General features: G+C 72.9%; 106 protein-coding genes and 2 riboswitches (1 of these 108 only partly in view). Of the genes, 54 read left to right on the plus strand and 52 right to left on the minus strand.

The window, feature by feature from the left end:
- The 3 genes in view from FH608_RS14800 to def are tightly spaced (at most 7 nt apart) and all read right to left on the minus strand, a layout consistent with a single transcriptional unit that may run on beyond the window.
- Window positions 1–111, minus strand: partial view of a pyridoxal phosphate-dependent decarboxylase family protein gene (locus FH608_RS14800; RefSeq protein WP_139631078.1) — the beginning only. Its footprint begins 1,335 nt before the window's first position; only the first 111 of its 1,446 coding nucleotides appear in the window; its start codon is at window positions 109–111; the stop codon falls past the left edge of the window.
- Window positions 104–724, minus strand: a complete 621-nt coding sequence (locus FH608_RS14805) for a helix-turn-helix domain-containing protein (protein ID WP_226899543.1) — start codon at window positions 722–724, stop codon at window positions 104–106. Before FH608_RS14805 ends, FH608_RS14800 begins: the two co-directional genes overlap by 8 nt.
- A gap of 7 nt (window positions 725–731) precedes the next feature.
- Window positions 732–1,262, minus strand: coding sequence for a peptide deformylase (gene def, locus FH608_RS14810; protein WP_193318425.1), 531 nt, complete (start codon window positions 1,260–1,262; stop codon window positions 732–734).
- A 145-nt stretch (window positions 1,263–1,407) separates the two neighbouring features.
- On the opposite strand from def, the gene FH608_RS14815 reads away from it, so the two are divergent.
- On the plus strand, window positions 1,408–2,202 hold the full coding sequence (locus tag FH608_RS14815; protein ID WP_139631080.1) for a class I SAM-dependent methyltransferase: 795 nt from the start codon (window positions 1,408–1,410) through the stop codon (window positions 2,200–2,202).
- A 21-nt stretch (window positions 2,203–2,223) separates the two neighbouring features.
- Here FH608_RS14815 and FH608_RS14820 read toward each other — a convergent pair whose 3' ends face one another.
- On the minus strand, window positions 2,224–2,739 hold the full coding sequence (locus FH608_RS14820) for a hypothetical protein (RefSeq protein WP_139631081.1): 516 nt from the start codon (window positions 2,737–2,739) through the stop codon (window positions 2,224–2,226).
- A 46-nt stretch (window positions 2,740–2,785) separates the two neighbouring features.
- Window positions 2,786–3,715, minus strand: coding sequence for a hypothetical protein (locus FH608_RS14825; RefSeq protein ID WP_139631082.1), 930 nt, complete (start codon window positions 3,713–3,715; stop codon window positions 2,786–2,788).
- Window positions 3,716–3,845: 130 nt separating this feature from the next.
- Between FH608_RS14825 and FH608_RS14830 the strand changes: the two genes are divergently transcribed.
- Entirely contained in the window at window positions 3,846–4,793 is a 948-nt protein-coding gene (locus tag FH608_RS14830; RefSeq protein ID WP_139631083.1) for a GNAT family N-acetyltransferase, read from the plus strand.
- 28 nt (window positions 4,794–4,821) lie between these two features.
- Window positions 4,822–5,322 (plus strand): arylamine N-acetyltransferase, encoded by a 501-nt coding sequence (locus FH608_RS14835; protein WP_455430069.1) that lies wholly within the window; start codon window positions 4,822–4,824, stop codon window positions 5,320–5,322.
- Here the strand turns inward: FH608_RS14835 and FH608_RS14840 are convergent.
- Genes FH608_RS14840 through FH608_RS14850 form a run of 3 tightly spaced genes read right to left on the minus strand, consistent with a single transcriptional unit; the run spans window position 5,213 to window position 8,696 of the window.
- A complete protein-coding gene (locus FH608_RS14840) occupies window positions 5,213–5,920 on the minus strand; it encodes an ATP-binding cassette domain-containing protein (protein ID WP_139631084.1) in 708 nt (235 codons plus the stop codon). The two genes, FH608_RS14835 and FH608_RS14840, sit on opposite strands and share 110 nt — an antisense overlap.
- Window positions 5,917–7,656 carry a dipeptide/oligopeptide/nickel ABC transporter permease/ATP-binding protein gene (locus FH608_RS14845; RefSeq protein ID WP_139631085.1) on the minus strand — a complete coding sequence of 580 codons (1,740 nt, stop codon included), beginning with the start codon at window positions 7,654–7,656 and terminating at the stop codon, window positions 5,917–5,919. The genes FH608_RS14840 and FH608_RS14845 overlap by 4 nt, the downstream gene beginning before the upstream one ends.
- Entirely contained in the window at window positions 7,656–8,696 is a 1,041-nt protein-coding gene (locus tag FH608_RS14850; RefSeq protein WP_139631086.1) for an ABC transporter permease, read from the minus strand. The genes FH608_RS14845 and FH608_RS14850 overlap by 1 nt, the downstream gene beginning before the upstream one ends.
- A gap of 195 nt (window positions 8,697–8,891) precedes the next feature.
- Here FH608_RS14850 and FH608_RS14855 point away from each other — a divergent pair, with 195 nt between their 5' ends.
- Window positions 8,892–10,493, plus strand: coding sequence for an ABC transporter substrate-binding protein (locus tag FH608_RS14855; RefSeq protein WP_139631087.1), 1,602 nt, complete (start codon window positions 8,892–8,894; stop codon window positions 10,491–10,493).
- A gap of 9 nt (window positions 10,494–10,502) precedes the next feature.
- Here the strand turns inward: FH608_RS14855 and FH608_RS53815 are convergent, their stop codons facing one another.
- The 3 genes from FH608_RS53815 to FH608_RS14870 are packed head-to-tail and all read right to left on the minus strand — an operon-like array spanning window position 10,503 to window position 14,228.
- Window positions 10,503–12,167 (minus strand): PucR family transcriptional regulator, encoded by a 1,665-nt coding sequence (locus tag FH608_RS53815; RefSeq protein ID WP_139631088.1) that lies wholly within the window; start codon window positions 12,165–12,167, stop codon window positions 10,503–10,505.
- Window positions 12,157–12,909 (minus strand): GNAT family N-acetyltransferase, encoded by a 753-nt coding sequence (locus FH608_RS14865; protein ID WP_139631089.1) that lies wholly within the window; start codon window positions 12,907–12,909, stop codon window positions 12,157–12,159. The genes FH608_RS53815 and FH608_RS14865 overlap by 11 nt, the downstream gene beginning before the upstream one ends.
- Window positions 12,906–14,228: a serine hydrolase domain-containing protein gene (locus FH608_RS14870; protein WP_139631090.1), complete on the minus strand. Its 1,323-nt coding sequence runs from the start codon at window positions 14,226–14,228 to the stop codon at window positions 12,906–12,908. The genes FH608_RS14865 and FH608_RS14870 overlap by 4 nt, the downstream gene beginning before the upstream one ends.
- 118 nt (window positions 14,229–14,346) lie before the next feature.
- On the opposite strand from FH608_RS14870, the gene FH608_RS14875 reads away from it, so the two are divergent.
- Complete coding sequence (locus FH608_RS14875; RefSeq protein ID WP_139631091.1) at window positions 14,347–15,903, plus strand: N-acyl-D-amino-acid deacylase family protein; 1,557 nt, start codon at window positions 14,347–14,349, stop codon at window positions 15,901–15,903.
- 66 nt (window positions 15,904–15,969) lie between these two features.
- Here FH608_RS14875 and FH608_RS14880 read toward each other — a convergent pair whose 3' ends face one another.
- Both FH608_RS14880 and FH608_RS14885 read right to left on the minus strand, forming a co-directional pair.
- Window positions 15,970–16,743, minus strand: a complete 774-nt coding sequence (locus FH608_RS14880; protein ID WP_139631092.1) for a nucleotidyltransferase domain-containing protein — start codon at window positions 16,741–16,743, stop codon at window positions 15,970–15,972.
- A 36-nt stretch (window positions 16,744–16,779) separates the two neighbouring features.
- Complete coding sequence (locus FH608_RS14885; protein ID WP_193318426.1) at window positions 16,780–17,418, minus strand: nucleotidyltransferase domain-containing protein; 639 nt, start codon at window positions 17,416–17,418, stop codon at window positions 16,780–16,782.
- Between the two features lie 110 nt (window positions 17,419–17,528).
- On the opposite strand from FH608_RS14885, the gene FH608_RS14890 reads away from it, so the two are divergent.
- Entirely contained in the window at window positions 17,529–20,390 is a 2,862-nt protein-coding gene (locus FH608_RS14890; protein ID WP_139631094.1) for an NACHT domain-containing protein, read from the plus strand.
- Between the two features lie 9 nt (window positions 20,391–20,399).
- Here FH608_RS14890 and FH608_RS14895 read toward each other — a convergent pair whose 3' ends face one another.
- Window positions 20,400–21,569 carry a sensor histidine kinase gene (locus FH608_RS14895; RefSeq protein ID WP_139631095.1) on the minus strand — a complete coding sequence of 390 codons (1,170 nt, stop codon included), beginning with the start codon at window positions 21,567–21,569 and terminating at the stop codon, window positions 20,400–20,402.
- A complete protein-coding gene (locus FH608_RS14900; protein WP_139631096.1) occupies window positions 21,566–22,222 on the minus strand; it encodes a response regulator transcription factor in 657 nt (218 codons plus the stop codon). Before FH608_RS14900 ends, FH608_RS14895 begins: the two co-directional genes overlap by 4 nt.
- Before the next feature lie 153 nt (window positions 22,223–22,375).
- Between FH608_RS14900 and FH608_RS14905 the strand changes: the two genes are divergently transcribed.
- The 4 genes from FH608_RS14905 to FH608_RS14920 all read left to right on the plus strand — a co-directional run bounded on the left by FH608_RS14905 (window position 22,376) and on the right by FH608_RS14920 (window position 26,765).
- Window positions 22,376–23,836 carry a phospholipid carrier-dependent glycosyltransferase gene (locus FH608_RS14905; RefSeq protein WP_139631097.1) on the plus strand — a complete coding sequence of 487 codons (1,461 nt, stop codon included), beginning with the start codon at window positions 22,376–22,378 and terminating at the stop codon, window positions 23,834–23,836.
- A 207-nt stretch (window positions 23,837–24,043) separates the two neighbouring features.
- Window positions 24,044–24,931 carry a hypothetical protein gene (locus FH608_RS14910; protein ID WP_139631098.1) on the plus strand — a complete coding sequence of 296 codons (888 nt, stop codon included), beginning with the start codon at window positions 24,044–24,046 and terminating at the stop codon, window positions 24,929–24,931.
- Window positions 24,932–24,958: 27 nt separating this feature from the next.
- Window positions 24,959–25,846 (plus strand): hypothetical protein, encoded by an 888-nt coding sequence (locus FH608_RS14915; protein WP_139631099.1) that lies wholly within the window; start codon window positions 24,959–24,961, stop codon window positions 25,844–25,846.
- Window positions 25,847–25,868: 22 nt separating this feature from the next.
- On the plus strand, window positions 25,869–26,765 hold the full coding sequence (locus tag FH608_RS14920) for a hypothetical protein (protein WP_226899545.1): 897 nt from the start codon (window positions 25,869–25,871) through the stop codon (window positions 26,763–26,765).
- An 8-nt stretch (window positions 26,766–26,773) separates the two neighbouring features.
- On the opposite strand, the gene FH608_RS14925 is transcribed toward FH608_RS14920, so the two are convergent.
- Both FH608_RS14925 and FH608_RS14930 read right to left on the minus strand, forming a co-directional pair.
- Window positions 26,774–27,904, minus strand: coding sequence for a UDP-N-acetylglucosamine--N-acetylmuramyl-(pentapeptide) pyrophosphoryl-undecaprenol N-acetylglucosamine transferase (locus FH608_RS14925; RefSeq protein WP_139631100.1), 1,131 nt, complete (start codon window positions 27,902–27,904; stop codon window positions 26,774–26,776).
- Between the two features lie 4 nt (window positions 27,905–27,908).
- On the minus strand, window positions 27,909–28,844 hold the full coding sequence (locus FH608_RS14930) for a formylglycine-generating enzyme family protein (protein ID WP_455430070.1): 936 nt from the start codon (window positions 28,842–28,844) through the stop codon (window positions 27,909–27,911).
- A 115-nt stretch (window positions 28,845–28,959) separates the two neighbouring features.
- On the opposite strand from FH608_RS14930, the gene FH608_RS14935 reads away from it, so the two are divergent.
- Window positions 28,960–29,922, plus strand: coding sequence for a Ppx/GppA phosphatase family protein (locus FH608_RS14935; protein ID WP_139631101.1), 963 nt, complete (start codon window positions 28,960–28,962; stop codon window positions 29,920–29,922).
- Between the two features lie 58 nt (window positions 29,923–29,980).
- Window positions 29,981–30,376 carry a hypothetical protein gene (locus tag FH608_RS14940; protein ID WP_139631102.1) on the plus strand — a complete coding sequence of 132 codons (396 nt, stop codon included), beginning with the start codon at window positions 29,981–29,983 and terminating at the stop codon, window positions 30,374–30,376.
- Here the strand turns inward: FH608_RS14940 and FH608_RS14945 are convergent.
- Window positions 30,363–30,806 (minus strand): ATP-binding protein, encoded by a 444-nt coding sequence (locus FH608_RS14945; protein ID WP_139631103.1) that lies wholly within the window; start codon window positions 30,804–30,806, stop codon window positions 30,363–30,365. The two genes, FH608_RS14940 and FH608_RS14945, sit on opposite strands and share 14 nt — an antisense overlap.
- Window positions 30,807–30,898: 92 nt before the next feature.
- Complete coding sequence (locus FH608_RS14950; protein ID WP_139631104.1) at window positions 30,899–31,444, minus strand: TetR/AcrR family transcriptional regulator; 546 nt, start codon at window positions 31,442–31,444, stop codon at window positions 30,899–30,901.
- 102 nt (window positions 31,445–31,546) lie between these two features.
- On the opposite strand from FH608_RS14950, the gene FH608_RS14955 reads away from it, so the two are divergent.
- Entirely contained in the window at window positions 31,547–33,118 is a 1,572-nt protein-coding gene (locus tag FH608_RS14955) for an MDR family MFS transporter (RefSeq protein ID WP_226899546.1), read from the plus strand.
- Between the two features lie 113 nt (window positions 33,119–33,231).
- On the opposite strand, the gene FH608_RS14960 is transcribed toward FH608_RS14955, so the two are convergent.
- From FH608_RS14960 to FH608_RS14980, 5 genes are all read right to left on the minus strand, one after another.
- Window positions 33,232–34,509 (minus strand): AAA family ATPase, encoded by a 1,278-nt coding sequence (locus FH608_RS14960; RefSeq protein WP_139631105.1) that lies wholly within the window; start codon window positions 34,507–34,509, stop codon window positions 33,232–33,234.
- The gene (locus tag FH608_RS14965; protein WP_139631106.1) at window positions 34,506–35,933 is read right to left on the minus strand and encodes a hypothetical protein; all 1,428 of its coding nucleotides are present in this window, start codon (window positions 35,931–35,933) and stop codon (window positions 34,506–34,508) included. Before FH608_RS14965 ends, FH608_RS14960 begins: the two co-directional genes overlap by 4 nt.
- A complete protein-coding gene (locus FH608_RS14970; RefSeq protein ID WP_226899547.1) occupies window positions 35,930–37,045 on the minus strand; it encodes a hypothetical protein in 1,116 nt (371 codons plus the stop codon). The genes FH608_RS14965 and FH608_RS14970 overlap by 4 nt, the downstream gene beginning before the upstream one ends.
- Window positions 37,042–37,842 (minus strand): hypothetical protein, encoded by an 801-nt coding sequence (locus tag FH608_RS14975; protein ID WP_139631108.1) that lies wholly within the window; start codon window positions 37,840–37,842, stop codon window positions 37,042–37,044. The genes FH608_RS14970 and FH608_RS14975 overlap by 4 nt, the downstream gene beginning before the upstream one ends.
- A 113-nt stretch (window positions 37,843–37,955) precedes the next feature.
- The gene (locus FH608_RS14980; RefSeq protein ID WP_139631109.1) at window positions 37,956–38,654 is read right to left on the minus strand and encodes a class I SAM-dependent methyltransferase; all 699 of its coding nucleotides are present in this window, start codon (window positions 38,652–38,654) and stop codon (window positions 37,956–37,958) included.
- A gap of 93 nt (window positions 38,655–38,747) precedes the next feature.
- On the opposite strand from FH608_RS14980, the gene FH608_RS14985 reads away from it, so the two are divergent.
- Window positions 38,748–39,206, plus strand: coding sequence for a hypothetical protein (locus FH608_RS14985; protein WP_139631110.1), 459 nt, complete (start codon window positions 38,748–38,750; stop codon window positions 39,204–39,206).
- Window positions 39,207–39,210: 4 nt separating this feature from the next.
- Here the strand turns inward: FH608_RS14985 and FH608_RS14990 are convergent, their stop codons facing one another.
- The 3 genes from FH608_RS14990 to FH608_RS15000 all read right to left on the minus strand — a co-directional run bounded on the left by FH608_RS14990 (window position 39,211) and on the right by FH608_RS15000 (window position 41,950).
- Entirely contained in the window at window positions 39,211–39,993 is a 783-nt protein-coding gene (locus FH608_RS14990; protein ID WP_139631111.1) for a CPBP family intramembrane glutamic endopeptidase, read from the minus strand.
- Between the two features lie 140 nt (window positions 39,994–40,133).
- Window positions 40,134–41,744, minus strand: a complete 1,611-nt coding sequence (mctP, locus tag FH608_RS14995; RefSeq protein WP_139631112.1) for a monocarboxylate uptake permease MctP — start codon at window positions 41,742–41,744, stop codon at window positions 40,134–40,136.
- A complete protein-coding gene (locus FH608_RS15000) occupies window positions 41,741–41,950 on the minus strand; it encodes a DUF3311 domain-containing protein (RefSeq protein WP_139631113.1) in 210 nt (69 codons plus the stop codon). Before FH608_RS15000 ends, mctP begins: the two co-directional genes overlap by 4 nt.
- Window positions 41,951–42,251: 301 nt before the next feature.
- On the opposite strand from FH608_RS15000, the gene FH608_RS15005 reads away from it, so the two are divergent.
- The gene (locus FH608_RS15005; RefSeq protein WP_139631114.1) at window positions 42,252–43,145 is read left to right on the plus strand and encodes an SDR family oxidoreductase; all 894 of its coding nucleotides are present in this window, start codon (window positions 42,252–42,254) and stop codon (window positions 43,143–43,145) included.
- Window positions 43,146–43,209: 64 nt separating this feature from the next.
- On the opposite strand, the gene FH608_RS15010 is transcribed toward FH608_RS15005, so the two are convergent.
- From FH608_RS15010 to FH608_RS15035, 6 genes are all read right to left on the minus strand, one after another.
- Window positions 43,210–44,151 (minus strand): helix-turn-helix transcriptional regulator, encoded by a 942-nt coding sequence (locus FH608_RS15010; protein ID WP_193318428.1) that lies wholly within the window; start codon window positions 44,149–44,151, stop codon window positions 43,210–43,212.
- Complete coding sequence (locus FH608_RS15015) at window positions 44,133–45,713, minus strand: CocE/NonD family hydrolase (RefSeq protein ID WP_193318429.1); 1,581 nt, start codon at window positions 45,711–45,713, stop codon at window positions 44,133–44,135. Before FH608_RS15015 ends, FH608_RS15010 begins: the two co-directional genes overlap by 19 nt.
- Before the next feature lie 93 nt (window positions 45,714–45,806).
- Window positions 45,807–49,301: a S8 family serine peptidase gene (locus FH608_RS15020; RefSeq protein ID WP_139631115.1), complete on the minus strand. Its 3,495-nt coding sequence runs from the start codon at window positions 49,299–49,301 to the stop codon at window positions 45,807–45,809.
- A 126-nt stretch (window positions 49,302–49,427) separates the two neighbouring features.
- On the minus strand, window positions 49,428–50,855 hold the full coding sequence (locus tag FH608_RS15025) for a glycosyltransferase family 39 protein (protein WP_139631116.1): 1,428 nt from the start codon (window positions 50,853–50,855) through the stop codon (window positions 49,428–49,430).
- 34 nt (window positions 50,856–50,889) lie between these two features.
- Entirely contained in the window at window positions 50,890–51,531 is a 642-nt protein-coding gene (locus FH608_RS53820) for a TetR/AcrR family transcriptional regulator (RefSeq protein ID WP_139631117.1), read from the minus strand.
- Complete coding sequence (locus FH608_RS15035) at window positions 51,528–52,715, minus strand: cytochrome P450 (RefSeq protein ID WP_139631118.1); 1,188 nt, start codon at window positions 52,713–52,715, stop codon at window positions 51,528–51,530. The genes FH608_RS53820 and FH608_RS15035 overlap by 4 nt, the downstream gene beginning before the upstream one ends.
- A gap of 258 nt (window positions 52,716–52,973) precedes the next feature.
- On the opposite strand from FH608_RS15035, the gene FH608_RS15040 reads away from it, so the two are divergent.
- From FH608_RS15040 to FH608_RS15060, 5 genes are all read left to right on the plus strand, one after another.
- Complete coding sequence (locus FH608_RS15040; RefSeq protein WP_139631500.1) at window positions 52,974–55,133, plus strand: anthranilate synthase component I; 2,160 nt, start codon at window positions 52,974–52,976, stop codon at window positions 55,131–55,133.
- 46 nt (window positions 55,134–55,179) lie between these two features.
- A complete protein-coding gene (locus tag FH608_RS15045; RefSeq protein ID WP_139631119.1) occupies window positions 55,180–56,358 on the plus strand; it encodes an amidohydrolase family protein in 1,179 nt (392 codons plus the stop codon).
- Between the two features lie 92 nt (window positions 56,359–56,450).
- Complete coding sequence (gene thyX, locus FH608_RS15050) at window positions 56,451–57,185, plus strand: FAD-dependent thymidylate synthase (protein WP_139631120.1); 735 nt, start codon at window positions 56,451–56,453, stop codon at window positions 57,183–57,185.
- A gap of 289 nt (window positions 57,186–57,474) precedes the next feature.
- Window positions 57,475–58,575, plus strand: coding sequence for a globin domain-containing protein (locus FH608_RS15055; protein WP_226899548.1), 1,101 nt, complete (start codon window positions 57,475–57,477; stop codon window positions 58,573–58,575).
- A gap of 79 nt (window positions 58,576–58,654) precedes the next feature.
- On the plus strand, window positions 58,655–60,106 hold the full coding sequence (locus FH608_RS15060; protein ID WP_193318431.1) for a sialidase family protein: 1,452 nt from the start codon (window positions 58,655–58,657) through the stop codon (window positions 60,104–60,106).
- Here FH608_RS15060 and FH608_RS15065 read toward each other — a convergent pair.
- The gene (locus FH608_RS15065; RefSeq protein WP_226899549.1) at window positions 60,103–60,903 is read right to left on the minus strand and encodes a helix-turn-helix domain-containing protein; all 801 of its coding nucleotides are present in this window, start codon (window positions 60,901–60,903) and stop codon (window positions 60,103–60,105) included. The genes FH608_RS15060 and FH608_RS15065 overlap by 4 nt on opposite strands.
- Window positions 60,904–61,054: 151 nt before the next feature.
- Between FH608_RS15065 and FH608_RS15070 the strand changes: the two genes are divergently transcribed.
- The 5 genes from FH608_RS15070 (at window position 61,055) to FH608_RS15090 (ending at window position 65,124) form a co-directional block, all read left to right on the plus strand.
- Window positions 61,055–62,134, plus strand: a complete 1,080-nt coding sequence (locus FH608_RS15070; protein ID WP_139631123.1) for a WD40/YVTN/BNR-like repeat-containing protein — start codon at window positions 61,055–61,057, stop codon at window positions 62,132–62,134.
- 3 nt (window positions 62,135–62,137) lie between these two features.
- On the plus strand, window positions 62,138–62,437 hold the full coding sequence (locus FH608_RS15075) for a ubiquitin family protein (RefSeq protein ID WP_139631124.1): 300 nt from the start codon (window positions 62,138–62,140) through the stop codon (window positions 62,435–62,437).
- A gap of 196 nt (window positions 62,438–62,633) precedes the next feature.
- Entirely contained in the window at window positions 62,634–63,320 is a 687-nt protein-coding gene (locus FH608_RS15080) for a gamma-glutamyl-gamma-aminobutyrate hydrolase family protein (protein WP_139631125.1), read from the plus strand.
- A gap of 9 nt (window positions 63,321–63,329) precedes the next feature.
- Window positions 63,330–64,247: an alpha/beta hydrolase gene (locus FH608_RS15085; protein ID WP_139631126.1), complete on the plus strand. Its 918-nt coding sequence runs from the start codon at window positions 63,330–63,332 to the stop codon at window positions 64,245–64,247.
- 97 nt (window positions 64,248–64,344) lie between these two features.
- Window positions 64,345–65,124 carry an enoyl-CoA hydratase/isomerase family protein gene (locus tag FH608_RS15090; protein ID WP_139631127.1) on the plus strand — a complete coding sequence of 260 codons (780 nt, stop codon included), beginning with the start codon at window positions 64,345–64,347 and terminating at the stop codon, window positions 65,122–65,124.
- A gap of 229 nt (window positions 65,125–65,353) precedes the next feature.
- On the opposite strand, the gene FH608_RS15095 is transcribed toward FH608_RS15090, so the two are convergent.
- On the minus strand, window positions 65,354–65,944 hold the full coding sequence (locus FH608_RS15095; protein ID WP_139631128.1) for a class I SAM-dependent methyltransferase: 591 nt from the start codon (window positions 65,942–65,944) through the stop codon (window positions 65,354–65,356).
- Between the two features lie 131 nt (window positions 65,945–66,075).
- On the opposite strand from FH608_RS15095, the gene FH608_RS15100 reads away from it, so the two are divergent.
- The 16 genes from FH608_RS15100 to FH608_RS15175 all read left to right on the plus strand — a co-directional run bounded on the left by FH608_RS15100 (window position 66,076) and on the right by FH608_RS15175 (window position 83,926).
- Window positions 66,076–67,668, plus strand: coding sequence for a sensor histidine kinase (locus FH608_RS15100; protein ID WP_226899550.1), 1,593 nt, complete (start codon window positions 66,076–66,078; stop codon window positions 67,666–67,668).
- A complete protein-coding gene (locus FH608_RS15105; protein ID WP_139631129.1) occupies window positions 67,665–68,339 on the plus strand; it encodes a response regulator in 675 nt (224 codons plus the stop codon). The genes FH608_RS15100 and FH608_RS15105 overlap by 4 nt, the downstream gene beginning before the upstream one ends.
- A 106-nt stretch (window positions 68,340–68,445) precedes the next feature.
- Entirely contained in the window at window positions 68,446–69,048 is a 603-nt protein-coding gene (locus FH608_RS15110; RefSeq protein WP_226899551.1) for a phosphoribosylanthranilate isomerase, read from the plus strand.
- 116 nt (window positions 69,049–69,164) lie between these two features.
- Window positions 69,165–69,971 (plus strand): GNAT family N-acetyltransferase, encoded by an 807-nt coding sequence (locus FH608_RS15115; protein WP_226899618.1) that lies wholly within the window; start codon window positions 69,165–69,167, stop codon window positions 69,969–69,971.
- Between the two features lie 66 nt (window positions 69,972–70,037).
- Window positions 70,038–70,619 (plus strand): CDP-alcohol phosphatidyltransferase family protein, encoded by a 582-nt coding sequence (locus FH608_RS15120; RefSeq protein ID WP_139631131.1) that lies wholly within the window; start codon window positions 70,038–70,040, stop codon window positions 70,617–70,619.
- A gap of 4 nt (window positions 70,620–70,623) precedes the next feature.
- Window positions 70,624–73,128, plus strand: coding sequence for a mannose-1-phosphate guanyltransferase (locus tag FH608_RS15125; protein WP_139631132.1), 2,505 nt, complete (start codon window positions 70,624–70,626; stop codon window positions 73,126–73,128).
- Window positions 73,129–73,396: 268 nt separating this feature from the next.
- Entirely contained in the window at window positions 73,397–73,909 is a 513-nt protein-coding gene (locus tag FH608_RS15130) for an FHA domain-containing protein (protein ID WP_139631133.1), read from the plus strand.
- Window positions 73,910–73,952: 43 nt separating this feature from the next.
- The gene (gene ftsR / locus FH608_RS15135) at window positions 73,953–74,606 is read left to right on the plus strand and encodes a transcriptional regulator FtsR (RefSeq protein ID WP_226899552.1); all 654 of its coding nucleotides are present in this window, start codon (window positions 73,953–73,955) and stop codon (window positions 74,604–74,606) included.
- Between the two features lie 132 nt (window positions 74,607–74,738).
- Entirely contained in the window at window positions 74,739–75,209 is a 471-nt protein-coding gene (locus FH608_RS15140) for a bifunctional nuclease family protein (RefSeq protein ID WP_082310546.1), read from the plus strand.
- A gap of 147 nt (window positions 75,210–75,356) precedes the next feature.
- On the plus strand, window positions 75,357–75,977 hold the full coding sequence (locus tag FH608_RS15145; RefSeq protein WP_139631134.1) for a MerR family transcriptional regulator: 621 nt from the start codon (window positions 75,357–75,359) through the stop codon (window positions 75,975–75,977).
- An 80-nt stretch (window positions 75,978–76,057) separates the two neighbouring features.
- Window positions 76,058–76,156: riboswitch (glycine riboswitch) on the plus strand.
- A riboswitch (glycine riboswitch) is annotated at window positions 76,157–76,269 on the plus strand. It abuts the riboswitch before it with no gap.
- Between the two features lie 56 nt (window positions 76,270–76,325).
- Window positions 76,326–79,163, plus strand: a complete 2,838-nt coding sequence (gcvP, locus tag FH608_RS15150) for an aminomethyl-transferring glycine dehydrogenase (protein WP_139631135.1) — start codon at window positions 76,326–76,328, stop codon at window positions 79,161–79,163.
- Between the two features lie 143 nt (window positions 79,164–79,306).
- Entirely contained in the window at window positions 79,307–79,744 is a 438-nt protein-coding gene (locus tag FH608_RS15155; RefSeq protein WP_139631136.1) for a Fur family transcriptional regulator, read from the plus strand.
- A 29-nt stretch (window positions 79,745–79,773) separates the two neighbouring features.
- Window positions 79,774–82,005 carry a catalase/peroxidase HPI gene (katG, locus tag FH608_RS15160; protein WP_139631137.1) on the plus strand — a complete coding sequence of 744 codons (2,232 nt, stop codon included), beginning with the start codon at window positions 79,774–79,776 and terminating at the stop codon, window positions 82,003–82,005.
- A 140-nt stretch (window positions 82,006–82,145) separates the two neighbouring features.
- The gene (locus FH608_RS15165; protein ID WP_139631138.1) at window positions 82,146–82,607 is read left to right on the plus strand and encodes a hypothetical protein; all 462 of its coding nucleotides are present in this window, start codon (window positions 82,146–82,148) and stop codon (window positions 82,605–82,607) included.
- A 49-nt stretch (window positions 82,608–82,656) separates the two neighbouring features.
- Window positions 82,657–83,448, plus strand: a complete 792-nt coding sequence (locus tag FH608_RS15170; RefSeq protein ID WP_139631139.1) for a tetratricopeptide repeat protein — start codon at window positions 82,657–82,659, stop codon at window positions 83,446–83,448.
- Window positions 83,449–83,677: 229 nt separating this feature from the next.
- Window positions 83,678–83,926: a hypothetical protein gene (locus FH608_RS15175; RefSeq protein WP_139631140.1), complete on the plus strand. Its 249-nt coding sequence runs from the start codon at window positions 83,678–83,680 to the stop codon at window positions 83,924–83,926.
- Window positions 83,927–83,973: 47 nt separating this feature from the next.
- On the opposite strand, the gene FH608_RS15180 is transcribed toward FH608_RS15175, so the two are convergent.
- Window positions 83,974–84,321 carry a hypothetical protein gene (locus FH608_RS15180; RefSeq protein WP_226899553.1) on the minus strand — a complete coding sequence of 116 codons (348 nt, stop codon included), beginning with the start codon at window positions 84,319–84,321 and terminating at the stop codon, window positions 83,974–83,976.
- 82 nt (window positions 84,322–84,403) lie between these two features.
- Between FH608_RS15180 and FH608_RS15185 the strand changes: the two genes are divergently transcribed.
- A complete protein-coding gene (locus FH608_RS15185; protein ID WP_139631142.1) occupies window positions 84,404–84,994 on the plus strand; it encodes an alpha/beta hydrolase family protein in 591 nt (196 codons plus the stop codon).
- Between the two features lies 1 nt (window position 84,995).
- Here the strand turns inward: FH608_RS15185 and FH608_RS15190 are convergent, their stop codons facing one another.
- Both FH608_RS15190 and FH608_RS15195 read right to left on the minus strand, forming a co-directional pair.
- On the minus strand, window positions 84,996–85,187 hold the full coding sequence (locus tag FH608_RS15190) for a DUF5999 family protein (RefSeq protein ID WP_139631143.1): 192 nt from the start codon (window positions 85,185–85,187) through the stop codon (window positions 84,996–84,998).
- A gap of 200 nt (window positions 85,188–85,387) precedes the next feature.
- Window positions 85,388–85,948 (minus strand): TetR/AcrR family transcriptional regulator, encoded by a 561-nt coding sequence (locus FH608_RS15195; RefSeq protein WP_193318432.1) that lies wholly within the window; start codon window positions 85,946–85,948, stop codon window positions 85,388–85,390.
- Between the two features lie 134 nt (window positions 85,949–86,082).
- Between FH608_RS15195 and FH608_RS15200 the strand changes: the two genes are divergently transcribed.
- Window positions 86,083–86,460 carry a hypothetical protein gene (locus FH608_RS15200; protein ID WP_226899554.1) on the plus strand — a complete coding sequence of 126 codons (378 nt, stop codon included), beginning with the start codon at window positions 86,083–86,085 and terminating at the stop codon, window positions 86,458–86,460.
- A gap of 219 nt (window positions 86,461–86,679) precedes the next feature.
- On the opposite strand, the gene FH608_RS15205 is transcribed toward FH608_RS15200, so the two are convergent.
- The 5 genes from FH608_RS15205 to FH608_RS15225 all read right to left on the minus strand — a co-directional run bounded on the left by FH608_RS15205 (window position 86,680) and on the right by FH608_RS15225 (window position 91,331).
- Entirely contained in the window at window positions 86,680–87,366 is a 687-nt protein-coding gene (locus FH608_RS15205) for a winged helix-turn-helix transcriptional regulator (RefSeq protein WP_139631146.1), read from the minus strand.
- Between the two features lie 9 nt (window positions 87,367–87,375).
- A complete protein-coding gene (locus FH608_RS15210; protein ID WP_139631147.1) occupies window positions 87,376–88,074 on the minus strand; it encodes an alpha/beta fold hydrolase in 699 nt (232 codons plus the stop codon).
- 197 nt (window positions 88,075–88,271) lie between these two features.
- Complete coding sequence (locus FH608_RS15215; RefSeq protein ID WP_139631148.1) at window positions 88,272–89,660, minus strand: RNA polymerase sigma factor; 1,389 nt, start codon at window positions 89,658–89,660, stop codon at window positions 88,272–88,274.
- Window positions 89,661–89,841: 181 nt separating this feature from the next.
- Window positions 89,842–90,144: a hypothetical protein gene (locus FH608_RS15220; protein WP_139631149.1), complete on the minus strand. Its 303-nt coding sequence runs from the start codon at window positions 90,142–90,144 to the stop codon at window positions 89,842–89,844.
- Window positions 90,145–90,185: 41 nt separating this feature from the next.
- The gene (locus FH608_RS15225) at window positions 90,186–91,331 is read right to left on the minus strand and encodes an AMP-binding protein (protein ID WP_139631150.1); all 1,146 of its coding nucleotides are present in this window, start codon (window positions 91,329–91,331) and stop codon (window positions 90,186–90,188) included.
- Window positions 91,332–91,413: 82 nt separating this feature from the next.
- Between FH608_RS15225 and FH608_RS15230 the strand changes: the two genes are divergently transcribed.
- The gene (locus FH608_RS15230; protein WP_394367683.1) at window positions 91,414–92,307 is read left to right on the plus strand and encodes an o-succinylbenzoate synthase; all 894 of its coding nucleotides are present in this window, start codon (window positions 91,414–91,416) and stop codon (window positions 92,305–92,307) included.
- Window positions 92,304–93,962 (plus strand): 2-succinyl-5-enolpyruvyl-6-hydroxy-3-cyclohexene-1-carboxylic-acid synthase, encoded by a 1,659-nt coding sequence (gene menD / locus FH608_RS15235; protein WP_139631151.1) that lies wholly within the window; start codon window positions 92,304–92,306, stop codon window positions 93,960–93,962. The genes FH608_RS15230 and menD overlap by 4 nt, the downstream gene beginning before the upstream one ends.
- Window positions 93,963–94,020: 58 nt before the next feature.
- Here the strand turns inward: menD and FH608_RS15240 are convergent, their stop codons facing one another.
- Both FH608_RS15240 and FH608_RS15245 read right to left on the minus strand, forming a co-directional pair.
- Window positions 94,021–94,914, minus strand: coding sequence for a 5'-3' exonuclease (locus FH608_RS15240; protein WP_139631506.1), 894 nt, complete (start codon window positions 94,912–94,914; stop codon window positions 94,021–94,023).
- Window positions 94,915–94,924: 10 nt separating this feature from the next.
- The gene (locus tag FH608_RS15245; protein WP_139631152.1) at window positions 94,925–96,184 is read right to left on the minus strand and encodes a PP2C family protein-serine/threonine phosphatase; all 1,260 of its coding nucleotides are present in this window, start codon (window positions 96,182–96,184) and stop codon (window positions 94,925–94,927) included.
- Between the two features lie 142 nt (window positions 96,185–96,326).
- Here FH608_RS15245 and FH608_RS15250 point away from each other — a divergent pair, with 142 nt between their 5' ends.
- The gene (locus tag FH608_RS15250) at window positions 96,327–97,436 is read left to right on the plus strand and encodes a M24 family metallopeptidase (RefSeq protein WP_226899555.1); all 1,110 of its coding nucleotides are present in this window, start codon (window positions 96,327–96,329) and stop codon (window positions 97,434–97,436) included.
- A gap of 155 nt (window positions 97,437–97,591) precedes the next feature.
- On the plus strand, window positions 97,592–98,398 hold the full coding sequence (locus FH608_RS15255; protein WP_226899556.1) for a protein phosphatase 2C domain-containing protein: 807 nt from the start codon (window positions 97,592–97,594) through the stop codon (window positions 98,396–98,398).
- Here the strand turns inward: FH608_RS15255 and FH608_RS15260 are convergent.
- From FH608_RS15260 to FH608_RS15270, 3 genes are all read right to left on the minus strand, one after another.
- On the minus strand, window positions 98,342–98,830 hold the full coding sequence (locus FH608_RS15260) for a hypothetical protein (RefSeq protein WP_139631154.1): 489 nt from the start codon (window positions 98,828–98,830) through the stop codon (window positions 98,342–98,344). The two genes, FH608_RS15255 and FH608_RS15260, sit on opposite strands and share 57 nt — an antisense overlap.
- A gap of 5 nt (window positions 98,831–98,835) precedes the next feature.
- Window positions 98,836–99,417 (minus strand): RNA polymerase sigma factor, encoded by a 582-nt coding sequence (locus tag FH608_RS15265; protein WP_139631155.1) that lies wholly within the window; start codon window positions 99,415–99,417, stop codon window positions 98,836–98,838.
- A gap of 73 nt (window positions 99,418–99,490) precedes the next feature.
- A complete protein-coding gene (locus tag FH608_RS15270) occupies window positions 99,491–100,831 on the minus strand; it encodes a S8 family peptidase (RefSeq protein ID WP_139631156.1) in 1,341 nt (446 codons plus the stop codon).
- A gap of 82 nt (window positions 100,832–100,913) precedes the next feature.
- On the opposite strand from FH608_RS15270, the gene FH608_RS15275 reads away from it, so the two are divergent.
- The 3 genes from FH608_RS15275 (at window position 100,914) to FH608_RS15285 (ending at window position 105,599) form a co-directional block, all read left to right on the plus strand.
- Window positions 100,914–103,754, plus strand: a complete 2,841-nt coding sequence (locus FH608_RS15275; protein WP_139631157.1) for a CHAT domain-containing protein — start codon at window positions 100,914–100,916, stop codon at window positions 103,752–103,754.
- A 127-nt stretch (window positions 103,755–103,881) separates the two neighbouring features.
- Window positions 103,882–104,748: a terpene synthase family protein gene (locus FH608_RS15280; RefSeq protein WP_139631158.1), complete on the plus strand. Its 867-nt coding sequence runs from the start codon at window positions 103,882–103,884 to the stop codon at window positions 104,746–104,748.
- Window positions 104,749–105,005: 257 nt separating this feature from the next.
- Window positions 105,006–105,599: a GTP-binding protein gene (locus FH608_RS15285; protein WP_139631159.1), complete on the plus strand. Its 594-nt coding sequence runs from the start codon at window positions 105,006–105,008 to the stop codon at window positions 105,597–105,599.
- Between the two features lie 95 nt (window positions 105,600–105,694).
- On the opposite strand, the gene FH608_RS52705 is transcribed toward FH608_RS15285, so the two are convergent.
- Together FH608_RS52705 and FH608_RS52710 are read right to left on the minus strand one after the other, a co-directional pair.
- Window positions 105,695–106,300, minus strand: a complete 606-nt coding sequence (locus tag FH608_RS52705) for an RNA-guided endonuclease InsQ/TnpB family protein (RefSeq protein WP_226899557.1) — start codon at window positions 106,298–106,300, stop codon at window positions 105,695–105,697.
- On the minus strand, window positions 106,297–106,932 hold the full coding sequence (locus FH608_RS52710; RefSeq protein WP_226899558.1) for an RNA-guided endonuclease InsQ/TnpB family protein: 636 nt from the start codon (window positions 106,930–106,932) through the stop codon (window positions 106,297–106,299). Before FH608_RS52710 ends, FH608_RS52705 begins: the two co-directional genes overlap by 4 nt.
- A 122-nt stretch (window positions 106,933–107,054) precedes the next feature.
- Between FH608_RS52710 and FH608_RS15295 the strand changes: the two genes are divergently transcribed.
- The 3 genes from FH608_RS15295 to FH608_RS15305 all read left to right on the plus strand — a co-directional run bounded on the left by FH608_RS15295 (window position 107,055) and on the right by FH608_RS15305 (window position 109,220).
- Window positions 107,055–107,306: a hypothetical protein gene (locus FH608_RS15295; RefSeq protein WP_139631160.1), complete on the plus strand. Its 252-nt coding sequence runs from the start codon at window positions 107,055–107,057 to the stop codon at window positions 107,304–107,306.
- A gap of 24 nt (window positions 107,307–107,330) precedes the next feature.
- On the plus strand, window positions 107,331–107,801 hold the full coding sequence (locus tag FH608_RS15300; RefSeq protein ID WP_139631161.1) for an Lrp/AsnC family transcriptional regulator: 471 nt from the start codon (window positions 107,331–107,333) through the stop codon (window positions 107,799–107,801).
- 93 nt (window positions 107,802–107,894) lie between these two features.
- Window positions 107,895–109,220 (plus strand): glycosyltransferase family 87 protein, encoded by a 1,326-nt coding sequence (locus tag FH608_RS15305; RefSeq protein ID WP_139631162.1) that lies wholly within the window; start codon window positions 107,895–107,897, stop codon window positions 109,218–109,220.
- A 153-nt stretch (window positions 109,221–109,373) separates the two neighbouring features.
- Here the strand turns inward: FH608_RS15305 and FH608_RS15310 are convergent, their stop codons facing one another.
- Together FH608_RS15310 and FH608_RS15315 are read right to left on the minus strand one after the other, a co-directional pair.
- Complete coding sequence (locus FH608_RS15310) at window positions 109,374–109,610, minus strand: hypothetical protein (RefSeq protein WP_139631163.1); 237 nt, start codon at window positions 109,608–109,610, stop codon at window positions 109,374–109,376.
- 212 nt (window positions 109,611–109,822) lie between these two features.
- Window positions 109,823–111,019 (minus strand): ROK family transcriptional regulator, encoded by a 1,197-nt coding sequence (locus tag FH608_RS15315; protein WP_139631164.1) that lies wholly within the window; start codon window positions 111,017–111,019, stop codon window positions 109,823–109,825.
- 281 nt (window positions 111,020–111,300) lie between these two features.
- On the opposite strand from FH608_RS15315, the gene FH608_RS15320 reads away from it, so the two are divergent.
- A complete protein-coding gene (locus FH608_RS15320; protein WP_226899559.1) occupies window positions 111,301–113,541 on the plus strand; it encodes a HelD family protein in 2,241 nt (746 codons plus the stop codon).
- The last annotated feature ends 330 nt before the right edge of the window (window positions 113,542–113,871 follow it).

A 113,871-nucleotide genomic window follows, 5' to 3' on the forward strand; every position in this document is an offset into this window, starting at 1 on the left:
CGCCAGGTGCTCGGCAACGATCGCCGCCGCCTCGGCCCCGGCCTCGCGCAGCTCGCCCCTCGCCACGTCGGCCACCCGGGTGTCGTGCGCGTGCGGGCGGTGGTCAGCCATCTGAGGATTCCTTCCAGTGCTCGTGCCGCCCGGCGGCGCCCAGCTCCATGGCCAGGTAGAAGACGCAGTCGGTGGCGCCGTCGTTGGCGAAGGCGTGGCGGCTGTCGCCCGGGTAGTAGGCCGAGTCGCCGGCCTCCAGCTCGTACGGCCTGCCGTTGATGGTCAGCCGCAGCCCGCCGCGCTCGACCGCGAGATACTCCCGCGACCCCGGCGCGTGCGGCGCGAACTCGCCCGCGTCCACGCCCGGCCCGATCGTCGTCCGCATGAACTCGAACTCCACGTCTGCCAGCACCGGCGAGAGCACCCGCCGCTCCCACCCCGACGGGTCGCGCAGCACGCGCTGCTCGCCGTGGCGCAGCACCCGCGTCGCCGCGTGCGCCGGCTCGTCGAGCAGCCGGCCGATCGACGTGCCGAGCGCCGTGGCCAGCCGGTCGAGCACCAGCACCGTCGGCGTCTTGGCGCCCCGCTCGACCTCCGAGATCATGCTGCGGCTGATGCCGCTCAGCGCGGCCAGCCGCTCGACGGTCAACCCGCGCGCCCGCCGCTCGGCGCGGATCCGCAGCCCCAGCTCGGCCATCGACAGGCCGCTCGACAGGACCCCTTCGCCATCCACATTTCCACTATAGCGGCGAATTTTCTGCCATAGCGGACTGGTAGGCGGCCAGCACCTGCTTGCGCCGCTTGGCGGGCAGCCGGTCGATGTACAGGTGACCGTCGAGGTGGTCGGTCTCGTGCTGGAGGCAGCGGGCCAGCAGCCCCGTGCCCTCGACCGTGACGGGCTCCCCGGCGGCGTCGAGCCCACGCACGGCGGCGTGGTCGGCCCGGGGGAGGGGCGCGTACTGGCCGGGTACCGACAGGCAGCCCTCGTCGCCCGGGTCGAGCCGGCGCTCGCCCACCTCCGGCAGCTCCAGCACCGGGTTGACGACGACGCCCTGGTGCTGCTGCCCGTCAGCGTCCGGGCAGTCGTAGACGAACACGCGCAGCGGCACGCCGATCTGGTTGGCGGCCAGGCCCACGCCCTCCGCCGCGTACATGCTCGCGAACATGTCGTCCACCAGCGCCCGCAGCTCCTCGTCGAACCGGGTGACCGGCTCGCACGGGTGGTGCAGCACCGGATCGCCCACGTGCACGATCGGCCGGACCTCTCCCACGACCAACGCCTCTCGTCGAATCCCGCCATGTCGCGACAAGTCTACGGGCTCTCCAGGGATGTCTTATATAGCGAGATGAAACTTCTTGAATGATGAGACCCGCGCTACTGTTGCCGGCATCGGAGCGAAACGAAGGAGTTTGGCGATGGACGCCGTCTACACGCATGGACACCACGAGTCAGTGCTGCGCTCGCACCGCTGGCGCACCGCCGAGAACTCGGCCGCGTACCTGCTGCCGCACCTCAAGCCGCACATGAAGGTGCTGGACGTGGGCAGCGGCCCCGGCACGATCACCGCCGACCTGGCGGGCCTGGTGGGGCACGTGACGGCGACGGAGGTGACCGAGGAGGCGCTCGCCCTGGCCAGGGCCGAGCTGGCCGCCAGGGAGGTGGGCAACGCCGACTTCGCCGTCGCGGACGTCCACGCGCTGGACTTCCCCGACGACACGTTCTGCGTCGTGCACGCCCACCAGGTGCTGCAGCACGTGGGCGACCCCGTGCGGGCGCTGCGGGAGATGCGCCGGGTGGCCAAGCCCACCGGGTACGTCGCGGCGCGCGACAGCGACTACTCCGCCTTCGCCTGGTATCCGCGGCTGCCGGAGCTCGACGAGTGGATGGCGCTGTACCAGACGGTGGCACGCGGGAACGGCGGCGAGCCGGACGCCGGGCGGCGGCTGCTGTCGTGGGCCAGGGCGGCGGGCTTCACCGACGTGACGGCCACCTCCTCCACCTGGTGCTTCGCCACGCCGGACGACCGCGCCTGGTGGGGCGGGATGTGGGCGGACCGGATCCTGCAGTCGTCCATGGCCCGGCAGGCGCTGGAGAGCGGCGCCGCCACGGAGGCCGATCTGCGGCGCATCTCAAAGGCGTGGCGGGCGTGGGCGGCGGCCGAGGACGGCTGGCTGTCCATCCTGCACGGCGAGATCATCTGCCGCGCGTGACCCTTCCCGGCCGCGCCGGGGTCACAGGCCGAGCGTGTGGGCGCGCTGCCACTGCGGGTCGCGGTAGAGGACCAGGTCGGTGCCGATCATCTCGTCGGGCGCCGACAGCATGGTGATCTCGCCCGCGGCCTGCAGCTCCAGCAGCAGGTCGCGGACCCGTGGCCCGACCGGCAGCCGCCCCGTCGGCAGGCCGAGCCCGGCCCGGACCGAGTCGGCGATCTCCGACAGGTGGAACGGCCCGTCGTACGCCGCCACCACGCCGCGCACCACGCTCATCGTGATGAGCTGCTCGGCCTCGGCGTACGCGAGCTGCCAGGTGATCTGCTCCTTGCGGCGCCCGGTGGCCGCGCACGCGGTGCAGCCGCGCCGCAGCCCGGGCGCCGCATCCTCCAGGGTCGAGCCGAGGCAGACCGTGCACAGCCCGTTCTCGGCGGCGTGCAGCTCGGCCGTCATCCGCCCGGCCAGCACGGCGCCGCACTCGCAGGCGAACGCGTCACCCAGGATGCCGGACTGCGGGGAGATCGCATGCGTCGTCACCGGCCCGACTCTACAGAACCCCGCGACGCACGCGTCCCCCAGACCTCTAGCCGCGCACGTCCGCGAGGCCGCGCAGCCGCCGCAGCGCCTTGCGGGCGGCGGCGGCGACCCGCTCGTCCGGGTGGTGGTCGATGAACACCCGCAGCACCTGCCCGGTCCACGGATGGTCGCCGAACGCCAGGATCGCGATCGTCCCGGCCTGCTCCTCCGCGTCCATCCCCAGGGCGATCGACTCGATCACCTCGCCCGTCTCGCCGCCGAACTCCAGCAGCGCCGCCGCCATGTCCACCAGCACCCAGGCGATCTCGTCCGGGGCGGGCTGCCGGTCCTGGCGCTCGGTCCTGGCCGCGATGACGGCGCCCAGCCGGGGCTCCTCCAGCAGCCCTGACAGCGCCGCCCGGCCGGCGTCCCCGAACTCCGACGCCAGCAGCTCCACGCCGACCGCCCGGCTCAGCGGGCTCACGGTGGCGAGCACCGAGGCGATCTCGGCGACCGCCGCGTCCGCGTCGCGGCCCTTGAGCCAGCCCGCCAGCTCCTCGCCGCGCTCGGACTCGGGGTACGAGCGCAGCCCGTGCAGCAGCGCCGCCGCGTCGGCGTCCGCCAGCGAGCCCATGACCGGGACGTCCTGCCCGGTGGTCTCCGCGATGATCAGCCGCGCCGTCCACAGGCCGAGCCAGCTCAGCGTGTACGGCTCCGCCTGCCGTACCAGCCCCAAACCGGTCAGCTCCGCGGGCGGGGCGCCGGCGAGCGGCTCGCGCGACAGGAACATCCTGACCAGCTCCAGCAGCAGCTCCTCGTCGGCGGCCAGCCGCTCGCGGCAGTGGTCCGCCCAGAAGGCGAGCACCTCCGCGTCGGTGCCGTCCGGCTTCAGCTCCGCGGCCAGGGGCGCGGCGCGCACGGCCGCCGCGAGGGTGGCCTCGTCGGGCAGCCGTACGGGGGGTTGCAGGGGCAGGGTGTCGTCGTCGTAGGACCTCACGAGCCCATCCTGTCGCGATATTTCCGTTAGAGTGCTCCTCAGCACCGAAAAGTCGGAAGAAAGGAGGCGCGGAGGTGTCCGGTATGGCGTTGGGCGCGTGTCGCGCCCGCTTCTGCTTCTCGGAGGAAGCATGCTTTTCCGTCCCGCGATCGAGGACGACCTAGACCACCTGCTCGGCTGCGTCGTCGACGAGTCGATCAGCTGGTCGCATCCCGAACGGCTGCTCTCGTACCTGGAGAGCCGCAACTACCGTTATGACCGCATCTGGCTCGCCGTCTCCGACGACGGCGAGATCCTGTCCCGCGCCGTCTGGTGGAGCTTCCCCGACGGTGACAGGCCGCTCGCGCTCGACTGCCTCTACGTCCACCCCTCGGTGGACGACCGGGTGGGCCTCGCCGCCGAGCTGCTGCGGCACGCCCACGACCGGTACGGGCGGGCGCCCGAGTACCACGTCTTCGTCCCCAGCGGCTGGCGCGAGCACGCGAAGACCGCGGCGGCCGTGGCCTGGCGGTGGGAGGCCGCCGGCCGCGCCGGGCTGACGGAGGAGCTGGAACGGCTCCGCTACGAATGGGCCGACGGGCCGGTGCCCGAGCCGTCGGAGCGGCTGGTGTTCCGCGGCGAGGACGACGACGAGGCGTTCGTGGAGGCGTTCCGCCGGGTGGCGGCCGGGACGCTCGACTTCCACACCCGCCAGGCCCTGCTCACCATGGACCCGGTGGAGCAGGCCCGCGAGGACGTGCGCGACTACGCGTCCATGCGGGGCGAGCGGTCGTGGTGGCGGCTGGCGTACACGCCCGGCGGCGACCTCGCCGGCGTCGCCCTGCCGTCGGCCAACGACGGCGGCCCCGTGGTCGGCTACCTCGGCGTCGTCCCCGAGCACCGCGGCCACGGCTACGTCGACGACCTGCTCGGCGAGATCACCCGCTTCCTCGCCGCGCGCGGCGTGAAGCGGATCAGGGCGGACACCGACACCGGCAACGTGCCGATGGCCAGGGCGTTCGAGCGGGCCGGGTACCGCAACTTCGCCGTCCGGCTGGTCCTGTCGGCCAGGCCGGCGGCGGATTCCGCGGACAGCTGATGCGCGCGGGCCGTCCCACGCGCCAAGGTTGATCTCGACGTGGTCCTCGGCCGGGGCGTCGACCTCGGCCTGGGCAGTCTGCAGGACAAGCTGGTCACGGCGGGGCGCGGCGGCTAGTGCCACGAGCAGAACCTGCCGTTCGCCGCCGCGCCCGAACGCCACGCTCACCGTGGAGGCCGACGGCCGCACGTGGCTGGCCGACGTCGGCTTCGGCGGGGACGGGCTGGTGGAGCCGATCGCGTTCGAGGACGGGGCGAGCGTGCGCTCGGGGCCGTGGGAGTGGCGGCTGGGCGGCGTCCCTGCGCGACCGCCTGGGCATCCCGGTCGGCGCGGCCGACGCCGAAGCGCTGCTGTCCAGGGTGGCAGGGGCCTGAGCTCAGGGCGGCGGCCGCGCGGGCCGGGGCGGGATCCGACGATGCTCAGCGCAGCCGGGGCACCGACTCCAGCAGGGTTCGCGTGTACGGGTCGCGCGGCGCGCTCAGCACGTCGTCCACCGGCCCCGACTCGACGATGCGGCCCCGGTTCATGACCGCCACGCGGTCGCTGACGTAGCGGACGACGGCCAGGTTGTGGGAGATGAACAGCATCGTCAGGCCCAGCTCCCGCTGCAGCTCGCGCACCAGGTTGAGCACCATGCCCTGTACCGACACGTCCAGGGCGGAGGTGATCTCGTCGGCGATCACGACGCGCGGGCGGGCCGCGAGCGCCCGCGCGATGGCGACCCGCTGCCGCTGCCCGCCGGACAGGTGGCGCGGCAGGCGGCCGGCGTGCCCGGGCTCCAGGCCGACGAGGTCGAGCAGCCGCGCCACCTCGCCCGCCCGGTCCACCCCCGCGCCTTTGGGCACGGCCTCGGCGACGGCGGAGCCGACGGTCATGCGCGGGTCCAGCGACGAGTACGGGTCCTGGAAGACGAGCTGCACCCCGCTGCCGGGCGTGATCCGGCCCGCGGCCAGCGGCACGAGCCCCACCGCCGCCCTGGCCAGCGTGGACTTGCCGCATCCCGACTCGCCGACGAGGCCCACGACGGTCCCGGCCGGCACGGTCAGGTCGACCCCTTTCACCACGTCCGCCGCGTGCCGCCGGCGGCCGAGCCGGACCCGCACGCCCTGGAACTCCAGCGCCGTCACGAAACCTCCTTGATCGGATGCCAGCACGCCACGCCGTCCTCGAACGGGGGCATGGCGGTCAGGCAGCGGTCGCCGGCGCGCGGGCAGCGCGGCGCGAACGGGCAGCCCGCGACCGGGTCGGCGGGCGAGGGCATGCGGCCGGGGATCGTGGCCAGCGGCTGCGAGCGGTCGGCGGACATGTCGGGCACCGAGGCCAGCAGCGCCCGCGTGTAGGGGTGGGCGGGGCCGGCGACGAGCCGCTCGACGGTCAGGTCCTCGACGATCACGCCGGCGTACATGACCAGGACGCGGGAGCAGAGCTGCGCCACCACCGCGAGGTCGTGCGAGATGAGCAGGATCGCGGCGCCGGTGGAGTCGCTGACCTCGCGCAGCAGGTCGAGGATCTGCTTCTGGACGGTGACGTCGAGCGCGGTGGTGGGCTCGTCGGCGATGATCAGGCGTGGGGTGCCCATCAGGCCCATCGCGATCATCGCGCGCTGCCGCATGCCGCCGGACAGCTCGTGCGGGTACTGCCGCGCGACCTTGGCCGCCGCCGCGATGTGCACGTCGGTGAGCCGGGCGACGGCCCGCCGCCCGGCGGCGCGGCGGGCCAGCCGCTCGTGCGCGGTCGCCACCTCGGCCAGCTGGGTGCCGACGCGCAGGGCGGGGTTGAGCGAGGTCATCGGGTCCTGGAAGACCATGGCGGTCTCGCCCGCCTCGATGGAGCCGGCGACCACGCCGGGCGGCTCGACCAGCCCGGAGGCGGCCAGCGCGGTCAGCGACTTGCCCGAGCCGGACTCGCCGACCAGGCCGACCCGCTCCCCGGCGCCGACCGTGAACGACACGCCCTTGACCGGTACGGCAGGGCCGTAGGAGACCCGCAGGTCCTTGACCGTGAGGGCGTCGCCGGGCACCGGGCGCGCCGACCCGCCGGCCCCGCGCGCGGCGGGGGAGCGCCCGCCGAAGACCTGCGCGGCGTACTCGCCCAGCACGTTGAACGCCAGCCCGGCCAGCACGACCGCGATGCCGGGCGCGAGCGCGGCGGCCGGGTTGACGTAGACCCGGTTCAGCCCCTCGTTGAGCAGCAGCCCCCAGTCGTAGTCGGGCGCCTGCACGCCGAGCCCCAGGAACGACAGCGCGGCGAAGGCCAGCAGCGCGCCGCCCGCGCCCAGGGTGGCCTGCACGATCAGCGGCTCGCCGATGTTGGGCAGGATGTGCCTGACGAGCATGCGCGTCCGTCCCACCCCGAGCACCCTGGCGGCGGCCACGAAGTCGCGGCCCGCGACCGAGGCGGCCAGCGTCTGGGTGAGCCGGGCGAACGCCGGCACCCCGGCCAGCCCGATCGCGAACGCCGCCGGCCGGCCGCCGCTGCCCAGCACCACCGCCAGCACCAGCGCGATCAGCAGCCCGGGGAAGGCCACGACCAGGCCGATGAAGCCGTTCAGCAGCCGGCCCGCGCGGCGCCCGAGCACCGCGGGCAGGCCGCCGAGCAGCAGCCCGCCCGCCACGGTGATCAGGGTGGCGAGCAGGGCCAGCCCCACCGACGGCCGCGCCGCCACCATGGTCCTGGCCAGCACGTCCCTGCCGAGCCCGTCGGTGCCCATGGGATGCGCGGCCGACGCCCCCTGCGCGAGCGCCATCGTGTCCACCTTGATCGCGTCGTCGCCCCACAGGATCGGGCCGAGCACGACCGCGAACAGCAGGAACGCCAGCGACAGCGCCGCCGCGGCCCCCAGCGGGGTCTTCAGCCCGCGCATCAGTCCTCCTTGATCGTCGAACGCGGATCGAGCCGGCCCAGCGCCACGTCGACGGCCAGGTTGACCAGCAGGACGGCGCCCCCGTACACGAGCACGACGCCCTGCACGACCGGGTAGTCCTTGGCCTTGATCGCCTCGACCAGCGCGCTGCCGAGTCCCGGCCAGACGAAGACGTTCTCCACCAGGACGCTGCCCGCGACCAGCCCCGAGATCAGCAGGCCGCCGATGGTCAGGGCGCCGGTGAGCAGGTTCGGCAGGGCGTGGCGCAGGTAGATCAGCCGGGCCGGCAGGCGCTTGGCGCGGGCCGTGCGCATGAAGTCCGACGACAGCACCGACAGGGCCTCGACGCGGACGATCCTGGCCAGCGCCGCGGCCGGGCCCACGGCCAGGGCCAGGGTGGGCAGCACGTAGTAGGACGGGGTCAGGGAGCCGGAGACGTTCGCGACCGGCAGCAGCTCCCACGTGACGGCGAACAGCACGATCATGGCCACCGCCAGCAGGAACTCCGGCACCACGGCCAGCAGCCCGCTCGCGCCGGTGAACAGCAGCTCGGCGGCGCGCCCCCGGCCGCCGCGCGTCCAGGCCGCCGCCGCCATCCCGGCGGGGATCGCGGTGACCATCACGACCGCGAAGGCGACCAGCGCCAGCATCACGGTGTACGGCAGGCGGTCGGCGATCGTCTGCGACACCGGCAGCCCCGAGATCATCGACGTGCCGAGGTCCCCGCTGAACAGGCCGGCCGCGTACCGGGCGTACTGCTCCCAGACGGGCAGGTCCAGGCCGAGCTCGTGGGTGCGCGCGGCGACCAGCTCGGGGGAGGCCGTGATGCCGAGCGCCGCCCTCACCGGGTCGCCCGGCACCACGTGGACCATGCCGAACGTGGCCGTGACCAGGAGGAGCAGGGAGAGCAGGAACCGCAGGAACCGGCGCGCGAGATACGCGCCGGGGCGCGCGGGCCGGGAGCTCCGCTCCTCGGGCGGGGCCTGCTCTTCGACGGGGTCGCCCGGCGGGGCCGGGTGGTGGGGCGTGGGCACAGCCATGGCGGGATCCTGCCATTTGTCGGATGGATGGGGAATCGTCCGCTTCGCCCAGTCTGGCCGCCGGATTCTGTCGAAACGCAAAGGGACTAGTCCGGATATACCGTGACAAGTCCTGTCTTCGTCGGATCGCACGATGACCGTGCGCACACCTCGTACCACGCTGGCCCGTATCGCAACACAAGGATGGGAGACGATATGCGCGCTCGCCTGCTCGGGGTGCTCAGCGCGGTGGCCCTGACGACCGCGGCGTGCGGCGGCTCCGGCGGCGCCTCGCCGCCGGCCGACGGCAGCTCAGGAGGCACGTCGGGGAAGTACGCCACCGGCGCCACGTTCACCATGGCCATTCTGGAGCCCGGCGACCTGAACCCGCTCATGACGGCCCTGTCCGACCCTCGCGGCGTCGACTTCTTCCTCTACGACACGCTGGTCTCGTACAAGGACGACGGCACCGTCCTGCCCGGCCTGGCCACCGAGTGGAAGACCACGGCGACCTCCGCCGAGTTCACCCTGGCCAAGGGCGTGACCTGCGCGGACGGCACGCCGCTGAAGGCGGAGGACGTCGCCGCGAGCGTCAACTTCATCGCCGACCCGGACAACAAGTCGCAGCTCCTCGGCCTGTACGTGCCCGCCGACCTCAAGGCGACCGCCGACGACGCGGCCGGCACGGTCACCATGAAGGTGAAGACGCCCGACTCGTTCCTGCTGCGCCGGCTGGCGTCGGTGTTCGTGGTCTGCGGCAAGGGCCTGGGCGACCCGGCGGGGCTCAAGGCCGGCCAGTACGGCACGGGCCTGTTCAAGATCACCGAATCGGTCGCCGACGACCACTACACGCTGGCCAAGCGCCCCGAGTACGCCTGGGGCCCCGGCGGGGCGTCGGGCAAGGACGCCGGCCTGCCGGACCAGGTCGTGCTCAAGGTCGTCAAGAACGAGACCACCGCGGCCAACCTGCTGCTGTCGGGCCAGCTCAACGCCGCGCAGGTGATCGGCCCCGACCGGGCCCGCGTCGAGGCGCGCAAGCTGTTCAAGAGCGAGATCCGGCTGATGTTCGGCGAGTTCACCTACAACCAGGCCAAGGGCCGGCCGACGCAGGACGAGCGGGTGCGCCAGGCCCTCACGATGGGCCTGGACCTCGCCGAGCTGCAGCGGGTGGCCACGGCCGGGACCGGCGCCACGCCCGAGGGCCTGAGCATGCAGCCCAAGGTCTGCCCCGGTGTGACGACGACCGCGCTGCCCGGCTTCGACGCCGCGGGAGCGCAGGCACTGCTGGACCAGGCGGGCTGGGTCAAGGGCCCCGACGGGATCCGCGCCAAGGACGGCGAGAAGCTGGACCTCACGTTCATCTACCTCACCGAGCACGGCGACCCGGGCAAGTCGGTGGCCGAGCTGCTGAAGCAGCGCTGGGCCGCGATCGGCGTGCAGACCACGCTCAAGCAGCTCACCTCGCCCCAGCTGGCCGGCGTGAACGACGGCTCGATGGACTGGGACGCCGGCTGGATCCAGGTCAACGTGCCGCTGCCGAGCATGATGGTGCCGTTCCTGTCGGGCGAGGGGCCGCCGAACGGCGCCAACTGGTCCTCCATCGCCAACGCCGACTACGACCGGCTGATCGGCGAGGCCGCCACGGCGACCGGCGACGAGAGCTGCGCGAAGTGGAACGCCGCCGAGGAGGCGCTGTTCAAGAAGGCGGACATCGTCCCGTTCGCCGACATCACGCAGCCGCTGTTCGGCAACGGCGCGGAGTTCGGCCGGCTGGGCGGCTCGTTCGCGCCGAGCACCATCCGCATGATCGCCAAGTAGGGGACCCGGTCACGAGTAGAGGCGCAGCTGCAGGCTGACCGCGAGCCGGGCGTCCGGATCGTCCAGATCCAGCCCCGAGATCTTGGTCAGCCTGCGCAGCCGGTAGCGGAACGTGTTCTGGTGGACCCGCACCGCCTGGGCCGCCGCGTGCACGTTGCCCAGGGCGTCCAGGTACGCCTGGAGCGTCCCCACCAGATCCGTCCCGTGCTCGGCGTCGTACGCCACCAGCTTCTCGTACGGGCCGGCCGGCGGCTGCTCCTCCGCGGTCACCAGATCGCCGAGCTGCAGCAGCAGCGACTCGAAGTACACGTCCCCGTAGGCCGCCGCCACCCCGGACACGCCCCGCGCCCGTAGGACGCGCAGGGCCCGCGCGGCGTCCGCCCGCGACCGGCCCACGTCCGCCAGCGTGCTCACCAGGCGGCCGACGCCGATCGCGGCGGGGAAGCGCCGCCCGGTCCTGGCCAGGAAGCTCTGCGCCACGCGGACCGCCCGCTGCTCGGCGTCGGGCCCGGTGCTGGACGCGGTGCTGGACCCGGTGCTGGACGCGGTGCTGGACGCGGTGCTGGACGCGGTGCTGGGCGTGCGGACGTGCATGGGCAGCACCGCGTACGCCACGCTGCCGACCAGCGCGGCGGCGGCGTGCGGGTGGATGGCTCCGACGTGCAGGGACAGCGCGTCGCAGAACCGCTGCCGGTCGCCCTCGCGCCCGGCCGCGTCCGCCATGGCCGTCTCGTCCAGCCCGGCGGCCAGCACGCACACGCGTTCGGTCGCGATGCCCAGCCGGGCGGCGGCGTCCGCGGCGTCCCGCCCGCCCTCCAGCACCGTCGACAGCAGGTCGGCGCGGAGCCGGCGCTGGGAGTCGGCGCCCGCGCGCTGCCGCAGCAGGTGCAGGGCGACGATCTTGGCGGCGTCGGCGAACGCCCGGCGCCGGTTCTCCGGCAGCGGGCCGGTCACGGTCGCCCACATCGAGCCCAGGATCTCGTCACCGGCCCGCACGGCGATCGCCGTGCGGGGCAGCATGCCGCCGCCCAGGTCGAAGTAGATCGGCTCGCGGCTCTGGTACAGCTCGCGGTAGATGCCGCGCTCCTCCTGCAGCCGCTGGTACTTGTCCGGCACCCTGCGCCCCAGCACGGTCTCCACGCGCGCCTGGTCGGCCTCGTCCTGCCTGCCGGAGAACGCCAGCACCCGCGACGACCTGTCCTCGATCGTGATCGGCGCGTCCAGCAGCTCGCACACGGCGTTGGCCAGCGTGAACAGGTCGTCCGCCGCCTCGGCCGGCTCGCCGGCGCCGCCCACGTCGCCCTCGGCGAGCAGCGCGCGCAGCAGGGCCGCCACCTGCGCCCACGACGCCGCCCTGGTCAGGCCGAGCAGCACCACGCCGGTCTTCGCCGCGGTGGCCCGCACCCGCTCGTCCACCGCGACGGGCGACTTCACGACCAGCCCCGCGGCGCCCAGCTCGCCGAGCGCCTCCAGCAGCTCGCAGATGCGCTCGCCGCCTTCCACGCCCACGCCGAGCAGGATCGTGCCGGGCGGGGTGCCGAGCTCGTCCAGCGGGTCGTAGATCTGCACCGTGGCCACGTCCACGTCCATGTCGTCAGGGGCGGCGACGATGTCGAGGAACGTGGAGCCGAGATCGTCCACAATGCGGCCGAGGGTGGTCAACCTAAGTCTCATCTCCCAGGACATACCAGCCATCGCGGGTGACGTCGACGATCGTGTGTCCCGTCTCCCCGCTCCTGATCAGCGCCTCCCGTACGGCGCGGCGCCAGCGCCCGGCCGTGGCGGGGGCGAGTTCGCGCAGCCGCTCCACGTCCGGCGGCATCGCGACCGCGAGGCGGGCGCCCGCGCGCGGCGCCGGCGACGTTCGGACCGGCTCGTCGCCGTCCCGGCCGAGCAGCACGACCGCGCCGTCCAGACCCCACTCCGGCCGCTCGCGCGCGGGCGCGCCGAGGTCCCAGACCACGTAGAGCCGGTCGGTGTCCTCGCCCGCGTTGATGGCGTCGCGCATCGTGCCGTAGAAGTCCGGCAGGTACGCGGCCGCCCTGGCGCCGAGCTTGTGGAAGTTCAGGTAGGCGTTCCTGCTGACCAGCGGGTCGAACGTCCACGACACCGCGCTCACGCCCCGTGCCAGTGCCCAGGCCCGCTGGTGCTCCTTGAGCGCCTGGCCCAGGCCGCCCCTCGCGCCGGGCAGCACGCCCGTGATGTGCGAGTGCAGGTGGCCGTCGCCGGCGAAGAAGCCGACGGAGACGCCGACCAGCTCCCCGCCCCTGCGCGCGCCCGCGACGTACCCGCCGACGTGCGCGATCGTCCGGATGAGCCCCGGTTCGAGCAGCTCCCTGTGCCAGATCTTGGTGATCAGGTCGGCGGCCTCGTGGTGCTCGTCGAGGGCGGTGAGCTCGGCGATGACCGTCGTCACGAGACCTTCGGCGTGGAGCGCACGCCGAAGTACAGGTACGGCGACCCGTCCGGCAGCGCGTAGAACGCGCCGGGCGCCCACAGCCGGTCGGCCGACCTGCGGGCCAGGAACCGGTGCTCGCCGGTGGGCGCGAGCTCGAAGCGCATCGGCGGTTCGAGGTCGGAGAAGTCGCCGGTGTTCTCGTAGACCAGCTCGCGTCCCCGTACGGTGATGCGGGCGCCGGTGCGCTCGTACACGCCCTCGTGCGCGGCCGGCACGTCGCGGGCGGGCGCGTCCGGCGGGCTCGGCGGGGCGGGCGGCGTCAGCCCGGCCAGCTCGGGGAACAGCGCGTCGGCGACGGCGTGGAAGAGGCCGTCGGTGTCGCCGCCGTTCGCCAGCGCCGCGACCACCGTGCCGCCCGACGTGCCGTCTACTCTGCCGCCTGTGCCGCCCGGCGTGTCCGTCGCGGGCAGCACCCAGAGCATCGCGGCCTGGCCGATGGTGTTGCCGCCGTGCAGCAGGACCGGCGTGCCGTCCCACGTGTCCAGGATCCAGCCGAGCCCCCAGTGGCTGCCGTATACGCGCTCCGGCAACTCGACGCGCGGCTCGGCCATCGACCGCACGCTCGCCGGCGACAGCGGGCCGCCGCCCGCCACGAAGCTCCTGCCGAAGCGCACCAGGTCGGCGGCCGTCGAGCAGATCTGGCCCGCCGGGCTGTTGGAGCGCATCATGCCCCACGTCGGCGTGGGCTCGTTCGCGGCGCCGAGATGGCCGGTCGCGGCGCGGAAGCGCAGCACGTCCTCGGGGAGCGTCCAGGTGTGGGTCAGGCCGAGCGGGGTGACGAGCTGGTCGCGCAGGGCCTGGTCCCAGACCTTGCCGGTGAGGACCTCGACGACCCGGCCGGCGACCGAGAAGCCGCCGTTGCTGTAGGAGTGGGTGGCGCCCGCCGGGTGCCCGAGCGGCCTGCGCGCGATGGCCGTGACGTACCTCTCCAGGCAGTCGTCGCCGCGTCCGGTGTCGTGGAAGAAGTCCCCGTCGAGGCCGCTGGTGTGGGTGAGCAGGTGCTCGATCGTCACGCTGGGATCGATCTCCGGCAGCACCTCCGCGACGGGCGTGCCGAGCGTGAGCCTCCCCTGCTCGATCAGGAGCATGATCTGCGCGGTCGTCCAGACCTTGGTCACCGAGCCGACCTGGAACAGCGAGTCGGGCGTGGCCTCCACGCCCGTGTCCAGGTTGAGCAGCCCGCCGGCCTCCCGGTGGATCTCACCGCCGTGCCAGTACGCGATGGAGGCCCCGGGCACGCGGAACTCCTCGATCAATTCCGCCAGGCGAATCGTCATGCTGGCACGCTAGGCGTACGGGAGCCGCCCGCTCTTCGTCGTATCGAACCAACACGGGCCCACTTGTTAGGTGGTTCAAGACAAGAATTCCCGATTTATGGGGTGTTGGGTGGGCTTCATGGTTGATCTCATCCTTCGTGGCGGGACCGTCTACGACGGCCTTGGAGCTCCTGGTTTCGTGGGCGATGTCGCCATCTCCGGCGGGCGGATCGTGGCTGTGGGCGGGGACCCCGGCGGCGCGCCGCGGGTGGTCGACGTCACGGGACTGGCCGTGGCGCCCGGCTTCGTGGACGCGCACGCGCACTCCGACCTCGTGCCGCTGATGGCCGAGCCGCAGCCGTTCAAGCTGCTCCAGGGCGTCACCACCGAGATCAACGGCAACTGCGGCTTCTCCTACGCCCCCGACGCCTCCCGCCTGGAGGAGCTGACCGGCGAGAGCGTGCCCGACTGGACCTTCGCCCAGTACCTGGAGGCCGTCGCCGCCGCCGGTCCCGCCAACCACGTGGCCACGCTCGTCGGCCACTCGACGCTGCGCGGGGCCGTCGCCGGGTTCGCCGAGACGCTCGCGGACGGCGACCTGGAGCGGATGCGCGACCTCGCGGCGCAGGCCTTCGAGGCGGGTGCGTGCGGGCTGTCCAGCGGGCTGATCTACCCGCCGGGCAGCTACGCCGGCACCGACGAGCTGGTGGCGCTCGCCGAGGTGGCGCACCGCTACGGCGTGCCGTACACGACCCACATGCGCGACGAGGGCTCCGGCCTGGCCGCCGCCCTGGACGAGGCCATCGAGATCGCGCGGCGCGCGGACGTGCGGCTGCAGGTGTCGCACTGCAAGGTCGCGGGACGGCGCAACCACGGGCAGGCCGGGATGCTGCTCGCCCGGCTGCGCGCGGCCCGCGCCGCCGGGGTGGACGTGCGCGGCGACCAGTACCCCTACCTGGCGGGCTCCACCGTGCTCGCCGCGCTGCTGCCGCCGTCGGCGCTGGCCGGCGGGCACGTACGCGACCTGCTCGCCTCCCCCGGCGAGCGGGCCCGGCTGCGCGACCGGGCCGAGGCCGGCGGGACCGGCGCGGGGCTGTGGCAGGACGCGACGCCCGACGGGGTGCTGGTCACCGGGCACGCCGAGCCGTCCTTCGCGGGCCGCTCGCTGGCCGCCATCACCGCCGACCCGTCCCTGCGCGCCCTCACAGGCGTGGCGGAGGAGGACGCCTGGGAGGTCGCGTGCGCGCTCATCGCCGCCGACCCCGCCGCCACGATGGTCATCTCCCTGATGGACGAGCGGGACATGGTCGAGATCATGGCCGACCCGCTCATCGGCGTCGGCTCCGACAACGGGTCGCCCGCCGGGCTGGAGCACCCCCGCACGTGGGGCTGCTTCCCCCGGTTCCTCGGCGCGTACGTGCGGGAGCGGCAGGTCGTCCCCTGGGAGGAGGCGGTGCGCAAGATGACCTCGGCCACGGCGGACCAGTTCCGACTGACCGGCCGCGGCCGGCTCGCGCCCGGCGCCTGGGCGGACGTGTGCGTGTTCGACCCGGACACCGTCGGCCACGCCGGCACGTACGCAGAACCCGCCGCCCGGCCCTCGGGCATCGTGCACGTGCTGCTGGACGGGCACCTGGTGGTGGAGCACGGCGAGTTCACGGGCGAGCGCAGGGGCCGCGTCCTGCGCCCGAGCTGATCACGTCCTGCGTCCGAGCCGATCACGCCGTGTGCCCGCGCTGATCACGCCCTGCATCCGAGCCGATCACGCCGTGTGCCCGCGCTGATCAGCGCCCGCCGACCGGGCGCGCAGCACCAGGTCGTGCAGCGCGTCCGCGGCGGTCGCCCGCTCGGGCAGCGACGAGGAGTCCCTGGCCAGCTCCAGCTCGGCGGTCATCCGCTCCACGTCCGCCGCCACCGCCTCCAGCGCGGCGGGCGCCGGCCCGTGCTCCGCCTCCCGCTTGGCGGCGACCAGCTCGGGCAGGTACGCGGGCCCGTAGGCGTACAGGCGCGTCAGATCGGCCTCCAGCTCACCGGTGCGCATGAGGTGCGTGCCGGTCGCCAGCACCCGGAACGTGTAGAGCAGCGGCTTGAGCTCCAGCGTCCTGGAGAACAGCCGCCACTGCGTACGGGAGAAACCCAGGTAGTGGTGGGCGTGGTGGCGCGTCAGGCAGCCGGGGGCGAGCGCGGCCAGCTCCTCGTGCACCTCGGAGGAGGCCACGACCAGCGGCGACAGCAACTGCTCCAGCACGTAGCCGTTGCGGCCGAGCAGCAACCGGCAGAACTTGGCCACGTCGTGCGTGACGAGGTCCACCTCCACGGCGTCGCGCGTCCACATCCGGTCCAGCGTCTCGGGCCCGTGCCGCAGCCCCGCCACCTCGCCGACCGGCAGCACGTGGACGCCGCGCAGGTCCACGTCCGAGTCCACCGAGGGGAAGCCGTACAGGTGCGCGCCGCTCACCGTCGCGAACGCCAGCGGGTACGGCTGCTCGCCGGCCACCTCCGCCAGCCACCCCGGAAGGCTCACGGGCTCTCTCACGGCACTCACCTGGCACCTCCGCAGTCATGGAAAGCGTCAAAGGTACTCTTTGCGCACCCCGACCAGGAAGTCCTCCACCCGCCGCCGGTCCGGCAGGTCCGGCAGCACGCCGGGGACGTCGGCCAGCTCGGCCGACAGGGTGGCCCGCCAGGCGTCCACCTCCGCCCACGGCACCTCGCCGCGCCTGATCGCCAGCAGCCGCTCCCGGTGCGGCCCCACCTGGACCAGCGGCTCCCCATGACGGACGAGCTGCAGGCCGCTCAGCAGCAGCCGCACCATGTGCATGGCCTGCTTCCAGTTGGGCGCGGCCGGGTCGAGGCGGCGCAACTGGTCGTCGGCGTACCCGGCGAACGAGCGGCGCGCCCGCGCCGACACGAAGGCGTCCCGCAGGTCGCGCAGCCGCCGTCCGGCGGGCGTGATCACCTCCACGATGGGCGACCAGAGGCACTCCAGGATCGTCGGGTTGGCGGCGAGCCCGAGGACGCAGAAGCGCTCGACCTCCCACGAGAACTGCTCGGGCAGCGGTCCGTCACGGTGCGTGGGCGGCTTGTCCAGGCGCCAGAAGGCGGCCGTCGGCGCCACGAACACCCCCCGGCGGTCGGTGTCCGAGGCCTCCGTCTCCAGCCCGTACGCCCGGGACCCCATGACCACGGAAAGGATCACGTCATCGCTCATCCCCATATCTTGCGTGATGGGGGCGGTGGCTGGTCTGATCGACAAGTGGGCGGCTATGACCCAGGTCGCACGGCGCACGTCGGACATCCCCGTCCCCCGGGAGCAGGCACATGATCGAGACCCCGAGCTACGCCGACGCCCTGAAAATCCTCGGATGCAAGGACGCCAGGCTGGTCAAGGTCGTCGGGTTCGCCGCGGCGGCGGCCCGCACCGGCTGGGCGCTGGCCGGCGCCGGGCAGCTCGCGGCCGGCCTCGCCGACATGCGCACCAGCATCGTCCTGTACGGCGAGGACGTCGCCCGGCGCATGCCCGAGCTGAAGACCGGCGTCGACCGGTTCACCCGCACCCAGCGGCTGGCCGCCGCGCACGCCGTGATCGTCGTCTCGGCCTACTTCGAGGCCCTGGGCGAGGCGAAGCTGCCGTTCACGCTCGACCGGCTCGACCGCGGCGAGCGGATCTCCCACGGCGTGCCGACGCCTGAGCGGTTCGCCAGGCTGGTGGCGAGCCTGCTGCTGGAGCGGCTGCCCACGCCCGAGCCGCACGTCCCGTACGCCGAGACCCGCCTGGCCGTGGAACGTGCCTACCAGCGCATGTCGGAGGCCCTGGCCGGCTACGTCGGCGGCATGGCCGTCTGGGACGAGCTGACGGTCGACGACCAGCTCCTGCTGCCGCGCATGCTCGCCGAGGGCCCGCCCGCGCACGCGCTGCGCATCTACGACGAGGACTACCGCTCGCTGGCGCTGGACAGCCACGAGTTCGGGGTGCGCAGCCTCGTCACGGAGCGCCCGCCGCCCGCCACGGCGCTGTCGCGGGTGGCCTGGCTGCTGGCCGAGCTGGCCCCGCCGCGCGTCGGCGACCGGCCGGTGATCCACCTGGCCAGGATGGCGGCCAGCGCCCTCGACCAGCCGCTGCTGCAGGCCGGCAAGCTGCCCGAGGACGTCTCGCTCCCGCTGCTCGGCGAGGGCTACCTCAGCCCCCGCTTCCGGGTCGCCGAGCTCACCCCCGACGCCTCGCCCGCGCAACTCGACTGGTGGGAGGACCAGCGGGCGCTGCCCGACACCGAGGCGTTCCTGGTGGGCCACCTGACCTCGCTGCGCGCCACCCGGGCGCCCCTGCTCGTGCTGGGCGAGCCCGGCTCCGGCAAGACCAAGTTCACCGAGGTGCTGGCCGCGCGGCTGGCCAGGTCGGAGTTCCTGCCGATCCGGGTCGAGCTGGGCGGCCTGGACACGCCCACGGCCACGCGGGCCGGCGTCACCGAGCAGATCGAGCAGGCGCTCGCGGCAATGCTGGGGGATCAGCGGATGGGCTACGCCGAGCTGGTGGAGGCCGCGGACGGGGCCCTGCCGGTGATCCTGCTCGACGGGATGGACGAGCTGGTCCAGGGCGGCCTCAACCGCTACGACTACCTCGAACGGGTGCGGGAGTTCCAGGCGGGCGAGGCGGAGCTGGGCCGGCCCGTCGCGGTGATCGTGACCAGCCGCACCGTGGTGGCGGACCGGATCAGGCTGCCCGAGGGCCTGCTGGGGCTGCAGCTCCAGCCGTTCGACGACGAACAGGTGCGCCAGTGGCTGGACATCTGGGACCAGGCCAACCGCGCCCTGCTCGCCCGCCGCGACCTGACGCCGCTGCCCGCCGCGTCGGCGCTGGCGCACGGCGAGATGGCCAGGCAGCCGCTGCTCCTGCTGCTGCTCGCCCTCTACGACGCGGGCGGCAACGCGCTCCAGCACGACCACGGCCCGCTCGGCAGGGCCCGCCTGTACGAGGTGCTGCTGCGCGACTTCACCGAACGCGAGACCGGCGGCGTGCGGCGCGTCGTCATCGACCAGGAGCTGGTCCTGCTCGGCACGGTGGCGCTGTCCATGCTGGCCCGCGGCCGGCCGGTCATCACCGCGGAGGCGCTCGACCGGGACCTGCCCGCCCTGTGCCGGGGCGGCGAGGACCACGCGGACGACGCAGGGCAGGAGGACGGCGGGACCGACTGGGTGCGCAAGGCCACCGAACGCTTCTTCTTCGTGCGCAAGCACGGCCCGAGAACCGGCTACGCCTTCCTGCACGCCTCGTTCGGCGAGTTCCTGGTCGCCTGGCTGGCCATGGACGCGCTGCGCGACCTCGACAGGCGCCGCCGCCTGGCGGGCGACGAGCCGCTCGCGCTGGTCCAGGCCGTGGACGACGACCTGCTGTACGCGGTGACCTCCCACTCGTGCCTGGCCGAGCGCGGGCCGACCGTCGGGTTCATCCTGGAACTGCTGGACGAGGTGCCCTCGGCCGTACGCGCCCGCTGCGTGGAGCTGCTGGCCGGGCTGCTGCGGCGCGCGCTGCACGAGCGGCGCCGCCGCCACTTCACGAGGTTCCGGCCCGTACGCCACACGCTGGCCCGCCGCCTGGCCGCCTACTCGGCGAACCTCGCGCTGCTCATCGTCTGCGCCTCCGAGGAGCCGGTCCGCGTCTCGTCGGTCCTGCCCGGCCCCGGCCACCTGGAGGAGTGGTCCTCGCTCTGCCACCTGTGGAAGGGCCAGCTCGGCCAGGAGGGCTGGTCCGGGCTGGTCACCGCCCTGGCGGCGCGGCGCGTGGTGGCGGACGGCGAGGAGGACGTGGTTCTGGGCGGCCCGGAAGGTGACGCCGGCGACGGTGGGATGGGCGACGTCGTGGTCGCGGTCGCCACCGGGCACGCGCCGGGCCACCGGCGCCTGCTCGACCAGCTGCTGCGGGCCGTGGGGGAGGGCCGCTTCCTGCCGTACCGCGAGCGCCTGGCGATCCTGGAGGAGCTGGTGCGGACCGTCGCGGTGCGCTCGCCCGCGATGCACCGGGCGCTCGGCGCGATGTGGGCGGAGGACGGCGCCGACCCCGCGGAGCTGCGGCCGCTGCTGCAGGCCATGCTCGCCGACCCGGCCGACCGGATGGGCACGTGGGAGCAGCTGGTCAGGGCGGGCATCCCGGAGACGGCGCTCTGGGAGATCCAGGGCCTCGACTGACCCGCCCCGTCAGGGCGCCGCGTCCGGATCGACGGGCAGCTCCACGGTGATCGTCAGCCCGCCCTCGTCCCTGGGCCTGGCCGTGACCGTGCCGCCGTGCGCCTCCGCGATCACCCGCACGATCGACAGCCCGAGACCGCTGCCCCGGTCGGAGCGCAGCCGGTCGCCGTGCAGCCGGCGGAACGGCTCGAAGATCGTCTCGATCTCGTACGGCGGCACCGCCAGCCCCGTGTTGGCCACGACCAGCTCGACCCGCTCGGCCCGCCGCCGCGTCGTCACCCACACCTCGCCCTTCGGGTGGTTGTGCCTGATGGCGTTCTCCACCAGGTTCTGCACCAGCCGTTCCACCAGCACGGCCTCCCCGGCGGTGGGGGCGGAGTCCAGCAGCCGGTGCATCGTCACCTCGCGCTCGGCCGCCTCGGCCGCCGCCTGGTCGAGCACGTGCTCGGCCACGTCCGTCAGGTCGAACGGCCGCCGGTCCAGCACCGCCTGCTGACCCTCGGTCAGCGCCAGCAGGCCGTCGATGAGGCGCTCGTGGCGGGCGTTGACCAGCAGCAGCGACTCGCCGAGCCGCTTGACGTCCTCGGTCGCGTCCGGCCGCCGCACGGCCACGTCCACCAGCGTCCTGTTGATGGTGAGCGGGGTGCGCAGCTCGTGCGAGGCGTTGGCGACGAACCTGCGCTGCCCGTCGAACGAGCGCGCCAGCCGGCCGAGCATGGTGTCGTAGATCCCGGTCAGCTCCTTGATCTCGTCGCGGGGGCCCTCGTAGCCGATCCGCTCGCTCAGGTCGTGGCTCTGGGCGACCCGGCGGGCGGTCTCGGTGACCTCCCTGAGCGGGCGCAGCGCCAGGCCCGCCCCCCGCCAGCCGAGCCCGAACGCCACGCCCGTGCCGCCGAGCACGATCAGCGCGCCGTACGTGCGGATGTCGCCGAGGACGGCGTCCTGGTAGGTGACGTGCGTCTTGAGCGCGAACCCCCTGGCCAGCTCGTAGCCGTCGGAGAAGCGCGGCGCGTACAGCCTGTACCCGTCCCGCTCTGAAACGATCGTGCCGGGCGTGAACACGGCGGCGCGGTACTGGAGGGTGGTGCGGACGACGAGGTAGACGGCGGTCAGCGCGAGAGCGCCGGCGACGAGGAACACGCCCGCGCAGACCAGCGCGAATCGCAGACGGGTGCTCATGGGATGCGATACCCCGATCCCGGCACGGTCTCGATGACCTGCGGCTCGCCGAGCTTCTTGCGCAGCTTCATCATCGTCGTGCGCACCGTGTTCGTGAACGGGTCGATGTGCTCGTCCCACACCTTCTCCAGCAGCGCCTCCGCCGAGACCACCGCCCCCTGGGCGCGCAGCAGCTCGGCCAGCACGCCGAACTCCTTGCGCGCCAGCGGCACGTACCGCCCGTCCCTGAACACCTGCCGGTGCGCCCAGTCCAGCCGCACCCCTGCGCGCTCCAGCATCGGCGGGTCGGCCCGACGGGCCCGCCGCGCGAGCGCGTGCACCCGGGCCACCAGCTCCTCGAACGCGAACGGCTTGGGCAGGTAGTCGTCGGCCCCCAGCGACAGCCCCGACACCCGCGAGCGCACGTCGCCCGCGGCGGTCAGCATGAGCACCCGTACCGGCCAGCCGTGCTCCACCACGGTCCTGCACACCTCGTCGCCGTGCACCAGCGGCAGATCCCGGTCGAGGATCAGCACGTCGTAGTCGTGCACGCCGAGCCGTTCGAGCGCGCCGTCGCCGTCGTAGGCCACATCGACGGCCAGCGCCTCGCCCCGCAGTCCCTCGGCGATCGAGTCGGCGAGCATGCGCTCGTCCTCAGCGACCAGAACCCGCACCGCACCCCCAAAAGGATCTTAAATGACGCCAAGTTTGCTCGCACCGACATAACGCGGGCATAACCATAATCGGTGACGTAGAGGTTATCGGCCCCTCGCTGGACTGGCGGCCCTCAGCCGGGATCCGCCCGGCTCGCTCCGGGGGAGGGGCCCATGGCGTCCGCACGCGTGGGGCCGCGTCTGCAGGCTTCCGGCATCCTGCGCGCCCACCGCCTGTTCGGGTGCGTGCTCGTGCTCGCCGCGGCGCTGCGCGCACTGGTCATGCTGGCCTACGACACGGCCCGGCTCTACTGGTACGACTCGTTCACCTACCTGGACACGGCCGTGCACATGAAACCGCCGGGCGCGTTCCATCCGGCGGGCTACTCGTGGTTGCTGTGGGCGCTGCGGCCCTTCCACAGCGTGGAGCTGATCGCGGGGCTGCAGCACGCGATGGGGCTGGGCACCGGGGTGATGATCTACCTGATGCTCCGGCGCCGGTCGTTGCCCGCCTGGGGCGCGACCCTGGCGGCGGTCCCTGTCCTGTTCGACCCGGCGTTCCTCCGCCTGGAGCACGCCGTGCTGTCGGACGAGCTGGTCATCTTCCTCGTCGTGGCCGCGCTGCTCGTTCTGCTGTGGCGGCGGGAGGTGTCCGGGCGGGCGGCCGTGTGGACCGGCGGAGCGGCCGGCGTCCTTCTCGCCCTCGCCGGGCTCACCCGCACCGCCACGGTGCCCCTCATCGCGCTGGCCGCCCTCTGCCTGCTGCTGCGGCGGGCGTCGTGGCGGCAGGCCGCCGCCCTGGCGGTCGCGGGCGCGCTGCCGCTGCTCGGCTACGCGGGGTGGTACGCCCAGCACCACGGGCGGTTCGCGCTGAGCGGCTCCGACGGCGTCGCCCTGTGGGCCCGCACCATGACCTTCGCCGACTGCTCGGTCATCGAGCCGCCGCCGGAGCAGGCCCCGCTCTGCCCGAACGGCGCCGTCCAGGACGCCGCCTCCGAGTACGTCTGGGACCCTCGGGCGTCGCTCAACCGCATGCCCGGCGACAGGTTCACGCACAACGACCTGGCCAGGGCGTTCGCGTTCAGGGCCATCGCCGCGCAACCCCTCGACTACCTGCGCGAGGTCGCCGGGGACACCTCGCTCGCCTTCACCTGGGAGCCGGTGCCCCACCCGAAGCGCATGGTCCCGTCGACCGCCTTCGCGCGCGGCGCGTGGCCGCTCCCGGCGGGACAGCCTCTCGTCGACCGGGTCCGCCGCGAGTACGACCCGGACATCAGGGGCATGCGATCGGTCGAACCGTACGCCTCGATCCTGGCCGCCTACCCGTACCCGTGGTTCCTCCACGGCACCCTCTTCGGCGTCCTGCTGCTGGTGGGCGGGGCCGGCGCGGTGCTGCGGCCCCGTCTCGTGCTGCTCCCGTGGGCGTTCGCGGTGTTCCTGCTCGTCGCCCCCGTGGCCGCGCTGGACTTCGACCACCGCTACGTGCTGCCCGCCATCCCGGTCGCCTGCGTGGCCGCGGCCCTCGCCGTGTCGGCACTGCGGCGGCCATCCTCGGGCCGATCCCCCGGGAGGAGGCCGGGCGGGGCCATTACCCCCAGGGCTACGATCATGTTGCGCCCGCGTGAGCGCGCCTGACGCGTCCGGGAGGCGCGGCGGCCCGCCGAGGTGCTGGTCGAGGCCATTGTCGCGGGCCTGACCCACGTGCCTGCCGTCATGCGCGTGTCCCCTGAGCGCACCCCCCGGTTGACCGGACTGGCCTTTTTGAGGCTGACACTTCGCCCAAATGTTACGTAATATCCGAACATCGCGAGCGTTGGGGGCGCCAGGGTGCCAGGACAAAGCGTGGGTGTCGTCGTCGATCCCGGAGTTCCGCCGGAAGTCGCAGGACTGTTACGTGCCAACGCCCCGCTGCTGTCCAGGATCAGAGCCGGATGGGTGCCGCCCGCCGACGTGACCCCGCCGCGCCGCTGGAGCCCGTCCAGCACGCTGCTCCTCGCGGCCACCCCGGCCATGGTCGCCCTCACGGCCGTGCTGCTGGTCTCGCCGTTCGCGCCGGCCGGGTTCATGGTGCTCGGCACGTACGTCTTCATCGTGCTCGTCAAGATCGCCTCCATGAACGAGGTGCCGGAGGACCACCGGCCGCATGAGCGCGGCGTGTACGAGCAGGCCCGCTGGTACGACGGCCGCTACCTGCTGCCGGAGGACTTCGACCGGGAGGCCGGGCCGGTGCTGGCGCGGGCGCAGCGGGCCATCGGCTCGGTGCTGCGCTCCCACGTCAACGCCGAGGGGCTGCTGGACGACGCCCGCAACGCGGTCATGCTGCCCGCGCAGGAGTGGGAGATCGCCCGGCTGCTCGCCAAGCTCTCGGCGCTGCGTCTGGAGCACAGGGAGCTGCTGGCCAGGGGCATCGCGCCGGAGGTGGCCTCGGTCATCGAGCCGCTGGAGCGCGCGCTGGCGAGCAGCGAGTCCGCCGTGGTCGCCCGGGTGGAGGCGCTGGAACGGTACGCCGACCACGTCGCCGACGCCGAGCGCGCCTATCACGCGCGCGGCCAGATCGAGGAGCTGCGCGCCCGGCTGCCGCGCTACGAGGAGCTGCTGGCGGAGTCGGGCGCGGACGCGATGGCCGTGACCGAGATCGAGCGGCTGGCCGAGGACGCCGACGTGCTCGAACGCACCTTACGGCGCAGCGTCCGATCGGCCCATGAGGCGTTCCGCTATCTCGAAGGCTGAACCGCCGTGCCAGGACGTCAGACCAAGGTGATAGTCGATCCGGCGGTGCCCGACGACGTCGCGGCGCTCCTTCGGGACAACCGCAAGCTCCTGATGCGCATCCGCGCGGGCTGGGTGCCCGCGCACCGCCGCCACCGCCCCGTGGCCGGCCTCGTCGCGAGGGTGACGGCCGTCGCCGCGGCGGCGGCCACCGCCGGGTACGGCCTGACGCTCTTCGTCGCCGGGCGGTACGCGGCCTACTTCGTGATCATGACCGTCGCGGCCCTGCTGGTCGTCGGCGTCCTGCTGCGGCCCCGGCCGGACGCCGAGGTGGAGCGCGCGCACGCGCTGGAGCGCGACGTCTACGACGGCGCCCGCCGCTTCGAGGGCCGCTACGTCCTGCGCGAGCAGCTCGACGAGCCCGCCCGCGCCCTCATGGCCCGCGCCCAGGCGGCGATCGACCAGGTCACGCACTCCAGCGTCAACGCCGAGGGCCTCCTGGACGGCGCCCGCAACGCGGTGATGCTGCCCGCGCAGGAGTGGGAGATCGCCCGGCTGCTGGCCAAGCTGTCGGAGCTGCGCTCCGAGCACCAGGAGGTCGTCGCGGAAGGCGTCACCCCCGAGGTGGCGGCCGTCGCCGAGCCCCTCGCCCAGGCGCTCGACGGCAGCCATCGCGCGGTGCTCGCCCGCGTCGAGGCGCTGGAACGGTACGCGGGCCACGTCGCCGAGGCCGAGCGCGCCTACCGCGCCCGGCACCAGATCGAGCGCCTCAGCGCCAAGCTGCACCGTTACGAGGAGCTCCTGGCGGAGACGGGTGCCGACACCACCGCCGTGCCCGAGCTGAGCAGGTTGTCGGACGACGCCGACCGCCTGGAGCAGGCGCTACGGGACAGCGTCAGCTCCGCGCATGAAGCGTTCCGCCACCTTTTGGGGTGACTTCCCCTTATGATCCGGATTTGTGGCGGAAGTGGTAGTAGATCCTGGGGTGCCGCCGGAAGACGCCCAGCTGCTCAGGGACGGCCGGCCGGTGCTGGCCAAGATGCGCCGGGGCTGGACGCCCAGGCCGAGACGGACCCTGTCGCCCACGCACTACCGCGCGATCGCGGTGCTGGGCTCGGTGTCGCTCTTCGGGATGCTCGCCGGCCTCGGCCTCGGCAGGCACGGGTCAGGGCTGACGTACCTGGTGCTGCTCGGCATCCCGCTGATGATCGTGCTGTTGGTCCGCAACGGCCTGCCGGAGGACGAGCGGGCCGAGCACGAGCGGCGCGTCTACGAGCAGCTGCGCTGGTACGAGGGCCGCTACGTGCTCACCGGCGACCTCGACGAGTCCTCCGCCCGCCTGCTCGCCCGCGCCCAGCGCGCCATCGCCACCGTCACCGCGTCCCGCGTCAACGCCGAGGGGCTGCTCGACGACGTGCGCAACGGGGTGATGCTGCCCGCGCAGGAGTGGGAGATCGCCCGGCTGCTGGCCAAGCTGTCCGCGCTGCGCGCCAAGCACAGGGAGACGGTCTCGCGGGGACTGACGCCCGAGGTGGAGGCCGTCGCCTCGCCGCTCGCGCGGGCGCTCGACAGCAGCGAGGAGGCCGTGCTGGGCCGCGTGGAGGCGCTGGAGCGCTACGCCGGCAACGTGGCCGACGCCGAGCGCGCGTACCTGGCCCACCACCAGATCGAGGAGCTGCGGGGGCGGCTGCACCAGTACGAGGAACTGGTGGCCGAGAGCGGGGCCGACGGGTTCGCCGTGCCGGAGCTGGCGCGGCTCGCGCAGGACGCCGACCGGCTGGAGCACGCGCTCCGGCGCAGCGTCCACGCCGCCCACGCCGCCTTCCGCCACCTCGACCCCGGCCCCGCCACCTGACCCTGCCGTCAGGCGGGGCGGGCGGTCTGCAGGAGCAGGTCGCACAGGGCGTCGGCCGCGTCCACGCGGCCCAGCTTGGCCGCCGCCTGCCCCATCATCTGCCGCAACCCCGGATCGGCGAGCAGCGGCATCAGCTCGGCCAGCAACTGCTCGGCCGACGGATGCGGCTCCAGCAGGGCGCGGGCCGCCCCGGCCGAGGCCAGGTAGGCGGCGTTCTTGCGCTGCTCGTCACCGCCGGTCGGGATCAGCGGGATCAGCACGGCGGGCTTGCCGATGGCCGTCAGCTCCGAGACGGTCCCTGCGCCGCTGCGCGCGATCACCACGTCGGCCGCGGCGAACAGGTCGGCCAGCTCCCCGCCCACGTAAGGCACCGGATGGTAGCGATCGGCCAGGTCGGGAGGGAGCTGGATGGCCCGCATGTGGTCGATCCAGGCGGGCCCGCACTGGTGCACGATCTGCGCGTGCGCCAGCAGCCGCGGCAGGACCTCCGCGATCAGGGTGTTGATCTGCTTGCTGCCCTGCGCGCCGCCCGTCACGTAGATCAGCGGCACCTCGAACGTCAGCCCGAACAGGTCGTAGGCCGCCGCCCGGTTGCCCTGCAGCAGCTCCGGCCTGATCGGGTTGCCCGTCACCACGGCCTTCGAGCGCGCCGAGGCCGGCAGGTAGTCGAGCGAGGACTCGTGCGACAACGCGATCCTGGTCGCCAGCCTGGCCAGGATCCGGTTGGCCAGCCCCACCACGGTGGTCTGCTCGTGCATCACCAGCGGCCGGCGGATCAGCTTGGCCGCCACCCCGATCGGGACCGCCACGTAGCCCCCGGTCGACAGCACCACGTCCGGCAGGTAGCGGGCCGCGTGGCCGACGGCCTGCAGCACCCCGACCGGGATGCGGAACACGTCGGCGATGTTGGTGCCCAGCTCCTTGAGGTTGGGGCGGCGCCGCAGCTTCCCCGTCGTGATCGCCTTGAACGGGATGCCGTGCTCGGCCGTGATCCGCGCCTCCAAGCCGTTGGCCGTGCCCACCCAGAGCACGTCGTGCGGCACCTGGCGTCGCTGGACGGCCGACAGGGTCGTCAGGGCCGGATAGGTGTGACCGCCGGTGCCGCCGCCGGTGATCAACAGTCGCAGGGTTCGTGACATGCGATCAGATTAGGGCCGCACAGCGGAAACCCGTGTGCCCGGTCGAGGAGTCAGGCGTGTTGGAGGTGCGGGCGGCCACGCGGTAGCGGTTGCAGTAGGAGTCGTGGCACATGTACGAGCCGCCGCGGATCACCTTCGACGTGCCCTCGGCCGGACCGGCCGGATCCTCGGCGAACGGCTCCCACTCCGTGCCCCACCAGTCGGCCGTCCACTCCCACACGTTGCCGGAGACGTTGTAGAGGCCGTACCCGTTCGGCTGGAACGACTTCACCGGCACCGTGCCCTTGCTCGGCGCGACCGGGAAGCGGCCCTGCCAGATGTTGCACCGCTGCCGCCCCTTGGGCGCCAGCTCGTCACCCCACGGATAGCGTTTGCGCTCCAGGCCGCCGCGGGCCGCCATCTCCCACTCGGCCTCCGTGGGCAGCCGCTTGCCGGCCCAGGCGGCGTACGCGGCGGCGTCGTTCCAGGACACGTGCACGACGGGGTGGTTCTGCCGGTCGCCCACCGACGACCCGGGGCCCTCCGGCGAGCGCCACGTGGCGCCCTCGACCCCCACCCACCAGGGCGCGCCCGGCACCGTGGCATCCATCACCCCGCGCGTGGCGAACTGGCGGAACACGAACGACCAGCCGATCCGCTCGGCCTCCGTGACGTAGCCGGTGTCCTTGACGAACGTGGCGAACTGCGCGTTCGTCACGCACGCCGGGTCGATCATGAACGGCGCCAGGCGCACCTCCCGCACCGGCCCCTCGCCGTCCTCCAGCCGCCCGTCCGGGTCGTCCCCGCCCATGAGGAACGTCCCGCCCGGGACGCGCACCATCCCGCGCGGCGCCGGCCGCCGCACGGCCACCTCGACCGGCTGCCGGTACGGCTCCGCGGCGACACCGCCGTCTCGGCTCGGACCACAGCAAGCGCTCACAGATCCCCCCAAACGTGTCATGCCACCAAGGAAGGGTAGTCGCTGCGGCATGGCCACGATCACACGGCCGCCCGGGACTCCCGGCGGGGCCCGGCTCCGCTTCGCCGTCGGAGCAGCGGACCGGTAGCGTTTTCCCATGCGACTCGGCGTGCTGGACATCGGCTCGAACACGGTGCATTTACTGGTGGTCGACGCCCATCGGGGCGCGCGGCCCATGCCCGCCTACTCCCACAAGGAGGCGCTGCGCCTGACCGAATACCTGGGCGAGGACAACCGCCTGGCCGGTGAGGGCATCGAGCGGCTCGGCGCCTTCGTCGAGGAGGCCGTGCACCTGGCCGAGGACAAGGGGGTGGAGGACCTGCTGGCCTTCGCCACCTCCGCCGTGCGCGAGGCGGCCAACGGCGAGGAGGTGCTGGCGCAGGTCGAGCGGCGCAGCGGCGTGCAGATCGAGGTGCTGTCCGGGCGCGACGAGGCCAGGCTGACGTTCCTGGCCGTGCGGCGCTGGTTCGGGTGGTCGTCGGGGCGGCTGCTGGCGTTCGACATAGGGGGCGGCTCGCTGGAGATCGCCGCCGGAGTGGACGAGGAGCCCGACGTGGCCGTCTCGCTGCCGCTGGGCGCCGGGCGGCTGACGCGCGACTGGTTCACCGCCGACCCGCCGTCCCCCGAGGAGGTCCGCAAGCTGCGCAAGCACGTACGCGCCGAGATCGCGCGCACGGTCGGCGGCGTCGCCAGATACGGCGAGCCCGACCGCGCGGTGGCCACGTCCAAGACGTTCAAGCAGCTCGCCAGGATCGCCGGCGCGGCGCCGTCCAGCGAGGGGCCGTACGTGTCGCGCTCGCTGTCGCGCGAGGACATGGCCGACTGGGCGGTGAAGCTGACCACCATGCGCTCGGCCGAGCGGGCCGAACTGTCCGGCGTGTCCGAGGGGCGGGCGGCGCAGCTGGCCGCCGGGGCGCTGGTCGCCGACGCGGCCATGGACCTGTTCGAGGTGGAGCGGCTGGAGGTGTGCCCGTGGGCGCTGCGCGAGGGCGTGATACTGCGCCGGCTCGACCTCCTGCCGGGCCGGCTCGACCCGCTCACCGTCGCACCTTCAGAGTAAGGCGGATATATCTTCAAGAACTGGCATAAAGGGCTGGTGGGCGGGCATCTTCCGCCGAATGGTGGAAGTCCTCGGCGCCATCGGCTCCCTGATGATCGCGGTTCTGCTCATCGTCCTGGCCGTGCTTGCCATCGCGATCGTCGCGCTGCTCGGCTTCGCGCTGCTGGCCGGCTCGATGACCGACTGGCGCGACCTCTGGCGGCGCCTGACCCGCGCACGGCGCCCGGCGGACGAACGGAGCGGCTCGGGGGACGAGCGGAGCGGCTCGGGAGGCGACCGGAGCAGCTCGGGAGGCGACCGGAGTGGCCCGGGGGACGACCGGCACAGCTCGGAGGACGTGCGGAGCGGGCGGCGGTCAGTGCCGGGCGGCGCCGGACCCGGTGAGGTCCGGCGGCCCGGCGGGGACGCGCGAGGTCCGCGGCTGCACCCGCGCCAGGGCGTCAGGTGGCCATGAGCTGCCGCCCGGCCGCCCCGGGGGCGTACCTGAGCCGCTTCTCCAGGCAGACCACCGCGCCGTTCTCGCGGTGATTGGTGAACCGGATGTCGTCGGCGAGCGCGCGCATGATCTGCAGCCCTCGCCCGTGCTCCGCCCCGGGCGCGGCGTCGGCGATGTGCTCGGGGTCCTTGCCGGGGGCGAACCCGTTGCCGTTGTCGATGACCCTGATGACGCACAGGCTGTCGTGCACGGTCGCGCTGACCGTGTAGTCGTCGCTGGGCTCGGCGTGCCTGATCACGTTGGAGCACGCCTCGGTGAGCATCAGCTCGATGTCATCGCGTACCTGAGGCTCGACCCCGAGTGACCGCAGCGTGCCGTCCAGCATCTGCCTGGTCAGCGGGACGCTCGCCGCATCCCGGGGCAACCGGAGCGCTATGGTGGCCTCCACCGCCACCTCCTCCTCCCGTCTGGATGCGTCAGCCCCTTCTGCCCCCGTTCCGCTGAGTCAATCGTCGCTTTACGTGTTCGGAGCCCGGAGGGCTAGGGCTCGAGGAGGCGCCTGGACACCTCCAGCGACGCCTTGTAGACCTCGTCGTCGGAGAGCTCGCCCTCCTTGAGCAGCCACTTGCCCGCGTGCAGCGCGAACAGCGCCATCGAGCGGCTGATGCGCTCGACGGGCGTGGCGCCGGGCTCGCTCATCTCGTTCGTGAGCTCCATCATCCGCTCGCGGATCTTGCTGAGCGTCGGATGGTCGCGCATCGCCGTCTGGTTGCGCTCCAGGAACCTCGCGACCCCGAGGTGCTTGGTGCCCCTGAGCATCGCGGCGTAGCGCTCGACCAGCTCGCGCCGCGTCTCCGGCGTCTTCGGCCGGCTCCTGAACCAGGCGAGCAGCTCCTCGATCTCGGTCAGCCGGGTGTCGACCAGGCTGGCCACGATGTCGTCCTTCGTCTTGAAGTGGTAGTACAGGGCGGCCTTCGTCACCCCCAGCTCCTCGGCGATCTCCCGCAGGGATGTCGCCTCGTAGCCCTGCTCGGTGAACAGCCTGAGCGCGACCTCCTGGATCCGGCTTCGCGTGTCTTCCCGCACTTCACACCTTTTCGACTTGACGGTCGGCAAGTAAGTATTTAGCTTATTCTAGGCTTGCCGGGCGGCAAGTAAGCAAGATCTGTAACTCATGGGGGGTGTGTGGTGACGGAGCCAGTCGGACGGCGCCGCGAGGTCATGGTCGTCCTTCCGGGACTGATGTTAGCCATGGTCCTGGCGATGCTCGACAACATGATCGTGGGTACGGCGATGCCGCGCATCGTCGGGGAGCTCGGCGGGCTGACGCATCTGTCGTGGGTCGTCACGGCGTACGTGCTGGGGACGACCGTCTCGACGCCGATCTGGGGCAAGATCGGCGACCTGTACGGGCGGAAGAACATCTTCGTCACCTCGATCGTCATCTTCATGATCGGCTCGGTGCTCTGCGGCATGGCCGGCTCCGACCTGCTCGGCGGGCCCGACGGCGGCATGGGCGAGCTGATCGCGTTCCGCGCGATCCAGGGCCTCGGCGCGGGCGGCCTGATGGTCAACGTCATGGCGATCATCGGCGACCTGGTGCCGCCCCGCGAGCGCGGGCAGTACCAGGGCATCATGGCCGGCGTCATGTCGCTGGCGATGATCGCCGGCCCGCTCGTCGGCGGCTTCATCACCGACCACCTCGACTGGCGCTGGGCCTTCTACGTGAACCTGCCGGTCGGCGCGATCGCGCTGGTCCTCATCGTGGCGCGGCTGCACCTGCCGGTGCTGCACAACAAGGTCCGCATCGACTGGGCGGGCGCGATCCTGCTGTCGGTCAGCATCACCGCGATGGTGCTCATCACGACGTGGGGCGGCAACCAGTACACGTGGGGCTCCTGGCAGATCCTCGGGCTGGCCGCGCTCGCCGTGGTCACGCTGGCCGTGTTCGTGGCGGTCGAGCGCAAGGCGCTGGAGCCGATCATGCCGCTCCAGCTCTTCCGCAACCGCAACTTCACGCTGATCTCCGCCATCGGCTTCCTGCTCGGCTTCGCGATGTTCGGCGCGATCAACTTCCTGCCGCTCTTCCAGCAGATGGTGCAGGGCGCCACGGCCACCAACTCGGGCCTGCTGCTGCTGCCGATGATGGGCGCCTCGATGGTCGTGTCGCTGTTCGTGGGCAAGGCCATCACCGCCACCGGCAAGTACAAGATCTACCCGGTGATCGGCGGCGTCGGCATGGCGGCGGGCATGTGGCTGCTGTCCACGATGGACGTCGCCACGCCCGCCTGGGAGACCGGCGTCTACATCGCGGTGCTCGGCCTCGGCATGGGCTTCCTCATGCAGACCACGATGCTCATCGCCCAGAACAGCGTCGAGCAGAAGGACCTGGGCGTCGCCAGCAGCGCCAGCACGTTCTTCCGGTCGATCGGCGGCTCGTTCGGCGTCTCGCTGTTCGGTGCGGTCTTCAACAACCACTTCCTGTCCGAGCTGACGGCCCGGTTCGGCGCGCAGGCGGCGGACCGGATGGCCAAGAGCGGCGGCCGGATGGACCCGGGGGCGGTCGCCCAGATGCCCGCCGGGATGCGGACCGGGGTGCTGGAGTCGCTGGCCACCTCGATCTCCGGCGTCTTCTGGTGGGCCATCGTGTTCGCCGTGGTGGTGCCGGTGCTGGCGGCGTTCGTCAAGGAGATCCCGCTGCGCGGCGGCGCCGCCATGGGCTCGGCCGCCGAGAAGGAGGTCTCCCCGGCGGCGGGCTGACCGGCGCGGACGCCCGAGGCGGTGGTGCGCCGGAGAGGCCGGGTGTCAGACGCGCGGTGGTGCGCCGGAGAGGCCGGATGCCGGAGGCGGTGGTGCGGCCAGGCGGCCGGGCGTCAGACGCGGTGGTGCGCCAGGTGGTCCAGGACCGCCTGGTTGGCCTCCCAGCCGTCCGGGAACTTGACCGGCACCCCCAGCTGCACCGGCTCCGCCGACGGGTGGGCGTCCAGGAGTTCGGCGATGCCCGCCCTGGCCACCACCACGCAGGCGTGCCGGTGCCGGGACGCCAGCACGCACAGCCGCCCCGACTCCAGGTGGAAGGCCGTCGCGTCACGCCGTCCGGACAGCGGGTGCAGCACGATGGTCACGTCGTACTCGCGCCCCTGCAGCCGGTTGGCCGTGTCCACGGTGATCTCGGCGGGCACCCCGGCGGCCCGGATGGCGGCGACCTGGTCGCGGTGGGCGGCGCCGACGGCGACGCGGTCGGCCGTCACGGGGCGCTCGCCCTGCTCGGAGGTGGCCACGGCGCCGCGCTGCAGCAGCCGGGACGCCAGCAGCGCCACCGCCTGCACGGCCTCCCCGTCGGTGCGGACCGTGTGCCGGTTCGGCAGTTCCAGCAGCGCCCACCCCGAACGCGCGGCCTCCTCCAGCGCCCGGTCGTGCACGGTGCCCATGCCGCCGGTCGTCAGCTCCAGCCGCCGGTCCCCGTCCCCGGTCCCCGAGCGGAACCCGGTGAACGGGTAGAACGCCCGCGACACGACGGGCGCGGCCGAGGCGGGCAGCCGCCACGACACCGGCAGCCGGTGCACCGGCAGGTCGGGGTTGTGCCGCAGCAGCACCGACACGGCGCTCTGCAGCGGGTCCCACGACAGCCCCGACCAGCGGTCACCGTCCACGATCGAGAACGGGTCGAGCTGCCCGGGATCGCCCACGAACAGCGCCCGCTCGAACAGCCCCGCGATCCGCAGCAGCTTGTCCGAGCGCATCTGGTACGCCTCGTCCACGATCGCCCACGGCCACACCCGGTCGGCGATCCACGCCCACTTGTCGGCCGTCGCGATGACGATGTCCGGATCGCCCAGATCCTGGATGCGGGTGCCGACCCGGACGCCGGGCAGCTCCAGCAGCCGCAGGGCGGGCACGTAGCCTCCGGCCGACAGCCGCCCCACGCTCAGGTGGGGGTGCTTCTCGGAGATCCGGGTCACCAGGTCGTCGACCTGCTCGTTCGTCTGGGCGACGATCATCAGCGGCTCGCCGGTCGCCGCGATGTGCGCCGCCGCCCGTACGACGAGGGTGGACTTGCCCGCCCCCGGCGGCGAGTCGACGACGACGCCGCGGTGCCGGGGCAGGTCGGCCAGGACGTTCCTGATGACCTGCTCGGGGCTGTCGGTCACGACCACTCCTCCTGCGCGTCCTCGTCGTCGGGCACGTGCTCGGGCGGCGGCCCGCCGTGCGTCCACGGTGTGGCCTCGGCCTCGGGCAGGGCGGGGGAGCCCTGGAAGTCGCCGGTCAGCGAGGTGTAGCAGACGCGCTCGCCGACCTCCGGCACGGCGCCGGGCGCCGCCGTCTTCCCGCGCCCCATGCCCTTGGTGATCTTCAGGGTGACCAGGCCCTCGCCGGCGGACACGAGCTCGGCGCCCTGGCCGCGCCGCTCCGGGGTGCCGAGGGAGGTGCCGGGCGCCAGGCGTACCGGATCGTCGGTCTTGATCACCACCAGCGGGCGGAGCTTGCGCGAGCGGCCCTCGCCCTCGGTGTTGTCAGGGACGGTCTCGATCACCTCGCCCGCGAACGCCTCCCCGGTCAGCCGGTACTCGGCCATGATCAGCGGGTCGTCGTAGGCGCGCTGCACGTCGTACGCGGCCTGCGCGCGCTCCATGCGGGCCAGCTTGGCGGCGGCGGCCACCGCGCCGTCGCGCCGGGGCTGCGGCGGCGCGCCCTCGGCGAGGTGCGCCGCCATGCCGCTGAACGAGCCGCGGTCCTGCTCCCACCGCTGGCCCGCGCCGGGCGCCTCGGGCAGCCCGGACAGCAGGTCGACGGACTGCCACATGAGCCGCCACGTCGGTTCGAGCTGGGTGCGCAGCGCCTCGGTGACGCGCTCGTCCGATCCGCTCTCGATGGCCGGCGCCAGCACCTCCGCGTCGAACCCCGGATCGGTCGCCGGCCCGGCCGGCGGCCAGACCAGCGGGTCCTCGGCGTCGTCGCTCGGCCCCGTGGTGATCCAGGCCAGCAGCGCGGCCAGGTTGGCGTCCTCCAGGGCGCTCTGCCCGCTCGCCCAGTGCCGCGCCAGCTCCTCGGTCGCGGAGATCATCAGGCAGGAGCCCGGGTACGCCGCCCGCTCCCCGAGGTAGGTCAGCCACCGGCCCAGCAGCGGCACCCCCTCCGGCACCGGGTACGGCCCGTCGGCGCGGCGGAAGCGGGTCGAGCGGCCGAGCAGCCGGGTGAAGGCCACCCCGGCCGGGTTGGGCACGATCAGCTGCGGCGCGTCCAGCGCGCGCTCGTAGGGATCGGCGTTCCTGCGCTCCACCGTCTCGGTGTCGGCGAGGAAGCCCTCGATGTACGGCAGCAGCTCCCCGGCCAGCTCGGCCGCCCACGCGAAGCGCAGGTCGCGGTTGCGCGGCTGGGTCACCACGAGCAGGCGCGGCCGGGCCCGGTCGGTGCCGAGCATGGCGGCCAGCGGGGCGGCGGCCTCGCCCGACAGCTTGAGCGGGATGAACACCATCGGCCGTTCCGACAGATGGCAGTGCCTGACGGTCGCGACGGGCTGCGCGATGCCCTGCTCCAGGGCGCGCAGCCGCGCGAGCGAGGTCAGCAGGCTCACGTGAGGCACTCCCTGCGCAGGCGTTCGGCGTTGCGGAGCAGCCGGGCGATCTCCTCCTGCCCCTCGGCGGGGTCGCGCTCGCCGTCGGCCAGCCCCAGCGCCTCCGCCACCGAGGCCACCCCGCCCAGCTCGTCGCGCACCTGCCGGCCGAGCAGGTCGGAGGAGCCCTCCTGGCGGGCCTCGTCCCGGCAGAAGAAGCACATGTCGCACGTGGACAGGCAGTCGGGCGCGTAGCGGGCGGTCGCGCCGCGCAGCGCGTCGGACAGCTCCGCCACCGGCCTGGTCGGCCGGCCGTCCTCGCCGGGCCGCAGGTCGAACGTCACGTCGTCGGGCAGACCCGCCAGCAGCCGGTCGAGGGTGGTCATCCGGGCGAGCTGGCGACGCAGCACGGCCAGCTGCCTGCGCACGTCGACCAGGCTCGCGACCGGCCGGTTGGCGAAGTTCTCGGGGCAGACCAGCACCACCTCGTGCGAGACCTTCAGCGGGTCGTGGCCCAGCTCCTCCAGCAGTGCGCGCAGCGCCAGCACGTACACCGCCGCCTGCCGCGCGGCCGCCGCCACCGCCGCGGGGTCGGCCTGCCCGTCGACCACCGCGAACGACTTGATCTCCACGATGTGGAAGCGGCCGCCCAGCTGGAACGCCACCACGTCGGGCTCCAGGTAGGCGGTGTGACCGGCGATCTCCAGGCTGAGCAGCGGGTGATCGTAGAGGGTGCCCGCGTCCTGGCCCTCGCGCGCCGCGCGGTCGATGAGCGCGCGGGTGTGGGTGTGGCGCAGGTGGGCGCCCACGTTCTCGACGTCGTGGTAGGCGACCTCGGCCACCGGCAGGCCCAGCAGCTCGCGCAGCATCCGCAGCAGCTCCGCGCAGCCGTCGGCCTTGACCAGCGACTCGAACAGGTTGCCGCGCGTGATCGCGAACGGCGACTGCCCGAACGGCGCGGGGAAGCCCAGGTGCCGGGCCACGGCGTCCTTGTCGATGCCGGCGCCGTCGAGCAGCGCCCGCCGCGCGCAGCCGGGGTTGGCGGCCAGGGCCGCGATGGCGCGGGCGTCGTGCGGCCGCGGCGGCGTCGTGCCGCGCAGCGCGTCGAGCGTGTTCATGGCCAAGCCGCTCACTCCGCCTTCACCCCGTTGATCGTGCCCTTCATGGTCGTTTCCTTCGCGATCGTGCTCAGCGTAGCGGCGCCGAACAGGCGGGCCACGTCACCGAGCTGCGCGGCGGCGCGTCGCGCCAGCTCGGCGCGGTCCCGCGTGTCGCGCTCGCGGTGCACGCGCAGCTCCGCGCGGGCCGCCTCGATCACCCTGCCGGGGTCGGGCGGGCCCAGCGCGCCGCCGGTGGCGCCGGGGATGTTCCTGGCCATCCGGATCAGTAAGCGGTCCGCCCGCCCGTCGGCCCCCTCCTGCGAGGCCACCGCGATGGCGCAGGTCAGGAAGTCGACGCGAGGGCTGAGCGGCCCCACCACCCGCCGCTCCAGCGGCCAGGTGCTGAGCGTGAGCAGGCCGCGGGCGGGGGAGAGGCGGTCGGTCAGGGCGGCGGACAGATAGTACGGCCGCCCGTGCGGCGCCGACCTGAACGAGCGCTCCTCGTCCCTGCGCAGGCTGGTGAGCTGGGCGCTGCGGATCGTGCCGCCGAAGAACGCGTCGCTGACCGCCACGATGAGGCGCGGCTGGGCGGCGGCGCCGAGCAGGCGCAGCCCCTGGTGCACCTGCTCGCGCACGGTGACCAGGCGCGGCGGCTCCAGCGCGGGCGGCGGCTGCTCGCCGCTGACGAGCGCGTCCCAGGAGCGCTCGGCGGTGCGCAGCTCGGCGCGGAGCTCGCGGGCGCGGGCGCCGTCCCTGGCCCGCATCGCCCTGCGCACGCCGGCCCGCAGCTCGTCGATGCGCCGCTCCAGCTCGTCCAGCCGGTCACTCATGGCCCGAGCGTAGCAACAGTCCCAGCATTTTCCAGTATTTCGCGAAATAGAGGGCCATCCGTGATCTACGGCGTAAAGGCGGCCGGCTCGCGGGAGCCCACCGGCGGTCTCCGTCAGCGTGCCGCGGGGACCGCGACGACCCACCTGCGGTCCTCGGTCAGGAAGCGCTCCAGCCGCAGCCCCTCGGCCGCCAGGGCCGCCGCGAGCTCGTCGTCGGTGAGCCGCCGCGAGGTGAACGACTGCGTCCACACCCTCTCGCCCTCCTCGCCGTCGCCGGCGTGCGTGTAGCGCATGGTCGCGCGGAACAGGCCGGGGGAGACCTCCTCGACGGCCGCCATCGTGACCGTGAGGTCGCCCTCGTCCCTGCCCATGCCCGCGTGCCAGCCGTCGTGCGCCTCGGGAGGCGTCCACTCGATCAGCACCGCGCCCCCGGGTTCGACGTGCCGCGCGCACGTCGCGATCAGCTCGCGCCGCCCCGGATCGCCCGCCGTGTGGATGAGGTGGGAGGCCAGCATCACCGTGTCGAACCGGCGGCCGAGTCGCAGCCCCTGCACCCGCGCGAGCACCGTGGCGGCGCCGCGCACGTGGGCCAGCATCTCGGCGGACTCGTCCACGGCCACCACGTCGAAGCCGCGCTCGACGAGCGGATGCGTCACGCGGCCGACGCCCGCGCCCAGCTCCAGCACGGAACCGCCGGGCGGGGTCACCTGGGCGACGATCTCGGGCTCGCCGCCGGGCTCGAGCAGCGTGTAGAACGCGACGGGAGATCCGTCGGGGGTGATGGGGCCGGGGCCGGTGCCGCTGTTGTCCATGATCCGACGGTATCTCCCCCGCGGATCCCGTACCGCGCGTCATGGGCGTGTGACCAGGGCGTAATCCGGCCGTGAGGCGGGGACGAAGGCGGTGTGACTCGTGAGACTCGCCTTGTCGTGGGAGCCGCCGCCGGAGTGGCCGCTCTCGTGCCCGTCTACTACCTGACCGAGGCCGCCGCCAGGGCCCTGCGGACGGGCAACGCCACGTTCGGGCCCTCCCCGGCGGCGCTCGCCTACCTGACGGCGGTGGCGGTCATCGTCACCCTGCTGACCGCCTGGCCGGCCGCGGCGCTCGGCTGCGGCATCCCGCTGGCCGCCGCGGGCGGCGTGTTCGCGCTCGACCTGCCGGCCGCGCTCGGTGTGGCCGGGAGCCTGCCCTGGGCGGGCGACGGGGGCCTGCCGTGGTCGCGGCCGGACGGCGCCCCCTGGGCCGAGCTGGCCGAGCCGCCCGGCACCATGGCGGGCATGACCGGCCTCTACACGCTCATCGGCGCCCTGCTGGTGCTGTCGGCCCTGCTGCCGAGCCGGGTGCGCTCGGCCCTGAGAGACTGACCCGTCACGGCAGCCAGCTCACGTGGCCGTGCAGCAGGGCGTACCCGACGAAGGCGACGGCGTCGATCAGCGTGTGCGCCACGATCAGCGGCATGGCCCGCCCCCACCGCTGGTAGAGCCGCCCGAACACCAGCCCCATCACCACGTTCCCGACGAACCCGCCGAACCCCTGATAGAGGTGGTACGACCCGCGCAGCAGCGACGAGACCGCGAGCGCCTTCCACGGCCCCCACCCGGCCTGCCCCAGGCGGTGCAGCAGGTATCCGGCGACCAGGACCTCCTCCAGCACGCCGTTCTGCGCGGCCGCCAGCAGCAGCACCGGCACCTGCCACCACACCTGCGGCAGCTGCCCGGGGACGACGGTGAGGTTCACGCCCACGGCCCACACGGCGAGGTAGAAGGCCAGCCCCGTGCCGCCGATCGCGGCCGCCAGCAGCGCCCCGCGCACCGTGTCGCGGCCCTTGGCGCCGAAGTCCACGCCGATCGTGCGCAGCGACTCGCCCGAGCGCACCAGCAGGTACGCCACCAGCGCCACCGGCGCCACGCTGATCGCGATGTCGACCAGTTGCAGCGTCAGGTCCAGCCACGGCCGCCCGGGCGCCATCGACCCGACGAGCACCGCCCGCTGGCCCTTCAGCTCCTTCGGCGCCGTGAGCGCCCCGATCAGCCGGACCAGCGCCACGAGCCCGCTGGCGCCGAGCGAGACCGAGAAGACGACGAGCACCTCGGCCCGGATGAGCCGGGGGGTGAGCACCTGGAGCGGCGCGGCGGGAGACTCAGTGCGCATGGCCGCAGATTAACGCCTACGCGATCGGACCTGGATAAAGCGCTCACGCGCCGGGGGCTCCGAACGGCGTCCGGGAACGAACCGGCGGCCCGCCCCCGGGGGTGGGGCGGGCCGCCGGAGGACAGGGCCTGAAGGCGGGTTCAGTGGGAGCCGGTCAGGTCGAGGTCCTTGACCTTGGGGTCGCCCTCGTCGGCGAAGTAGTCGTCGCGGGCCGTGGCGTCCTCGCCGTCGGCCACCTTGGCCGCCCGGAAGATCAGCGTGCCGAGCACCGCCACCACCACGTTCACGATCAGCGCCAGGAAACCGGCGTAGATCGTCATCTTGGTGTCGAAGCCCAGGTTCGACAGCGCGAACGCCGAGCCGCCGAAGTGGGCCTTGCCGCTGGCCGGGTTCGGGATGAGGTACAGCATCCACAGGCCGGCCGCCAGGCCGAGCGCCCAGCCCGCGATGAGGCCGCCCTTGTGGAACCAGCGCGTGTAGAGGCCCAGGGCCACCGACGGCAGCGTCTGCAGGATGATCACGCCGCCGATGAGCTGCAGGTCGATCGAGAACTGCGGGTCGAGCACCAGGATGCACAGCACCGCGCCCACCTTGACGACCAGCGAGGTCAGCTTGGAGACGTTGGCCTCCTGGGCGTCGGTGGCGTTCTTGTTGATGTACTCGCGGTAGACGTTGCGGGTGAACAGGTTCGCCGCCGCGATCGACATGATCGCCGCAGGGACGAGCGCGCCGATGCCCACGGCCGCGTACGCGACGCCCGCGAACCAGCCGGGGAACATCTGGTCGAACAGCAGCGGCACGATCGTGTTGGAGTCGGGCCTGCCGTTCGCGCCCACGATCGGCTTGATGCCGGCCGTGATGGCCATGAAGCCGAGCAGCGCGATCAGGCCGAGCACGAAGCTGTAGGCGGGCAGCGCCGACATGTTCCGCTTGATGACGTTGCGGTTCTTGGAGGCGAGCACGCCGGTGAGGCTGTGCGGGTAGAGGAACAGCGCCAGCGCCGAGCCGAACGCCAGCGTCACGTACTGGAGCTGGTTGGCGGCGTTGAGGGTCAGGCCGTCGCCGGGGTTGGGGCTGGCGTCGAACTTGGCCTTGGCCGCGTCGAAGATCGAGTCCCAGCCGCCCAGCTTGGCCGGGATGTAGATCACGGCCGCGAGGATCACGATGTAGATCAGCGCGTCCTTCACGAACGCGATCAGCGCGGGCGCGCGCAGGCCGGACTGGTAGGTGTACGCGGCCAGGATCGCGAACGCGATGATGATCGGCAGGTGCCCGGAGATGCCCATCGCCTTGAGGACGGCCTCGATGCCGACGAGCTGGAGCGCGATGTACGGCATCGTCGCCACCAGGCCGGTGATCGCGATGGCCAGCGCCAGGGTCGGGGAGCCGAAGCGGGCCCGGACGAAGTCGGCGGGGGTGACGAAGCCGTGCACGTGCGACACCGACCACATCCGGGCCAGCACCAGGAACACCATCGGGTAGATGACGACGGTGTACGGCAGGGCGTAGAACCCGAGCGCGCCGGCGCTGAACACCAGCGCGGGAACCGCCACGAACGTGTAGGCGGTGTAGAGGTCGCCGCCCACCAGGAACCAGGTGACCCATGACCCGAAGCTGCGCCCGCCGAGCCCCCATTCGTTGAGGCTCGCGAGGTCGCTGGGCCGCCGCCACCGCGAGGCCACGAACCCCAGGACGGTGACCACCAGGAACAGCAGGACGAAGACGACCAGTTCGGTCGTGTGGCCGCTCATTTGGTCATCCTGTAGACGATGGTCGTGCAGGCGACGCCCACGATGATGAAGGCCAGTTGCAGCCAGTAGAAGAGCGGGAAGCCCAGCAGGCGGGGCTCGTCGGCGTTGAACAGGAACGTCAGCAGCGGCAGCACGATGGGCACGACGAGCAGCCAGTTCCAGGGGCTGCGGTCGGTGCGTGGCTGCCCGGGTTCCCCGGTAGTCATCGACCCTCCGATGAGTGGATCAGGAGCCGTGTGGTGACCGGTTCCTGACAGGTAGTCATTGGTGGGAGATTAGCTTTGCGGGGGTATTCAACCCAATGTCGTTAATATTACGGTTTGGCCTATTTACTGAGGCCGCGCTGGTGAACGCCATGCCCTACGTCGCGAAAGACTAAACACATGGCACAGTCCCGCCCTTCTTCCGATCGCCGAGTGGTCGATTCCTCGCGCCGAACGGTCCTCGCGTGGCGGCCGCGCTAAAACATGACAAGAGGTGTCGGGTTTTCGGCCGACGATCGCTCTCATGATTGCTGTGGTGGCGGGAGCGACCCGCGGAACGGGACGAGGCATAGCGGTGGCGCTGGGCGCGGCCGGCGCGACGGTGTACTGCACCGGCAGGAGCACCAGGGACGGGCGCTCCGAGATGAACCGCCCGGAGACGATAGAGGAGACGGCCGAACTGGTGACCGCTGCGGGCGGGACCGGCATCGCCGTCAGGACCGACCACCTGGACCCGGCACAGGTCGAGGCCCTGGCCGAGCGGGTGGACCGCGAGCAGGGCAGGCTGGACGTGCTGGTCAACGACGTGTGGGGCGGCGACCCGCTCTGGGAGTGGGAGACCCCGGTCTGGAAGCACGACATGGACAAGGGGTTCCGGCTGCTCAGGCTCGCGGTCGACACCCACATCATCACCAGCCGCCACCTGCTCTCCCTGATGATCAGGAACGAGGGCGGGCTGGTCGTGGAGGTCACCGACGGCACCTGGTCCTTCCACCAGTCCCGCTACCGGGACAACGTCTACTTCGACCTGGCCAAGGTGTCGGTGAACCGCCTGGCGTTCGCCTGGTCGCACGAGCTGCGCCCGTACGGCGGCACCGCGATGGCGGTCACGCCGGGCTTCCTGCGGTCGGAGGCCATGCTGGACGGGTTCGGCGTCACCGAGGACAACTGGCGGGAGGCGAAGGTGGACCCCGCCTGGCTGGTCTCCGAGACGCCCGCGTACGTCGGGCGGGGCGTGGCCGCCGTCGCCGCCGACCCCGACCGGCAGCGGCGCTGGTCGGGCAGGTCGGTCTCCAGCGAGGAACTGGCGGAGGCGTATGGGCTGACCGACGTGGACGGCAGCCGGCCGCGCGTGTGGAGCTTCATCGAGGAGGCACGCGAGCCGGGCAAGGACCTCGACCCGGCCGACTACCGGTGACCGCCGGAAGCGGCCACCGGCGGGGGAGAGCGAGCGGCCACCGGGAGGTGAGCGCCGCGAGCGGCTAGCGGTAGAGGGCGGACATGCGGGCGGCGGCCTCGGCGGTCATCGCCCGCAGCTCCGGCGGCGCCAGCACCTCCGCCTCCGCCCCGAACCGCAGCACCTGCGAGAACGCCACCTCCACCGACTCCACCGCCAGCCGCACCGTCCCGTCCGGCCGGAGCGAGGCGAGCGCGTCGTCGAGCGCGGCCGGGTCGGCGATGTGGCGCAGCATCCGCACCCCGCGCTCGCTGAGCCGGAGCGTGATCACCTCCCGCAGCAGCGACCGGGTGAACTCGGCCGCCTGCGCCGTCCAGAAGGCCGCGAGGTCGAAGGCGGGGTCGCGGTCGAACGGCTCGTCCAGCACGGACACGGCGTCGAAGCGCGGCACCCGGAAGATCAGGAACCGGGTGCCGAGCCTGGCCGCCAGGTACCAGACGCCCGCCTTGAGCACCAGCCCGTACGGCTCCAGCGTCCGCGCCCGCCCCTTGTAGCGGGCCGAGACCCGCCGGTCGTTCCACACGGCCCTGGCCAGCGGGGCCAGGACGGCCGGCGGCGGCTCGTCGCCGGCCCACCAGCCGGGCGCGTCGAGGTGGAAGCGCTGCGCCGCGACGGCCGGCGCGTCCCGCAGCGCGGGGGAGAGCGCGGCGGCGGCCTTGAGCCGGGCCGTGGCCGCCACCCCCTCCAGCCCCATCTCCCGCAGCGCCGCCGGCACCTCGGACAGGAACAGCGCCTCGGCCTCGGCCCGGTCGAGCCCGGTCAGCCGCGTGCGGTATCCCTCCAGCAGTCGGTAGCCGCCGCCCCGCCCGCGGTCGGCGTACACGGGCACGCCCGCCTCCGACAGCGCCAGCACGTCGCGGTGGACCGTGCGCTCGGAGACCTCCAGCTCCTCGGCCAGCTCGGCCGCCGTCATCCCGCCCCGGCCCTGCAGCAGCAGGACCAGCGACATCAGCCGCGCGGCGCGCACAGCGGCAGCACCACGGCGGAGGGGTGCTCGGGGGAGTGGAACACCTCGACGTCCGCGGGCACCATCGTGCCGTTCCCGCTGCCGAGGGGATCGCCGGTGCCGGGGTTGCGGGCGATCGTCGGGTACGCTCCCGCCGCCACGTGCACCCTGATCCGGTGGTCGCGCCCGAACCGGTGCGCGATCGGCCACAGGTCCACCGAGACCCGCCGCACGCCGGGGCCGCCGTCCACGAGGCGGCGCACGCCCTCGCAGATGTTGAGCGAGCGGCCGTCCGGCTGCACGTCGCACACGCGTACCACGACGTCCACGTACGGCGTGCTCGACCGCACGAACACCTCGGCCCGCACCGGCCCGATCGCCTCCACGTCGGACTCCAGCGCGGGGGAGCTGTAGACGAGCACGTCGCGCCGCTGCTCCAGCCGGCGCTGGTCGCGCGGCCTGGAGTCGCCGAGCAGCACGGGCCCGCCGATCACCGGCGTCGGATGGGACGGGTGGTAGCGGAACCGGTCGGGCGGCGAGTCCAGCGGGCCCTCGGGCCCCAGCCCAAACCCGTGCTGCAGGTGCCAGCGCCGCTCCCGCATCCCGGGCACAGGCCAGTCGGGGTAGTCGCGCCACTGCCGGGCCCCCGTCACGTAGAGCCGCACGGGCTGGGCCCGCAGCAGGGAGCGGTCGCCCAGCAGGTGCGCGCGGAACCAGGCCGTCGCCTCGGCCATGGCGGGCCGCCCGTGGTGGGCGTCGACGTGGTACCACGGCCCGATCGTCAGGTACGGCCGCCGCCCCGCCGCCCGCAGTGCCGCGTAGTCCTTCAGCTGCCACGGCAGGAAGACGTCGTACCAGCCGCCCAGCATGCTGACCGCGGCCTCCACCTCGCCCACCTTGGGGGAGAAGTCACGCTTGTCCCAGTAGGGGACGGCCGGGTCGGCGTGGTGGGCGAGCAGGTCCTGGAAGAAGCGGAGCTCCCGCCCGGCCGAGGCCACGTCCAGCTCGGCCACGGGACGCCCGGACAGGACCGCCCGGCGGGCCATCCTGGGCGCGGTGAAGGCGGCGGCGCCGCCGAAGCGGCGCGACATGCCGTCGGTGAGCGTGGTCCAGCTCAGCGCCGACTCCAGCGCGAACGCGCCGCCCACGTAGGCGGCGTCCCTGAACTGGGAGGCCGTGACCTGCGTGGCCATGGCCTTCAGCTCGGGCCCCGCGTAGGGGGCGATGGCCCACTGCGTGTAGCCGAGGTAGGAGGGGCCGAACATGGCGAACGAACCGCCGTACCAGGGCTGCTCGCGCAGCCAGACGACGGTGGCCAGCCCGTCGTCGTGCTCGTCGCCGAGCGGGTCGAGCAGGCCGCCGGAGCCGAAGCCGCCGCGGCAGCTCTGGATCACGACGTGGAAGCCCTGCCGGGCGAATCCCCGGCCGTAGAACCAGCCGAACAGGCCGCGACGGCCGTACGGGGAGCGCATCAGGACGACGGGGGCCCGCCCGACGTCCGCCGGGGCGTAGTGGTCGGCCAGCAGCGTCACGCCGTCGGGCATCGGCACGGGAAGGTCCCGGTGAAGCCGCACGCGTCTCATGTAGTTAGCAGTAACAGATGCCGCCCGGCCCGTGGTAGCCAGGGGGTGGTGGACGGGTGGGAGCACCCGGAGGTGTCCCCACCCGTCAGCACGCTACTGGGCCGCCCGGTCCGGGCGCTCCGAGATGCGGATGGCGTTCACGATCGTCGAGCCCTCCCGGGTGGCGAAGCGGACGTTGAGCTGCCCGTCGGTGACCTTCACCGTGTACTGCCTGCTCACCGCCGTGTACGTGCCCGCCTCCAGGGCCAGGTCGAGCGCCGGGATCGCCAGCTGCCCCTCGACCAGCACGTCGAAGACGCGGTCGCCCATGCGCGTGTTGCGCAGGTCGGCGAAGTCCAGCTCGACGGTGTACGTGCCGGCGGGCACGTCGTCGAAGCGGTACTCCAGCATCTTCTCCCTGGCGGTCCTGAACAGCGACTGGTCGTCGGTGCCGTGGACGGTCCTGCGCGTGTCGACCGTCTTGTTCGAGTTGGCCACGTAGCCGTAGCCGCCCGGCGCGTACTTCTTGTCGGCCGACCAGGTGTCACCGGCCTCGTCGGTCACGCTCCTGCGGCCGCCCGCGTCGATGGCCACCTGCAGCTTGGGCACCACGACCGTCACCTTGATCTCGATGGTCGGGTGCCGGCCGCTGGCCGACTCGACGAGCAGCGTGCCGGTGCGGACCGTGCCGGGAGCGACGCCGTCGCTGGAGACCGTCGCCGTCAGCGTCGCCTTCTCCCCCTTGGCCAGCTCGCCCGAGGCCGGGGTGGTGGCGAACCAGGGCTCGGAGGTTACCGTGTACGGCGTGGGCGAGCCCAGGTTGGTCAGCTCCAGCGTCCGGGTGCGGGTGGAGTCGGCCGGCATCACCACGGTCAGCTCCGCGGCCGACGCGCTCACCTGCCCGGTGACCAGCGCCGTGTCGATGCGCGTCACCGCTGTGGGCGCGATCGTCACCGCCTGGGTGAAGGTGCCGTAGTGCTCCTTGGAGACCACCACGTCGTAGTCGCCGGCCAGCACCTGCCCGTAGAACGTGCCGTCCTCGCCGGTCGTGAACGTGGCCACGTCGCCCACCTTCACGCTCGCCCCGGCCAGCGGCTGCCCGTCGTTGGCGTCGGTGACCACGCCGGCGACCAGGCCGTGCCGGCTCGCGGTGAACATCAGGCCCTGCCCGGTGGACAGCACCGGCTCCTCGTAGGAGTACAGCAGGGCGTCGTCGCCCGCCGCGTTCTCGATGCCGACGGTCGCGCTGGAGCCCTGGTCGCGCTCGCTGTCGACGTCCTTGTAGCGGAAGCCGATCGAGCCGTCCTCACCCAGCAGCGCCGCGAACGACAGCCGCTGCTCCGAGTCGTTGTAGTAGTTGACGTCGCGCCACTCCACGACGTACGTCCGGTGCGGCGCGGTGCCCGTCACCGCCGTGTAGACGCCGGCCTGGTCGTCCACCGTGAGGTCGTCCCAGTACGGGTAGACCGCGTTGTTCGGGGTGCCCGTGGTGGGCAGCCGGCCGTTGCTGCCGGTGGTGACCCGGTCGGTGGCGAACGTGACGTACCCGTTCGTGCCGATCCACGCCTTGGCGTACCCCTTGCCGTAGAAGGGGATCTGGAACGGCAGCGTCACCTGCTGGGCCTCGTCGTCGCCGGTCAGCGCCAGCTTCTCGGTGCCCCCCACGTATGCCTGGGAGCCGCTCGCGCAGGTGTAGCCGAAGTTGTCGCCGCGCAGCGGCAGCTCGATGTCCTTGGTCACGTCGCCGGAGACCGAGACGGACGCCGTCGTGCCGCTGGAGCAGCGGGAGACCGGCGTGACCGTGAGCTCGTAGTCGCCGTGCGGCAGCGTCAGGCTGTAGTGGCCCGCCGCGTCGGTCACGGCGCTGATCGGCGTGCCCCCGGCCGCCACCGTGGCGCCCGCCTCGGGCGTGCCGGCCGTGCTGACCGTGCCGGACACCACGCCCGACTCCTTCTCGGTCATGGTCACGTCCGCGGTGGTGGACTGGTCCGCGGTGATCGTGGCGGTCGCGCCGCCCTTGTCGTAGCCGAACTTCTCGGCGCTGATCTCGTACTCGCCGGGCAGCAGGCGCGGGACGGCGTACGTGCCGTCCTCGCCGGTCGTCACGGTGCGGCTCAGCGGACCCGAGACGGTGACCGTGGCGCCCGCCACGGGCTCGCCGCCCGCGGTGACGGTGCCGGCCAGGTCGCCGACCCCTTCGTGCGGCGCGGCCTGCACGGCGGCGTACGCGTCGAGCCGGCCCTCGCCCCAGATGTTGTTGTCTGCCGCGGTGCCGCCGCAGGCGGTGTCGTCGACGTCGATCGCGCTGCCGTCGAGCAGCGGCCGGGTGGCCGCCACGTTCCCCTGCAGGCCCGGCGCGGCCGACCAGATCAGCGCGACCGTGGCCGCCACGTGCGGCGAGGCCATCGACGTGCCGGTGTAGCTGTCGTAGGAGTCGCCGGGCACCGAGGAGCGCACGTTGACGCCCGGGGCCGCGATGTTCGGCTTGATCTCGCCGTTCTCGCCCTCGCCCTTGCTGGAGCGGGCGTACAGGGCGTTGTTGATGTCGAAGCCGCCCGCGCTGTAGCTGATCTCGTAGTCGCCGGGCGAGCCGCTGGTGCGGCAGGCGGGACCCTCGTTGCCGTTGGAGAACGCCGGGAAGATCCCGGCCGCGACCCACGCCTCGACCGTCGGCTTGTACCAGAAGTCCAGCCCGGGGCCGCCCCAGGAGTTGTTGACGATGTCGGGCGCCAGGTCAGGGCGCGGGTTCTCGCCGTTCAGGTCGGTCGGCGCCAGGATCCACTGGCCGGCCGCGAGCAGGGAGGCGTCGGTGCAGGTGTTGAGCTCGCACCCCTTCGCGGCGATCCACTTGGCGCCGGGCGCGACGCCGATGCCGTTCGCGCCGACCATCGTGCCCATGGTGTGCGTGCCGTGGCCGTTGTTGTCGCACGGCTCGGCCGACGGGCAGATGCCCGCGGGGTCGAACCAGTTGTAGTCGTGCGTGAAGGTGCCGTCCGGGTTCCTGCCCCGGTAGCTCCCCACCAGCTCGGGGTGGTCGAACTGGGCGCCGGTGTCGATGTGGGCGACGACGATGCCCTCGCCGCGGTCGCCCAGCTCGTCCCAGACGCGCGGCGCGTTGATCCGGTCGATGTTCCACTCGACCGCGTCGACCTTGTTCTCTGCCTTGCCGGGAACCGGCTCGGGCAGCGAGACCGTGTGAACCGGCTCGATGCTCTCGACCTCGGGCAGCTTGGCGATCTCGCCCGTCAGCTTCTCGTCGGCGGTCACCCGTACCGCGTTGACGATCCAGTACGGCGTGTAGTCGGCATGGCGGGAGTCGAGCAGCTTGCGCAGGCCCGCCTGGGAGGTCTTGGCCTGCTCGGTCTTCGCCTCGAAGACCTGCTCGGCCTTCTCGTCCTTGGTGACGGCCCGGCGGGCGCCGCTCAGGTCGGCGTCCCCCTTCATCCGGACCCAGAAGGTGGCCTTGTCGTCCTGCGACAGCCGCGCCTGGACACTCGCGTCGATCTTGGTGGGGTCGGGCGCCGCGTGGGCCGCGGCCTGCGGGACGGATAAGCCTGCGACGACGACGATCCCGGTGAGGACCGCCCGCCAGCGGAGGGTGTTGCGCACGCGCCTCTCCTTCGAGACTCGAACATGAGGTGATCTTTACGCCTCTGTCGAGAAGGGTGGAGAGATCTTGTCGAGAATGCAAGACTTGACGCGAAATGAAATCTTACTGCCAGAAATGTAATCTGGTCAGCTGAAATGTCGCCACATGGGCCAAATAGTGGACCATGGGCGTTCAAGTCCCTGACAGAGATAGACCGGCATGCCCTGTTCCTCGTTGTCGAGATCCACGCCGTTGTCGACCATGGCCTTGCGCTCGCACGAGGCGAACAGCGCCCGGCCGCCGGGGCCGATGTTCACCAGGACCGCCGTGGTGCCGCTCTCGGGCGGAGGGCCGTACTCCCAGAGCTGGTTGTGCCCCGAGTAGACGCGCGGCACCCCCGCCTGGGCCAGCGCGCCGTACTCGCCGTAGTTGCCGGTCATGACCACCGCCCGCGCCCGCTCATCGGGCGGGAGCGTCCGGAGGACGCCGTCGACCGCCGCGACGAACTCGGGCCAGCCGACCGACTCGCCCGACACCTCGTTGATCGCCGGCACCGGGGTCGCGCCCAGCACGGACGCGGGGATGAGGGGTAACGCGATCAGCGCCGAGCCCAGCCCGTTGAGCACCAGCGCGGTCCGCCACGAGCGCCCGGCCGCCTCCACGCTCACGCAGCCCGCGGCGAACAGCATGAGGATCAGCCCGCCCGTGTAGTCGAAACGCCCGCCGCTGATCAGCGTCAGCGCCGCCGCGACCGGGTAGGCGATGGCCAGCGCCCGCACCCGCCGGTCCCGCCACATCCGCACGAACCCGAACGCCGCCATGATCGACACCACCGGCCCGAACAGGACCAGCTGCATCGGCACGAACAGCACCCGCATCTCGGCGCCCTTGTCCTCGCTGAGCGCCGCCGCCATCGTCAGCTGCGGCCAGCCGTTGGTGATCTGGTACAGCAGGTTCGGCAACGCGATCACCACCGCTACCAGCGCGCCCGCCCACAGCCACGGGCTCGCCAGCAGCCGCCGCGGGCCCGCGGCCAGCAGCCCCACCGCGAGGCCGATCACCAGCATCGCGATGAGGTGCTTGTTGTAGGTGGCCAGCCCGATCATCGCGCCGGCCGCCAGCCACCAGCGCGGCTGCTCGCGCAGCAGCGCCTTCAGCATGAGCAGGATGGTCGCCGCCCACAGCGGCAGGTCGAAGCTGAGCGTCAGCATGGAGTGGCCGGCCATCAGCGCGTACGCGCCCGTCGCCGTGCCCAGAGCGACCATGAACTGCGCCGCCGGGCCGCCGTCCAGCTCCCGCGCGACCAGCGCCATGAGCACGACCAGGATCGCGATGCTCAGGGCGGGGAACACCCTGATCCCGGTGAGCGTGTCGCCGAACAGCGCGATGCCGGCCCTGGCCAGCATCGGCGTCAGTGGCGGCTGGTCGACGTACCCCCAGGCGGGGTGCTCGGACAGCACGCGGAAGTACAGCTCGTCACGGTGATAGCCGTAGCCGGGGCTCAGCGCCAGCAGCACCCCGAACAACAGGACCGCGATGGACGTGACGGACCGCCACGCCAGGGGCCGTTCCATGGGCACCAAAGCTAGATCACTTTACGCGGACTTGTCACGACCGATGACCCAGCTGTTTCATGATCGCAAAGAGGTACGCCTTGATCTGCCCGGCGTCCTCGTCGTCGGGATGGCCGCCGAGGTGGCCGAGCACCGCGGCCGCCAGCAGCTCCTGCACCACGTCGAGGTCGGTGTCCGGCGGGAGGCCGCCCTCGTCACGCGTGCGGGCCAGGATCTCGCGCACGAACCCCGCCCGGCGCCCGCCGTTGACCTGCCGGTAGGTCGCGACCAGCTCGGGGTAGTCGTCGACGCTGCCGTAGAGGCGGCGCAGCAGGACGCGGTTGCGCGGCTCCGACAGGTGCTCGGCCCACTCGCCGAGCATGTGGTCGAGGTCGCGCCAGCCGGTGAAGCCCGGGTCGTGGTCGTGGTTGGCCCACTCCAGGGCCTGGACCAGCAGCTCGGTCTTGCCGGCGTAGCGGCGGTAGACCGTCGCCCGCGTCACCCCGGCGCGCCGGGCGACCTGCTCGATGCTGGTCTGGGCGGCGCCGTGCTCGATGAGCAGGTCGAGCGCGGCGGCCAGGATCGCGGTGTCGGCCTCCCGGCTGCGCGGCCGGCCCGCCGGCCGCGCGGGGCGGCCGGCGGCGCCCCGGCCGGTGCGCGGGCCGGTGGTCGTGTCGTTCGTCGCCTCGCCGGTCACGTGGTGTCCCAGGTGACCGGGAGGCTGTGCACGCCGTAGATGAGCATGTCGGTGCGGAGCGGCACCTCGTCAGGCGCGGCCGCCAGGCGCAGCGACGGGAAGCGCCGGAACAGCGCCGGGAAGCCGGCCCGCATCTCCACCCTGGCCAGCTGCTGGCCGAGGCACTGGTGCACGCCGTGCCCGAAGCCCACGTGCCCGGCGGTGTCGCGCAGCACGTCGAGCGTGTCGGGGTCGGGGAAGCGGCTCGGGTCGCGGTTGGCGGCCTGGAGGGAGACGGTGACCGTCTCGCCCTTGGCGACCAGTTCGCCGCCCAGCTCGACGTCCTCCAGCGCCGTACGGACCAGGAAGGGGATGACGCCGAGGTAGCGCATCAGCTCCTCCACCACCTGGTCCACCCGCCCGGGATCGTCGCGCAGCAGGGCGAGCTGGCCGGGGTGGCGCAGCAGCGCGAACGTGCCCAGGGCCAGCATGTTGGCCGTCGTGTCGAGCCCGGCCCCCAGCAGCATGAAGCCGATGTTGGCCAGCTCCTCGTCGGTCAGGTCGCTCTGGGCCAGGCCGCTCAGCATGTCGTCGGCCGGCCGGGCCCGCTTGGCCACGATCAGCTCGCGCATGTGCGCCTGCAGCGCCAGGAACGTGGAGATCTTCTCCTCCTGTGACAGGTCCTGGCGCGTGAGCCGGGTGCCCTGGGACATGAAGCCGGCCCGGTCCTCCTCGGCCACGCCGAGCAGCTCGCAGATCACGACCGCCGGGACCGGGGCCGTGAACGCCTCCACCAGGTCGGCCGGCGGGCCCTGCCGCTCCATGAGGTCGAGCCGCTCCTCGGTGATCTCCTCGATCCGCTCGGAGAGCCGCCGCATCCTGCGCACGGTGAACTCGCCGGTGAGCAGGTGGCGGTAGCGGGTGTGCTCGGGCGGGTCCATCCCGATGAACATCCCGGGAGGCGACGGCTGCCCCGCGCCACCGCTCTCGATGGGGATGTGGCGCAGCTCGGAGCGGGCGCTGAAGCGGCGGTCGGCCAGCACCTCGCGCACCAGGGCGTGGCTGGTGGCCAGCCAGCCCCGGTGGCCGTCGGGGTAGTCCAGGCGGGCCAGGGGACGGCTCTCGCGCAGCTCGGCCAGGGCGTCGGGCGGGTCGAACGGCGTCGGCCGCCCCGTGGGGAAGGTGAGCGCCTCGGTCTCGGACATCTCGGATCTCCTCTCGATATGAATACAGTACAGCTCTGTATTGAAACTTGGCGACCCCGGCGGGCGGCACGTCGCGTTGCGCGATCATGGTCTGCCGGATAACCTGTTCCCCATGCGAAATCTCGCCCAGCTCCAGTGGTGGCGCCGCTCCTAGGCGGCGCGTGTTTCGCATTCCTCAACGGACGGCCGCCCCGGATGGCGGCCTTTCTCGTGTCCGCCCCCGGGGCTCGATCATTTGACGTGGTGAAGGGGCAGGAAGTGGAGACGAGCGGATATACCACCGCCGGGGGCATCGGCGTCGAGCGCGAGGTCCGCGACGTGGACGAGGCCGCGCTGGAGGAGATCGTGACGGCGCTCGCGCACCGGCGCGGCGGCGCGTTCTCCTCGGGCATGGACTACCCGGGCCGTTACAGCCGATGGGCCTTCGGCTACGTCGACCCGTGCGTGGAGCTGGTCGCCAAGGGCCGCACCATCTCGGCGACCGCGCTCAACGCCCGCGGCCGCGTGGTGCTGCCCGCCGTCGCCTCCTGCCTGCTGGCCGCGGGCAAGCCGGTCGCCGAGCCCACGCCCGACCGCGTCGAGGTGCACGTCCCCGAGTCGGCCGACCTGCTGCCGGAGGAGATGCGCAGCCGCCGGCCCACGGTCTTCACCGCGATCCGCGAGGTCATCGCCGCCTTCAAGGGCGACGACGCGCACCTCGGCCTCTACGGCGCGTTCGGCTACGACCTGGCCTTCCAGTTCGAGCCCATCAGGCAGGAGCTGGCCCGCCCCGACGACCAGCGCGACCTCGTGCTGCACCTGCCCGACCGGCTCGTCGTGATCGACCGCCAGCGCGAGACCAGCGTCGAGCTCCGCTACGAGTTCACCGTCGACGGCGCCACCACCCGCGGCCTGGAGCGCACCGGCGCCACCGCCGACCCCGTCACCCCCGCCGAGCCGCCCGCCGACCCCGTGAAGGGCGAATACGCCAAGATCGTCGCCGCCGCGAAGGAGAAGTTCAAGCGCGGCGACCTGTTCGAGGTCGTGCCCGGCCAGGTCTTCCACTCCGTCTGCGCCGACCCGCCCGCCTTCTACCGCCGCCTGCGCCACAGCAACCCGGCGCCGTACGAGTTCATCATCAGCCTCGGCGAGGGCGAGCACCTGGTCGGCGCCTCGCCCGAGATGTACGTCCGGGTCAGCGGCGACCGCGTCGAGACCTGCCCCATCTCCGGCACCATCGCCCGCGGCAGCAACCCGGTCGAGGACGCCGAGGCCATCCGCACCCTCCTGTCCAGCGTCAAGGAGGAGTCGGAGCTGACCATGTGCACCGACGTCGACCGCAACGACAAGTCGCGCATCTGCGTCCCCGGCACGGTCAAGGTCATCGGCCGCCGCCAGATCGAGATCTACTCCCGCCTGATCCACACGGTCGACCACATCGAGGGGCGGCTGCGCCCCGAGTTCGACGCGCTCGACGCCTTCCTCACCCACATGTGGGCCGTCACCGTCACCGGCGCGCCCAAGACGTGGGCCATGCAGTTCATCGAGGACCACGAGGCCACCACCCGCCGCTGGTACGGCGGCGCCATCGGCTTCATCGGCTTCGACGGCTCCATGAACACCGGCCTGACCCTGCGTACCGCGCAGATCAGGGACGGCGTGGCCAGCGTGCGGGCCGGCGCCACGCTGCTGTTCGACTCCGACCCCGAGTCGGAGGAGCGCGAGACCGAGCTGAAAGCCAGCGCCCTGCTCGGCGCCCTGGCCGCGGTCAACAAGTCCGACCCCGTGCCGGCCACCGAGCTCAGGCCGCAGCCGGGCCGGGGCATGAAGGTGCTGCTCGTCGACCACGAGGACTCCTTCGTCAACACGCTGGCCGACTACTTCCGCCAGGAAGGCGCCGACGTGGTGACGCTGCGCCACGGCTTCCCCGTCCACATGATCGACGACATCGCGCCCGACCTGGTCGTGCTCTCGCCCGGCCCCGGCTGGCCGTCCGACTTCGGCATGGCGGCGCTGCTCGACGAGCTGTACGCCCGCGACCTGCCGGTGTTCGGCGTCTGCCTGGGCCTGCAGGCCATGGTGGAGCAGGCCGGCGGCTCGCTGGAGCTGCTCGACTACCCCGAGCACGGCAAGCGCGGTCAGGTCTCCCGGGTGGTGCCCGGCAGCGCGCTGCTGGAGGGGCTGCCCGACGAGTTCACCGCGGCCCGCTACCACTCGCTGCACGCCAAGCGGGCGGGCGTCGTCGGCTTCACCGCGACCGCCCTCACCCCCGACGGCAACGTCATGGCCATCGAGGACGTCGAGCGGCGGCGCTTCGCCGTGCAGTTCCACCCCGAGTCCATCCTCACGCAGGAGGGCGGCGCGGGCGCGAAGATCATCGCGAACGTCCTTCGCCTGTGCCGCAGGGAGCCGGCGCGGGCCGGGGCACGGCAGGGCTAGGTAAAACCGGCGCGGGGGCGTGCGGGGCTCCCCTAGAGTCTCCCGCATGCTCCCCGTAGACCTGCCCGGCACGGTGCGTGACGCGCTGCTGGCCCCGCTCGTCGACCACCACTGCCACGGGGTGCGCCGCGACGACCTGAGCAGGGCCGCGTTCGAGCTGCTCGTCAACGAGGGCGGCAGCCCGGCGCCGCCCGGCACCACCCACTTCGACACCGCGTTCGGCATGGCCGTGCGCCGGTGGTGCGCGCCGGTGCTCGACCTGGAGCCGCACGCGCCGCCGGCCGTCTACGTCTCCCGCCGCGAGGAGCTGGGGGCCGCCGAGGTCAACCGGCGGCTGCTGGCCGGGGCCGGGGTGGTGGCGTTCCTGGTGGACGGTGGCGCCGACGGCGTGGGCGACGCCGACCTGCTGACCGCCACCGAGATGGGCCGCCACGGCGGCGCCGCCGCCGACGAGCTCGTCCGGGTCGAGCGGATCGAGCGGGCCGTGGCCGAGAGCGCCCCGCTGGCCGTCGACTATCTCGACGGCCTCGGCGACGCGCTGGCCGCCAGGGCCGCCAAGGCGGTCGCGTTCAAGAGCGTCGCCGGGGCGCTGTGCGGGCTCGACTTCGACCCGGCCAGGCCGAGCAGGGGATCGGTGATCGCGGCGGCCAACCGGCGGCTGTCGGACCCGAAACGGCCGCTGACCGACGAGGTGCTGCTGCGCCACCTGCTGTGGAGCGCGGTCGACGCGGCCAGGGAGCGGGGGCTGCCGCTGCAGCTCCACGCCGGCTTCCGGCCGGCCGCGCCGGGGGAGACCTCCCTCCCGTGGGTCGACCTGCACCGCGCCGACCCGGGCCGGCTGAACGAGTTCGCCGGGCTGGTGCAGCCGCTCGGCGTGCCGATCGTGCTGCTGCACTGCTACCCCTACCACCGGCAGGCCGCCTACCTCGCCTCCCTCCACCCGCACGTCTACGTCGACGCCGGCCTCGCCCCGCCGCACGCCGCCGCCGCCTCGGCCCGGGTCATGGCGGAGCTGCTGGAGCTGGCGCCGTTCCACAAGCTGCTGTACGGCTCCGCCTGCCACGGCGTGGCCGAGACCGGCTACCTGGGCGCGCTGCACTACCGGCAGGCGCTCGGCGCGGCGCTGGGCGCGCGGCTGGCGGCGGGGGAGTGGAGCCCCGCCGACGCGGCGCGGGTGGCCCACATGATCGGCTCGGGCAACGCCCGCCGCGTCTACCGCCTGTGAACTGCGCGGACAGGGGGGCCGGGTCGTGCCGCGCGGTCCCCACCTGGTTTGCTGGGGGCCGTCACACCACCGAACCCGAGCGGAGGGCCCTCATGGCCGCGGCCGAACCCGAGACCGACGTCAAGTTTCGCAGCGACGTGGACGTGGAGCTGGTCAAGGCCGCCGCGTCGGACGCCGACGTGCTGTGGGCCGCGCGGGTCTCCACGAAGGGCGAGAGCTCCCTGGCCGAGATCGAGGCCGATCCCGCGCGCTCCCGCGGCCTGATCAACTTCCTGATGCGCGACAGGCACGGCACGCCGTTCGAGCACTCCTCCATGACTTTCTACGTCAGCGCGCCGATCTTCGTCTTCCGCGAGTTCATGCGGCACCGGACGTTCTCCTACAACGAGGAGTCGGGTCGCTACCGCCGGCTGACGCCGGTCTTCTACGTGCCGGGGCCCGACCGCAAGCTGGTGCAGGAGGGCAGGCCCGGCAAGTACGTGTTCACGGACGGCACGGCCGAGCAGCACAAGCTGGTGGCCGAGGCGACCCGGGAGAGCTGCCGGCAGTCCTACCGCGCCTACCTGGAGATGCTGGAGGCCGGGGTGGCGCGCGAGGTGGCCCGCACCGTGCTGCCGGTGGGCCTCTACTCCTCGATGTACGCCACGTGCAACGCCCGCGCCCTGATGAACTTCCTGTCGCTGCGGGTGCGGCGTGACGACTCGGCCTTCCCGTCGTTCCCGCAGCGCGAGATCGAGATGGTCGCCGAGAAGATGGAGGCGATCTGGGCGGAGCTCATGCCGCTGACGCACGCGGCGTTCGAGGCCAACGGGCGCGTCTGCCCCTGACGGTCGGCTCGGCGGCGCGTCACCAGAAAAAGCGATTGTTATTCGCATTTATCGACCGAAATCAGCCGCGCACCATGACAGCGCCATTACTTAAAGTCAGCTTCGTGCCGTTTGGGGGGAAACGGTTGTGGCGCCTCATCGGTGGTGTAACACTCGATTTCGAGCGCATCGGCGTGCCGGGGAGGGAGCCGGGCGCTCACGACCCGGAGCCGTCAAGGAGGTGAACGACACGACCGGAATTCGTTTCCGGTCCCTAGGGTGGGGTTGGTAAATGTCGTTGAACCCGCGCTTGGTCAAAGAGAGTTTCTCCGTCATCGAGCCGGTGGCCGGCAAGGCCACGGCCTACTTCTACGGTCGCCTGTTCGCCGAGAGCCCGCAGCTGCGCGGCATGTTCCCGCCGGCCATGAACGTCCAGCGCGACCGGCTGTTCAGCGCGCTGACCCGGGTCGTGTGGAGCCTGGACAGCCCCGACAGCTTCGCCGCGTACCTGGGCCAGCTGGGCCGCGACCACCGCAAGTACGGCGTGATCGCCGAGCACTACACCGCCGTCGGCAACGCCCTGCTCGCCACCGTCCGGCGCTTCGCCGCCGACATCTGGACCGAGGAGATCGAGGCGGCCTGGGTCGCGGCGTACAACGCGGCCGCCACCGTCATGATCGAGGCGGCCCGCGCCGACGCCGGGGTCTCGCCCGCCTGGTGGCCGGCCGAGGTGGTCGACCACGAGCCGCGCCACCGCGACATCGCGGTCATCACGCTGCGGCCCGCGCAGCCGCTGCCGTACGCGCCGGGCCAGTACATCAACCTGCAGACCGCGCGCTGGCCCCGCGTCTGGCGCACCTTCTCCATCGCCAACGCCCCGCGCCCCGACAACACGATCAAGCTGCACGTCCGATCGGTCCCGGGCGGCTGGGTGTCCACCACGCTCATCCGGCACACCCGCATCGGCGACACGGTCATGCTGGGGCCGCCGATGGGCACGATGGGGCCGGACGACGACAGCACGCGCGACCTGCTGTGCGTGGCGGGCGGCACCGGGCTGGCGCCGCTGAAGGCGATCATCGAGCACGTCATCGCCTCCGGCCGACGGCCCAACATCCACCTCCTGTACGGCGCGCGTACGGCCGGCGAGCTGTACGACCTGCCCGACCTGATCAGGATGGAGTCGTCGTTCCCCTGGCTGCGGGTGCTGCCCGTCGTGTCGGACGAGCCCTCGTACGACGGGATGCGCGGCCACCTGCCCGAGGTCACGCAGCGCTTCCACTCCTGGGCCGAGCACGACGTGTACGTGTGCGGCCCCACCGGCATGGTCAACGAGACGGTCCGCCGCCTCCAGGCCGACGGCGTGCCCCTGGCGCGCATCCACCGCGACGTCGTCCACACCGAACCCTGACCGCCCGGTCCGCAGATCTTGACAGCGGCGGCCGGAGGGTGCGAGGTGGGAGGTGGACACGCCAACGTGGAGGTGGACTGTGCCATCCCCCGTGCCATCCCTCACCGGCCGCCGGATGGCCGGCGGGCTGCTGACCGTGACGCTCCTCCTCACCCCCGCCGCCGCCCTGGCCTCATCGGCCGTCCCGCTGACGGAGCTCGGCACCGACTCGTACGCCAACGCCACCAGCCAGCACGGCACCCAGGCCGGGCCCGACACCTTCCACGCCGGCACCACCATCGTGGCCGCGCAGCAGGCGGGCCGGTTCTTCGACGGCGGGGCGTCCGGCATCGCCTTCGCCGCCTCCGCCGACGACGGCGCCACGTGGACCAGGGGCGTCCTGCCCGGGATCACGGCGTTCGGAGGCGGGCCGTACCAGCGGGTCAGCGACCCGTCGGTGGCCTTCGACGCCCGGCACGGCGTCTGGCTGATCTCCTCGCTGGCGCTCACCGACACCCGCGGGGTCACCGGGGCGGCGGTGCTCACCAGCCGCTCCACCGACGGCGGCCTGACCTGGGACGAACCGGTCACGACCGCCGTCGCGGGCGAGGGCGACCTCGACAAGAGCTGGATCGCCTGCGACAACACCCCGCGCAGCCCCTACCACGGGCGCTGCTACACCGTGTTCGACGACGCCGCCGCGGGCCACGCCGTCACCGTGTCGCGCTCCACCGACGGGGGCCTGACCTGGGAGGCGTCCGCCACGTCCGGGACCGGCCTGGGCGGGCAGCCGGTCGTCCGGCCCGACGGCGCCGTCGTGGTGCCGTACCTGAGCAGGGAGGGGCAGATCCGCTCCTTACGCTCCCGCGACGGCGGCGAGAGCTGGGGCGCGAGCGAACTCGTCGCGACCGTGCGGCGGCACACCGTCGCCGGCGGGCTGCGCGCCACGCCGCTGCCCTCGGCCGAGACGGACGCGGCCGGCACCGTGTACGTCGCCTGGCACGACTGCCGCTTCCAGCTCGCCTGCGGCGGCAACGACATCGTCATGAGCGCCTCGGCCACCGGCGAGGAGTGGGGCCACGTCACGCGTGTCACGCAGGACGGCGGCGACCACGTCATCCCCGGCCTCGGCGTCGACCCGGCGAGCTCCGGCGACACCGCGCGGCTCGCCGTCACCTACTACCGCTACCCGGCCGCCGCCTGCACGGCCGCCACCTGCCGTCTCACGGTCGGCTACACCTCCTCCGCCAACGGCGGGGCGACCTGGTCGCCGCCCGTGGAGCTGCACGGGCCGATGGAGCTCGGCTGGCTGGCCAACAGCGCGCAGGGCCGCATGGCGGGCGACTACCTCTCGACCTCGGTGCTCCCCGGGGGCAACGCCTTCGTGGCCTTCACGGCCGCCGGGCCGCCGTCGGGCGGGGCGTACTCCATGCGCACCTACACCGTCACGGGCGGGCTGGACATCACCGGCGGCGGCCCCGCCCCCCTCTCGATCGAGGCCCCCGTGGCGCCCGGCGAGCCGTCCCCCACCCTGCCCGCCACCGTCCGCTAGCGCTGCTGGAAGGCGGCGGCCGTCTCCTCGTCGTTGGGCCAGAACGTCTCGATGGCCAGCTCCGAGACCGTCACGTCCACCGGCGTGCCGAACGTCGCGATCGTGGTGAACATCGACAGCACCCGGTCACCCGCCGCGATCCGCAGCGGCAGCAGGATGTCCGCCGGCCCCGGCACGTGCGCCACGTTCAGGTCCACGCCCTCGTACGTGTACGAGGCCAGCTCGTCGTGCAGCTCCGCCAGCCGCCCGTCGCCGGACGACTCGGCCTGCCGGCGCAGCTGGTGCAGCAGGTGGGCCCGGACCTCGGGCAGGTTCAGCAGCCGGCCGCCCATCGCCTCCGGGTGCAGCGACAGCCGCATCACGTTGACCGGCTCCTTCAGCAGCTCGGCCGGCACCCCCTCCATGAACATCCCCGCTGCCGAGTTGGCCGCCACCAGGTTCCACGCCGCGTCCACCACGACCGCCGGGTACGGCTCGTGGCCGGCGAGGATCTTGTCCAGCGCCTGCCGTACGATGCCCATCTCCGGCGCGCGCACCTCCCGTTCGGGATAGACCGGCGCGAACCCGGCCGAGACCAGCAGCCTGTTGCGGTGCCGCAGCGGCACCTCCAGCTCCTCGGCCAGCTTCATCACCATCTCGCGGCTCGGCCGGGCGCGACCCGTCTCCAGAAAACTGATGTGGCGGGCCGAGACGTCGGCCTCGATGGCCAGGTCGAGCTGGCTCACCCGCCGGCGCTGCCGCCACGAACGCAGCAACCCGCCGAAGGACTCCTCATGGTGTACGGCCACGGCTCCCATGCCCGGCACGCTATCGCGGAGAGGGAAGCGTCTCGATTACCTGTCAGGTAATGCGACCTCGTGGGAGGAAAACTCCCAGTGCTCAGAACCTGTCGGTGCCGCGTGGCACGATGGCCGCACGCGGAGGCCGCAAACGACAAGGAGCGATGCCATGAGTGACGCAGTCCTCGCGATAGGCACCAGAAAAGGCCTGTTCCTGGCCAGATCGAGCGGCGGCGGGCCGTTCGAGATCGAGCCGATCCAGTTCTCCACCGTCGCGGTGCACTCGGTGGCGATCGACACCCGCGGCGCCACCCCCCGCCTCCTCGCCGGCATCGAATACGGGCACTTCGGCCCGTCGGTCATGCACTCCGACGACCTCGGCACGACCTGGGGCGAGGCGGAGCAGCCGCCCATCGCCTTCCCGGAGAAGACCGAGGCGACCCTGGCCAAGGTCTGGCAGCTCGCGCCCTCACCGTCCGAGCCCGGCGTGGTGTGGGCCGGGGTCGAGCCGGCCGCGCTGTTCCGCTCGGAGGACGGCGGCGTCACCTTCCGGCTCGTCGAGGGGCTCTGGGAGCACCCGCACCGGCCGCAGTGGCAGCCGGGCGGCGGCGGCCTGTGCCTGCACACGATCGTCCCGCACCCGACCGACCCCCAGGTCATGGGCATCGCGGTGTCGGCGGCCGGCTTCTACCGCACCACCGACGGCGGCCTGTCGTGGGAGGCCGCCAACCGCGACATCCGGGCCCCGTTCTTCCCCGAAGGCCAGCAATATCCGGAGTTCGGGCAGTGCGTGCACAAGGTCACGATGGACCCGTCCCGGCCCGAGCGGCTCTACCTCCAGCACCACTTCGGCGTCTACCGCAGCGACGACTTCGGCGGCAGCTGGCACGACATCGGCTCGGCGCTGCCGTCCGACTTCGGTTTCCCCATCGCGGCGCACCCGTCGAGGTCCGGCACGATCTTCGTGCTGCCGCTGACCGCCGACATGGACCGCACGCCGGTCGACCACCGCTACCGCGTCTTCCGCAGCGACGACGCCGGGCAGACGTGGCAGCCGTTCGGCTCGGGGCTGCCCGAGGGGCCGGTGCACGGCAGCGTGCTGCGCGACGCGATGACCGCGTCGGAGGCGGGGCTGTTCTTCGGCACGCGCGACGGCGAGGTCTACTGCTCGCGCGACGACGGCGAGAGCTGGTCGCTGGTCGCCCGGCACCTGCCCGACGTGCTCACCGTGCGGGCGGCGGTGCTGTAGCCGATGGTGACCATGGTGGTCTTCGTGCTGCCCGGCATGCTGCGGCGGTGGGTGAGCGGGCGCGCGGAGGTCAAGGTCTTCGCCGTCGCCTCCGACCGCGACTCGCCGCCCACCCTGGGCTCCGCGCTCGACATGCTGCGGCGCACGCACCCCCTGCTGGAGGAGCGGCTGCGCGACGAGTACGGCCGCATCCGCCGGCACATCAGCATGATCGTGTGCGGCGAGAACGCCCACGGGCTCGGCGGGCTCGACTGCGCCCTGCCGCCGGGCGCCGAGATCTACGTCACGCCCGCGCTGGCCTGAGCCTTTCACCACGGCGAGCCGCGCCGCCGTGGTGTCCGGGCCTTCGCCGGGACGGCGGCGATGCCTGTGGGACAGAAGTGGTAGATCTTTGGGAGAGGTGACATATCGGAAAGAGTCTGCGCCATGATGGGGCATGTGGCCGTCACCTTGACAGGCTGATGGCGGCACGGACTCCACCATGCCCCCTGGAGATCGAATGTCCCGACCGCTGATCGGTATCACCGCCTACTTCGAGGCCGCCCGCTGGAGCGACTACGTACGCGAGGCCGTGCTGTCGCCCCCCTCCTACGCCGCGGCGGTCGGGCGGGCCGGGGGCGCGCCCGTGGTCCTGCCACCGATCGGCACCCCCGCCATCGACGACTACGTCCACGGCCTCCAGGGCGTGGTCCTGGCCGGAGGCGTGGAGGTCGGCGCCGACACCTACGGCGGCGAGCCCGACGAGCGGGCGCCCGAGCCGCAGCACCACCGCGACCGGTTCGAGCTGGCCCTCGCCAGGGCGGCCATCCAGGCCGACCTGCCGATCCTGGCCATCGCCAGGGGCATGCACGTGCTCAACGTCGCCCAGGGCGGCACGCTGATCCCCTGGCTGCCCCAGGTGCTCGACAACGACCGCCACGGCGAGCCGGGCGCGAGCCACACCATCCAGGTCAGCGTCTCCAGCAAGCTCGGCAAGGCCGTGGGCGAGCGGGTGGAGGTCAGCGCGCCCCACCACCAGTCCGTACGCCGCCTCGGCAGCGGCCTGCTGGCCGTGGCCTGGGCCGAGGACCAGATCGTCGAGGGGATCGAGCTGCAGGGGCACCGGTTCGGCGTGGGCGTGCAGTGGCACCCCGAGCGCGACGGGGACAAACGGCTCTTCGATGCGTTCATCGAGGCGGCCCGCTAGGCTGCGATCATGCCGCTGCATCCCCAGGCGCGGGCCTATCTCGCCCGCTACGCGCCGGACGCGGAGGCCGACCTCGACTCGATCGGCCCGGACGAGATCAGGGAGCGGCGCGCGGCGCCCGACCCCCTGGCGATCCAGCGCGGCCCGCTGACCAAGCTGCCCTTCGTCCGTGACGAGCAGGCCGAGGGCGTGCCCATCAGGATCTACCGCGCCGACCCCGGCGACGGCGCGCTGCCCGTCGCGGTCTTCTTCCACGGCGGCGGGTGGGTCTACGGCAGTGTCAAGCGCAGCGACGCGCTCTGCCGCGACCTGGCCATCCGCACCCGCGCGGTCGTGGTGTCCGTCGACTACCGCCTCGCCCCCGAGCACCCGTTCCCGGCCGCCGCCGACGACGCCTGGACCGTCGTGCGCGACCTGTTCGCCCGGCCCGCCTTCTACCAGTGCAACGGCGGCGTCGCGGTCGTCGGCGAGAGCGCCGGCGGCAACCTCGCCGCCGTCGCCGCCTGGCGGGCCCGCGACGCCGGGCTGGCGCTGCGGCACCAGGTGCTGATCTGCCCGGCGCTCGACCTGGCCATGGACACGCCGAGCTACCGCGAGTACGCCAAGGGCCACGGGTTGCGGGCCGCCGAAATGGCGTGGTGCGCCACGACATACGCGGAGGGTGCGGATCCGGCCGACCCGCTGCTGTCGCCGCTGCGGCTGCCCGACGTCGCGGGCCTGCCGCCCGCGACCGTGGTGACGGCCGAATGCGACGTGCTGCGAGACGAGGGCGAGCGCTACGCCGAGCGCCTGGCCGGGGCGGGCGTGGCCGCCGAGGCACGCAGGTTCGACGGCATGATCCACGGCTTCTTCGGGCTGCCCGGCCTCTTCGACCAGGCCACCGAGGCCCGCGACTACGTCGCCGAGCGCCTGCGGGAGTTCCTGTGACGGGCGAGAGGACGCCGGCGACGGGCGAGCGGGCAGCGGCGACGGGCAAGGGGGCAGCGGCGACGGGCACCAAGCTCGTGACGGGGGAGGGGGCGCGGTGACGTACACCAAGCTCAAGACCGACACCCCGGCCGAGGGCGTGCTGCGGGTCACGATCAGCGAGCCCGGCCGGCTCAACGCCGTGGACGCCACCGCCCACCGCGAGCTCAGCGAGATCTGGCGCGACGCCGACCGCGACGACACCGTCAGGGCCGTCGTCGTCAGGGGCGAGGGCCGGGCGTTCTCCGCCGGCGGCGACCTGTCCATGATCGAGGAGATGACCCGCGACCACGCCACCAGGCTGCGCGTGTTCGCCGAGGCCCGCGACCTCGTCTACAACGTGATCAACTGCTCCAAGCCGATCGTCTCGGCCATCGAGGGCCCGGCGGTCGGCGCCGGGCTGGCCGTGGCGCTGCTGGCCGACATCTCCGTGGCGGGCCGCACCGCGCGGATCATCGACGGTCACACCAGGCTCGGCGTCGCGGCGGGCGACCACGCGGCGATCGTGTGGCCGCTGCTGTGCGGGCTGGCCAAGGCGAAATACCACCTGCTGCTGTGCGAGCCGGTCACGGGCGAGCAGGCCGAGCGGATGGGCCTCGTCAGCCTGTGCGTGGACGACGACCAGGTGCACGACAAGGCCATGGAGATCGCGGTCAGGCTCGCCTCCGGCGCCCAGGAGGCCATCAGGTTGAGCAAATATTCGCTCAACAACTGGCTGCGCCTGGCCGGGCCCACCTTCGACGCCTCCCTGGCCATGGAGTTCCTCGGCTTCACGGGCCCCGACGTGGCCGAGGGTGTGCGCGCGCTGCGCGAGAAGCGGCCGCCGTCGTTCGGCTGACCAGGCACGCGGGTGTGCTTTCCCCCGCGGCGGGTAGCGGGGGTTGGACGGGGGGCGGCCTGGGTCGCGCGGATGTCGAGGGCCTGTTCACCGAGGCCGAGAACGTTGCTCCGGGGACGAGGCAGAGGCTCACCCCGGCCTGCACGCACCACGGCCGCCTCCCCTTACTTTAAGCCCGAGGCCCGCGGGCGTGGAAGACCTCAAGCAACGGGGCCCGGAGGCATAAGCCTCAAGCCCGGGGCCTGCGGGCGTGGAAGACGAAGGCCGGGGGAGCGTTGCGCCACACCGTACGCCCCGGCACCACCTCCTCGAACCGCTCGGCCAGCAGCGCGCGGAAACGCCGGGCCGAGCTGAGCGGGATGGCGTGAATGTAGGAGAACGTCGTGAACGCCGCCCCCGGGCTCATCGCCGACGTCACCGCGTCCAGCAGGGAGCGCTGCGCCGCCCGCGGGAAGGCCGCCCACGGCAGCCCGCTCACCACCACGTCCGCCTGCCGCAACCCGCGCCCGGCGAGCAGTTCCCCGAGCCGCGCGGCGTCGGCGTGCACCACGTCCACCGCCGGGAACCGCCCGGCCAGCAGCCGCGCCAGCGGCTCGTTGACCTCCACCGCCAGGTGGTGGCCGCGCCCGCCCAGCCGCTGCTGGATCTCCGCGGTGAACGGCCCGGTGCCGGGGCCGAGCTCCACCACGATCGGCTCGCCGCGCTCGGGGACGGGGGCGCACACGGCCGAGGCGAGCCGCCGGGAGCTGGGCGCGACCGCGCCGACCGTGGCGGGCGCGCGCAGGAACTGGCCGAGGAACAGAGCGGTGTCGTTGGACATGCCTCCGAACGTAAGCCAGTGATCATGCCCGGCTGCTCCCCCGCCGGGGCGGATCTCGCGGCCACTTGGAGGAGGCGGGTCCTCCAAGTGGAGGACCGGGCCGCACGACGCGGACGGATACGGTGTGGGGCATGCGTTGGCGTGGTTTGCCGCTGGATGTCCTGCTCGCCGTCTCCGGCGTGGGGCTGGACCTGCTGACCACGGCGCACGCGGGCGGCACCGAGTACCTGCCCGCCGACATGAACATCGTGATGGCGCTGCTGGCCGGCCTGCCCATGGGGTTCGTCAGGCGCCGGCCGGTGCCGGTCACGATCTACCTGGCCGGGCTCCTCATCGTGACCGACCAGCTCGGGTCGTTCACCTCCAACACGGCGCAGATCCTCGCCTGCGTGGCTCTCGGGGTGGCGGGATACCGCAGCGGCTGGCGGTCCGTCGCGCTGGCGGTGGGCGTCACGGTCGTGGCGACCGCGGTCAACATGGCCGACCCCGGCATCGCGTTCACCACGAACAGCTGGGTGTACTCGGTGTTCCTGCCGATCTTCCCCGCCCTGCTCGGGGCGTACCTGCGGGGCTCGGCGGGGCGGCTGGAGGAGCGGGACGTCACCCCCGACGCGCTGCTGGCCGCCGGCGGGGTGGCGATCACCGTGCTGAGCACCTGGACCAGCTGGCACACGGGCACCCAGCCGGTCTGGGTGGTCGGGCTGCTGGCCGTGGTCGGCGGCCTGTCGCTGGGGATCGCCCGGCGGCTGCCCGGGGTGGTCTTCCTGGCGCAGGGCGTCCTGCTCGTCTCCGCCGACACGTACCTGAACGAGGCCGTCAACACCTGCGTGATCCTCACCCTCGTCTCGATCGGCGTGTTCGCTATGCGGGTGAGCTCCTGGGCCTGGACGATCGTCGCGTACCTGACGGGCTGCCTGCTGACCGCGGTCGCCGTGGTCGGGCCCGACACCGTGGTCACCCCGTTCAGGACCGGGATCCTCATGACGCTGGTGGCCACCCCGATCGCGATCGGCCGCTACCTCGGCATGCGGCAGGCCGCGGCGGCGGCCGAGCGGCGGCGCGCCGAGGAGGCCGCCCGCGCGGCCGTCACCCAGGTGCGCGCCGACCAGCTCGCCGAACGCGAGCGCATCGCCCGCGAGGTGCACGACATCGTGGCCCACCACGTCGGGGCGATGGTGCTGCGCGCCGGCGCCGCCCGCTACGCCGCCCCCGACGGCCCCGTCGCCGACGCGCTCGCCGACATCCGCGAGACCGGGCACCAGGTGCTGCAGGACCTGCGCGAGCTGCTCGACCTGCTGCGCGACCCGGAACGCCGGCCCGAGCTGCTGGCCGACCCCTCCGACGTGGTCCGCGAGTCCGCCGAGCGCATGGCCGCCGCCGGCCTCCTCGTGGACCTCGACCTCGACCCCGCCACCGACCAGGCCCCGCTCATCGCCAGGGCCTCCGCCGCCCGCATCGTCCAGGAAGGACTCACCAACGTGCTCAAGCACGCAGGCCCCGGCACCCGGGTCCGCGTCACCGTCGCCCCCGCCGAGGACGGGCTGTCGGTGGAGATCCGCAACGGCCGCCCGCCCACCGCCGTCGAACGCCTGCCCTCGTCCGGGCGCGGCCTGGCCGGCATGCGCGAACGCGTGCGCACCCTCGGCGGCAGCCTCACCGCCGGTCCCGACGGCGAGGGCGGCTGGCTCCTCGCCGCCAGCCTCCCGTCGAGGAGCGCCGCGTGATCCGGGTGCTGGTGGCCGACGACCAGGCGCTCGTACGGGCGGGCGTGCGGATGCTGCTGCAGGCCGCGGGCGACATGGAGGTCGTGGGCGAGGCCGAGGACGGCGCCGGCGCGGTGCGCCTGGCCGAGCAGCACCTGCCCGACGTGATCCTCATGGACCTGCGCATGCCCCGGGTGGACGGGCTGGAGGCGATCAAACGGGTGCTCGCCGCCCGGCCGGGCGCCCGGATCGTGGTGCTGACGACGTTCGCCGAGGACGCCAACGTCTACGCCGCGCTGCGGGCCGGCGCGGTCGGGTTCCTCGTCAAGGACGACGAGCCGGAGCGCATGGTCGACGCCGTACGGCGGGCCGCCGCGGGGGAGCAGCTGCTCGCGCCGTCGGTGCTGCGCCGGGTCGTGGAGCGGTTCCTGTCGGCCGAGGAGCAGTCCGCCGCGCCCCCGCCCGCCGGGCTGACCGAGCGGGAGGTGGAGGTGCTGGCGCTGGTCGGCACCGGGCTGTCCAACGCGGAGATCGCCGAGGAGCTGCATGTGGGGGTGACGACGGTCAAGACCCACATCGCGGCGGCCATGGAGAAGCTGGGCCTGCGCAACCGCATCCAGGCCGCGGTCGTGGCCCACCGCACGGGCCTCGTGGACGCCTCCTTCCGCCCCGTACCCCGCCCCCGCCCCTGATGCGCGCCCCTGTCGGCGAGAACCGGGCGGTCCCCGGGTCGTGGGCGCCGGCGGCGGCGCGCCGTCCGGGCACGGTCACCGGAAGTCTCCCGCCGCCACTAGGGTCATGGGTGTGGTGTATGTCAAGATCTGCGGGTTGAGCGAGCCCGAGCACGTGGCCACCGCCGTCGAGGCGGGCGCGGACGCGATCGGGTTCGTCATGACCCGGAGCCCGCGCCGGATCACCCACGAGCGGGCCGCCGAGCTGGCCGCGCTGGTGCCCGACCACGTGCTGACCGTCGGGGTGTTCCGCGGCGAGGACCCTGACACCGTCCGGGCGGCGGCGCTGGCGTCCGGGGTGCGGGCCATCCAGTTGCACGGCAGGCACCCGCACGGCGACTTCACCGCGCTCAAGGACCTCGGCCTCCGGCTGATCAGGGCCGTGGACGCGGAGGCCGACCTGCGGTGCGGGGCCTACGACGAGGACCTGCTCCTCGTGGACGCGCCGCACGCCGGCTCGGGCGAGCCGTGGGACTGGGCGGCCGTCCGCGGCCGCCCGTCCGGCCACTGGCTGCTGGCCGGGGGCCTCACGCCCGCCAACGTGACGGAGGCGATCGCGGCCGCCGACCCGTGGGGGGTCGACGTGTCCAGCGGCGTGGAGCTCTCGCCCGGGGTGAAGGACTCGGGCCTCATCCGCGCGTTCCTGCGGGCGGTGCGGACCGACGGCTGATCCCGTGCAGGGGCGGAATGCCGCGTGGCCGGGTCCGGTGCGGGCGGTGGTGGCGTGACGGGCGATGCCGGGAGGAAGGCGGATCCTGTGGTTCCGAGGCCGAGGGTGGCGGCGTGATGGCTGAAGGCGCCGTGCCGGGATCGGAGGAGGCGGATCCGGCGGTGGATCTGGCGCGGGCGGTGCGGTTCCAGCACGACTTCGCCCGGCGCAGGGCACCCGGCGTGGTGGCGGTGCCGGGCGGGTTCGCGGTGCTGGACGACCGCTTTCCCGGCTCCCACGACGACAACAAGGTGATCGTGCGCACCGCCGCCACCGAGCCGCCCGGCGCCGCGGCGGAGAGGGTGGTGCGGGCCGCCGACGAGGTGCTCGGGCGGCGCGCGCATCGGCTGGTGTGCGTGGACGACGACCGGCTGGGCGCGGCGTTCGCGCCCGCGTTCGCCGCGGCCGGCTACGAGCACGAGACCAACCTGATCATGGCCTTCCGCGGGGAGACCCCGGCCGCACCGCCCGCGGCCGAGCGGCTCACGATGGCGGAGCTGCTGCCGGTGGTGCGCCGCGACTGGCGCGCGACGCTGCCCCAGGCACCGGACGAGGTGGTCGACGGGCTGGCCAGGCGCGTGGAGGCCCGGCTGCGCGGCGCCGACGCGGTGAGCTTCTGGGGCGTACGCGCGCCGGACGGCGAGATCGCCGCCAGGGCCGACCTGTACGTGCACGAAAACGTCGCCCAGATCGAGAGCGTCTTCACCGGAGAGGCGTACCGGGGGAAGGGGTACGCGCGTGCTCTCATGAGCGCGCTCCTCGGCCGGGCGGCGGAGGCCGAGCTGATCTTCCTGGTGGCCGGCGCGGCCGACTGGCCGAAGGACTTCTACGCCGGCCTCGGCTTCGCCGAGCTGGGCCGTACCCACGCCTTCCTGCGCGCCTGAGCGCCCGCGTCAGCCGGGGCGGGAGCGGGCCGCTGCGTTCGAGTTCTACGCAGTAGGGTCTGCTGCGTGAGCGAAACTTCCGCCGAGGACCGGATCTGGACGGTTCCCAACCTCCTGAGCTTCCTGCGCCTCCTGGGCGTCCCTGTCTTCCTCTGGCTGGTTCTCGGGCCGAAGGCGGACGCGTGGGCCATCGGGATCCTCGCGGTGGCCGGGTTCACCGACTGGCTCGACGGGAAGATCGCCCGGGCGTTCAACCAGACCAGCAACCTCGGCCGGATCATCGATCCGGCGGCCGACAAGCTGTACGTCTTCGCCACCATCGCCGGCCTGCTGCTCCGCGAGGTCATCCCGTGGTGGCTGGTCGTGGTCATCCTGGGACGCGAGCTCTTCGTCGCCTGTTTCATCCCCGTACTTCGCAAACATGGCTATAAGGCACTTCAGGTGCATTTCCTGGGCAAGGCCGCCATGTTCAACCTCATGTACGCTTTCCCTCTCCTCTTCCTTGCCTCCCACACGGGATGGTATGCCGATATAGCCCGAATTGTCGGGTGGGCGTTCGCCCTTTGGGGAACGGGCCTGTACTGGTGGGCAGCGGTGTTGTATGTGGTACAGGTGCTCCAACTCGTAACCTCGGCCAAAAAGGAGTGATCGGGTGAAGGCGGTCGTCATGGCAGGAGGAGAAGGCACCCGGCTGCGTCCCATGACCGCCAACCAGCCCAAACCCCTGCTTCCCGTGGTCAACCGCCCGATCATGGAGCACGTGCTGCGCCTGCTCAAACGGCACGGCGTCACCGAGACGGTGGTCACGCTCCAGTTCCTGGCCGCCCTCGTGCGCAACTACTTCGGCGACGGCGACGAGCTGGGCATGAGCCTGCAGTACGCCACCGAGGACCTGCCCCTCGGCACGGCGGGCAGCGTCAAGAACGCCGCCGACCGCCTCCGCGACGATCGATTCCTGGTCATCTCCGGCGACGCCCTGACCGATATTGATTTATCGGACATGATCCGATTTCATCGCGAAAATTCGGCGCTTGTGACAATTGGCCTCAAGCGCGTCCCCAACCCGCTCGAGTTCGGGATCATCATCGTGGACGACGGCGGGCGCGTACAACGATTCCTGGAGAAGCCCACCTGGGGCCAGGTCTTCTCCGACACCGTCAACACCGGCATCTACGTCATGGAGCCCGAGGTGCTCGACGCCGTCGCGCCGGGCGAGCCGGTCGACTGGTCCTCGGACGTCTTCCCCGCCCTCCTCGACCGCGGTGCCCCCATCTACGGCTACGTGGCGGACGGCTACTGGGAGGACGTCGGCACCCACGAGAGCTACCTCAAGGCCCAGGCCGACGCCCTGTCCGGCCGGGTCAGCCTGGACATCGGCGGCTTCGAGCTCTCCCCGGGCGTCTGGGTCGCCGGCTCGGCCACCGTCGACCCCGACGCCGTGCTCAAGGGCCCCCTGCTCATCGGCGACTACGCCAAGGTCGAGGCGGGCGCCGAACTGCGCGAATACACCGTGCTCGGCAACAACGCCGTCGTCCGCGAGGGCGCCTTCCTGCACCGCGCGGTCGTCCACGACAACGTCTATCTCGGCCCCGGCACCCATCTGCGCGGCTGCGTGATCGGTAAGAGCACCGACGTCATGACCGGGGCCCGCATCGAGGAGAACTCCGTCATCGGCGACGAATGCGTCATCGAGCCCGAGGCGTACGTCTCCAGCGGGGTCAGGGTCTACCCGTTCAAGACCATCGAGGCCGGCGCGGTGGTCAACACCAGCGTCATCTGGGAGTCGCGCGGCCAGCGCAACCTGTTCGGCCCGAGGGGCGTCAGCGGCCTGGTCAACGTCGAGATCACCGCCGAGCGGTGCGTCCGCCTGGCCAGCGCGTACGCCACCACCCTCAAGAAGGGCGAGCACGTCGTGACCTCCCGCGACTGCTCCCTGGCCGCCAGGGCGCTCAAGCGGGCCGTCATCGGCGCGCTGACCGCGGGCGCGATCAACGTGCTCGACCTGGAGGCCGCCCCGCTGCCCGTCACCCGCTTCCACACGGCGCGCGAGTCGGCGGCGGGCGGCATCGCGCTGCGCACCACGCCAGGCGACCCGCAGAGCGTGGACATCGTGATCATGGACGGCCGCGGCGCCGACCTGCCCCCCGCCGCGCAGCGCAAGCTGGAGCGGGTCTTCTCCCGCCAGGAGTTCCGCCGCGCGTTCCCCGGCGAGATCGCCTCGCTCACCTACCCGGCCAGGGCCGTCGAGGACTACACCCACGAGCTGCTGCGCCACATCGACGTGGGCGACGTCCGGGACATGAAGGTCGTCGTGGACTGCGCGGGAGGCACGTCCTCGCTGGTGCTCCCCACGCTGCTCGGCCGGGTCGGGGTCGAGGTGCTCACCGTCAACGCCCGCCTGGACGACGTCTCGCCCACCGAGACGCTGGCCGAGCGCCGCCGCGACCTGCAGCGCCTGGCGGAGCTGGTCAGCTCGTCGCGGGCGGCGTTCGGGGTGCGGTTCGACCCGGTGGGGGAGCGCATCGCGCTGGTCGACGAGATGGGCCAGCTCATCGACGAGGAACGCGCCCTGCTGGTCGTGCTCGACCTCGTCGCCGCCGAGCGCAGGGGCGGCCGGGTGGCGCTGCCGGTCACCACGACCAGGGTCGCCGAGCAGGTCTGCCGCTTCCACGGCGTGCAGGTGCAGTGGACCTCCACCGCGCTCGACGCCCTCACCTCGGCCGCCGCCGGCCCCGACATGATCTTCGCGGCCGACGGGCGCGGCGGGTTCGTCGTGCCGGAGTTCGGCCCGGCCATCGACGGGCTGGCCGCGTTCATGCGCCTGCTGGGCCTGGTGGCCCGCACCCGGCTCTCGCTCAGCCAGATCGACGCCAGGATCCCCGAGGTGAAGATGCTCAAGCGCGCCGTGCCCACGCCGTGGGCCGCCAAGGGGGCCGTGATGCGCTCGGTCATCGAGGCGGCCGAGTCGGAGCCCGACGGGCACCGCGTCGACACCACCGACGGCGTGCGGGTGGCCCGCGAGGACGGCAGCTGGGTGCTGGTGCTGCCCGCCGCCACCGAGCCGGTCACCGACCTGTGGGCCGAGGCGAACGACATGGACGGCGCCCAGGCCCTGCTCGAACGGTGGGCCCGCATCGTCGAGCAGGCCGCCACCTGACCGCGCGCACGGAGTGTGACGAGAAATGTGTTGCTCACGACGCGCCCATTTCGTGCCGCAAGATCGTAATGTAGAAACGCGCGGCGGCATGGACCACGGGGCGGGGGCGGCGGTAACTTTGTCTGCGTCCGACCCGCAGTCAGTGCCCCGCCTTGACCTTTGCCGCTGATCAGCGTAAGTTGCGGCATTCGCAAACTTGAAAAAGCGAAGCGAGGCGCGCCCTTGAGCACCGTCGCCGCGTCTTCGCGGTAGGAGGCCGAGCCGATCGATGCCGAGCGTCTACTGCACGCAGTGCGGGCACGCCAACCCCCAGGATGCCCGTTTCTGTTCCCGCTGTGGGTCACCGCTGACCAGACCCGAGGTCGCCGGGGACACCACGTCGACGATCTCCATCGCGGGAATCGAGGCGTACGAGGCTGAGACAGGCGACATGCTCCAGGCCGAGCGGGCGCTGCTGGAGCAGTTGCCGCCCGGCGCGGCGTTGCTCACGGTGACCAGGGGCCCCAACCAGGGCAGCCGGTTCCGGCTCGACAAGGAGCTCACCACGACGGGCCGCCACCCGGAGAGCGACATCTTCCTCGACGACATCACGGTCTCGCGCCGCCACGTGGAGTTCTACCGCCACCGGGGCGGCCAGTTCTCCGTGCGCGACGTCGGCAGCCTCAACGGCACCTATGTCAACAGGGAGCGCATCGAGGAGGTCCCGCTGCACTCCGGGGACGAGGTGCAGATCGGCAAGTTCCGCCTCCTCTTCCTGATGCGGACCAGCGCCGGCGCATGAGCGAGCGCGGGGGACGATCCGTGGGCGCGGCCCGGGAGGCCGCGTGAGCTCTCAGGCTGCGCGCTCGCACATGAGCATCGGGGAGGTGCTCGCGCTGCTGCAGGGCGAGTTCCCCGACGTGACGATCTCCAAGATCCGCTTCCTGGAGGGCGAGGGGCTGATCGAGCCCGAGCGCAGCCCGTCCGGCTACCGCAAGTTCACCCACCTGCACGTGGAGCAGCTGCGCTTCATCCTGACCGAGCAGCGCGACCACTACCTGCCGCTACGGGTGATCAAGGACAGGATGGCGGAGAGCTTCGGCCGCCCGCGCGCCGTCCAGGACAAGCGGGAGGTCCGGCTCAGCCGGGCCGAGCTGCTGGAGGCGGCGGGCATCGATGAGGAGACGCTCACCGAGCTGGAGGACTACGGCCTGCTCGCCCCGGTGGCCAGGCGCTACGACGAGGAGGCCCTCAACGTGGCCCGCAGCGTGGGCGCCCTGGCCCGCTTCGGCCTGCACGCCCGCCACCTGCGCGCGGTCAAGGCGGCGGCCGAGCGCGAGTGCGGCCTGGTCGAGCAGACCGTCGCCCCCATACTCAAACGGCGGGCCCCCGGCGCCATCGGGGAGGCCGATGAGGTGGCGAGGGAGCTTTCCACGCTTCTGCTCGATCTGCACGCATCCCTTGTGCGGTCGGGGATCCGTTCCGTTCTGGGGCGTTGAGACGGGGTCGAGGCGGGAGGCAGAGGCGCGTTCCACGCCTTCCGGGTGTTACGTTGAATTGCAGTAGCCAGTCAGCAGAAGCCACGAGCGAATAGCTGTGCCGGGTGACCGGTCAGGAATACGGAGCAGCCCGTGTTGCAGATGGAGGTCGTGGGCGTTCGAGTGGAAATGCCCACAAATCAGCCGATCGTGCTGCTGAAGGAGGCGCACGGGGAGCGGTTCCTTCCTATATGGATTGGCATGACGGAGGCGACGGCCATCGCCCTGGCCCAGGCGGAGGAGCCCCCGCCGAGGCCGCTCACCCATGACCTCTTCCGCGACGTGCTGAGCGCTCTGGGCGTCGGCCTGCGAGCGGTCAACATCGTCGCCCTGCGCGACGGCATCTTCTTCGCCGACCTGGTGTTCTCCAACGGCGTGGAGGTGAGCGCGCGGCCGTCCGACTCGATCGCGCTCGCCCTGCGCACCGGGGCGCGCATCTTCGCCAGCGAGGAGGTGGTCCAGGAGGCCGGAGTGATCATCCCGGACGACCAGGAGGACGAGGTGGAGAAGTTCAGGGAGTTCCTTGACACGATCTCTCCCGAAGACTTCGGCAGGGCGGGGTAGGTATTTCGGTGCATTTACGCTTCACGACGCGCCGAGCCGGATCGTTGACTGAGCATGGTCACGGTCCTACGGTGCAAGTGAAACCCGTGGTCGCCCTTTACGAACCCCCAGATCAGGCCACGGGATGAGAGAAAGCCGGAGGTCCGCGTGGCGGTCAGCAGCGGCGAGGGAAAGACGGCCGGCCAGGAAGATCCGGTGCGGCGCGAGAGCGCGCGGCAGCGTGCCGGGGAGCAGGGACTGCTCTTCGACGAGCAGCCGGCGGCGCTGCCGGGCGACATCGGATACCGCGGGCCGACGGCCTGCTCGGCGGCCGGCATCACCTACAGGCAGCTCGACTACTGGGCGCGCACGGGCCTCGTTGAGCCCACGATAAGAGCCGCTCAGGGCTCGGGCTCCCAGCGGCTCTACAGCTTCCGCGACATCCTGGTGCTCAAGGTCGTCAAGCGGCTCCTCGACACCGGGGTGTCCCTGCAGCAGATCCGCACGGCCGTGCGCCACCTGCGTGACCGCGGGGTCGCCGACCTCGCGCAGATCACGCTCATGAGCGACGGCGTCAGCGTCTACGAGTGCACCTCGGCCGACGAGGTGATCGACCTGCTCCAGGGCGGTCAGGGCGTGTTCGGCATCGCCCTCGGCCGGGTCTGGCGGGAGGTCGAGGGCTCCCTCGCGGAGCTGCCGGGGGAACGCGCGGCGGTCGAGGACACCGTCCCGGCCGACCATCCCGCTGACGAACTGGCCCGCCGCCGCCGAGCCCGGCGCCTCGGCTAGCGGCACACCGCGCCCCGAGCGCTGCGCCCTGGTCGCCCGCGCGTGCCGCATAGGGTTGTAATCTAGGACAGCAAGGCTGACGACCCCGTGCGGGAGAGTCCCCGGGCCCACGGGTCCCGGGGCGCCGAAGGAGCAACCCTCCCCGGAATCTCTCAGGCATCCCGTACCGCTCGGGCGAGGCAACTCTGGAAAGCAGGCGCACCCGCCAGGCGCGTCTCACCGACGGTGCAAGTCCCGCTCACGGGGCGAAGCTCTCAGGTCGCGGTCCCGCCGCGCTGACAGAGGGGGAGATCCGGCATCCGCCCGCGCCCTGGCGCCGGTCTCCACACGCCTCGGGAGGCACCTTCCATGACCGATCTGTCAGCTCCGCCGTTCTCGTCCAGGCACATCGGCCCGTCGGAGTCCGAGCAGCAGCGCATGCTCGAGGCCGTGGGCTTCGCCTCCGTGGCGGACCTGGTGGCCGTGGCCGTCCCCGAGTCCATCAGGGCCAAGGACCGGCTCAACCTGCCCGCCGCCGTCGGCGAGGCCGAGGCCATCGCCGAGCTGCGCGCCCTGGCCGGGCGCAACCGCGTGCTCACCTCCATGATCGGCCTGGGCTACCACGACACGGTCACGCCCGCCGTCATCCGCCGCAACCTGCTGGAGAACCCGGGCTGGTACACCGCCTACACCCCGTACCAGCCGGAGATCTCGCAGGGCCGCCTTGAGGCGCTGCTGAACTTCCAGACCGTCGTCTCCGACCTGACGGGCCTGCCCGTCGCGGGCGCCTCCCTCCTCGACGAGGCCACGGCCGCCGCCGAGGCGATGACGCTGGCCCGGCGCGCGGGCCGGTCCAAGAGCAACGTGTTCGTGGTCGACGCCGACGCGCTGCCGCAGACCAAGCGCGTGCTCGCCACCCGCGCCGAGCCGCTCGGCATCGAGCTGGTCGAGCACCCGCTGGACGGCGACCTGCCGGAGTGCTTCGGCGTGCTGGTGCAGTACCCGGGCGCCTCCGGCCGGCTGCGCGACTTCCGCGCCGTCGCCGCCGCCGCCCACGAGGCGGGCGCCCAGGTGGTGGCCGCCGCCGACCTGCTGGCCCTGACGCTCGTGACCGCCCCCGGCGAGCTCGGCGCCGACATCGCGATCGGCTCCTCCCAGCGGTTCGGGGTCCCCTTCGGGTTCGGCGGGCCGCACGCCGCCTACATGTCCGTACGCGAGGGGCTGCAGCGCCAGCTGCCGGGCCGCCTGGTCGGCGTGTCGGTCGACGCCGACGGCGACCCCGCCTACCGGCTGGCCCTGCAGACCCGCGAGCAGCACATCCGCCGCGAGAAGGCCACCAGCAACATCTGCACCGCGCAGGTCCTGCTCGCCGTCATCGCCGGCATGTACGCCGTCTACCACGGCCCAGAGGGGCTGCGCGGCATCGCCCGGCGGGTGCACCGGCACGCCGTGACCCTCGCCGGCGGGCTGCGCCGCGGCGGGCTGGAGGTCGTGCACGGCGCGTTCTTCGACACCGTGCTCGTCCGCGTGCCAGGCCGGGCCGCCGCCGTGGTCGCCGCCGCCGAGGAGCGCGGCGTGAACCTGTGGCGGGTCGACGACGACCACGTGTCGATCGCCTGCGACGAGAAGACCGGGGCCGCCGAGCTGGCCGAGGTGTGGGCCGCCTTCGGCGTCGAGCATGCCGCGCCCGACGTCGCCGCCGACGCCGAGGCCGACGCGCTGCCCGCCTCGCTGCTGCGCGAGTCGGCGTACCTGACCCACCCGGTCTTCCACGACCACCGCTCCGAGACCGCGATGCTGCGTTACCTGCGCAAGCTGCAGGACAAGGACATCGCGCTCGACCGCTCGATGATCCCGCTCGGCTCCTGCACGATGAAGCTGAACGCGACCACCGAGATGGAGCCGATCAGCTGGCCCGAGTTCGCCGCGATCCACCCGTACGCGCCCGAGCACCAGGCCGAGGGCTACCACGAGCTGATCGGCACGCTGGAGAGCTGGCTGGCCGAGGTGACCGGCTACGACCGCGTCTCGATCCAGCCGAACGCGGGCTCGCAGGGCGAGTTCGCCGGGCTGCTGGCCATCCGCGCCTACCATCGCGCGCGCGGCCAGGAGGCGCGCGACGTCTGCCTCATCCCGTCCTCCGCCCACGGCACCAACGCGGCCAGCGCCGTCATGGCCGGCATGCGGGTCGTCGTCGTGGCCTGCGACTCCGACGGCAACATCGACCTGGCCGACCTCGACGCCAAGATCGACAAGCACCGCGACCGGCTCGCCGCGATCATGGTGACCTACCCCTCGACGCACGGCGTCTACGAGGAGAGCATCACCGAGGTGTGCGCCAAGGTGCACGACGCCGGCGGCCAGGTCTACGTCGACGGGGCCAACCTCAACGCGCTGGTCGGGCTGGCCAGGCCGGGCGAGTTCGGCGCCGACGTGTCCCACCTCAACCTGCACAAGACGTTCTGCATCCCGCACGGGGGCGGCGGTCCCGGCGTCGGCCCGGTCGCGGTGCGCGGCCACCTGGCGGCCTACCTGCCGGGCCACCCGCTGCACGACGGCACGCCGGTCGGGCCCGTCTCGGCGGCGCCGTACGGGTCCGCGGGCATCCTGCCCATCTCGTGGGCGTACGTCAGGATGATGGGCTCCGAGGGGCTCACGGCCGCCACCGAGCAGGCCATCCTGTCGGCCAACTACCTGGCCAGGCGGCTCGCCCCGCACTACCCCGTCCTCTACACCGGGCGCGGCGGGCTGGTGGCCCACGAGTGCATCATCGACCTGCGCCAGCTCACCAAGGAGACCGGCGTCACGGTGGACGACGTGGCCAAGAGGCTCATCGACTACGGCTTCCACGCGCCCACCATGTCCTTCCCCGTCGCCGGGACGCTGATGATCGAGCCGACCGAGAGCGAGGACCTCGGAGAGCTCGACCGGTTCGCCGACGCGATGATCGCCATCCGGGGCGAGATCGCCAAGGTGGCGTCCGGCGAGTACGACCGGACCGACAACCCGCTGCGCAACGCCCCGCACACCGCCGAGTCGGTCAGCGCCGACGAGTGGCGCCACCCGTACACCCGGAGCGAGGCCGCCTACCCGGTGCCGTCGTTGCGCGACGGGAAGTACTGGGTGCCGGTGCGGCGCATCGACCAGGCCTACGGCGACCGCAACCTGGTGTGCTCCTGCCCGCCGCTGGAGGCGTACGAGGACTAGGACCTGGGGCTGGACGGACGGGCGGTCGAACGACCGGCCGGACGGAAGATCCGACGACCGGGCGGACCCGGGCGACTGGGTGACACAAACTTGGATCGTTCGTTGTCTTGGACAGTTCGTGTTTATGGCGGTAGGTTGGCGTCATGAGCGCACCCAAGACTCCGGCCATCGCCGAGGAGCTGCGCGGGGCGGGCCTGCGGGTGACGGCCGCCCGCGTCGCGCTGCTCGAGACCGTCCGGGACGGTGACCACCTCGGGGTCGAGGCGATCGCCTCCGGGGTGCGCGATCGCGTGGGCCACATCTCGCTCCAGGCCGTCTACGACGCCCTGCACGCGCTCACCGCGGCGGGCCTCGTCCGCCGCATCGAGCCGCCCGGCAGCTCGGCCAGGTTCGAGGGGCGCGTCGGCGACAACCACCACCACGCCGTGTGCCGGTCCTGCGGCACCGTCGCCGACGTCGATTGCGCGGTCGGCGAGGCGCCCTGCCTGCACGCGTCCGACGACCACGGCTTCGCCATCGACGAGGCCGAGGTCATCTATTGGGGCCTGTGCCCCGACTGTTCCAGCTCCCGCAGTTCCTGAGCACCGTGATCCAGTCCGGAAGGATTCCCATGTCCGAGAACCATGACGCGATCGTCACAGACGCCAAGACCGACGGCGCAGGCGGCTGCCCGGTCGCGCACGAGCGCGCCCCCCACCCGACCCAGGGCGGCGGAAACCGCCAGTGGTGGCCGGAGCGGCTCAACCTGAAGATCCTCGCCAAGAACCCGGCCGTGGCCAACCCGCTCGGCGAGGACTTCGACTACGCCGAGGCGTTCAAGAGCCTCGACCTGCCGGCCGTGAAGCGGGACATCGCCGAGCTGCTGACGACCTCGCAGGACTGGTGGCCCGCCGACTTCGGCCACTACGGCCCGTTCATCATCCGGATGGCCTGGCACAGCGCGGGCACGTACCGCATCCACGACGGCCGCGGCGGCGCCGGCACCGGCCAGCAGCGCTTCGCCCCGCTCAACAGCTGGCCCGACAACGGCAACCTGGACAAGGCGCGCCGCCTGCTGTGGCCGGTCAAGAAGAAGTACGGCAAGAACCTGTCGTGGGCCGACCTGCTGATCCTGGCGGGCAACGTCGCCCTGGAGTCGATGGGCTTCAAGACCTTCGGCTACGCCGGCGGCCGGGTGGACGCCTGGGAGCCCGACGAGGACGTCTACTGGGGCCCCGAGACCACCTGGCTCGGCGACGAGCGCTACACCGGCGACCGCCAGCTGGAGAACCCGCTCGGCGCGGTCCAGATGGGCCTCATCTACGTCAACCCGGAGGGCCCGAACGGCAACCCCGACCCGATCGCCGCGGCCCGCGACATCCGTGAGACGTTCCACCGGATGGCGATGAACGACGAGGAGACGGTCGCCCTGATCGCGGGCGGTCACACCTTCGGCAAGACCCACGGCGCGGGCCCGGCCGACAACGTTGGCGCCGACCCCGAGGCCGCGCCGATCGAGGCGCAGGGCTTCGGCTGGAAGAACACCTTCGGCACCGGCAAGGGCGGCGACGCCATCACCAGCGGTCTGGAGGGCATCTGGACCGACACCCCGACCACGTGGGACAACAGCTTCTTCGAGATCCTGTTCGGCTACGAGTGGGAGCTGTTCAAGAGCCCCGCGGGCGCCTACCAGTGGCGGCCGAAGGACGGCGCGGGCTCGGACACCGTTCCCGACGCGCACGACCCTTCCAAGCGCCACGCCCCGACGATGCTGACGACCGACCTGTCGCTGCGCTTCGACCCGATCTACGAGCCGATCTCGCGGCGCTTCCACGCCAATCCCGAGGAGTTCGCCGACGCCTTCGCGCGGGCGTGGTTCAAGCTGACCCACCGCGACATGGGCCCGGCCGTGCGCTACCTCGGCCCGGAGGTCCCGTCCGAGACGCTGCTCTGGCAGGACCCGATCCCCGAGGTGACGCACGAGCTCGTCGGCGCCGCCGACATCGCGGCACTGAAGGAGCAGATCCTGGCCTCGGGCCTGACGGTCGCGCAGCTCGTCACCACGGCATGGGCGTCGGCCTCCTCCTACCGCGACAGCGACAAGCGGGGCGGCGCCAACGGCGCGCGCATCCGCCTCCAGCCGCAGAGCTCGTGGGAGGTCAACGACCCCGACCAGCTCGCGACCGTGCTGGGCACCCTGGAAGGCATCCAGAAGGCCTTCAACGGCGCCCAGACCGGCGGCAAGCAGGTCTCGCTCGCCGACGTGATCGTGCTCGCCGGCTGCGCCGGTGTGGAGAAGGCCGCCAAGGACGCCGGCTTCGACGTCGAGGTGCCCTTCACGCCGGGCCGTGCCGACACCACGCAGGAGCAGACCGACGTGGAGTCGTTCTCGGCGCTCGAGCCGGCCGCCGACGGGTTCCGCAACTACCTCGGCAAGGGCAACCGGCTCCCGGCCGAGTACCTCCTGCTCGACAAGGCCAACCTGCTGACCCTCAGCGCCCCCGAGATGACCGTCCTCGTCGGCGGCCTGCGGGTGCTGGGCGCCACCTACCGGCAGTCGCCGCTCGGCGTCTTCACCACGACGCCCGGGACGCTGACCAACGACTTCTTCGTCAACCTGCTCGACATGGGCACGACGTGGACGTCGGTGTCGGAGGACGCCAACACGTTCGAGGGCCGCGACTCCGCCACGGGCGAGGTCAAGTGGACCGGCAGCCGGGCCGACCTGGTCTTCGGGTCCAACTCCGAGCTGCGCGCGCTGGCGGAGGTCTACGCGAGCGACGACGCGAAGGAGAAGTTCGTGACGGACTTCGTCGCGGCGTGGAACAAGGTGATGAACCTGGACCGGTTCGACCTCGCGTGATCGGGTTCTGATCGCCCTTTGATCAGTCCTGGTCACCCCTGATCGCCACCTCTAGGGCGGGCACGTCCCGGAGGTGCGCCCCACCGTACGGCCGTTCTGCGCGCGGGCGTACGGTGGGGTGATCGGGCGGGAGGCCGGTGATGGGCGACGGCGTGGCGGACGGCGGCGGCTTCCTCGGCGCGGCCCTCTACACCCGCAGGGCGCTGAAGGTCGCCGCGCCCGCGCTGCCCGCCCCGCGCTTCGTCGCGGCGGCGGGCGACTCGTTCGCGCTTCTTCTGACCGGCGTCCTGCTCACCCCCTACACGCTCGGCGACGTGGTGCACTGGATTCACAGGTCGTTCGGGGCGGCGCTGTTCATGCACGAGATGGTGCTGGCGGTCCGGCTGGCCTCCTGGGCGTCCGCCGGCGCCGCGCTCGTCGTCTTACAGGTGGCCGGCGGGGTGGCCTCCGGCGTGTCCGTCGTACTGGAGCAAGGACCCCTGGTGGTGGGGCAGGCGGTGTTCCAGCTGGCGTTCGGGATGATCATGATCAGGACGTTACGCCTGCTGCCGCGTCAAGGTACGAAACCGGTCAGTCCGCCTGCGTCAACTGAGCAGACATGATCGCCTGAAATCGTTAGGCTCGGGGCGACCGTCGCCACAAGGAGCTCTCTTGACGTCCTCAGAGCTGGAGACCCCGCCCCTCGACACCGCCCGCCGCCTGGCCGAGAGCGGCGACCTCGACGGCGCCGCCGCCATACTCGCTGAGCTGGCCGCCGATCCCGACGGACCCGACAGGGCGCAGGCCGCCGTCGGGCTCGCCGTGGTGCTGGAAGAACGCGGCGACGCGGAGGGGGCCAGGGCCGCCGCCCGGACGGCACTGGCCACCGGCCACCCCGAATACGCCGCGCAGGCCGCCTGCCACCTGGCGCAGGGGTTCGAGCGGGAAGGCAGGGCCGAGCAGGCCAGGGCCGCATGGCAGGCGGTCCTCGGGGTCGGCACGCCCACGTACGTGCCGCTGGCCCACCTCGCGCTGGCCCGCCTCGCCGGCGACGCGGCCGAGGCCGAGCAGGAACTGCACGCCGCCATCGAGGCCGGCGACCCGCACATCGGCGCGCACGCCGCCCAGCGGCTGGCCGACCTGCTGCTGGAGCAAGGGGAGCCGGGAGCGGCGGCCGACGTGCTCATCGACGCCCTGGAGGCCGCCCCGGCGGAGGAGGTGGCGGGGCTGCGGGTCCAGCTCGGGATCGCGCACCTGGAGCTCGCCTGCGCGGAGTTCGCGGAGAGCGTCGAGTGCGGCGCCGACCCGCAGACCGGCGCGCTGGCCATCGAGCTGCTCGCCCGCACCCTGCCGTTGCGGGGTCGGCCCGACGACGCCGAGCGGGTGTGGTCGTACGGACTGCACCACGAAAACCCAACCCTGGCCGCCGAAGTGCTCCTCCGCCGCCAGCGCGACGATCAGTAGGCGTTTCTTGTAACGGCCCGGTTGGCCGCGTGCCCGTCAAGGCCATCCGTTACGGCTTCGCGTGGTTGGCCGCACGCGCCGACGGCGGTTGCCGTCTGTCATGGCCGGTCGTGAGGGCTCACGGGCCGGGCGCCGTGACGACGCGCACTCTTGGCCCTCTCCGTGGTGGGCTTGACCTACGAGCGGCCTGACCACGGTGGCCATGAACCACTTGCGAGGTGGTCGGCGGGTGAACGTGACCCGCATCCGGCGTCATCCGGCCGACCGCACGCGGCAGATGCCGATGACGGGCGGCAGATCCCGGCCCTGGGCGGCAGAGGCCGATGACGGGCGGTGGATATCGGCGCTGGGCGGTAGATGCCGGTCGCGGGCGGTGGATATCGGCGCTGGGCGGCAGACGATCACCGACGAGGGATGCCTGCTGTGGGCGGGCAGGCAGCAGCCACGAGGCGCGCTGCCGGCCCTGGACGGTCGGTGAGACCCGGCCGGGCGTAGGGCGCTCGGTGTCGGGTGGGGCCGGGTGGGTCAGTTGCGGCGCATGATGGCGCCCGCCGCGGCCACGTTGATGATGACGATGGCGATCCAGGTGATCGTCAGGCCCACCAGGCCCGCGTTGCCTGCCGCGATGGCCGTCAGCGGGATGCCGATGCCCATCGAGCCCAGGGCGATGGGGATCATGGCGGAGCCCGGCGTGCTCTTCTTGTGCGGCGCGGCGCCGTGGTGGTCGAGCTCGGCCCGCACGCGGGCGGCGATCGTGGCGTCGAGGCGTTCCACGAACGACTCGACGAGCGCGGCTTCGTACTCAGGACCGAGGTCACGGCGGGCGTCCAGCGTGGCCTGCAGATCATCCCGGAGGGGACGCTTGTCTGGCATGTCAGCCATCATCCATCCTGCGCGGCGCGCCGTCATCCGCCCTGAGGGCCAAGGTCGCATCCTCCCCAGGTACGGTGCTGGCATGGAGGTGACGACCCCGAGGGGGCCCGCGCTGGTCGAGGTCGACGAGGTGGCCGATCCGCGGCTGCTGCTGGTGCTCACCCACGGGTCGTCCGGGGGAGTGGACGCGCCCGATCTGCTGGCCGTGCGCGACGCGGCGCTCAAGGCCGGGGCCAGCGTGGCGAGGGTGACTCAGGCGTTCAGGGTGGCGGGGGCGAGAGCGCCGGGCTCGCCGGCCAGGCAGGACGAGGCCTGGGAGATCGTTCTGGCGGAGCTGCGCGCGCGATGGCCGGGGCTGCCGGTCGTGCAGGGCGGGCGGAGCAACGGGGCTCGGGTGGCCTGCCGTACGGCCAGGGTGGTCGGTGCGGCGGCGGTGGTGGCGCTGGCCTTTCCGCTGCACCCGCCGGGGAAGCCGGAGCGCTCGCGGGCCGAGGAGCTACGCGGCGCCGGGGTGGACGTGCTGGTGGTCAACGGGGACCGTGACCCGTTCGGCGTGCCTGCGGCCGCTGACGCCGCGCGCCTGGTGGTGCTTCCGGGGGAGGGGCATGACCTGAAGAAGGACCCCGCCCGGGTGGGCGAGGTCGTGGCGGAGTGGATCGTCCACTACGCCTAGCTCACGCGGCGCCGACGGCGGGCCGGTGCGGAGCGATGGCGGTGCCGCTGGGAAGAAGCTCCCCGGTGTCCTCGAACAGGACGACGCCGTTGCAGAGCAAACTCCACCCCTGCTCGGGGTGGCAGGCGAGAGTGCGTGCCTTCTCGCGGTCGGGCGCCTCGGCATCCGGACAGGCCGGGTCGTGCGGGCACATCGGCGTGCCTCCGATATCTCGTGGGACGCTCCCGGTCTGGAGGGTCGGGAGCCGGCTCGGGTTGTTATCTGACACGTTTGCACGTGTGCCACACGCTTGGGCATGGCCCGTTAAGACCCGTTACGGGAAATTTGCCCGGTCGTGTGACCTTCGACACAGCGTGCCTTATGCAGGATAACGGGCCAAGCGCGACACGCGCACTACGTTTGCAATCCCTTGAGCAGAGCGTCGAGTCCGCGCTCGAAATCCACATCGGCTCTTTCGTCACGCCTGACCCACTCGTCAACCTCGGGATCCGCCCACCCCGACTGCTGCACCTCGACCGCCACGCTCCCGAACACGAACGCCCGCAGCGCCCGCACCGCGTCCGCCGCGCCCGGGAGGCCGCCGTCGGCCAGCTGATCGGTCTGCTCCCTGATGGCGAGCGCCGTGGCGCCCTTGGGCGGCTTCGTCAGGGCCAGCGCGAGGACGCCCGGGTGCTCGCGCAGCAGCTCCCGCTCCGCCCGGCACCACGCCCTGGCCGTCTCCTGCCAGGTGGGCTCCTGCTCGACGTGGACCGTCGTGACATGCTCGGCCAGCGCGTCCATCAGCGCCTCCTTGCCCCTGGGCAGGTGGTGGTAGATGGCCATGGCCTCCACCTGCAGGGCGTCGCCCAGCCGGCGCATGGTGAGCCGGCGCAGGCCCTGGCTGTCGGCGATGTGGAGCGCGGCCTCGATGATGCGCTCCCGGGAGAGCGGGACCGGCGGTCTCTTCGCGGGCATGGAGATCATCTTACTTCGTAAAGGGCGCCGCGCAGGGCCGATTTCCCGCCGTGTCGCGCGACGGCGTACCCTGGGCGGTGCAAGCGTGCCGGTTGTGTGAAAGGGCAGGGTCGATGGCGTTTTTCCGTCCGCGGGTGAGCCGTGAGGCAGAGGTTCGCTACCACGCGGACCAGGAGATCTCCAAGAGCTTCCCCGAGTTGCTCGACAAGGCCAGGCGGGCCGAGGAGACGCTGCGCGAGCTGCGGGCCGCCGCGGCCGACGAGATCGAGCTGCTGGCCGCCGGGCGGGAGTTCGACCGGGCGCTGACCGAGGCGTTGCGGGCCGCCGAGGCGGGGCAGCGGGCCACGTTCGGGGCCAAGGCCTACGACGACCGGATCGCCCGCCGCAAGGCCAAGGCCAAGCCCGACGGGGCCATGTGGACGGCTGAGGTCGACCGGCTGCGCACGCTGCGCGAGAACAACCGGATGTGGGGGATCCCCCGCGTGCCCCGCCCGGTGCCCGCCACCTTCTGACCGGCCCTGATCGGGGTTGGCATTCTGGGCGCCGTGGGCCCCGGTTGAGTCGACCTCACCGAATCACCCGTTCTGAGCCGGCCCGGTGAGCGGGGTCTGTGAGGTGGCTCGGTGAACCGGCCCTTCGCGCCGGGCCGTTGAGCCGACTCTCCGCGTCGGAGCGGGCTCGGCTTTCGCGGGCCGGTGCACGCCGTACCGCCCCAGGGCGCCCTTAGCGCGTCAGGACGAAGGGCCGTCCGGGGTTCTGGCGTGCGGGGACGGCAGGCGGAACAGCCCCTTCAGCCTGCGCAGTGCCTCCTCGTCGCCGGACGCCGACGCGGCGCGGCTCTCGATCGCCTCGGCGAGGGTGAGGGCGTGGCCGGTCAGGCCGAGGAACGCCTCCTCGCTCATCGTGATCGTCGCGTCAGGGCGCTGGGCCGGCCCGTGGAGCGTGTCGATGGCGCCGTCGTCGATCCGGACGTGGAAGACCTCCTCGCCGACGCGGAACTCGTACACCGCGCGAAGCCCGGCGGCGGCCTCGCCGTCGAAGCAGGCCCGCAGGCCGAGCAGGGCCCAGCCCGGGTGGAACGTCTCGGTCTCGCGCCGCTCGCCCATCGCCCACCTCAGGCCCCACCGCGCCAGGGCCAGGACCGCCGGGCCGAGCTCCTCGCCGGCGCGGGTGAGGGCGTAGGCGGGGGTGCGGGCGGGCGGCGGGAGAGTGATCTTGCGAGCCAGCCCCTCGCGTTCCAGGTGTTTCAGGCGGGCGGCCAGCAGGCCGGTGCCGAGGCCGCGCAGGCCGGCCTGGAGGTCGCCGAACCGCTTGGGCCCCGTGAGGAGCTCGCGGATCAGGAGCAGCGTCCAGCGCTCGCCGACGAGGTCGAGGGTGCGCGCGGTGGCGCAGTACTGGTTGTAGGTTCGCTGCTCCACTTCATCATTCTAAACTTCCGACTTCTCGTTCTTGAACGACGCGACCTCCATGAGGATCCGGGCGAGCGGCTCCGGGCGGGCGAGCATCACGTTGTGCGGGGCGTCCAGCTCGACGGTCCGGTATCCGACGGCCGCGCCGAGCCGGTCGAACGGGTAGGTCTGCGGGCTGCAGTGGACGGCCGTCCCGGGGATGCGGTCGACGGCTCCACTCAGGCGGGTCCGCTCGGTGAACGTGCGCAGCAGCTGTGGGACCAGGCGCGCCGCCAGCCACTCCGCGTCGCCCGGGTCGGTGATGCCGAACGCCGCCGGCGGCGGGGCCGGAATCCGCCGCCCGTCCCCGCGCGTCTCGGCGGCCGCGCGGACGGCCGTGACGAAGGCGTCGGGCGCCAGGTCGAACATGCCGGCTCCGTCGGGCCCCGCCCACCCGTCCACCAGGACGAGGTGGCGGGCGGCGCCGGGACGCGCGTCGGCGGCCTCCCGTGCGGCGAGCCCGGCGTAGCTGTGCGCGACCAGCACGACCTCGCCGTCGTCCCGCACGGTGTCCAGGGCGGCGACGACCGTCGCTGCGTCGTCGTGGAGCCCGTGGTCCGCGGCGGCGCTGAGGTCGGGGGTGAGCGTGCGCGCCCCGGCGGCGTGCAGCAGCGGGACCAGCCGGTCCCAGGCCCATGGGCCGTGCCAGGCGCCGTGAACGAGAACGAACGTGGTCATCAGGAGTGCTCCTCGCTGGGCAGGGACGGTATCCGGTCGGGGAACCCGCCCCGGCCGAGTCCGATCCTAGCAAGCGTGCTTCCTGTTTTTGAAGTGGACAGTTCAATGTCCGGTAGCGACGCGAGGGTCCGGAAACGGCGAAGCCCCGGCGCAGCCTCCCTCGTCGCGCCGGGGCTTCCCCGTGGTGTCCGGTTGTGTCAGCTGGCCCAGTCGAGCAGGGGCCGGGTGTTGCTGGGGTGGCGGAGCTTGGACAGCGACTCCTTCTCCAGCTGGCGGATCCGCTCCCGGGTCAGCCCCAGGTGCTTGCCGATCTCGTCCAAGGTGTGGGGCTTGCCGTCCACCAGGCCGAAGCGCAGGGCCATGATCTTCGACTCCCTCGGCGAGAGGTTGTCGAGGACTCCCCTGAGCTGGTCGCCCAGCAGCTGGCGGTCGACGATCTCCGAGGCCTCCGGCGAGTCGACGTCCTCGATGAGGTCGCCGATCGTGGTCTCCCCGTCCTCGCCGATCGTCGCGTTGAGCGAGATGGGCTGGCGGCTGGTGCGCAGCAGCTCCTCGATCTGGTCGGGCGTCTTGTCCAGCTCGACCGCCAGCTCCTCGGGTGTGGGCTCGCGTCCCAGGCGCTGGTGCATGTCACGCTCGACGCGCGACAGCTTGGACAGCATCTCCAGCACGTGCACGGGCAGCCGGATCGTACGGGCGGAGTCGGCGAAGCCGCGCTGGATGGCCTGCCTGATCCACCACATGGCGTACGTGGAGAACTTGAAGCCCTTGGTGTAGTCGAACTTCTCCACCGCCCTGATCAGCCCCAGGTTGCCCTCCTGGACCACGTCCAGCAGCGACATGCCGCGGTCGGTGTACTTCTTGGCGACCGACACCACGAGCCGGAGGTTGGCCTCCAGCATGTGGTCCTTGGCCTGCTTGCCGTCCTCGACCACGAGCCGCAGGTCCTCCTGGAGGGAGGGGGACAGGCCGGGGTCGGTCTCCAGCTTGTACTCGGCGTACAGGCCGGCCTCGATGCGCCTGGCCAGCTCGACCTCCTGCGCGGCGGTGAGCAGGGTGCGGCGCCCGATGGACTTCAGGTACGTGTGCACCGAGTCGCCCATGGCCGACTGCGTGTCGTCGAGGTCGACCTGCTCGCTCTCGAGCTCGCCGTCCTCGGCCATCGCGATGTCGTCGGGGACGTCCTCCTCGTGCTCCGGCTTGGGCTCGGACGGGGTCACGGCCTTGGCCGCGGCCCGGGTGGCCCGGGCGGTACCGGCGGCCGGCTCGGTCGGCTCGATGTCCGATTCGGCCGTTTTTGCCCCGGCCGACTTGCGGCCGGTAGTCTTTGCACGCGAAGTCTTCCCGGAGGGCTTCCTGGTGGTCTTCTTGGGGGCGGTCGTGCTGAGAGACGGCTCGTTCTCGGCGGCCAGGCTCACGCCACCCTCGGAGAGCTCGCGCAGGATCGTGCGGCCTTCAGAGGGGCTGATACCGGCGTCCGCGAACGCGTCACGCAGCTCCGCCAGAGAAAGGTGACCCTGAGCTCGCCCTCGTTCAATCAGCTGGTCGAGAGTCGCAGGTGGGGTCGCTACGGCGGTTCTGGGCATGAGGACACCTCCTCCGTACGGAGTGGAAGCGATCAGGCAGGTTGTGGTGGGGCGGCACCTGTCCGCGCGGCGCACCAGTATCAATAACGCCAATCGCCGTCATTTGTTCCCCGGAGGACCCGAGGGGACAAAAAAGGGGCGGTACGCCCCCTAATGGGTCGAACCGCCCCTGCGTCCGGATTTATTCCGTCAGGATGACGTCCCCTGCCGAGACCATCGGCATGGGCATCGGTTCGGCGTCCTGCAGGCGCTGGTCGGTCCAGTAGTCGATGACCTCGCGCGGGTCGGGGTTGACCTCGTGGGAGACGACGATGTCGTCGTCGGTGGTCGTCGGGGACGGTGTCGCCTTCTCCACCACGGCTCGGGTCTCCCTCGCGACCTGGTCGAGCTTGCCCGCCGAGGCGGCCGCCGCGACAGAGGCCCCTGCGACGACGATCACGCCGACGACGGCCGCGGATGCCCACATCTTGCGGGTCTGGTCCATGAAGGCTCCCTCCTTTCCCACTATGACGCAGCCGCGACTCCTCAGGTTCCTGCCCGGAGCCGTACGACGTCCGTTTTGCCGTTCGGCAGCAGCGGGAGCTGGGGCACCAGGCGCAGGTCGCGCGGGGCGGCGTGAGGAGGAAGCCTATCGCGGCAGTATGCCCGCAATTGAGGAAGCGTGGGGGGCGTGTCGGGGTTGGCAGGGACCACGACCGCCGTGACGCGTTCGCCCCACTCCTGGTCGGGCGTGCCGACCACGGCGGCGTCGGCCACCTCCGGGTGGGTGCAGAGCACCGCCGTGACGGCGGCGGCCACGACCTTCTCGCCACCGGTGTTGATCACGTCGTCGGCCCTGCCCAGCACGCGCAGCCGGCCGCCGGCCAGCTCCCCCAGGTCGGAGGTGCGGAACCAGCCGCCGTCGAGCGGGCTCGGACCGCTGAAGCGGTAGCCGGAGAAGAGCACCGGCCCGGCGATCCTGATCAGCCCGTCGTCGCCGATCTTGAGATCTACATTGTAAAGGGGCTGGCCGTCGTACACGCAGCCGCCGCACGTCTCGCTCATCCCGTACGTCGTCACGATCCGGGCACCGAGGTCACGGGCCCGCGCCACCAGGCCGGGGCGGGGAGCCGCGCCGCCGAGCAGGATCGTGCGGAAGACCGACAGGTCCGCGCCCAGCTCGACCAGCCGGTGCAGCTGGGTGGGGACGAGGGAGACGTGGTGCGCTCCCGAGCGCAGCACCTCGTGGGGGTCGAACGCGGGATGGATGATCGGCTCGCTGTCCGACAGCAGGGCGCGTACGAGGACCTGGAGGCCCGAGACGTGGGAGACGGGCAGGCAGCACAGCCAGCGCTCGCCCTTGGTGGCCTCGACGCGGCGCAGGGACGCCGCGGCCGAGGCGCGCAGGGCGGTGGCCGAGAGCATGACGCCCTTGGGGGCGCCGGTGCTGCCACTGGTGGCGATCACGATCGCGACGTCGGGAGGCACGCCCTGGCCGTCGTCCTGGGGCGCGCCGTCGACGTGGGTGGGGCGCAGCGCGGCCAGGGCGCTCGCGGACTGGCCAGGGGTGAGGGGGAGCACGGCCGGGCCGTCGCCCGACAGCGCGTCGCGGACGGCCGTGAACAGCCCGGGGCCGGGCGGCTGCACCATGGCGTGCAGCGGACGGTCCGGATGCGACGGGTTCCTCCACATGCTCGTAAGGTTAGTGGCGACAGATCGGATTGAGGCGCAGGGGAGGGTCGTGACGCGTTCTCCCGTGGTCTTCCGCATTCCCATGCGCACCCGGTTCCGTGGGCAGACCGTCAGGGAAGGCGTGCTGCTGCACGGTCCCGCCGGGTGGGGGGAGTTCTCCCCGTTCCCCGAGTACGGCCCGCGCGAGTGCGCCCGCTGGCTGGCGTGCGCCCGCGAGGCGGCGTTCGAGGGCTGGCCCGAGCCGGTGCGCGACCGGGTCCCCGTCAACGCGACGGTCCCGGCGGTGGGGCCGGAGCAGGCGCACGACATCGTGCGGCGGTCGGGGTGCGGGACGGCGAAGGTGAAGGTGGCCGAGCGCGGCCAGGCGTTCGAGGACGACGTGGCCAGGGTGGAGGCCGTGCGCGACGCGCTCGGGCCGTCGGGCCGGCTGCGGGTCGACGCCAACGGCGCGTGGGACGTCGGCGAGGCGGTGCGGCGGCTGAAGCGGCTCGACCGGTTCGACCTCGAATACGCCGAGCAGCCGTGCGCCACGCTGGAGGAGCTCGCGGCGGTGCGGCGGGCGTGCGACGTGCCGATCGCGGCCGACGAGTCGATCCGCCGGGCCGAGGACCCGCTGCGGGTGCGGGCGGCGGAGGCGGCCGACGTGGCGGTGGTCAAGGTGCAGCCGCTGGGCGGGGTGCGCGCCGCGTTGCGGGTGGTGGAGGCGTGCGGGCTGCCCGCGGTGGTCTCCAGCGCCGTGGAGACGTCGGTGGGCCTGGCGGCGGGGCTGGCGTTGGCGGCGGCGTTGCCGTCGCTGCCGTACGCGTGCGGGCTGGGCACGATGGCGTTGCTGACGGGTGACGTCGTGGCGGATTCGCTGACGCCCGTGGACGGATATTTGACAGTACGGCGCCCTTCGGTGAATTTTCAGCATTTGTCGGCATTTGAGATTGAATCTCCCCAGTGGCTTCGCCGGATGCAGGAGGCGTCACCGTGAACCCCGCCACCGCGCTGGCCACCGTGCTGGTCGACGAGCTGGTGCGCTGCGGCCTGACCGACGTGGTGCTGGCCCCCGGCTCCCGCTCCGCCCCGCTGGCGCTGGCCCTGCACGCCGAGTCGCGGGTGCGGCTGCACGTGCGCATCGACGAGCGCTCGGCGTCGTTCCTGGCGCTGGGGCTGGCCAAGCGTTCCGAGCGGCCCGTGGCGCTGATCTGCTCGTCCGGCACGGCCGTGGCGAACTTCCACCCGGCCGTGATCGAGGCGGGCGAGTCGGGGGTGCCGCTGCTGGTGCTGACCGCCGACCGGCCGCCCGAACTGCGCGGCACGGGCGCCAACCAGACGATCGACCAGCTCAAGGTGTTCGGGGCGGCGGCCCGGTGGTTCGCCGAGGTGGGGGTGCCGGAGGAGCGTCCCGGGCAGGTGGCGTACTGGCGTTCGCTGGCCTGCCGCGCCTACCAGCGGGCGCTGGGCCCGGCCGACCCGGGCCCCGTGCACCTCAACCTGGCGTTCAGGGAGCCGCTGATCCCCGACGGCGACACCTCGTGGTGCGAGCCGCTCGACGGCGCCGCGAACGGCCCGTGGGTGCGGGCCAGGGTCGCGCCACCGCCGGTCGCCCTGCACCTCCCGCCGACCAGGCGCGGGGTGCTGGTGGTCGGCGACGGCGCGCCCAACGTGCGCCGGTACGTCGCGGCGGCGGGCATGGCGGGCTGGCCAGTGCTGTCGGAGCCGAACGGCGGCGGCCGCTACGGCGACCACTCCATCTCCACCTACCACTACCTGCTGGGCATGCCGGAATTCGCCGACGCGCACCGGCCCGACGTGGTCGTGACGCTCGGGCGGCCGGGGCTGTCCAGGCCGCTGCTGTCGTGGCTGGGGCGGGCCGAGGAGCACATCGTGGTGGCGCCCGACCTGGGCCGCTGGCCCGATCCGACCCGGTCGGCCACCCAGGTCGCGCAGGCCGTGGAGATCCCGGTGGCCGCCGGCGACGACAGCTGGCTGCACGCCTGGCGGCAGGCCGACACGGCGGTCAGGTCGGCGGTCGACGCGGTGCTGGACGTCTCGGGCACGAGCGAGCCGCGCCTGGCCAGGGACCTGGTCGACTGCCTGCCGAACGGGGCGCTGCTGTTCTGCGGCTCCTCGATGCCGATCCGCGACCTCGACCAGGCGATGCGGCCTCGGCGCGGCATCCGGCTGATGGCCGGGCGCGGGGTCTCCGGCATCGACGGGGTGGTGTCGGCGGCGATGGGGGCGGCACTGGCGCACAACGGGCCGTCCTACGCGCTGATCGGCGACCTGTCGTTCCTGCACGACCAGAACGGGCTGATCCTGGGGCCGCGCGAGCCCCGGCCCGATCTGTGCTTCGTGGTGGTCAACAACGACGGGGGCGGCATCTTCTCGCTGCTGCCGCAGGCGGCGGTGCGCGACCCGTTCGAGCGGGTGTTCGGCACGCCGCACGGGGTGGACCTCGGATACGTGGCTGCGGCGACGGGCACGCCGTACACGCTGGTGGGGGATCTCGGGGAGCTGCCCAAGGCGCTGCGCGGGGAGGGGCCGCGCGTGGTGGAGGTGCGTACGGACCGGGAGGAGAACGTGCTCGTGCACGCGCGGCTGCGCGAGGCCGCGCAGGAGGCCCTGCGCTCCCTGACCGGCTGAGCTCCCCGCGATACGTCGGCGCGCCCCCTTCGAAAGAAGGACGCCTGGGCCGTGCCGGTCAGGCGGTGAGGGCGTCGAGGAGGCGGTTGAGGGGGCCGTCGATGCCGTGGCGGTCGGCGAGGGCCACGAGGGCCTCGGGGTCGCGCGGCTTGGCGGGCAGGGTGAGGTCGGCGGCGGGCAGCGGCGCGTCGGAGGCGACCTTGACGACGGCGGGGGCGGCCCGCAGGTAGTCGCGGGCGGCCGTCAGCCGGGTGCGGCTGCCGGCGGGGAAGCCGTCGGTGGCGCCCGCGTCGAGGGCTTCGAGCAGGGCGTCGAGCGAGCCGAAGCGGGTGATCAGGGCGGCGGCGGTCTTCTCGCCGACGCCGGCCACGCCGGGCAGGCCGTCGCTGGGGTCGCCGCGCAGGGTGGCGAAGTCGGCGTAGGAGCGTCCGGGGATGCCGTACTTGGCGGTGACGAACGCCTCGTCGACGATCTGCAGGTTGCGGATGCCGCGGGCGGTGTAGAGGACGCGCACGGGGCGGGCGTCGTCGACGAGCTGGAACAGGTCGCGGTCGCCCGTCACGATGTCGACGGCGCCGGCGGCCTGGTGGGTGAGGGTGCCGATGACGTCGTCGGCCTCGTAGCCGGGCGACTCCAGGCGGGCGATGCCGACGGCGTCGAGGACGTCCTGGATGACGGCGATCTGGGGGACGAGCGCCGCCGGCACCTCCTCGACGTCGCCGTGGGCGACGCGGTGCGCCTTGTACGTCGGGATCGCCTGGACGCGGAAGGCGGGTCGCCAGTCGGCGTCCATGGTGGCCGCGATCGCGGTGGGGGAGTGGCCGCGGACGAGGGTGGCGATCATGTCGATGAGGCCGCGTACGGCGTTGACCGGGCTGCCGTCGGGGGCCTTGATCGACTCCGGCACGCCGTAGAAGGCGCGGAAGTAGAGGGACGGGGTGTCGAGAAGCATCAGCACGGGTCTATGGTCGCACCTCCGGCGTGCCCCGCTCGTCCCGTCCCGGAACGGCTCCCGCAATGGCCCCCGGAACGGCCGCCGGGATGGAGACGGCGAGCAGGCAGGCGTCGTCCTCGGGGTTGGGGCCGCCGATGTCGGCCAGGAGGTGGTCGAGCGCGGCGTCCAGATCGCGGGCGGGCGCGTCGCGGGCGGCGGCGAGGACCAGGTCGAGGCCGACGTCGATGTCTCGGGTGCGCCGCTCGACCAGCCCGTCGGTGAACATGAGCAGCAGGTCGCCGGGCAGCAGCCGGGTGGTGGCCAGCTCGTACGGGCGGTGCGAGGCGGCGCCGAGCAGCACGCCGCGCGGCTGGGGGAGCTGGCGGGCGACGCCGTCGCGGACGAGGATGGGCGCGAGGTTGCCGGCCTGGCCCCAGGCGAACACGCGGGTCTCCGGGTCGAGGTGGCCGATGATCGCGGTGGCGGTGGTCTCCTTGAGCTGGTGCATGGCCAGGTCGTTCAGCCAGGCCAGCAGCCGGTGCGCGGGCTGGCCGGTCATGGCCAGGCCGACGAGGGCGTGGCGGAGCTGGGCCATGTGGGCGATGGCGGGCAGGCCGTGGCCGGAGACGTCGCCGATGGCCAGCAGCAGGCGGCCGTCGGGCGCGGGGGCGGCCTCGAACCAGTCGCCGCCGAGGTTCGCGGTCTTCTCGGCGGGCACGTAGCGGACCGCGACGGTGCTGTGCGGCAGGTCGAGGCAGCCGGCCGACTCGGGGAGGATGGCGTCGCGCAGGGCGAGCATGACGTGGCGTTCGACGGCGGCCTGCTCGCGGGCCTCCAGGAGCTGGCGGCGCGACTCCGACATCATGCGCTCGGCGCGGCGGCGGCCGGTGATGTCCTGGATGACGCCGTGCAGGCCGACGGGGCCGGTGGCGCCCATGAGGGGTTCGAGGACGACGCGCAGGTCGCGCAGCTCGCCGCCGCGGCGGATGCGGAACTCGGCCTGGACCGGCTCGACGCCCTCCACGGCCGCCCACAGGAGCCGGTTGAAGGTGGCCACGTCGGCCTGTTCGGCGTGCTCGGCCAGGTCGGGCAGGGAGATGGGGCCGTCGGCCGGGTCGCGGCCGAAGATCAGGTAGACCTGGTCGGACCAGATGGTCTCGCCGGTGTGCAGGTGCCATTCGGCCCAGCCCATGTTGCCGAGCCGCTGGGCGTGCGACAGCCGGGCGGCGAGCACCTCGGCATGGTTCTGGTGGCCCAGCAGCTCGGCCGCGCCGATGACGTCGACCATGGTTCACTCTCAAAGTGCAGTTGAACTGGACAATTGACCCCACACTACGTGATCGACATTGTACGGAGCGTGGCGACGGCTTGCCGTGTGGTGAGAGCTTTCCGGGGATTTTAGGCGGCGGGGTCCGAGTAGATTAAGGGCTGTGACGTCCTCAGACCTGTATCCCGTGTCCCGTCTCGCCGCCGTCCAGGAGGCCACCGCCAAGGCCGGCATCGACGCCCTGCTGCTGACGCCCGGCCCTGACCTCCGCTATGTGAGCGGATACGAGGCCAAGCCGCTGGAGCGGCTGACGTGTCTCGTGGTGCCCGCCTCCGGCGAGCCGTACATGATGGTGCCCCGCCTGGAGCTGCCCGCCGCCCAGGCCTCGCCCGCCTCCCGGCTGGGGCTGGAGTTCGTGGCGTGGGACGAGACCGACGACCCGTACGCGGTGGTGGCGGCCCGGCTCGGCCGGGTCGGCAAGGTGGGGCTGGCCGACCGGATGTGGGCCATGTCGTCGCTGCGCTTCCGCGAGGTGCTGCCGGACGCCGAGCAGGTGCTGGCCGGCACCGTGCTGAGCGAGCTGCGCATGCGCAAGTCGCCGGCGGAGGTGGCGGCGCTGCGCGCGGCCGGGGAGGCCATCGACGCGGCGCACCGGCGGGTGCCGGAGTTCCTGCGGGCCGGGCGCACCGAGCGCGAGGTGGGCAGGGACATCGCGGAGGCGATCCTGGCCTCGGGCCACGCCAGCGTCGACTTCGTCATCGTCGCCTCGGGGCCCAACGGCGCCAGCCCGCACCACGACGTGTCCGACCGGGTGATCCAGGCGGGCGAGCCGGTGGTGGTCGACATCGGTGGCCAGCTGCCCAACGGCTACTGCTCCGACTCCACGCGCACCTACAGCGTGGGCGAGCCGCCCGCCGAGTTCGCCGCCTACTACGAGGTGCTGCGCCAGGCGCAGGACGCGGCCTGCGCCGCGGTGCGGCCGGGCGTCTCGTGCGAGTCGGTCGACGCGGCGGCCCGCGACATCATCACCGAGGCCGGTTACGGCGACTACTTCGTCCACCGCACCGGGCACGGCATCGGCATCGAGGTGCACGAGGAGCCGTACATCGTCTCCGGCAACGACGCGCCGCTGGAGCCGGGCTTCGCCTTCTCCGTGGAGCCGGGCATCTACCTGCCGGGCCGGCACGGCGCCAGGATCGAGGACATCGTGGTGTGCACGGACGGCGGCGTGGAGCGGCTGAACAACACCCCGCGCGACCTCGTCGTCGTGTAGGACAAGCGCTGTCCGGGCAAGGCGCAGGCCCGTCGCGGTCGGAGGAGGGTGCGGGACCGGCGCCCTCCGGTGACCGTGCGGGTCCGATGCCCTCTGGCGGGCGTGCGGGTCCGGCGCCGTCCGATGGGCGTGCGGGTCCCGGGCTGTTCGCCGAGGTGGCCTGCGCCAGCCGGGCCGGGTCGGAGCGGCCCAACGAGGACCTGGTGATCGCCGGGCCGTCGTGGATCGTCGTGCTCGACGGCGCCACGGCGGCCCCGGGCGTGGACGGCGGGTGCGCCCACGGCGTGGCGTGGCTGGTGGGGCGGCTCGGCGGCGCGCTGGCCGCCGCCCTGGCCGCGGGTGACGGCAGGCCGCTGGCCGCGATCCTGGAGTCGGCCGTCGAGACGACGATGGCCGCCCACTCCGGCACGTGCGATCTGGGCGATCCCGACTCGCCGTCCGCCACCGTGGCCATGGTGCGCGCCGGCCCCGGCGGCGTGGACTACCTCGTGCTGGGTGACTCGCCCGTGGTGTTCTCCCTGCTGGGCGGCGGGGTGCGGGTGGTGAGCGACGACCGGCTGGAGCGCCTGCCGGGCGGTCGGCCGTACACACGGGAGCTGGTGCGCCGGATGCGCAACGCGCCCGGCGGCTTCTGGGTGGCCGCGGCCCGGCCCGAGGCGGCCCGGCAGGCGGTGTGCGGCACCGTGGCGGGGGCGCGCGGGGTCGGGGTGCTCACCGACGGGGTGACGCGGCTCGTCGAGTGGTACGGCTGGAGCTGGGACGAGCTCGTGGCGGCGCTGGACGGCCGCGGCCCGGAGGCGGTGATCCAGGCCGTACGCGAGCTCGAGACGGCCAGGGGGCCGCTGTCGGGCAAGCGGCACGACGACGCCACCGCCGCCTGGGCCCGGACGGGCCGGCCCGCGGCCTCAGATGTGGATCCAGGTGGTCACCACCGGGCCGCCGCACTCGGGGCTGACCCGTAGCCGCAGCGGCCCCGGCGCCAGCTCGCCGGTCGCGAAACGGCCCAGCTCGTCGGCGTGCACCCGGGTGGCGCCGTCGCGGCGCTGCACCACGATGTCCGCCGGCAGGCCGCCCGAGACGTGCCCGGTCAGCCGGCCGTTCGACACCTCCAGCTCGACCACCACCTCGCCGGCCGCGAACGTCAGCAGCCGCGCCCGCCCCCCGCCGCGCACCCGGGTCGCCGACAGCTCGTCCCACGAGTCGAAGGTCAGCTCGGCCAGTTCGGCGTCCAGCGACCTGAGCGCGTACGCCCGCATCGCCTCCTCGAACAGCTCCGCCGGGACCGGGTCCAGCCGCTCGGCCACCACCCGCAGCCGCTCCTCCAGCTCGATGCTCGCGTCGTCGACGGCCTCGTCAATGGCCCCATGAGTGGCCCCGTCAGTGGCGTCGTCCATGCCGTTCACCCCCGGATGTCGCTCACGCCGCGCCGGCTCGCCAGCACGCCCAGCCGCTTGAGACAGCGCCCCCGGTTGGGGCCGATGCTGCCGACAGGCATGTCCAGCCCGTCCGCGATCTCCTGATAGCTCGGCCGCGGCGAGGCGATGAGGATGCGCAGCAGCCGCCGGCAGCGCTCCGGCAGCTCCTCGAACGCGCTCCACAGCGCCCGGTCGCGCGCCGCCCGCTCGTCCCGCTCCTCGGCCTCCAGCAGCAGGAACTCGGGCGAGCGCTCGTCGGCGTCCATCCCCAGCAGCTCCAGGTCGCCCACCGGCAGGGCCCGGCCGCTGGTGCGCAGCACCCGCAGCGCCTCGTGCCTGGTCGTGCTGGCCAGCCAGGCGCCCGCCCGCGCGGGATCCCTGAGCCTGGTCAGGTGCTCGGCGAAGCGGTACCAGGTCGTCTGGCACACGTCCTGGGCGTCGGCGGCGTTCACGAGATAGCTCCGCGCCACCGCCCACACCAGCCCGCTGAAACGCTGGTAGAGCTCCTTCCACGCGCCCGAGTCGCCGTCCGCGGCAGCCGCGACGAGAGTTGCGGTGTCGTCCACGGCGGCGGCTCCCTACGGTTGGGCGGGATGCCCAATATATTTCGCATCCCGCCGTAGGGGCGCAAACTCCCCGTCATCGGAGAAAACCGCTCAGGTCCGGTACGGTCAGGCGGCTCGCCATGAGCTGCGCCGCGGCCTCCCGCGACGAGATCTTCTCCTGCGACATGCGGGCCGCGACCAGCCCGGCCACGATCGGCGTGGCGAACGACGTGCCGCTCCACGCCGCCAGGCCGGTGAAGGACGCCTTGTCGCCCTCCTGCAGCGTCGCCACGCACGTGCAGCCCGGGTAGTGGCCGGGGTCGGAGAAGCGGCAGGTGGTGCGGTGCGGGTAGCCGTACATGTAGGGGCCGGAGGTGAAGGCGTTGACCAGGCGCTCGCCCGGCGCGTACACCGTGACCCAGTCGCCGTGGTTGCTGAAGCAGGCCCGGCCGAGCCCGTCCTCGCGCAGCGCGCCCACCGAGAGCACGACGTCGCCCGAGGCGTTGACCGGCTCCCCGGCGTAGGCGGCCGGCCAGAACGGGTGCGTCCCGCCGTCGTTGCCCGCCGCGGCCACCAGCAGCGTGCCGGGGTGGTCGGCCAGCTCGTCCATGAAGGCCGACAGCCCGAGCAGCGTGGCGGCGTCGCAGGTGGCGGTGCCGGCGGACAGCGAGATGATGTCCGGCCAGCCGTGGGCGTCCAGCGCGCGCAGCAGCGTCAGGCCGAGCTCGTCCTCCAGGGCGGCGCCCGCGTACGGGAAGACGTTGTGGACCCGCACGTCGGTGGCCGGGGCCACGCAGCGCAGCACGCCCGCGATGAACGTGCCGTGCCCCACGTACGGCTTGATGAGGCCGTCGGCGTCCAGCTCGTCGCCGGGCGCGGTCACGTCGCCGGTCACCGGCGGGATGGCCGGGAGACCGGAGTTGGCGGCCAGCCACTGGTGGTCGAGGTAGTCGTGGACCAGGCCGGTGTCCAGGACGGCGACGGTCACGTTCTCGCCGCGGTCGCGGCCCGACATGGGCGGGTTGAGCGGCCCCGCGCTCGGCACCGGCTCGTCGCCGGGGCACAGGTTGACGCCCGCCACGGACACGAAGTGCACGGGACTGGCCCGCAGGCCCTCGCCCGCCAGCGCCGCGACCGTTTCGTGGCAGTCACGGGAGCCGATGGACAGGCGGTGCACCGAGCAGCGGGCCGCGCCGTCGGGCGAGGAGGCCACGCGGACCCGCTCGCGGGCCGGCTGCAGGTCCTGGACGGCGGTGACGGCCAGGTCGGTGTCCCGCGAGTGGACCAGGACGTGCCCGGCCAGGTGGGCGAAGCGCGGCGTGACGTCCGAGCCCGGCGCGGTGCCCTCCGGGCCCGCCGCCGCCCGCATGCCGTCCGGCAGGGCGGCGTTGAGAATCTCCAGCTGCTCCCAGAACCGGGTGTCCGATGTCGGCATTCCTGTCCGTCCCTCCTGGCGGTGTATGTGTGTATGAGCGGCCATGGGGCCGGGTGATACAGCACGGGTCTACCATCTACTCGTGTCCCGGGAAGATCCGCATGACCTGCTCGCCATGGTCTTCGCGAGGCCCCGGGAGGCCCTGACGGCCGCCAAGGCGGTGCTGGCCGCCGGGCGCGGGCCGTACGAGTCGTCCATCGCCCGGCAGGCGCTCGGCATCCTGCACCGCGAGTTCGGCGACCTGGAGGCCGCCATCCGGGAGCTGCGCCAGTCCGTACGCCTGGCCCGGCGGTCCGGCTCGGCCGACCGCGAGGCCGACGTGCTGGCCACGCTCGGCATCGCGCTGCTGCACTCCGGCCGCACCAGGGCGGGGCTGTCGGCACTCGACTCTGCGGCGGCGCGCGCGGACGGGACGACGCGGGCGCGGGTGCTGTTCCGGCGCGCGGGGGCCCGCTGGATCCTCGGGCGGCACATCGACGCGCTCGACGACCTGCGGGACGCGGTGCCCGCCCTGCTGGCGGCGCGCGACACGGTCTGGGCGGCGCGGGCGCTGACCCTGCGCGGGCACGTCCAGCTCGCTCTGGGCGCGGTCGCACCCGCCGACGCCGACTTCCGTACCGCCCAGGACATGCTGGGCACCACCCCGCAGGAGCACGACTCGGCGGTGGCCGTGCAGAACCGCGGCGTGGCGGCCTTCCGCACCGGCGACCTGCCGGCGGCGCTGGACCTGCTGGACGAGGCGGAGCGGCGCTTCCGCGCTCTCGGCACCCCGATGCTCGACCTGGTCGCCGACCGCTGCGCGGTCCTGCTCGCCGCCGGGCTCGCCCGCGACGCGCTGGAGCAGGCCGACGGGGCGCTGCGGCTGCTGGCCCGGCTGCGCGGGCAGGCGACCCGCCGCGCCGAGCTGCTGCTCATCGCCGCGCGGGCCGCCCTCCAGAGCGCCGACCCCGCCACGGCCATCGAACGGGCGGGCGAGGCGCGGCGGCTGTTCGCGCGCCAGCACCGCACCTGGTGGTCCGAGCACGCCCGCCTGATCGTGCTGCAGGCCGAGCACGCCCGCCTGCTCATGCCGCAGGCCGAGCAAGGCACCCTCCCGGCGCCGGCCGACGGCCCCGAGGGGCGGCGGCTGCTGCGGGAGGCCGGGCGGCTCGCCGGGCGGCTGGCGGCGCTGGGCTCTCCCGAGGTGTGGCAGGCGCACCTGCTGGCCGGCCGGGTCGCGCTCGTCCTGGGCCGGCCGGGCGTGGCCGACGAGCACCTGGCCGCCGCCGCGGACGTCAGGCACAAGGGCCCCGCCACCGGCCGGGTCGGCGGCTGGCTGGCGGAGGCGCTCAGGGCCGAGGCCGCAGGGGAGCCGCGCCGCCTCCTGCGCGCCTGCCGCGCCGGGCTGGCGCTCATCGAGGAGCACCGCCTCACGTTCGGCTCCTCCGAACTGCGCGCGCTGGCCACCGCCCAGGGCGCCGAGCTGGTCACGCTCGCCCAGCGGCACCTCCTGCGGACGGGACGGCCCCGCCGCCTGCTGGCCTGGACCGAGCGCTGGCGCGCCACCGACCTCGCGGTGCCCGCCGTGTGCCCGCCCGAGGACGACCGGCTCATCGCCCAGCTCACCGCCCTGCGCCAGGCCGAGCACCTGCTGGGCCAGGCCCGCCAGGACGGCGCCGCCTCGGCCGCGACCCTCGAACGCGACAGGAGCCGCCTGGAGTCCCGCGTGCGCGCCACGACACTGCGCAGCCGCGGGGGCCACCCGGGCGGGGAACGCGACGCGGACCGCACCGACCGCCTCCTGGCCGCGCTGGGCGAGAGCCGGCTCGCCGAGCTGGTCGTCGTCGACGGCACCCTCCACGTGCTGCTGTGCGGCGGCGGTACCGTGCGCCGCCACACCGTCGGTCCGATGGAGCGGGCCGCCGCCGAGGTCGAGTTCGCCCGCTCCAGGCTGCGCCGCCTGGCCTACGAACGCCGCCCCGACCAGCGCGAGCTCCACGCGCTGGGCGCCCGGCTGGAAGAGGCGCTGCTCGGCCCGGTCGCCGGCCGGCTCGGCGACGCGCCGCTCGTCGTCGTCCCGCCGAGCACCCTGCACACCACCCCCTGGGCGCTGCTGCCGTCCCTGCGCCGCCGCCCCTTCACCGTCGCCCCCTCGGCGGGCGCCTGGCTGCGCGCCAGGGCCGCCCGCCGCCCTCCGGACGGTCGCATCGTGCTCGTACGCGGCCCCGGCGTCGCCCACGCCGACGGCGAGATCCGCCAGATCGCCCACCTGCACGGCGGGCCCGCCCCCGAATCGGCCATTCCCACCCTCAGGCCGGGAGTCTCCACCCCCAGGTCGGGCGTCCCCACCTCCGACCTGGACGTCCCCGTCTCCGGGCGGGGCGACGCCGTCTCCGACCTGGACGCCGTTTCCGGGCCGGGCGTCCCGTTCTCCGAGCTGGGCGACGCCGTCTCCGGGCCGGGCGTTCCCGCGACCGGCGCCGGCGCGCCCCCGTACGGTGAGGTGACCGTCCTGGCGGAAGGCCAGGCCACCGCGCCCGCCGTGCTTGCGGCCATCGACGGCAGCCCGCTCGCCCACCTGGCCGCGCACGGCACGTTCAGGGCCGACAGCCCGCTGTTCTCCTCGCTGCACCTCGACGACGGCCCCCTGACCGGCTACGACCTCGAACGCCTGCGCCGCGCCCCCCACCACCTCGTCCTGTCCAGCTGCGACTCGGGCCAGATGGCCGCCGTCGGCGCCGACGAGCTGCTGGGCCTGGCCACCGCGCTGCTGCGGCTCGGCACCGCCGCGATCGTCGCCAGCGTCGTCCCCGTCAACGACGAGACCGCCGTACCCGTCATGGTCGGCCTGCACGACGGCCTGCGGCGCGGTCTGGGCCTGGCCGAGGCGCTGTGCCGGGCCCGGGGCGACGACGTGTCGTTCATAGCCATCGGAGCGGGCTGATCGGCCAGGCCGCTGATACCTTGATCGGAAGCTCGCGATCATGAAACAATTCCCTAACAGGTGGATATAGCCCGGGCTATTGGGGGACGGTCGCGCATGATCCGCGAGCTCATCGAGCGGCCCTAGGATGCCGGACCACGAGCTGGACGAGGCGTTCGAGCTCGGCAGGACGTGCGCGCTGGCCGCCGAGTGCGGCAGAGACCTGCGGCGCTGCGCCCAGATGTACGGCGGGCTGTTCCCCGCCCCGGGCTTCGGCGCCGAGGACTACACCGCCCTGACCCTGTCCATGGCCTTCAGCGCCCCCTGGGCGAGCGCCGCCCGCCTGAAGGTCGCCAACCGGGCCGCCCTGTGGGTGCTGGCCGTGGACCGGCTGGTCGACCACACCGCCACCACCCGCGAGCAGGTCACCCGCCTGACGCGCGAATGCCTGTCGGTCGCCGATGGCGCGGTGCCCAGGTCGGCGGTGACGCGGTTCCTGGCCGACCTGCGCGACGAGCTGGCCACCGTCCGGGAGTTCGGCGACCTGCGCTGGCTCTGGCGCGACCAGCTCGCCCGGATGCTGGCCGGCATGACCAGGGCGTGGGTGTGGCGCGACACGAGCGCCGTGCCCACGCTGGAGCACTACCTGGGCAACGCCGACAGCCGCGGATCGTGCTTCGTGGACGTCTCCCACTGGATCTACACCGCCGACGACTGGGCCAAGGCGCACCTGGAGGAGCTGCGGACGGTCAGCAGGAAGGTCCAGCGCTACCTGCACCTGCTCGGCGACGTGGCCTCCTACCGCCGGGACATGAGCTGGGGCGACCTGAACGTCCTCGCGCTCGGTGTCAGCCGCGCGGAGGTGGCCGAGGCGATGGCCGGGCTGGAGCGCGAGGCCACCGCCCTCATCGAGCCCGTACGGGGCCGCAGCCCCCGCACGGCCGTCTACCTGCGACGACGGATCGGCTTCAACGCGGGTTACACCGGTATTTCGGGCGAGGGCCGAGCACGTTAAAGGGCCAGTCGGATTCCATGACAAGGCCACTTGACAGCCGGGTCGCAGGGTAGCCGAATAGTGGGCGTGAGGCGACAAACCGTGACATTTAGTTTCTTGTAAATGGCTGCGGCTTGAGTGAGAAATGTGGCGTTGCTAGGGTGTCTCGATGCCAGGCATGTGGAGCGACCTTCTCGACAACACCTTGACAGGTACCACTGACCACGGCACCTCAGGGCGGGGTTGTACATGCGCGCGAGATGTACGGGCGGTGCTGGATGGAATTCGGTCGCTCTGACCATTGGCGGCTGCCGACCGCGATCAAGATTCTGATCGCCGGCGGGTTCGGCGCGGGCAAGACCACCATGGTCGGCGCCGTCTCCGAGACCCGGCCACTGCGCACGGAGGAGGCCCTCACCCAGGTGGGGTCCCACGTCGATGACCTGTCGGGCGTGGAGCGCAAGCTCACCACCACCGTGGCCATGGACTTCGGCCGCATCACGATCGCCAACGACTACATGCTCTACCTGTTCGGCACGCCGGGCCAGGAGCGCTTCTGGTTCGTCTGGGACGAGCTCGCCATGGGGGCGCTCGGCGCCGTCGTGCTGGCCGACACCCGCCGCCTCGACGACTGCTTCCCGGCCGTCGACTATTTCGAGAAGCGCGAGCAGCCGTTCATCGTGGCGCTCAACTGCTTCGACGGCACCCGCCCCTTCACCGTGGGCCAGGTGCGCTCCGCGATCGGCCTGGAGCCGGAGATCCCCATCGTGCGCTGCGACGCGCGCAGACGCGACTCCGGCAGGGAGGTGCTCATCACGCTCGTGGAGCACGCGATGCGGATGGGCGCTTCTCCCGTTGGGACCATGTCTTGAAGGCTCCCCCGCCTGAAGGCAGGGGTTCTCTGCCCGGCCTGTAACCGGACGCCCTCTGACCGGGGCACCTTCGGACGCGTGTGGGGATTCATGGCTCAGGCGGCCTGCGGAGGCAGCGCCTTCGCAGGGCTTGCGCCCTCGACACCATCCGGGTTCCAACCTGCCCGGAGGAGCATCACGCGTGCGCTGTTCTTGTCCCGTGGGCTCACGAATCCGCACGCGATGCAGGTATACGTTCGTTCCGGCAGCGGCATGCGATGCTTGGCTCTCGCCCCGCAGTGCGCGCAGTCCATCGTGGTGTACGCGGGATGCACCAGCCGAACATCTCGCCCATGCTTGCGGCCCATCTCGATCAGGGCACGCTTGGTGGCCGCGATGGCGGCGTCGGCAGCCTTGCGCGCCATGCTCGACCTGGCCAGGAACTTCGGCCGGAAGTCCTCCACCGCGATTCGATCATGATCACGCACGACGGTCTTGGCCCATTTGCGGCCGGTGTCCTGCCGCTGCCGGGCGACCTTCTTGTACAGCCTCGCGACCCGCTTCTTGGCCGCCTGGTAGCCCTTGCCGCCAGGAAGCCCCTTTCCGGGCTTACGCCGCGCCATCATCCGCTGGTAGCGGGCGAGCTTGCGCGTGGCGGCCTTGCCGTGCTGGGCGTGGGGCAGGTCGTGGGCGTCGGAGGTGGTGGTGGCGATCTGCTTCACCCCCAGTCCACACCGATCGTCCGGCCGGTCCGCGGCAGTGCCTCTGTCTGGGCGGGGACGACGAAGGAGGCGTACCAGTGCCCGATGGAGTCCTGGTACACCCGCACCGACGACGGTTCGGCGGGCAGTTCCCGCGACCACACCACGCTCAGCTCGATTCCGCCCGCCAGGTGCAGCCGCCCGCCCTTGAGACGAAACCCGCGCCTGGTGTAGTTCAACGACGGGCGAGCCTCGCGCTTCTTCTTCCAGCGCGGCATTCCGGCCCGCCGCCGCATCGGCAACCGGTCCTTGATGTCCTTCTGAGCCTTGGCACGGGCCTTACCGAAGTCCCGGATGATCTGCTGCTGCGGGACCGAGGATCCCTCACGCAGCCACGCCGTCGTGGCACGGGCCTGGGTCAGCATCTTGTCGAGCTGCGCCGGACCACAGGTGCGCTTTTCCGCACCGTCGGGACGCTGCTTGTTCCACTGGTGGATCTGCTTCGATTTGGCGACCGACTCGTTCCAGATCCACCGGCACCGGTCCCACTCGGCGTTCAGGGCAGCCAGTGCGGTGGACGACACACGAAGCCGGTAGGTGTGGTGGGCATGCAAGGTCCCCCTGGCCTCCTCGGCCGTCTTCGTCATCGCCATGCACACACCGTAGTCAACAGGTCACGGTATGGCCAACGCCAAGGATGGCATTCCCCGGCTAACGGCAAGTGGCGCCAGGAGACCAGCCGCGGTGTGCCGTCGATCCGCCTCGCCTTCCGCATGTGACCGCGGGCCACTACCCGCTTCGTCCGCAATGCACCACCGCTGCCATCGGGCTACGCCAGCTCACCATCCGTTCCAATGCCCAGCACGAGGCTGTGGAACGGGCCCGCCACCGGCAGCTCACCTACACCTGGTGGGACCGCTTCAAGATTCGGGCCAGTGTCGAGGGGACCACCCGCCTCGACCTGGATTTACGGCGTGATCCACATGATCGGGCAGAAGGCCCGGGCATCCTTGAGTTTATCGGGTGACCATGACCGGCTAATCTTTGGCCGATGGAGGAGATCGACCGCCGGATCGTCACGCTGCTGGCCCGCGACGGCCGCATGAGCTTCACCGACCTGGCCAGGGAGACCGGGCTGTCGGTCTCGGCCGTTCACCAGCGCGTGCGCCGCCTGGAGAAGCGCGGGGTAGTGCGCGGATACGCCGCGATCATCGACCACGAGGCGGTCGGGCTGCCGCTGACCGCGTTCGTGTCGATCAAGCCGATCGATCCCGCCGCCCCCGACGACGCCCCCGAGCGGCTGGCCCACCTGACGGCCATCGAGGCCTGCCACAGCGTGGCCGGCGACGAGAGCTACATCCTCAAGGTGCGGGTGGCCTCGCCGACGGCGCTGGAGGACCTGCTGCAGCAGATCCGCGCCTCGGCCAACGTCTCGACCCGCACGACGGTCGTGCTGAGCACCCCGTACGAGCACCGCGCCCCCGAGGTGGCCCCCGAGGCCGACACCGGCCAGGAGGCCTGACCGCCCCGCCCCTGCGCGCCGGCCCCTTACGAAGTGCGGACGGATGGGGCCTCGACGGCCTGCCGGGCGCTTCCCGGTGCCAGGCTCCACCCCATGACCGACCGCACCACCCCGCACCGCGGAAGAACGCGGGCCGCCGCCGCGCTGCTCGGCGCCCAGGTGGCCGTCCTCGCCGCGATCTTCCACCTGGCCCCTGGCGCCCTGATGTGGTGGTACGGCGCCGCCTGGGCGCTGTTCGCCGCCGCGCTGTGGGCGCTGCGGGGCGTGCCGGGCCCGGCGGCCGGGCGGCTGGTGCTGGCCGGCGGGCTGGCCGTGGTCGCCACCGGCCTGCTCGGCCCGCCCGCCACCAGCACCGACTCCTACCGGTACGCGTGGGACGGCCGCGTCCAGTCGGCCGGCATCTCCCCCTACGACCACGCCCCGTCCGATTCCGAGCTGGCCTTCCTGCGCGACCCGTGGCTCTTCCCCGGCTGCGCGGAGGGCCACTTCTACCCGATCGGCGAGGGCGCGTGCACGCGGATCAACCGCCCCTCGGTGCACACCATCTACCCGCCGCTGGCCGAGGCGTACTTCTGGCTCGTGGACCGGCTCTCGCCCCCCGGCGCCCGGCACGTGCCGCTGCAGACCGGCGGGGCGCTCCTGGCGGCGGGCACCGTGATCGTGCTGCTGCGGCGGCGCGGCCCCGGCCAGGCCGCGTTGTTCGCGTGGTGCCCGGCCGTCCCCATGGAGGCCGTCAACAACGCGCACGCCGACATGCTCGCCGTGGCCGCCGTGGTGCTCGCCCTCGCGTGCGGCGGTCGCGCCAGAGGCGTGCTGCTGGGCGCGGCGGTCGCGGTCAAGCTGCTGCCCGCCGTGGTCCTGCCCGCGCTGCTGGCGGGCGCGCGCGCCTCGTGGCGCGGCCTGTGGACGTCGGCGCGGCCCGTCCTCGTGGCCGGGGCGGTGGTCGGGGCCGCCTACCTGCCCTACGTGCTCGTCTCGCGGGCGTCCGTGCTCGGCTACCTGTCCGGATACGTCAGCGAGGAGGGCTACGACGAGGCCGGTGCACGCGGCCGGTACGCGCTGCTGCGGCTGGTCGTGCCCGACTCCTGGGCGCTGCCCGTCGCCCTGGCCGTCCTGGCGGGAGTGCTGGTGTACGTGGTGGCGCGCGGGGACCCGGACCGCCCGGAGCGGGGCGCGCTGGTGCTCGCCGGGGCGGCGTTCCTGCTGCTGACGCCCGGCTACTCGTGGTACGCGCTGCTGCTGGTCGCGCTGGTCGCCCTCGACGGCCGGTGGGAGTGGCTGGGCGTGCCCCTGGCGGGCGCGGTCGCCTACCTGGCCCCGGAGGCCGGCACCACGGCGTACGCCGTGGCCGCGGCCGCCGTCGTGGCGGGCCTGTGGACCCGGCGCCCGTCCCGCGAGCCCCTCACCGCCGGCCGGTAGTGCGGGCGTGCTCGGCCGGGCCGTGCCGCGGCCGGCTCAGCCGGTCCCCGCCGGCTGGGGGCGGGTGCGGGTTCGGCCGGTCCCCGCCGGTCCCCGCCGGTCTGTGGCGGGCGGGGCTCAGCCGGTCTCCACCGGCCTGCGGCGGGCGCGGGCTCAGCCGGTGCCCGCCGGTTCGTAGTGAGCGCGCAGGCGCGCCCTGGCGCTCTCCCCGGCCCCGAGGCGCTCCAGCCCCAGCAGCGCCGCGCCCGCGATCGGCGGCGCCCCGGCAGGTACGAGCTCGGCCCGCGGCGCCCATGCCGCGACCTCCGCGTCCAGCAACGACGTCGGCAGCGGATCGCGAGCCGTCAGGAGGCCGCCGCCGAGCACCACCTCCGCCGGCGTCCCCAGCACCAGCTCCTCGACCGTCGCGGTGCCGAAGTGGGCGGTGATCAGACCGGCGAGCGCGGTCGGCGCGCCCTTGCCGTCCTCGGCGCGGACCCTCCGAGTAGAACGCGCCGCCCCGCTCCCACAGCGGCTCCGGCTTGGTGACCACGGACGGGTCGGCGTACAGCTTCAGCAGCCGCCGCTCCAGCTTCAAACGTGCCGCCAGGGAGACGCGGGGATCACGACGAGACGGTGGAGCCGAAGACCTCGTCGCGGACGGTGGCGAGGGCCTGGTCGAGCGCGCCGGCCAGCACGGGGTTGCCGTCGACGCTCGACAGGCGCACCCGGGGCCGCGGGATGGTCAGGGCGTGCAGCTCGTGCTCGACCAGCTCGCGCAGGGTCTCCCCGCCGGACGACACGACGCCGCCGGTCAGCACGATCAGGCCGGGGTCGACGACCGAGGTGACCGCGGCCAGGCCCACCGCCAGGCGGGCGGCGATGTCGCGCAGCCCGGCGCGGGCGTCGTCCGCCCGCTGCCCGCCGCCCCCGGCAGCGCGTACGGCGTTGGCGACGGCGGTGCGGAAGTCGGAGCCGCGCACGCCGTACGAGCGCAGCAGCTTCAGCACGGCCACGCCGCCCGTCAGTGCCTGGTAGCCGTGGTCGGCGTAGCGGCCCGCCTCGCGGGCCGTGGGCGCGCCCGGGGCCGGCATGTAGCCCACCTCGCCCGCGCCGCCCGTGGCGCCCCTGTGCATCCGCCCGCCCAGCACCAGAGCCGCGCCCACCCCCTGGTCGGCCCAGAGCAGCACGAAGTCCCGGTGCCCGCGCGCCGCGCCGTGCGCCTGCTCGGCCAGCGCGACGAGGTTGACGTTGTTCTCCACGTCCACCGGCACGCCCAGGCCCGTGCTGAGCGTGGGCACCAGGTCGGGGATCTGCCAGCCGGGCACGTCCTTGGCGGCGGCGTAGCCCAGCCGGCCGGTGGACGGGTCGATGGCGGCCTGCACGCCGATCACGACCCTGCGCAGCCCGGCCGGCGGGTTCGCGCCCTTCAGCGCCGCGGCGAGGCGGTCCACGAGCGCGTCGTGGGGCCGGCGCGGCGTCGGGAGCGTGTGCTCGCCGACGACGGTGCCGGTGATGTCGGCCACCTTGGCCTCGATGCGGGCCGGGGTGACGTCCAGCGCGGCCACGTACGCCGCCGCCGGGTTGATGCGGTAGACCTCCGCCGTACGGCCCGGCAGGCCCTCTCTGAGGCCGTCGAGGACGACCAGCCCGGCCTCCTGCAGGCGGGAGAGGAGCTGGGAGGCGGTCGGCTTGGACAGGCCGGTCAGGGTGCCGATCTCGGGGCGGGTCAGCGGGCCGCGCTCGAGGAGCGCCTGCAGCGCGGCGCGATCGTTGATCGCGCGTAGCAGACTGGGGGTCCCCGGGACAGGACCGCTCACGGGCCGGCTCCTCTTCGATTAGTAAAGTTTCCTAACCGAAGAACATAGGAAGGAACGACCGCGGCGGTCAAGCGGGAAAATGGAAGGAGTGCCTCGACGGGCATGCTAATGTCGTCGTTTGTCGCAACAACAAGCAGAATGGCCCGGAGTGTCCCATTAACCACATTAACGGTCAGGCGGCTACTCGTCAAACGGAGCTCGCCAGGGAGCAGTCGTACGTCACCCGGCTCTACGGCCGCCTCGACGAGCTGCGCGAGCGCACCCAGCGGCAGCTCAAAGAGGTGCTGGCCACGGGAGCCGTCGGCACGATGCAGAACCGGTCGGAGCGCGACACGTTCGCCGACATGTACGCCTCCCGGCTCGCCCGGCTCTGGGCGGTCGAGCGCGGCCTGGTCTTCGGCCGCCTCGACCACCTCGACGAGGGCCGGCTGTACATCGGCAAGATCGGCCTGACCGACGACGAGCAGCAGCGCCTGCTCATCGACTGGCGGGCGCCGGTGGCCCAGCCGTTCTACCGCGCCACCCCGGCGGCGCCCATGGGCGTCACCCGGCGCCGCCACCTGCAGACCAAGGGGCGCACCGTGGTGGGCGTCGACGACGACCTGCTCGACCTCGACGCGCTCACCGACGACGACCGCGCCACGCTCAACGGCGAGGCCGCGCTGCTGGCAGCGCTCGACGAGCGGCGCACCGGCCGCATGCGCGACATCGTCGCCACCATCCAGGCCGAGCAGGACCGCGTCATCCGCGGCGACCTCAACGGCGTGCTCGTCGTGCAGGGCGGCCCCGGCACCGGCAAGACCGTCGTGGCCCTGCACCGCGCCGCGTACCTCCTCTACACCCACCGCGAGCGCCTCGAACGCCGCGGCGTGCTCATCCTCGGCCCCAACCTCACCTTCCTGCGCTACATCGAGCAGGTCCTGCCCTCGCTCGGCGAGACGGACGTGCTGCTGTCCACGGTGGGGGAGCTGTACCCGGGGGTGACCGCCACCGCCAGGGAGCGCCCCGAGGTGGCCGCGCTCAAGGGCGACGCGCGCATGGCCGAGGTGATCGCCAAGGCCGTACGCGACCGGCAGCGGGTGCCGCGCAAACCCGTCGAACTCACCATCGGACGCCTCGTCCTCACCATCGACCGGGCCATGCTCGACGCCGCCAGGAACAAGGCCACCCGCTCGCGCCGCCCGCACAACCAGGCCCGCGCCGTGTTCGTCCGCTCGCTGCTCAACGCCCTGGCCAGGCAGCAGGCCCGCAGGATCGGCAAGGGGCTCATCGACGACGACGAGCTGGCCGACCTGCGCGAGGAGCTGCGCACCGAGCCGGCGGTCAAGTCCGCGCTCAACCGGCTGTGGCCGTACCTGACGCCGCAGCGGCTCCTGCTCGGCCTGTACGGCTCCGCCGAGCGCCTCGGCTACGCCGCCTCCGCCCTGAGCGCGGAGGAGCGCGCGCTGCTGCGGCGCGACGGCGGCGAGTGGACCGAGTCCGACGTTCCGCTGCTGGACGAGGCCGCCGAGCTGCTCGGCGAGATCGACGAGCAGGTGCTGCGCGCCACCGCCCTGCAGGCCGAGGAGGAACTGGCCGCCGCCAGGCAGGCCGAGGAGCGCGAGCGCGAGGCCGAGCTCGCCTACGCCCGCGAGGTCCTGGAGCTGACGGGGCTGACCGACCTCATGGAGGCCGAACGCCTGGCCGAGCGCCAGCGCGACGACGGCCCCCGCCTGACCACCGCCGAGCGCGCCGCGGCCGACCGCACGTGGGCCTACGGGCACGTCATCGTGGACGAGGCCCAGGAGCTGTCGCCGATGGCCTGGCGGGCCGTCATGCGCCGCTGCCCGAGCCGGTCGATGACCATCGTCGGGGACATCGCGCAGACCGGCTCGGCGGCCGGGGCCCGGTCCTGGGAGGAGGTCCTCGACCCGTACGTGGCCGGGCGGTGGCGCCAGGAGCGGCTCACCGTCAACTACCGCACGCCCGTGGAGCTGATGGAGGTGGCCGCCCGCGTGCTCGCCACCGTCGACCCCTCCCTGCGGGCTCCCACGTCCGTACGCCACGCCGGCGCGCGGCCGTGGTCGGCGCCGCTGTCGGCGCTGGGGGAGCTCGCCAAGGCGGAGGCGGGGGAGGGCGGCAAGGTCGCCGTGGTCGTGCCGGACGCGCTGCTGGAGCCGCTGGGCGCCGAGGTGGCCGCGGCGGTCTCGGGCGCGGTGGTGGTGGCCCCCGGCTCCCGCCGCACCCCTTCGCCCGGTACGCCGGGCACCGGCTCTCCTTCCACCGGTCCTTCCGGGCGGGCCGGGGCCGCGGCGGCCCTCGACGCGCCGGTGGCCGTGATGGCGGTGGCCGACGCGAAGGGGCTCGAGTTCGACTCGGTGATCGTGGCCGAGCCCGACCTCATCGCCGCCCAGTCACCCCGCGGGCCGAGCGACCTGTACGTCGCCCTGACCCGCGCCACGCAACGGCTCGGAGTGGTGCACGAGAGGCCGCTGTCGCAGGCCCTGAGCGGCCTGCCGGGCCCCCCGACGGCGCCCGAATGAGCTTTGGCCGGCGTACGAGCCAGGCCCCACCTGCGAAAACTTGATGTTTCTGCTGATCGGGACACGGTTGACATCTGAGGTGGAGTCGGTAGTTTGCTGCGCAGTCCAGCACGGGACTTGGCCGGTTGGCCGTCTCTGACATCGCCGGATCCTGCGTCCGTGACGGAGCGTGACTTCGTCCACACAGCCAGGTGCAGGGCCGTCGGTCCGTCGAGTCGGGGCACCCCAACCGGGCGGGGGGTTGGACCCGGGACGGGCCCGGGAGCCCAGTAGACAACGGAATTCCGAGCTCGCCGCCGACGAGACGGGTCCGGTCCGAAGGGTTTCCGG

It is taken from the genome of Nonomuraea phyllanthi (genome assembly GCF_006334985.2).
In the GTDB taxonomy this organism is placed as follows: Bacteria; Actinomycetota; Actinomycetes; order Streptosporangiales; family Streptosporangiaceae; genus Nonomuraea; species Nonomuraea phyllanthi.

Excerpts from the sequence above, each read along its gene's own strand:
- FH608_RS15285 (WP_139631159.1), top strand. The coding sequence starts at position 105,006 with ATGGAATTCGGTCGCTCTGACCATTGGCGGCTGCCGACCGCGATCAAG.
- FH608_RS15240 (WP_139631506.1), bottom strand. The coding sequence starts at position 94,914 with ATGCTTCTCGACACCCCGTCCCTCTACTTCCGCGCCTTCTACGGCGTG.
- FH608_RS14975 (WP_139631108.1), bottom strand. The coding sequence starts at position 37,842 with ATGAGTGACCGGCTGGACGAGCTGGAGCGGCGCATCGACGAGCTGCGG.
- FH608_RS14885 (WP_193318426.1), bottom strand. The coding sequence starts at position 17,418 with ATGAGCGATGACGTGATCCTTTCCGTGGTCATGGGGTCCCGGGCGTAC.
- FH608_RS15225 (WP_139631150.1), bottom strand. The coding sequence starts at position 91,331 with ATGTGGAGGAACCCGTCGCATCCGGACCGTCCGCTGCACGCCATGGTG.
- FH608_RS14870 (WP_139631090.1), bottom strand. The coding sequence starts at position 14,228 with ATGACGATTCGCCTGGCGGAATTGATCGAGGAGTTCCGCGTGCCCGGG.
- FH608_RS15005 (WP_139631114.1), top strand. The coding sequence starts at position 42,252 with ATGATTGCTGTGGTGGCGGGAGCGACCCGCGGAACGGGACGAGGCATA.
- katG (WP_139631137.1), top strand. The coding sequence starts at position 79,774 with ATGTCCGAGAACCATGACGCGATCGTCACAGACGCCAAGACCGACGGC.
- FH608_RS15260 (WP_139631154.1), bottom strand. The coding sequence starts at position 98,830 with ATGGACGACGCCACTGACGGGGCCACTCATGGGGCCATTGACGAGGCC.
- FH608_RS53815 (WP_139631088.1), bottom strand. The coding sequence starts at position 12,167 with ATGAGACTTAGGTTGACCACCCTCGGCCGCATTGTGGACGATCTCGGC.
- FH608_RS14980 (WP_139631109.1), bottom strand. The coding sequence starts at position 38,654 with ATGGACAACAGCGGCACCGGCCCCGGCCCCATCACCCCCGACGGATCT.
- FH608_RS15305 (WP_139631162.1), top strand. The coding sequence starts at position 107,895 with ATGACCGACCGCACCACCCCGCACCGCGGAAGAACGCGGGCCGCCGCC.
- FH608_RS15300 (WP_139631161.1), top strand. The coding sequence starts at position 107,331 with ATGGAGGAGATCGACCGCCGGATCGTCACGCTGCTGGCCCGCGACGGC.
- FH608_RS15100 (WP_226899550.1), top strand. The coding sequence starts at position 66,076 with ATGCGTTGGCGTGGTTTGCCGCTGGATGTCCTGCTCGCCGTCTCCGGC.
- FH608_RS15000 (WP_139631113.1), bottom strand. The coding sequence starts at position 41,950 with ATGACTACCGGGGAACCCGGGCAGCCACGCACCGACCGCAGCCCCTGG.
- FH608_RS15025 (WP_139631116.1), bottom strand. The coding sequence starts at position 50,855 with ATGGAACGGCCCCTGGCGTGGCGGTCCGTCACGTCCATCGCGGTCCTG.
- FH608_RS15045 (WP_139631119.1), top strand. The coding sequence starts at position 55,180 with ATGCTCCCCGTAGACCTGCCCGGCACGGTGCGTGACGCGCTGCTGGCC.
- FH608_RS14940 (WP_139631102.1), top strand. The coding sequence starts at position 29,981 with ATGGTGGAAGTCCTCGGCGCCATCGGCTCCCTGATGATCGCGGTTCTG.
- FH608_RS14925 (WP_139631100.1), bottom strand. The coding sequence starts at position 27,904 with ATGTCACGAACCCTGCGACTGTTGATCACCGGCGGCGGCACCGGCGGT.
- FH608_RS15115 (WP_226899618.1), top strand. The coding sequence starts at position 69,165 with ATGGCTGAAGGCGCCGTGCCGGGATCGGAGGAGGCGGATCCGGCGGTG.
- thyX (WP_139631120.1), top strand. The coding sequence starts at position 56,451 with ATGGCCGCGGCCGAACCCGAGACCGACGTCAAGTTTCGCAGCGACGTG.
- FH608_RS14935 (WP_139631101.1), top strand. The coding sequence starts at position 28,960 with ATGCGACTCGGCGTGCTGGACATCGGCTCGAACACGGTGCATTTACTG.
- FH608_RS14830 (WP_139631083.1), top strand. The coding sequence starts at position 3,846 with ATGCTTTTCCGTCCCGCGATCGAGGACGACCTAGACCACCTGCTCGGC.
- FH608_RS15015 (WP_193318429.1), bottom strand. The coding sequence starts at position 45,713 with ATGAGACGCGTGCGGCTTCACCGGGACCTTCCCGTGCCGATGCCCGAC.
- FH608_RS14875 (WP_139631091.1), top strand. The coding sequence starts at position 14,347 with ATGGTTGATCTCATCCTTCGTGGCGGGACCGTCTACGACGGCCTTGGA.
- FH608_RS15230 (WP_394367683.1), top strand. The coding sequence starts at position 91,414 with ATGCGCACCCGGTTCCGTGGGCAGACCGTCAGGGAAGGCGTGCTGCTG.
- FH608_RS15280 (WP_139631158.1), top strand. The coding sequence starts at position 103,882 with ATGCCGGACCACGAGCTGGACGAGGCGTTCGAGCTCGGCAGGACGTGC.
- FH608_RS15185 (WP_139631142.1), top strand. The coding sequence starts at position 84,404 with ATGGAGGTGACGACCCCGAGGGGGCCCGCGCTGGTCGAGGTCGACGAG.
- FH608_RS14930 (WP_455430070.1), bottom strand. The coding sequence starts at position 28,844 with ATGACACGTTTGGGGGGATCTGTGAGCGCTTGCTGTGGTCCGAGCCGA.
- FH608_RS15070 (WP_139631123.1), top strand. The coding sequence starts at position 61,055 with ATGAGTGACGCAGTCCTCGCGATAGGCACCAGAAAAGGCCTGTTCCTG.
- FH608_RS14990 (WP_139631111.1), bottom strand. The coding sequence starts at position 39,993 with ATGCGCACTGAGTCTCCCGCCGCGCCGCTCCAGGTGCTCACCCCCCGG.
- FH608_RS15210 (WP_139631147.1), bottom strand. The coding sequence starts at position 88,074 with ATGACCACGTTCGTTCTCGTTCACGGCGCCTGGCACGGCCCATGGGCC.
- mctP (WP_139631112.1), bottom strand. The coding sequence starts at position 41,744 with ATGAGCGGCCACACGACCGAACTGGTCGTCTTCGTCCTGCTGTTCCTG.
- FH608_RS15035 (WP_139631118.1), bottom strand. The coding sequence starts at position 52,715 with ATGTCCGAGACCGAGGCGCTCACCTTCCCCACGGGGCGGCCGACGCCG.
- FH608_RS14855 (WP_139631087.1), top strand. The coding sequence starts at position 8,892 with ATGCGCGCTCGCCTGCTCGGGGTGCTCAGCGCGGTGGCCCTGACGACC.
- FH608_RS15165 (WP_139631138.1), top strand. The coding sequence starts at position 82,146 with ATGGGCGACGGCGTGGCGGACGGCGGCGGCTTCCTCGGCGCGGCCCTC.
- FH608_RS14895 (WP_139631095.1), bottom strand. The coding sequence starts at position 21,569 with ATGAGCACCCGTCTGCGATTCGCGCTGGTCTGCGCGGGCGTGTTCCTC.
- FH608_RS15180 (WP_226899553.1), bottom strand. The coding sequence starts at position 84,321 with ATGCCAGACAAGCGTCCCCTCCGGGATGATCTGCAGGCCACGCTGGAC.
- FH608_RS15130 (WP_139631133.1), top strand. The coding sequence starts at position 73,397 with ATGCCGAGCGTCTACTGCACGCAGTGCGGGCACGCCAACCCCCAGGAT.
- FH608_RS15075 (WP_139631124.1), top strand. The coding sequence starts at position 62,138 with ATGGTGACCATGGTGGTCTTCGTGCTGCCCGGCATGCTGCGGCGGTGG.
- FH608_RS15080 (WP_139631125.1), top strand. The coding sequence starts at position 62,634 with ATGTCCCGACCGCTGATCGGTATCACCGCCTACTTCGAGGCCGCCCGC.
- gcvP (WP_139631135.1), top strand. The coding sequence starts at position 76,326 with ATGACCGATCTGTCAGCTCCGCCGTTCTCGTCCAGGCACATCGGCCCG.
- FH608_RS15065 (WP_226899549.1), bottom strand. The coding sequence starts at position 60,903 with ATGGGAGCCGTGGCCGTACACCATGAGGAGTCCTTCGGCGGGTTGCTG.
- FH608_RS14845 (WP_139631085.1), bottom strand. The coding sequence starts at position 7,656 with ATGCGCGGGCTGAAGACCCCGCTGGGGGCCGCGGCGGCGCTGTCGCTG.
- FH608_RS15085 (WP_139631126.1), top strand. The coding sequence starts at position 63,330 with ATGCCGCTGCATCCCCAGGCGCGGGCCTATCTCGCCCGCTACGCGCCG.
- FH608_RS14890 (WP_139631094.1), top strand. The coding sequence starts at position 17,529 with ATGATCGAGACCCCGAGCTACGCCGACGCCCTGAAAATCCTCGGATGC.
- FH608_RS14905 (WP_139631097.1), top strand. The coding sequence starts at position 22,376 with ATGGCGTCCGCACGCGTGGGGCCGCGTCTGCAGGCTTCCGGCATCCTG.
- FH608_RS15245 (WP_139631152.1), bottom strand. The coding sequence starts at position 96,184 with ATGGTCGACGTCATCGGCGCGGCCGAGCTGCTGGGCCACCAGAACCAT.
- FH608_RS15155 (WP_139631136.1), top strand. The coding sequence starts at position 79,307 with ATGAGCGCACCCAAGACTCCGGCCATCGCCGAGGAGCTGCGCGGGGCG.
- FH608_RS15270 (WP_139631156.1), bottom strand. The coding sequence starts at position 100,831 with ATGCCGACATCGGACACCCGGTTCTGGGAGCAGCTGGAGATTCTCAAC.
- FH608_RS14815 (WP_139631080.1), top strand. The coding sequence starts at position 1,408 with ATGGACGCCGTCTACACGCATGGACACCACGAGTCAGTGCTGCGCTCG.
- FH608_RS15195 (WP_193318432.1), bottom strand. The coding sequence starts at position 85,948 with ATGCCCGCGAAGAGACCGCCGGTCCCGCTCTCCCGGGAGCGCATCATC.
- FH608_RS15095 (WP_139631128.1), bottom strand. The coding sequence starts at position 65,944 with ATGTCCAACGACACCGCTCTGTTCCTCGGCCAGTTCCTGCGCGCGCCC.
- FH608_RS15220 (WP_139631149.1), bottom strand. The coding sequence starts at position 90,144 with ATGGACCAGACCCGCAAGATGTGGGCATCCGCGGCCGTCGTCGGCGTG.
- FH608_RS15110 (WP_226899551.1), top strand. The coding sequence starts at position 68,446 with ATGGGTGTGGTGTATGTCAAGATCTGCGGGTTGAGCGAGCCCGAGCAC.
- FH608_RS15215 (WP_139631148.1), bottom strand. The coding sequence starts at position 89,660 with ATGCCCAGAACCGCCGTAGCGACCCCACCTGCGACTCTCGACCAGCTG.
- FH608_RS52710 (WP_226899558.1), bottom strand. The coding sequence starts at position 106,932 with ATGGCGATGACGAAGACGGCCGAGGAGGCCAGGGGGACCTTGCATGCC.
- FH608_RS15190 (WP_139631143.1), bottom strand. The coding sequence starts at position 85,187 with ATGTGCCCGCACGACCCGGCCTGTCCGGATGCCGAGGCGCCCGACCGC.
- FH608_RS14850 (WP_139631086.1), bottom strand. The coding sequence starts at position 8,696 with ATGGCTGTGCCCACGCCCCACCACCCGGCCCCGCCGGGCGACCCCGTC.